Genomic DNA, 115,343 nt, shown 5'->3' on the forward strand with positions numbered 1-115,343 from the left:
ACAAAAAAGCTCCGTGCATAAGCACGGGGTTTTTTTGTTGGGAAGCTGCCGTAAGAACACCGGCGCGAAGTGCGACATAAACATGTCGCGGAAAGCGGTGGCTTAGGGAATGGGAATTGCGGCCAGTGTCATGCCGCGGGGAATTCGCGGACTTCGTCCTCTGGTGAATATGCGACATAAAGCGTCGCGGTGAATGAGACACTAATGCTGCATCTCCGTCATCCAGGATCTATAGGTTTTGGTTTTAACAATTGCTTCCCAACCGCTTCCCAATTGCTTCCCGCGGCTCACTTTTAGCCGCACTTCGCCGGCGGACCTTCTTTTCGCTGTCCGCGGGAATTATCCCCCTATAGTCTGTTATTGAGTGATAAACAATGCTAAAATGTAATACTGTGAGCGGTCAGGTTATAAATATCACGTCGTGATGGCAGGTGAGAAGCGAATGAATTATCAATATTGGGCCAAGGCTGCCAACGGTAAGACTGTCAGGGGCAGAAGAGCCGCAGATAATGAAAGTGAGCTTCTCGAGTGGATAAGGGACAAAGGCTGGATACCTATCAATGTTGTCAGGACGTATGAAACTGTTGCGAGGATCGGGGATTCGTTTGGAAAGAATATCGACTGGAAAGAAGTATTTGACTTTTCTCCCAGAGTAAAGCTCAGGGATAAGGCTATTTTCATAAGACAGCTTTCTACGATGATAGCGGCCGGCGTGCCTATAGGCGGAGCACTGCAGATATTGATCGAACAGACAAACCAAAAGAGGCTGAAAAAGATAATCCAAAAAATTTACGCAAGGGTAAGTTCAGGATCTACTTTGAGCTCTGCGATAGCTGAACATCCTAAATTTTTTGACGTACTTATCTCATCGCTTATCAGGTCAGGAGAAGAGTCAGGTACCCTGGACAGTACATTGGCACAGTTGGCAAACTTCATTGAAGACCAGGAAGTCCTTAAGAAAAAAATCATATCTGCAATGACTTACCCTGCTGTTGTAATAACCATAGCCGTCTTTGTCCTTGGTATTATGGTAGTTGTCGTTATTCCGCAGTTTCAGAAAGCATTTTCAAGCATGAATGTTGAACTCCCCAGACTGACCAGAATGATATTTGAATTTGGAACATGGGCACAGAGCTATTGGTACTATGCCATTGCAGTCATTGGACTGATAATTTTACTGCTCAATTTTTTAAGAAAAGTCCCCGGATTGAGGATATATATCGACACAGGGATACTTAAAGTGCCAGTCTTTGGAGACATTCTTTACAAGGCGGCGCTGTCCAGATCATTCAGGACTATGTCAGCTTTGCTCAGGTCAGGCGTTCCTATTCTGAAAGCACTTGAAATGGCAGGGGAAGTTGCATCCAACAGCAAGATAAACAACAACTTTTTGCTGATGAGGGATGCTGCTGCTATGGGAGCTCCGATGAACATTGTTATTAAGGAAAGAAAACTTTTTCCTCCTATGATCGCTCATATGATCGCAGTCGGAGAAGAAACAGGACGTACAGATGAAATGCTCCAGAAGATATCTGACTGGTATGACAACGAACTGTCAGAGAAGATAAAGCGCCTCAGTTCTGTCCTTGAGCCAATCATGGTCGTCCTTGTGGGTATAATCGTGGGATTTATGGTCCTGGCAATATTTCTGCCGATAATATCTGCAATACAGCAGTTTATGTAAGAAAAGAAAAACATAGAAAGGTTGATCAGTTCATAAAATTACGAGATAACAACTCGTTGTCTCGTAATCCGGAGCAAAATACGATCAGCAAATATTGCCAATATAATACTCCGGAAAATAGAATAACCAAATTGAAACACCAAATTGAAGTAATTATTCAATATGGCCATTTAGTCTTGACAAACTTTACTCAAGGTGAAAAAATACAGAGTCAGTATAGAAATTATTAGTGTGTAACTCAAAGTTTTAGTTTGAGACCTTATTTTTCTGTTGCTTTTCATTTTTTATCGTCTTTCTATTATTGTAAAATTAAATATTAAAGGGGGAATTGAAAGAAACATCCTTTCAATAAACTTTAAAGGGGAACCGGGGGCGCCCGGTTCGGTAGGGTGGGGCAAGCGCAAATTGTTTGTGGATGAAATATAGAGTAATACGAATATGGATGAGAAGAGGAGATATTAACTTGAAGAAAATGCTTAAGAGAAAATCAAAAGGTTTCACACTGGTAGAACTTCTGATCGTAGTTATCATCATTGGTATCCTTGCCGGAATGATGATGCTTTCAACAGGCAGCGCAACAGCCAAAGCAGAAGCAGCAAAAATAGTTGCGAACATGCGCAACATGAAGTCAGCTGCAGTAATGGTATACGCAGACTCAAACGAATGGCCAACAGCGATAGCCAGCTTGGATGAATATATTGACCAGAAACTCGAAGGCACAAATTATACACTTGAACCGGATGGAGCTTATATAAAATTTGATGTTTCAAAAGTTGATGATAAAGTTCAAGAGAGTCTAGGTAAGCTTGCAAGTACAGGAGTTGCTCTCTATACTTCAGCTAAAAGTGGTGATATAACTTCTAGCGACATTTACAAAGATGGAGATACAGGAATTTATATGCCAGTGAAATAACCAGAGTCTGTAAATAAAATTAAAAGGGTCTGTGTAGAATCATACGATTCCACGCAGACCCTTTTTTATGTTGAAATCACTAGTTATCTATGATATTTCAACTGTTAATATATACTAAAACTCAGCTATTAATTTAAAACTGAAACTACTTTGATTGAAATAAGTTTTTCTCCACTTACACAACTCAAACATTTCATACTTTTTACATATACATCAGCATACAAGAATCAAATCAATAAAAAATAAATTGAAAATACTTCAAAAATCATTGTTATAATCTAATATTCTGGGTTATAATGGCAATGGAAATCTTGCCCTTTTGTTTTCCTCTGGTTATTTATTTAATTTTTATTTATCGAAAAGGGGAAATATATGGCTTTATTCGGGCTAAAAAGACAAAAGAAAAAACGAGCCGGGCTATTTATCGACAGGGGATACTTCAGGTATCTTACTGTTGTTGGTTTGCCGGGCAGTTATATTGTGACTGATGCCGTTTCCGGGGAGATATCCGAAGAAGTGACACAGGGTGGAGACCCTTTTACAAATAATGGCATGTATCTTTATCAGGTAATGAACGAGATCCTGCACAATGTAGGAAGTATAGATGTTCCTGTGCGCCTCTCGCTCCCAACGACTGATTCGCTTCTCAGGGTAGTAAATTTTCCTAACATGTCCTTGTACGAAGCAAAACTGGCTTTCAGGTATGAATTCGAAAATTATTTTCCATTTCCGATCGAAGAAGGAGTTTATGATCTGGGAGAGATACTCTACCCTCTTCAAAACGGTTCAGAAGAATCGAGATATCTGGTTGCTGCGACGAGAAAGACTCTGATAGAAAACATAACCAAGGCTGCCAAAGCTAACGGGATCGAGATCACTGCCATAGAACCGGCACAGATAGCACTTGAAAGGGCTGTTGCCCCTTTGACCCCGGTCTCTGACGCTTCTGTTTACATATACGCAGGCAAGACAAGGTCTGTCCTTATTTTCTCGTGGAAGGGCAACGGTATTTTTTATCGTACGATGTCCATCGGCTTTACGGGGATATCTTTTGTAAATGAATCTTTTAACGAACAATTGAACGCTGAATATAACGCATTTGCAAGGGAGGTCCATTCCTCGCTGCAGTTTGCTCTCTCTCAGATGAGAGGTTTCAAGCCGGATATGTTCTTCATTTTTGGCCCCGGAGCGACCCAGGACCTTTGTGAATTTTTAAAGGAATCCCTTTCGATTACTGAAATTATGCTGTCTGATCCGATCTCTCTGCATGGACTTGATTTTGACAGTACTGCGGGTTCATGGGATATCCCCATAGGCTTGGCGCTGAGGTAATCTGTATGGTCGTTAAACTTGATCTTAGGCTTCCGGGAAAAGAGACCAGAGAAGAGCGCGAATCGGGTTACAAGCATTTGCTGCTCTTTACTTCTGTATTTCTTTTTGCTATCGCTGGCACTCTTGTTTTCATAATAGGCGGGTGGCAGCTTTATTCTTTAAGGAGCCAGAGACTTGTATTAAAGGAGGACGCTCGCTCAAACAGTCAGAAGATCGCCATCATGGATAAGGAACTTGCAAGAATTACCGGTGATATGTCCATACTTGAGTCAAAACTTGACTACATGCTCTCTGACATTCCTTCGGTAGAGCTTTTGACAGTGATTGCAAAGATGCTGCCTGAGGGCATAACCATAGAAGCTCTTTCCATGACGTCCGGAAGACTTAGTCTTTCCGGAATAGGAAGGAACGAGGAAGAGATCCTGCAGTTTGCCAATAATCTCCATCTGACGCCGTTTGCAAATATTGTAAGTGTACCCGTGATCTCACCGGGAAGCAGAAATGGTGTGAACATGAGGACCTTTAAGCTTGAGTGTACATTGTTCCCTCTCGATCAGATAATTCAGAGGAGCGATGTGAAAGAGCTTAAGCAGCAAAAAGCCGTCTCTGAGGATGCAGTATTATGACAAGGGTAGATTTTGAAGAGCTGACTAAGAAACAGATAGCACTGGCTTTTCTGTTAGTTATTCTGATAATCTCTGTCCAGATTCTGTTTATAAGACATATCAGAAATGTGCGGAGCGAGATAGATGCTGCTGCTCGGGAAAATCAGCTTACGGAGAGGATATTCAGGGCCAAAACAGATGCCGTATCAAGATACAAGGCCGGGTTCAACATTGACAACGCTTCAGCGCCTGCAGAGGTAGAATCTGCGACCAGATTCTATTCGATTCTGATAAATGTACTTTCAACGACCGGTTTTGAGGATGCTTCTGTAATAAAAGTGGCAGAGAGCAAGGACAGTGTCAGCTTTAAAGTAAGCGGGGAAGCAGGCTATTTTTCACTGCTCGAGCTGCTTTCTTCGTTCAGGCAAAGCTCCCACCTTATTAGGATATTAAATCTTGAGCTGGCAGGCCAGACAGATGGTTATGTCGGTTATTCATTTGCGGTAGAATGCAAAATATCTGTACCGGAACCGTTAAAGACAGAGAAGAAGAATAACTGAAGAGGCTAAATGGATGAATCTTTCTGAGCTGAGGGCAAAACTGAACAGATCCAATTTGCTGTCAAATTTAAAGGCTCCTGTCTCTCCGGAAGAGAAGAAGGAACTGATATATTTTCTTTTGCTTTTCTTCCTCTTTACTGGAGCTGCAGTGACTAGTGTAGTAAACTTTTGGTGGCTGAACACTTCCAAAGATGAAGTTAATGCCATGCCTGTACCACAAATGCCGGCAGGCAGTGAAATCAACACAAGGCTCAGTGAATTTACCAGAAAGTACGACGTATTCATGAGATACCGTAATGAGAGCAGACAACTGGTGGAATTAGCCGAGACGGTAGGCAGGTATCCTGTGGCATTACTGTCCAAGCCGATAGCTCAGGAGTTCTCTGTTCCTGACTTCGCACCGCAAATACAGATAAAGGCCCTGGTAGTCATGGGAAACGGAGGAGTTGCAACCCTTGACATCGAAAATGAAACACCTGGAATGTTGGTAAGACCGGGCACTGTTTTTGGCGGAGGAAAGGGTAAAATAACAGCAATAGATACTAAAGGGGTGAGTTGGACATGGTCAAACAAAAAATACCGCACAGATCTATGATCAATTTATTCATGACGCTCACTATCATTGTGTCAACGGCTTTATACATGACAGTTTGTTCTGTATGTCCTGCGTATGCTGTGACGACTACTGCAAAGACAGGTGAGCTCACCTCTGTCATCGAAGGCATGAAGGTCAGACAGGTAGGCAGCAGCCAGGTAATGCTGGAACTCAGGGGTACTTCGGTGAGCCTGCCGGTGTCTGGAGCTGCTACCGGCAGCGCAATAACACTGATATGGAAAGGTATTCGTTTTCCCAGAAATACAGACAAGAAGGACTGGTGGGACGAATACGGCTGGGATATCCTCAGGTTAAAAGAGAAAGAGAGTGAAGAGTGGCATCAGGAGTATGAATACAACCTTGTGCAGAGGATCAGCGTAATTTCCAACGATCAACAGGGACTTACAATGGAAGTCATCGGTGAAAAACCGCTCGTCCTTAAAAAAATCAGCGGTATGTCAGGGTCAGACAGGATCACACTTACTCTGGAAACAGTTAATGACATTGTGCCGTCGACACCTCCAAAACCCCGTGCCACTGTTCAGGGAGATCCCCTAGGTATGTACACACCTGTGACACTCGAGCTGAGGGACATATCAGTCAGGGAGGTTTTCAGGATGCTTGCAGATCTTCGCAACCTTAATTTAGTGATAGACAGCTCGGTGCCTGACAATTTGATGACTTTTTCATTCAAGAATGCCAAATTCAGTGAAGTATTTGCATACATGCTCAGGATGAATGATCTCACTTATGCACTTATGGGAAATACTCTGGTCGTAGGAACAGCGGAGAGCATCGGAAAGACCCTGGGCAAAAACATTACTAAGGAATATAAGGTTGCTTACGGAGATATTAAAAAAATGCCAGCGATAATAATGAGCCTGGTAACGCTCCCCAAACCTCCGGTAGTTGATGAGCGCCTGAGAGCGCTCTATGTTACCGGAACAGCAGAACAGCACATTGAAGTTGAATCGTTGATGAACAGGATAGATCACCCTGGAAAACAGATAATGCTTGAAGCGAGGCTCATTGAAATTACCGATGGCGCACAGCAGGAGATAGAGACGCTTATATCCTCTGTTTATAACGGCTGGCTTTTCACATACGGTGCTCAGGGGCTGACTTCAGAGTACACATACGCTAATGGTCTTATTAAACCAAACGTTAACCCTACAGGAACAACTACGACGGGAGGACTTCCGATCGTTGGCTCTGACTCAACGATGCCGGTAAATATTATTGATCCTACGATGAAAATGCTGGATGCGGGGTTAAGAGCCATGGAATCGGACAACAAAGGAAAGATACTTGCCAATCCTTCTGTGGTAGCACTTGACGGACAGAAAGCTACGATAAAGCTTACTCATAATTATCTATACCAGTCAGGGCTGGACGAAAGCGGCAATCCTGAGTTTACTGAGCAGCAAACTGGTCCAACCCTGGATATTACTCCTACGATCGGAAGAGACGGTTTTGTAACGCTGAAACTGAAGATATCGACAGGAGAGATAGTACAGTTCAGAGACAGCGGTATCTCAGAAGTGCCTGAAACTACAAAACGCGAAGTTGACACTCAGATAAGAGTCAGAGACGGAGAGCTTTTTGTGATCGGAGGACTATACCAGGAGAACAAAACAAAAGGCGTGACAAGAGTGCCGATCCTTAGTTATATCCCACTGATAGGCGAACTGTTCAAGAGCAAGACGGACAAACACTCCAAGTCTGAAATGGCTTTTATCGTAATGCCGCATATATTGGATGTACCGACAGGAGCAGCTGAGATCTTCGACATGCCCGGTAAAAGCTTAATACAGTAAACATAAGTTACAGTGAATAAAAACACATATCTCTTTCGGGATGGGGGAGAGTCATGAAACCTATAAGGACATTAAAGCTAGGGGAACTTCTTGTTAATGCGGGTGCAATTTCACCTGCCAACCTTCAGGCGGCGCTTGGAGAACAGAAGGTCTCTCATATGCGTCTTGGAGAAGTCCTCATAAAAAACGGATATCTTACAGAGATGCATCTTGCAGAAGCGCTGAGTGCCCAGCTTGGGATCCCATTCATATCCCTTGTGAAAGAAAGGCCAAGTCAGAACGCTCTCTCCATGATACCCGAAAACGTTGCCGTCAGGCTCAACATAATACCGCTTTCTCTCACCTACGACGGACGTATCACTGTAGTAATGTCGGATCCGATGGATACTCTCGCCATAGATGAGATCTGCATGCTTACCAACAGGGAAGTGGATATACGGATAGCTACGGCAAGTGATATCAACAAGGCCCTTTCTACTTACTACCGAGTTCAGTCAAGTGTGGAAGATGCTGTGCAGGATGTAATGAAACAGTCAGCAAACATATCCGGCTCGACTCAGATAATGTCCTCGACTGTTGCTCAGGATATAGCAACTGTTAATTCTGATGATGCGCCTGTTGTACGCCTCGTAAACAGTATTCTTGAACAGTCTGTCAAGGAGAAGGCCTCTGACATACACATTGAACCATCCGATTCAACAACGAGTGTAAGGATGAGGATAGACGGAACGCTTTTCCTTACAACTGAGATACCCAAAAATCTGCATATGCCTCTGATTGCGAGGATAAAAATTCTTGCAGGCATGGACATCGCAGAAAAAAGGCGGCCACAGGACGGCAGGATCCTTATTAAAGTAAGCGGTAAAAAAATGGATATGCGTGTATCGACTCTCCCTTCTATTTTTGGAGAAAAAGCTGTCCTACGTCTCCTTGATCAGGACAATGAACACATAGGCATCGAAAAACTGGGTTTTGATCATGACCAGGCGGAAAAATTGAAACAGGTAGTAACTGCTCCTCATGGCATCATACTTGTTACAGGGCCGACGGGAAGTGGAAAATCCACTACTCTCTACTCACTTCTTGAACTGATCAATAAGCCGGAGGTCAACATTATCACTATAGAAGATCCTGTTGAATATACGATAGCCGGGATAACCCAGATCCAGGTAAACGAGAAGATCGATGTCACTTTCGGAAGTGCACTGAGGTCGATATTGAGACAGGATCCGGACAAGTTAATGGTAGGAGAAATAAGGGACCAGGAAACGGCACATCTTGCAGTAAGGGTAGCTTTGACAGGACACCTTGTATTGAGTACCCTCCATACAAACGATGCGACTGCTTCCATAAACAGGCTTGTCGATATGGGAGTCCCGAATTTCCTGATCGCATCGTCGCTGAGATGTATAGTGGCTCAGAGGCTTGTAAGGAAGCTCTGCAACAACTGTAAAAAAGAGATAGAAGTAACAGAGGAGATGTCACGGGACATAAACATCCCTGCCGGGTCAAAAATATACAGCCCTGTAGGATGTGCTTCCTGCCGTTTTACCGGTCACAGCGGCAGGACTGTAATAGCCGAATTGATGATAATAGACCCAACCTTAAGGGAAATGATTAACAACGCAAGGCCTCAGCAGGAAATAAAGGATTACGCAGTAAATAACGGCATGTCTACGCTGAGAGACGTCGCAATGAAAAAAGTACTCGACGGCACTATCAGTGTAGAAGAGATGCTTATAACAACAATGTTCGATTAATCGGAGGCTGCATACTTTGCCAATTTTTGACATTAACAACCTTCTGCTCGACGGTGTAATGAGCAGTGCAAGCGACATACATATTTGTGCGGGAGCAAAACCCGCACTAAGGATCAACGGTACACTCGTAAGACGTCCATATGCTGAACAAATTACGAAAGAAGGCATGGACAACGTTATCAACACTCTTCTCTCTCCGGAACAGCTCAGCAGGTTCAACGAAGAGAGAGAATTCGATTTCAGTTTCAACTTCTCAAGCGGGCCTGATTTCAAACAGCGATTCAGGGGAAATTTCTCTTTTGAAAGAGGTAACCCTGTTCTCGCGCTCAGGATAATCACACCGATAATCAGGACCGTCAAACAACTTATGCTGCCGGAAGAGGTCAGAAACATTTCCCACAAAAACAACGGGCTGTTTATAGTTACAGGACCTACCGGATCGGGAAAATCAACAACGCTTGCAGCTATGATCCAGGAGATAAATCTGACGCGGCCGACTCATATAATCACGATAGAAGACCCTATCGAATACATATACAGCTCTGCTGAATCAATGATCCACCAGCGTGAAGTCGGAAGCGACACCAAAAGCTTTTCAGAAGCGCTCCGGCGAGCAATGAGACAGGACCCTGACGTTATAATGATAGGAGAACTCAGGGACCTTGAGACCATCTCTGCGGCAGTTACGGCAGCAGAGACAGGACATCTTGTGCTGACTACGCTTCACACGCCCGACGCACCTCAAAGCATAGACAGGATAATAGACGTGTTTCCTTCAGGGCAGCAGCAGCAGATCAGGATACAGTTGTCGTCGATCCTCATCGGTATCCTCTCGCAGCAGCTCGTACCCCTTGTTACTGAAACAGGACGAATGGTGGCTACAGAACTTCTGATAGCAAACAATGCCGTAAAGAACTACATAAGAGAGGCCAAGACCTCTCAGATCAAAAACGCTATTCAGACAGGTTCCGCCCTCGGCATGCATACCATGGACCAGGATCTGGCACGAATGTACAGAGAAGGTCTCATAAGCAGAAAAAATGCGATCGCTTATGCTTATGACTTAAAAGATCTTGAAAGATTCATGGGAGATTGAGATCCAGAAAGGGAACTATGCTTACAGGAACACTGGCGGCCTGTTTTATTGCCGTGATAGTTACCGGTATTTTTGCATGTCTCTTTCGTACAAGTGTTATGCTCGTAAAAACACCATATGAAATCCTTGATATTGAGAGAGCTAAGCACGATGCACTTTCTGTTTTATCTTCGGGCAGTATCCCCGAGCAGGTCAACTTCAATAACGTTCGAATTAACTTTGACAACACTTCAGATGACAAAAATTTAATTCTTCTGATCGAGAAAGATGGTTTTCAGGAAATCAGAGGATCTTATCTTGTATGGCCAAATGAAACGCCATAAGAATAAGGCTTTTTCCCTAATAGAACTGGTTGTCAGCATCGGTATTATGCTGATCATGACCCCGATGTTTATCTCTACTGTAAAAATTGCCGTGGACAGGATCGATATAGACACCGAACAGTTGAAGGCACATAAAAGGATATCAAGAGCAGAGTCACTTCTTAAAGCCCCTCTTTTCTATTGTGGATTTGGAATGCCGGTCGATGCGTCAATATATAAGGTGGCTTTCGGCAGCCAGAAGTATGATCCCTTCAGGTGGGACGGCCCTATAAGCGTTAAAAAGGGACCAAGCGGTTTTGATAACAGCGAATTAAGGGTCTCTTTTGCCCGGCCTGGAAGCGCAAAGCTAACCCGGATGACACAGAGTGAAACGCCTGACGGAGTTGTAAATCTTCACAAATACCCTGATCAGAACGAAATAGGTGATACTTATTCCAACAATTCACCCGATGTCAGAAACTGGGTCCTATTCCCAACATCCTTCCCGCCTTCGACACCCTTTTGTGTAACAGGCCTCACTGGAAAAACAATGTCTGTAAATAACAATATGGGAAGATCTTTTAGTATTTCCGGGGGCGACAGGGTACATCATATGAGGGCAATGTGCGTCTACTCACTTAACGACTGCCTTTATACAAAGGATTTTCGAGCTCCCGGTGCACAGCCAAGGATAAAGGGAATCATGGATATTAGGTTCGACCTTGATATTGAGAAAAGGCTTGTTAAGGTCTATATCCTTGCAAGAGGCGACAGACTGTACGATACGCCAAAGGAGATAGAGGGCAGAGAAGAATGGCCTGAAGAATATATTCGGCAATGGGATGAAAAAGGATCGAAATATAAGCTCTTTGCGTCAAAAACTGTATGGTACCTTCCAAACCTGATAGGAAGCGATATAATATGCGAAGAATACATAAACGCGACGGAGCAGTTCTGATAACAGCCATTTATTGTTCTGTTGCTATACTCACAGCTGTCCTGCTCTATTTTACTCTGGCAAATAAGATCCACGGTTCCGTTAACTGGGAGTGTAACCTTCTGAAAAGGGAAAACGCCGCAATACAGGCAGAAGCCATTGTGAAATGCTGGTTCGGTTCATCAGTATCAGGAGATGGTTTTATCAACACTTCAGAGTTCATTCCGGGATCTGAACCTAAAGATGATCCCTACATGGATCTCCCCGAAGACCTTCTGCAGGAGATCAGAAACCAATATAAAGATATCTGCATCCAGGCAACGATCATCGATCAGAATTATGGTGACTCATTTGTGTCTGAGGCAGATAAGATGAATGTCCCAAGGGGAGAGCCTTCTATGCTTTTGATCGGAGCTGAAGGAGAAAGTCGCGACGTATGCTTTATTAAGAGATACCACATCAGGATAACTTCAGCATATTCCAATGAAGAAGGCGAGCCCATAGTTCTTTCTGAAAATGTACTTGTCCTTAAGGAGCCCTCGGGAACGATAAGAGCGATACCTCTATACACAAAAAAACAATAGCAGATAAAGACAAACAAGCTTTCTTTATGTTATGATAATGCGGCGTATCCATGGCAAATGAATGCGCATGATGTTTTGTGAGAGAGTACAGGGAGGTTTTTCAATGGCACAAATTGTGGACACTAGCGATTTCCGTCCGGGACTTAAGATCAAATGGGAAGGCGGGATGTGGGTCATTCTTGAATGTTCCCATCACAAGATGGGAAGGGGAGGCGCGATCGTAAGGGGAAAACTTCGCAACCTTGAGACCGGATCTTCTGTTGACCAATCTTTTAAGTCAGGAGAACGCTTTGAAAGGATAATTTTTGACGAAAGACCTGCCCAGTACCAATACAAAGATGGCGACAGCTATGTTTTTATGGACATGGAGTCATATGATCAGGTATACCTTACCGAAGATATCCTGGGAGATGCTGTGAAATACTTGATCGATGACCTTGAAGTAAGTTTTGACATGTACGAAGAACGGGTCATGGGCATCGAGCTTCCAAACTCGGTTGCAATGCAGATAACGGACACACCTCCCGGATTCAAGGGAGATACAGCTTCAGGCGGTGGCAAACCTGCCACTACGGAGACAGGCCTTGCCATCACGGTGCCGTTCTTTGTTGAGAACGAGGAGATAGTCCTTGTTGATACGAGGACCGGCGAATACCTTGAAAGAGCAAAGAAATAGAAAGGGAGGGTTCCTGATGAGCTCACGTGAAAAGATAGCGTACCTTAGGGGATTGATCGACGGGCAGAAAGTAGCTGATACGCCTGAGAAGGAGAAGTTTTTTGCTGCATTGGTAGACGCCCTTGACTCATTGGCTGAGGCAATGGAAGAGCACGAAGAAGTCCACAATGAGCTTAATGACTACCTCGAACAGCTTGATGAGGATGTAAGTGAGCTTGAGGATGATCTCGACGCACTTATCGAGGATGAGTACGATGATGAAGACGACGAAGATTACGAGGACTTTGATGAGGAAGAGTACGCCTCAGTGACATGTCCCGAGTGCGGTAAGGATTTCTACTATGAGCCGGCTGCCTACGAAGAAGACGAGGATCTTCTCTGTCCTCATTGCGGTAAGCCTTTCAAATATCCTGAAGATTAAATTTATATCAGAAAATAATATACAGTTAGTTGTCGATAAGGAGGAATAACCGCATGGTCGCGAACAATAAAGAGGAATTTGTAGTAAGCGAAACCGGTGAGACCGAAGAGATCGCTGCTGGGAACACTATCGATCAGTCTAACCTTGAAGGAAAGATCCGGATCTCGGAAGACGTGATAGCCCAGCTTGCTACAAAGGCTCTGAACAGCGTTGAAGGTGTTACTCCTGCAAATCCAGGGCTTATGGCCAACCTGCGTCTTGGAAGAAAAACAGTCAACGGTGTAAGGATAACTATCTCTGACGGAGATGCGCCTGAGATAGTTGTAGATGCATATATTGCTGTCAAGTACGGACTTCGTATCCCTGATGTATGCTGGGACGTTCAGGAGGCAGTAAAGGAACAGATAGAACGCTTTACAGGCTATACTATCAAGGGCGTAAATGTTTACGTACAGGGAGTAACTTTCGGTGATAAAAAAGAGACTTCTGCAGCTCATGCAGAGGCCGTTTACAACACATTTACCGAAGAGGCCTGATCCAACCGAAATTACGAAAGAAGGCCGGTTTCCTGGATGAGAAACCGGCCTTCTCAATTAAGAGGTGAATAAGATGCTCTTTTTATGGACGACAACCAAGCTGGGCAAAATTTGGGTCGACGGAGACTCGTTACGCCACATCATCTCCAAGAGACTGCCGGAAGGTTTTTACTGCCAGGAAATTTCTTTTATCGGAGATCAAAACCTTTTGAATATTTATATTACCATGCCTGAGGGTGACAATGAAGAAGACAAGGTAAGACTGGAAAAGAAGTTTACCGACATCTTCACCAAGTCAGGAATGGCGGTCCATATAAACTGGATAAACATAGCACCTCAGGACAATCCCAAAATTAATCCCGTATGGACTCTGCCATTATTCTGGGCCGGCGCAGCGGCTGCACTGACCGCAATAGTGCACCTTGGGCTCAAGGGCATCCTGTGGTCACTTTTTGCTGCGTTGATCGGCTATGGGATCTCTTGGATACTGCTCACCGAGGACGGCAAAAAACAGGTTTCAACTCTGATGCAGCAATTCAGGAGATGATATTTGAAGATGTCGTCTAAGTCACAAATGCGCCACAGATCACGTGAAATTGCGCTCCAATTAATCTACCAGCTGGATGTGAGACCTTCCGCAAATATTGATGAAGCCATTGAGCTTTACCCTTCAGAGGGAGAGGCTGATGGTGTATTTGATTATGCATGTGAGCTGGTAAGGGGAGTAATGGAAAACATGGATGCTATCTCAGATTTGCTAAGGGAAAACATTATTGGCTGGAGGCCGGAAAGAATGGTTGCCGTCGATAAGGTAGCTATATCAATGGCTCTCTATGAGGGGATCATATCTAAAAAGGTGCCGGTCGCGGTCTCAATTTCTGAGGCAGTTCAGCTTGCCAAAGTTTTTGGTACAGAAGAATCCGGACGCTTCGTAAATGGTGTTCTGGGGAGGATCGTCAGAAAGGAAGAGTCTCTCTCGAACTGAGCAGCCATGTTTAAATATGAAAAAGATGCGATATTTACAGTTGATGAGGTCACAAACAAGATCCGAGAAGCTATATATGCTTCCGGTGAACTTCAGAATATCTCCGTAAAAGGAGAGCTTCTTGGATTCAAGAAACACTCCAGCGGTCATGCATATTTTACAATAATCGGTGCAGAGGCACGGATATCCTGTGTCCTCTTCCGTTCTAACGCTTCCTCTGTAATCCTCTGGCCCAAAGACGGAGATGAGGTGCTTGTCCGCGGCAAAGTTGACGTCTACGGAGCAAGGGGCTCATACCAGATATATGCTTCGACCCTTCTGCCGCTTGGCGAAGGAGCAAAAACAAGGGCTAAGGAGATCCTCTTCAAACAGCTTACAGCAGAAGGGATCTTCGATGTCAGACATAAGAGGGAACTCCCTCTCTTTCCCGTAAAAGTAGCTCTCATTACCTCACCCACAAGCGCAGCGGTACAGGATGTAATAAAGATCGCATCAATAAGATACCCTGCTTCGGAGCTGCTTGTGATCCCAAGTCTTATGCAGGGCGCGGCAGCTTCTTCGGAAATAAGGGATGCTTTCTCAAAGTGCGCCTCTTTTCAGGACATCTCACTCGTGATGCTTGTAAGGGGAGGGGGAAGCCGGGACGACCTGGATATTTTTGACAGCGAAGAAGTTGTCAGGTCTGTCAGGTCATGTCCTGTTCCTGTAATTACGGGACTTGGTCATCAAATTGACAAGACTCTTTCTGATCTGGCAGCTGATGCGTACGCGCCGACACCATCAGGAGCTGCAGAGAGAGTTTTTCCAGATTCCAAAGAACTCACAGCCTACTTAAAAAGTTCTATGCGGACGATGCATGCCCATATGAACAAGAGAGCTGCAAAGATCAGCTCGGAATTGATCGATTCAAAGAGAAGGCTCCTTTTCAGCATCACCAGAGGAGTGTGCCTCCCTGCGTCGGAATTTTTGAACAATGTTCAGGGTTCTCTCACGTCGAATATCACATACAAGATGTCAGAGGCAGAAGCGAAGCTCACTTCTGCAGCCGGTACCTTAAACAACCTTTCGCCACTAAGCGTAATGTCAAGAGGCTTTGCGATATGCAGGGACTCTGAAGGAAATATGATCAAAGATGCATCCTCACTTGCTGAGCATCAGAGAGTAGGCATATACTTCAGGGACGGACATGCAGAGACAGAAGTAAAAAGCATCTGCATAGAGAACTGATGATCGGGGAGGACTCCCCGGAACTCACTGGAAAAACTGCTGTTATTTACTGTAAAACATTATTTAAACAGTTAACGAATAAGTACATAAGAGGTGAGCCTGTTGCTGCCTGAAACAATAGAATGGATCAGCGAAGCCCCGATGCTCCGGCTTCTTGACCAGAGAAAAATACCGGCTTCTGTGGGATTTGTGGACTGTCGTACTTATGAGGAGACAGCCAGGGCAATAGAGGACATGACAGTAAGAGGTGCCCCTGCCATAGGAGTAGCTGCGGCTTATGGCGTCGTATTGGCAGCGCATTCAGGCCTGTCAATTATCGATGATGCACTTTCAAGGCTTTCTGCAACAAGACCGACAGCAGTCAACCTCTTTTGGTCCATTGAAAAAATGCGTTTTGTTTACAACGAACACAAAAATTCCCCGGAATTATATTCATTGCTTGAATCAGAGGCAATAATGATCGATAGAGAAGACCGTGAGATCAACAGAAGGATCGGTGCTCATGGAGCTGTGCTGCTTCCGGATAAAGCTTCTGTCATAACTCACTGCAACGCCGGAGCACTTGCCACTTCCGGTTACGGCACGGCTCTTGGTGTTTTCAGGGCCGCAAGGGATGCCGGCAAGCAGATAAAAGTCTACGCAGATGAGACAAGGCCGCGTTTTCAGGGAGGAAGGCTCACTGCTTTTGAATTGTGTGAGGATGGATTTGACGTAACAGTCATATGCGATTCTATGTCAGCCTTTCTAATGTCAAGGGAGAAGATAGACGCTGTAATTACCGGTGCAGACAGAATAGCACTTAACGGAGACACGGCAAATAAGATCGGCACCTATGGGCTTGCAATTTCGGCAAAATGGCATAATGTTCCTTTTTATATTGCTGCTCCTATCAGTACTGTAGATTTTAACTGCCCCAATGGAAATTCTATCCCCATTGAAGAGAGAGACCACATGGAAGTTAAGATGATCGGCAGTGAAATTCTGGTCCACGAGGGTGCCAAGGTATGGAACCCGGCCTTTGACGTTACTCCTGCAGATCTGATAAAAGGGATAATAACCGAGGCCGGCATAATTGAACCGTCAAGAATAAAAGAGCTACAATAAACAACAGCTTAACATGCTGTTGAGTGGTAATATTAAAGCAAGGCAATGCTTTGATATGTTTTTGGATGATTTCATTCACTTTATGGCAATAGTGTAGGAGTGGTGCCCTTGGTCTATATAAATCCACGCGGCGTATATGTGTTGTTTTTCTTGAAAGGGGCGAAATGCCCGGCAGGAAGGAGGCAGTATTGTGAAAAACGAATTTAGGATTGCTGACATGAGCCTGGCTCCGGAAGGACACAGAAGGATAGAGTGGGCATGGGAGTATATGCCTGTGCTAAGGCTTATTGCTGAGAGGGAAGAAAAATACAGGCCGCTTGACGGGCTTGTAATAGGATGCTGCCTGCATCTTGAGGCTAAGACAGCCTGTCTTTTAAAAGTAATGAACAAACTTGGAGCAACTGTAGCAGTAGCCGGAAGCAATCCGCTTTCAACACAGGACACGATCTGCGCGGCCCTGGCTGAGGAAGGAATACATGTATTCAGCCGCAGAGGCATGACTCCTCAGGAATACTCCGAAAACATAGTGGAAATGCTCAAATGGGATCCTCAGATAATAATTGATGACGGCGGCGACGTCGTTTCGATGATAATAGACAAGAGAAGGGACCTAATTCCAAACTTGCTTGGCGGATGCGAAGAGACCACTACGGGGATAAAGCGTCTTAAAGCCATGCATTGTGAAGGAGTATTGCCTTTCCCGATGCTGGCAGTAAATGATGCCCAGAGCAAATACCTTTTCGATAACAGGTACGGAACAGGTCAGTCTGTCTGGGATGCGATCCTCAGGACCACCAACCTTATCGTGGCAGGCAAAAATGTTGTCATTGCAGGATATGGCTGGTGCGGAAAGGGCGCTGCCAAGAGAGCGGCAGGTCTGGGTGCAAGGGTCATAGTTGTAGAGGTAGATCCCCACAGGGCACTTGAGGCGCTGATGGATGGTTTTGATGTTATGGACATGCTTGATGCTTCAAAGGTCGGGGATGTTTTCATTACAGTCACAGGCAACACAAAAGTCATCCGCAAAGAACACTTTATGCGCATGAAAGACGGAGTGCTCCTCTGCAACGCGGGCCACTTTGACGTGGAGGTCTGCATTCCCGATCTTGCCGAACTCGCTGTTGACGTGAAGGCATCGCGTGACAATATCCAGACTTACATACTTCCGGTAGGCCGCAGGATCCACCTTCTAGGTGAAGGAAGACTGGTCAACCTGGCAGCAGGGGACGGGCATCCTGTCGAAATAATGGATCTGAGTTTTGCTATGCAGCTGCTCTCTTGCCTTTATATAAGCTGCAACAAACTGGAACCGGGTCTATACAACGTTCCGGCAGAGCTTGACAAGAGGGTGGCCGAGCTAAAGCTTGAATCGCTCGGCATAAGCATTGAACGGCTTACACAGGAGCAAAAGGAATACCTGGCAGCATGGAGAGAGATTTAATGAAACAGCAATACAGAAATGTCGTTGTCTGGGACTCTGAGAGCTCTTCCGCCAAACTGTGCGATGTCGCGACCGAAGGTGACAGGATATCCTCCATCCTCCCGGCCGGGGCCCTCAGTTCCGGATGTGCATACGAGGGAAGAGGCAATACAGCTCTGATCCCCGGTTTTGTGAATGCACACGGGCATGCTGCGATGACTCTGCTGAGAGGACTTGGAGAAGAACTGCCTCTTATGGAATGGCTTCAGAAACGCATCTGGCCGGTTGAAAACAACCTTGACGGAGATCTTGTCAAAGCAGGGACCGCACTGGGTATATTGGAGATGCTCTCTACAGGTACCACCTGTTTTGCAGACATGTACTTTTTCATGGACAAAGTTGCGGAGGCTGCCCTTGAAAACGGAATGAGATGCGGACTTTCGCGGGGCATAGTAGGTGACAGCGACAGAAGCAAGTTAAAGGAAAACCTTAAGTTCGCAGAGGACTACAACGGCAGGGATGGATTGATCAACGTCCAGCTCGGCCCACACGCTCCGTATACAGTTCCTTTCGACCTGATGACAGAGATTGCAGATAGAGCGAAAGAGACCGGACTGGGGGTCCAGCTCCACTGGCTCGAAACGTCTTCTGAGTGGAGCATAAGCGGCCTGGAAGGGAAAATGACTCCTGAGGAGTATCTTTCCGAAACAGGCATGATCGATGTGCCTAACCTCCTGCTGGCGCATTGTGTATGGGTGGAGAAGGGTTCTGCAGCTTTCTATGCGAGGAACAACGTTACTTTCGCTCACAACCCCGAAAGTAATCTCAAACTGGGCAGCGGTATAGCCCCTCTTCCTGAATTCCTCAAAGCCGGGGTCAGAATCGCTATCGGTACAGACGGTGCCGCAAGCAACAACAGGCTGGACATTTGGGATGAGCTTCGCTGTGCGGCATTGATCCACAAGGGTGTGACTAATGATCCGACCCTTGTGACATCTGCCGAGGTCCTTAAGATGGCTACGGTAAACGGAGCAAAGGCACTTGGATTCAGAGATACAGGACTTATTAAAGAGGGATACAAGGCGGATATGATACTTATTGACCTCGACCAACCGCATTATGTAGGCTGGGACAATGATAATCTTCCCGGTTTTCTTGTTTATGCGGGATCTTCTTCAGATGTTAAGGCTACTGTTGTGGCAGGAAGAATACTTTATGAAAATGGAACGTTCACAGAAATCGACAAGGACAGGGTAATTTCTGAAGCAAAATCGGCGCGCAGAAAACTTACCGGCTGCTGATATTTTTATAGGACGGTCGTTTTTCCTTAACGTGGATCTGGCACAAAAACCCCAGATCCGCGTATAATTATTTGATGCAAAAATTACAAAGACCTTACGCCTTTCTTATCCGGATGGAATACGGCTTTGATCTTTTATTACAGGGGGCAGCTTAAATGCAATACAGAAGCGGAAAAGAATTAAGGGAACTATTTCTTTCATATTTCGAGGAAAAGGGATGCAAAAGGTACCGCAGTTTTTCACTGGTGCCGGATGATCCTACGCTGCTTTTCACAATTGCGGGAATGGTCCCTTTCAAACAATACTTCCTTGGACTGAAGACCCCTGAGGTGAAAAGAGCTACTACGGCACAGAAGTGCGTAAGGACCAACGACATTGAGAATGTCGGACGCACTGCGAGGCATCACACATTTTTCGAGATGCTGGGAAACTTCAGTTTTGGAGATTACTTTAAAGAGGAAATAATCCCATGGGCGTGGGAATTTCTTACAGAACGTGTAGGACTCGAACCGGACAGGCTTTATGCAACGATCTATCTTGACGATGATGAAGCACACGATATATGGCGCGACAAAGTAGGGCTTCCTGAAAACAGGATAGTACGACTCGGAGCGGATGATAATTTCTGGGCTGCCGGACCTGTCGGTCCGTGCGGACCATGCTCTGAAATAATATACGATCAAGGACCGGAATTTTCGTGCGGAAAACCCACATGCACTGTGGGATGCGACTGTGACCGCTACCTGGAGATATGGAACCTCGTCTTTATGCAGTACAACAGGGATGAAGCAGGGAACCTTACTCCTCTTCCCAACAAGAATATCGATACAGGAATGGGGCTTGAGAGACTGTCATCAGTTGTCCAGAGAGTGCCGAACGACTTCGAGACGGACCTTTTCCGTCCGATAATCGACAAGGCATGCGAGCTTGGCGGAGTCAAATATGGAGAAGATCCTAAAAAAGATATGGCGGTAAAGGTCATTTCAGACCATATAAGGGCATCAGCATTTATGATAGCAGATGGAATACTGCCCACAAACGATGGCGGAGGATATGTCCTAAGGCGCCTTATCAGGCGTAGCGCCCGCTACGGGAAACTGCTCGGAATAGACAGGCCCTTCCTTACCGAACTTCTTCCCGCCGTTCGAAAATCGATCGGCGACGAATACACTGAACTCGTCGAACAGGCCTGTGCCATCGAGCAGATACTGAAGACAGAAGAGGAACGTTTTACTAAGACACTTTCACAGGGAAGCGACCTTCTTGAATCAGAGATCAGGCAGCTTAAGAAAAAAGATATCAACACACTTCCCGGCAGCGTTGCCTTTGTCCTTTACGATACTTACGGATTCCCGCTTGAACTCACAGAAGAGATGTGCGAAGAAGAGGGCATCGGCGTTGATAAGGAAGGTTTCAACAAAGCGATGGACGACCAGCGTGAGCGTGCAAGGGCCTCGAGTAAGCAGACCAGTTCAGTCATTTCAAAAAATGCTTATACTGAATTAGCAGACATATTGGGTCCAAGCAGTTTTTGTGGTTACGATCGAACGTCCTGTGACGCTAAAGTAATAGCGATAATTTTTGAAGGGAAAGAAAAGGATTTCATTGCGGAAGGTGAAAGTGCGGACATAGTTCTCTCTGACACACCTTTCTACGGCGAAAAGGGCGGACAGGTTGGCGACACCGGTGTAATTACAGCAGAAAATGTAATTTTCGAGGTAGAGGACACCATTTATCCTGTAAACGACCTCATCGTCCACAGAGGCAGACTGCTTAAGGGAAGTATCAAGAAAAACCAGACAGTGACAGCGTCTATTGATGTTGCAAGAAGAAAAAACATTCAGAGACACCATACGGCGACACACCTTGTACACGAGGCCCTTTCCAAAGTCCTCGGACAGCATGTGAGGCAGGCCGGATCTATCGTGACTCCTACGTTCCTGCGTTTCGACTTCAACCATTTTGCTCCGCTTACGACAGATCAGCTGCGTGAGGTCGAATCCATTGTCTATGAGCAGGTCCTTTCAAATCTGCCCGTAAATACGTCCATCATGCCTATTGAAGATGCAAAAAAGACCGGAGCAAAGGCGCTCTTTGACGAAAAATACGGTGACGAGGTAAGGGTGCTCGAAATACCCGGATACTCATCTGAACTTTGCGGAGGTACACATGTAAAAGCAACAGGTGAGATCGGGGTGGTCAAGATCATACGTGAAGAGGGAATAGGCTCAGGCGTTAGGCGTATCAACGCAATAGCGGGACAAAATGCCCTACAGACCTTTCAGCGTTTCAGCTACCTGTCAGGAACTATGATGTCGATGCTGGGCGAAGATCTTGATTCAGTCCTTGGCAGAGTAGAAGATCTTCTCGATGAAAAAAAGATACTTGAGAGAAAAAACAGGGAGCTGCAGGTCAAAGCAGCCATGTCCGATATTGAAGAGAGCATCAAACCTTGTGCCAGCGTCAACGGAGTAGATCTCATAATGGAAAAGTTTGAAAACATGAACCCTGATCTTCTGAGGCAGGTCGGCGACAGGATAAAGCAGAAATACCCGGTCGCGGTGATACTGCTTGCAGGAATAGGGGAAGAAAAACACGTGACGCTGACCTCCATGGCAAGTGAAGAAGCTGTGAGCAAAGGGATCAGGGCGGATGAGTTCCTGAAGGAAATAGCTGACCTTATTGGCGGAAGAGGGGGAGGAAGACCCACTCTCGCGCAGGGCAGGGCTCCTGATGCCGGCAGACTTAACGAGGCTATTACAAAAGCCCCTGAAATTTTTGCCAGACTTGCTGCAAAAGGCTGAGGCCATATAGTTGGAGAGGATAGTTGCAGTTGATATAGGATCTGTAAGGGTCGGTGTCGCTGTAAGTGATCCATTTGGATCTTTTGCGCAGGCTCTGACCGTTCTCAGCACAAAGAACGACTGGATAGAGGAACTCAAAAAAATCATGGATACCTACCGGACGACAAAACTTCTGGTGGGTCTTCCACTCAGGACCGGCGGAAATGAGGGGCCTGAAGCTCTGAATATAAGAGAAGTTGCTGATACTATCGTCGGCAGATATCCCGGTTTAGAAATAATTTTTTTGGATGAGCGCTTTACAACAGTAATAGCGCAGCAGTCCCTCATAGAGGGAGATGTCTCGAGGAAAGGCCGAAAACAAAGGGTAGACATGGTCGCAGCCTCTCTTCTCCTTCAGAGTTACCTAGACAAGGGGAGGACTGTATAGACTTGGAACTTCCGCAGGGGACTAAAATGACCCCCATGCTGGAACAGTACATGTACTGGAAAGAGCAGTACCCTGACTCTCTTCTTTTTTTTCGCATGGGTGATTTCTATGAAATGTTTTTTGAGGATGCACAGATCGCATCCTCAGTTCTTGATATTGCCCTCACATCACGTTCCCGTGAAGCAGAGAACGCCATCCCTATGGCAGGCGTTCCCTTCCACTCGGTCGATCCTTATCTTGGAAGGCTGGTAGCCGCAGGGTACAGGGTCGCCATATGCGAGCAGGTAACAGTTCCTGACGGAAAGACTCTGGTCAGGAGAGAAGTAACAAGATTAGTGACACCCGGTACTTGGCTGTCAGACAGCTCAGAGTCAGACGGAAACCTTGCCGCCTGTTTTTTTGACGGGAAAAATGTCTCACTGGCTCTCCTCACTACGGCAACAGGCAGTTTAAAAGCCGGTACCTTCAATACTGAAGAGGCATCATCTCTCCTCTGTTCTTTCCGCCCTGATGAAATACTGATCCGAAAGGGACAGATCAACTGTCTTTCTGAAATTTATCCCGACCAGGGCCGCCTCAATATATTTGAAAGAGAAAAGGGAGAATTCGACCCAAGGGCAGGCTCAGAATGGCTCTGCAGAAAGTGGGGGATAGCCTCCCTCAGCTGTATGGGAATCGACGACAGGGATCCTTCCGCAGGCGCATCAGCGGCAGTTTTGAGATATCTGGAAGAGACCCAGTTTTCCCAGGCCCTGCATGTTACGTGTATCACGCCCATCATGCCGGCGCAATCGCTCATTCTTGACAGGAACACAGTAAACAACCTTGAACTGACGGAACCATCTGACATCTCGCTTTTTTCTGTCCTGAACAGATGCCGTACTGCAATGGGCAGGAGAACTCTCAAAGAATGGATACTCTCTCCCCTTCAGGACATAGGTACAATTGAACAAAGACAGGATTCCATTGAAGAGCTTGTAAATGACCATTCTACGCGTGGGGAACTGCAGCGTCGCCTCTCATCGTGCGGAGACATGGAAAAGGCGATAAGCAGGCTGACCCTGAAGATGGGATCTCCATCTGATCTTGTAACTATAAGGGAAACTATCCGTGCGCTGCCTATGCTGAAATCATTGATGTCCCAAAATGATAGACTGAGGAGATGGACTCTGGGTGTGGATGATCTGGAAGGACTTTTCTCTCTTCTAGAATCTTCGATCGCAGAAACCGTTCCTCGTTTCGCCAGGGACGGAGGAGTTATTAGAGAAGGGTATGACAAGGATCTGGACGAATGGAGAGACAAGGCGGCCCATTCCTCCGAATGGCTTCATAGATTTGAGGAAAGCGAAAGACAGAGGACGGGCATAAAAAACCTGAAGGCCGGAGTAAACAAGGTCTTCGGTTATTACATAGAGATACCCAAAGGCGGGCTGGATAAAGCTCCTGCAGAATATATCAGAAAACAGACACTCGTAAACGCAGAACGCTTCATTACCGAAGAGCTCAAAATATTTGAAAAAGAGATGTTCAGATCCGAAGAAGAAATTCTCTCAATAGAGGAAAGGATATACTCCGAGATCGTTGAAGCAGCTCTTTCAAAGAGTCTGGATATTCTTAACGCAGCAAAATTCATCGCCGCAGCAGACCTTTTTTCTTCGCTGGCTGAAATTGCTTCAGAACGAAGGTATGTAAGGCCGGTCATGGAAATGGGTACAGACTTTATCGTAAAGAACGGAAGGCACCCTGTAATAGAGGTAATGCTTGGGAACCGTCCCTTCACGCCGAATGATCTTTCACTGAGCATGGTTTCAGGAAAAAGGATAGCTATAATCACAGGCCCGAACATGGCCGGAAAGTCGACCTATCTTCGAATGGCAGCCCTTATTGCCATAATGGCTCATATGGGTTCCTTCGTCCCTGCAGAGAGTGCAAAGATCGGGATAATTGACCGTGTATTTACGAGAATAGGCGCGCGCGATGAACTTGCAAGAGGGCAGAGTACCTTCATGGTGGAAATGGTGGAGACCGCGAATATCCTTCGAAATGCAACAGACAGGAGCCTTGTCATACTTGACGAGGTCGGAAGGGGCACCTCTACTTATGATGGACTCAGCATCGCCTGGTCAGTCATAGAATACCTTCAGGGACAGGAAGGAAGAATGGCTGCTGTACTTTTTGCTACTCATTATCACGAACTTACGAAACTTGCCGGAAAGCTTCCCGGAGTAACAAACCTCAGTATGGCGGTAGAAGAGGGCAAAGAGGGAGTCACCTTCCTCCATAAAGTTGTCGAGTCCCCCTCTGACAGGTCCTACGGCATAGAGGTAGCGAGGCTTGCAGGAGTACCGTCCCTGGTTCTCAGGAGATCAAAAGAACTGCTTGCAGGTTTTGAGGCTGCTGCAAATGAACAGAAGTCTTCTTTGCCGGTCAACGAAGAGAGTCAGATGAAGCTGTTTGATGTGGGGCATGAGGCCATACTTGAAGAACTCGCTGCTTCGGATCCGGATGAAATGACCCCTATGGAAGCTCTTCAGATCGTTTACAGGCTAAGAAAAGAGAGCCGGAAGGTGCTGGGATTCAAATGATAAAACGTCTTGACAGCGAAGTATCAAGCAGGATAGCCGCGGGTGAGGTGATCGAACGGCCCTCGTCAGTTGCCAAGGAGCTTATTGAAAACTCAATAGACGCCTCAGCGCAAAATATAACCCTTTACATTGAGCAGGGGGGGAAGTCATCTTTCGTCATAGAAGATGACGGATGCGGCATTCCCTTTGAGGAACTTCCCCTTGCGCTGGAACGGTATGCAACCAGCAAAATTTCTACACTTGATGACTTGGAAAGGATATCAACCCTCGGCTACAGGGGAGAGGCCCTTTCAAGCGTTGCCGCTGTGAGCAGGATGGAGATCCGCAGCAGGGAACGGACATCTGAAACCGGTGGAATAATTAAGTGTGAGGGGGGTGCGGTAATTCTACACACGGAAAGCCCTACCCACCCCGGAACAAGGATCCAGGTAGACGATCTCTTTTACAACCTTCCCGCGAGGCGCAAGTTCCTCAAAACCGCATCTGCTGAACTCAGGAGGATACTGCAGGTCGTAAACGATTACGCGCTTGTCAATCCGGAACTGACCTTCAGGGTCTTCTCTGACGGAAAGAGGATACTGGAGCTGCTGCCGCCGGGATCGACAGACAAAGCGCTTGAAAGGCGCTGGGGTGACGAAACGCCCATATACAGCTCAGCGACATCCTTTAACTCCAACAATGTGAAAATATGGTGGAATCCGATCCCGGACAGCAGACGCACGGTGATTACTATCTTTGTCAACGCAAGAAGGATCCAGGATCCTACTATAAGATCAGCAGTGTGCGGAGGAGAATCGGCTGCTTACGGTGAGTGGCTGGTAATATTGGAGATGCCTCCCGAAGACCTTGATGTGAATATACATCCTGCCAAGGAAGAGGTCCGCTTCAGAAGATCCGGGGACATTTACAAATTAATACTGCAAACGACCCGTAAAATATTTTCCCGAAAATATGCCTTCACGTCGGAGGGTACGCCTCAAATGGAGGAAAAGGCTCCGTTTCCTTTTTCAGAGACGAGGCGCACAGGATGGTTCGACAGAACGGATCCAATGTTCAGCCAAACTCCGTGGAAACCTGTTTCAGAGATAACACAGACTCCTGAAAGGGTCTCCTCACCTGAGACGGCAGTCTTTATACCTGCAGGGAGGCCAGATCCCGTCACTGTTGACGACCGCAAAAATTACATAGGACAGACTGCAAAGGGTTTTCTCATCTTTGACCTTCCCAACGGGATCGCCATAGTTGACCCGCACGCTGCCCATGAGAGGATACTGTACGAGGAGATCGCAGAAAGCTTTAAAGAGGGCATAGCTACACAAAATCTGACAATACCTTTTGAAGTGCCAGCTTCTTTACTGCCCGAGATTAATATATTTTCAAAAGAACTTAACGATCTGGCCTTTATATTTGAGGAAGACCGCCTTGCAGGAGTCCCAATGCTCAGAGGAAGATCTAAACTCTCTCCGCTGGACATGCTTCGTTCAGCTCTTAGGGGCATTGAAGTTGAAAAAGACCCGGAAAAGCGTGACCGGGAGGTATGGTGGAGGATGGCAAGGCTTGCATGCAGGGATGCTGTAAAGCTTGGCAGACGTTTCGAAAGGGAAGAGGCCGAAACGCTTATGGATAAGCTTCAAGCCTGTTCAAGCCCTTTTACGTGTCCTCACGGAAGGCCAACCATTTTTCTTATAGAAAACAGGAAATTAGAGGATTGGTTTGAACGATGACGGAAAACATGCCTATAAAAAAAATACCTGTAATAGCAATAATTGGACCGACAGCTGTCGGCAAGACCAAATTCAGCCTTGAACTGGCACGAAATCTGAATGCTGAGGTCATTTCCGTAGATTCCAGACAGGTCTACAGATACCTTGACGTAGGTACTGATAAAGTTTCACCGGAGATCAGGCATGAGATCCTACATCATCTTATAGATGTAGCTGACCCGGATCAGGTCTATTCTGCGGCGGATTTTGCCTCACAGGCAACAGACGCGATCGACAGAATAAAAAAGAGGAATAGGGTGCCATTGCTGATCGGCGGAACACCTTTTTATTACAAGGCTCTCTGCGGTACGCTCTCTGAAGATCTGCCGAAGGATCCCGCAGTAAGGAAGATCCTTGAAGAAGAGATCAACGAGAGAGGACTTGCTGAACTCCACAGCGAACTAAGGGCTGTCGATCCAACAGCTGCGGAAAAGATACACCCTAACGATCCAGTAAGGACGATGAGGGCACTCGAAATTTACCGTATAACCGGAAGACCGGCAACGTGGTGGTATAAAAACCAGGCAAAAATGGAATCCTCCTTCGACATTTTATACATCGGACTGATAAGGGAGAGATCCAACCTTTACAAAAATATTGCAACTAGGGTAAGGGAGCAGTTTTCCAATGGGTATCCCGAAGAAGTCGAGTGGCTCCTTGCTCAGGGGTATTCTCCATCCCTGCCTGCTCTCCAGGGGTTTGGGTACAGGGAGTTGGTCCGGTATGTCAAAGGCAGTTGTTCTTACGAAGAGGCGCTTGAAGGCGACATACGGTCAACCAAGGCTTTTTCAAGAAGGCAGATGACATGGTTCAAGCACTTTGAGCCTGCCCTGTGGTATGATTTTGACAAATACGAAATGTCTGAAGCAATGGAAAACGTACTGCCTCATTGCATCAGGCATTTGGAACAAGAGGACAAAGAGTGAATTGAAGATCCACATTGCCGACCCGACAGGGCTATGTTTTGGCGTAAGAAGGGCGATATCCAAGCTCGAAGAAGAACTGCTGCGTTCAGAGAAAGTTTATTCTCTGGGAAGCCCGATCCATAACCCTCAGGAGATAGAGCGGCTGGCAAAGATGGGGCTTCTTGTGGTCGAATCAGCTGAAGATGTACCCTTGGGTTCAGTGGCTTTTATCAGAGCCCATGGAGTTACCCCTGTTCAGGCTGAAACTCTTAGGAAAAAATGTATGAAAGTTGTGGACGGTACATGCCCATTTGTCAAAACAGCTCAAAAAAGGGCAAAAGACCTTTCTTCTGAGGGCTATATTGTGGTAATATCAGGAGACAGGGAACACCCCGAAGTAAGGGGAATAATGGGTTATGTTGACGGAGAGGTAGTTGTTATCTCTTCTGATGAGGATATACCTGAAAACCTGAAGGGACGAAAGTGCGGGATACTGAGCCAGACGACACAAAAGGTCGCCTCTTTTATTGCGCTCGTAAGTTCGTTTGTAACATTATCACCGGAGATCAAGGTGTATAATACTATTTGCAAAGCTACTCTTGCCCGCCAGGATTCTGTATGCAGACTTGCTTCAAAAGTCGACGGAATGATAATACTTGGCGGCAGGAACAGTGCCAATACAAAAAAACTTGCCGAGATATCCATGGATGTCGGAGTTTCAACATTATGGATCGAGCATGCAGGAGAAATCGACAGGGGGTGGCTGCAAAACAAAGAAAACATAGGAATAGCTGCGGGAGGCAGTACTCCTGACTGGCTAATAAAAGATCTGATCCAAAATTTAAACATGATGTAAGCAGGAGGATGTTGGGTATGGTTGACGAGCTTCGCACAGAAGACGGACTTGAAACACAGGCAGCACCGGAAAAAGAAGAAACAATGGAAGAAATGATGCAGCAGTTTGACGTGATGGGTGATTTCCATCGCGGAAAGATCCTTGAAGGCACAATAGTTGACGCACGTGAAGACGGATGGCTTGTTGATGTGGGCTACAAATGCGAAGGATTCCTTCCCCGCAAAGAGTGGACACACAAGGTCCTGGTCGAAGAGACCCCGGAGCCGGAAAACGGCGCTAAAGTCAAAGTACAGGTCACAAACATCGGTCAGGGCGAAGATGCACAGCTCAGCCTCAGCCGTTGGCGCTGTGAGTTTGACGAGCGCTGGAACAAGCTTGAAGAAGAAGCTGCAAAGAATGAAACTGTGACCGTAAAGGGCATCCGCAAGGTAAAGGGCGGCCTTATTGTAAGCTGCTACGGGATAGAGGGTTTTATCCCTATATCACACCTTGCCGAGGAAGGGCGTAATGTCAATCCTACGCGCCTCCTTGAACAGGATTTCCAGGTAAAGCTGATCGAAAAGGACCGCCGCAAGCGTCGCCTGGTGCTATCACGCCGCAGCCTTATGGAAGCGGAGATGTCAGAGATCAGACAGTCATTCTATGAGCAGGTCAACGAAGGAGATGTCCTTGAAGGGGATGTAAGCAGCATTACCTCTTTCGGTGTTTTTGTAAATCTTGGTGCAATGGAAGGCCTTGTTCATGTCAGCGAGCTCTCATGGCAGCGCAACGCCAAGGCTAAGGATATTGTCTCTAAAGGCGATCACATCAAAGTCAAAGTGATCGGCATAGACAAGGAGAACAATAGGATCTCCCTCAGCCTGAAACAGACTCTGTCTGATCCCTGGGATACAGCGGCAGAACGCTGGAAACCCGGTGTTGTTGTAGAAGGAACTGTTTCAAACCTGACAGAATTCGGCGCTTTTGTTGAAATAGAACCCGGCATTGAAGGCCTGGTGCATATAGGAGACCTCAGCTGGACAAGAATCAAGCATCCTAAAGAAGTACTCAAGAGGGGCCAGAAGATCGAAGTCTCAGTCCTTGAAGTAGATTCTGACCGCAAACGTATCAGCCTGGGTTACAAACAGCTTTCAGATCCTTGGAAGGATGTTGCGGAGAAATATACCAAAGACATGGAAGTTCCTGTTAAGGTCGTCAGAATCGCTGACTTTGGCGCATTTGTCGAACTTGAAGACGGCATCGAGGGACTGATCCATATATCGCAGATAAGCCAGCAAAGGATAGAGAACCCAAGAGAAGTTCTCTCTGAGGGACAGGAAGTTACAGCCAGGGTACTGGATGTAACTCCGGCAGAACGCAGGATGCGTCTCAGCCTCCGTCCGGCACATGAGGAACCGATCAGAAGGCCGAAATCAGAGGAGACGCCTCAGGCTGACGGCCAGAAAAATGATGACCGTCCGCGCCGCCGCCGCTCAGATTCCGACAAGAGAAGAAACGACAGTCACAGCAATCAGCTTCCTCAGGAAGAGACAAACGTGACGATCGGTGAATTCTTAAAACAGGCAGAAGATTCAGAGTAAACTCTTTTAAGAGTATTACCAGAATAAATTTCATCTTCCCCATGTCTTTTAATGATAGGCATGGGGATTTTCTGTTAAAATATTTATAGTATTATTTGGAGGCGATCTGATGTCTGTCAGAAAAATATGTGTCTATCCGGATCCCATTCTCAGGGAACCGACAGAGGAAATAACTTTGTTTGATGAGGAGCTTGGGATACTCGTCAGCGATATGTGGGAAACCATGCACGTTTCTGATGGTATCGGCCTTGCGGGACCTCAGGTGGGCATAGCAAAAAAAATAGCCGTAATAGAATATAACGGTGAAAAATATGTTCTGATCAACCCAGAAATATCCGAAAGGGAAAATATCAAAACAGTGGAAGAGGGATGCCTGAGCTTCCCCGGGATCTATGAGAAGGTAGAGTCGCCGGAATATATTAAGGTCAGGTATTTCAATGAGAACGGGGAACTCATCGAGAAAGAGATAGAGGGATTCCTTGCATGTGTCTTTTCTCACGAAATTGATCACTTGAACGGAAAACTGCTCATTGACAGGGTCTCGCCGCTAAAAAGACAGTTCCTTAAAAAAAAGATGGCGAAGCAGGCAAAAGAGAATAGCAATGGCTGAAAAACTGCGGTTTGGGTTTTGCGGTTCCGGAAGATTTGCTGCGGAGTGCCTCTCCATTATCACCCAAAAAGCAATGCCGGAATGGGTAGTAACAAATGCACCCAGGCCATCCGGCAGAGGGCTTCATCTCCAGAATACCCCGGTATTTGAAAAAGCAGAGGGACTTGGAATAATAACGAGGACCACATCAAAACTTTCTGCAGACGTAGAAACTATAGAATGGATCAGGAGAGATGTCCCTGATCTTATACTTGTAATAGATTTTGGGCATATGATCAAAGAACCCCTTTTGAATATAGCACCGCTGGGCTGTATAAATATCCACCCCTCTATGCTTCCGGCATACAGAGGATCGGCCCCGGTACAGAGGGCGATCATGGATGGACTCAAAGAGACCGGGGTAACAATATTCAGGCTTGATGAGGGAATGGATTCAGGCCCCATACTTTCACAGATACCTGTTATTATCAGTGATGAAGACGACACAGGATCCCTTCTTATCAAAACATGCAGTGCAGGCTGTGAAAAACTCCAGGAGTATTTGCTTGATATTCCCGCTGAAAGATGGACGTTTGTTGCCCAAACTGAAGATGGAGCGAGCACAGCTCCCAAGATAGACAAGTCCGAGGGAAAGATCGAGTGGAAAAACAGCTCGATAAATTTATTCAACAGGATAAGGGCACTGTGCATTGCACCGGGTACATACTGTGACCATGACGGCAAAAGGCTGCGGATCCACAAAGCAGTACCTGCTTCAGGATCAGGTTCACCGGGTAAACTGATAGAAACAGATGACGGTTTCCCTGTTATAGCATGCGGCAGCGGTTCTCTGAAATTAATGACCGTCCAGCCTGAGGGCAAAAAAGTGCAAAAAGCTGACGAGTGGCTAAGGGGCAGCAGGATGAAGGTCGGCGATATCCTTCACTGAGGAGTGGTAAGCTGTGGAAAGACCGCAAAGACATGCCTTGAGAAACATAATAAATACGGAAAACATCTACAAAGGCGCGATACTGGACCTGAATATCGACCGTGTACTTTTCCCTTCGGGCTGTGAAAAGATAAGGGAAGTAGTAAGGCATAAATCAGCAGTGACAGTCCTTCCTGTCCACTCTGACGGCAAAATCTCCCTGGTCCGTCAATATCGGCATGCCGTAGATGAGGATCTGTACGAGATCCCCGCCGGACTGATCGAACCTGGCGAAGCTCCCTCGGAGACAGCTGTAAGGGAGCTACAGGAAGAAATCGGTTATAAACCGGGCACCATAGAAAAAATATTTGAATTTTATACATCGCCCGGTTACTCTACAGAACGTATCATTTTCTTTTATGCAACAGACCTCACCCCCTCAAAACTTGCCGAAGACGACGATGAATATATAAAAGTATACGATTTTACCCTTGAAGAAATAAAAAGCATGATCAGATCAGGAGATATCAAAGACGGCAAGACTATAATGGCCTACTGCTGGTATACGACGAAAAAGGCAGAAGAAAATGCAATTTGAAGGTATTGATCATCCTATCTTTTTAAATGCATTAAGCAGGTTCGAGGATTACATCATGCTTGAGAGAGGATGCAGCGAAAACACACTGAAAGCCTATTCATCTGATCTCAAACAGTGGTATTTTTATTGCCAAAAGATGGAATTTGACCCGCTGGTCCTTAATTCGGACAATATTGCCAGATTTTTGAGAGAACAGTCTGCAAGGGGAATGTCAAAGAGCACCGTCCAAAGAAACGGAGCGGTATTAAATTCCTTTGCCAGATATCTTGTTTATGACGGTGTAACTGAAAATATGCCAATGCTCGACCCTCTCCCCGCAAGAGATAAAATTCTTCCCCAGATAATGACAGAAGGAGAGATACAGCGCCTTATAAATGCATGTGAGGACAACACACCTATCGGAAAAAGGGACAGGATTGCCATTGAACTCGCTTACGGTACAGGAATGAGGGCGTCAGAACTTTGCTCCCTGAAGCTTAAGGACATAGACAGAGGCGGAGGGCTTATCTTTACAAGAGGCAAAGGGGACAAGGAAAGATGTATACCCTATGTCGGCGGAGTAAGAAAAGTAGTTGATGAATACATAGACGAACACAGATCAAAACTTGATAAACTCAAACAGCCCTGGCTCCTTCTGACCAAATCCGGGAGAAAAATGCGAAGGGAGTTTCTCTGGAGGCTCCTAAGGAAAAGAGGTCTCATCGCTGGAATATCACCTTCACGTCTACATCCCCATGTATTGAGGCACACCTTTGCGACCCATCTTCTGAGAAAAGGAATGGATCAGAGGACTCTCCAGGAACTGCTCGGCCATTCTTCAATACTGACAACAGAAAAATATACTCACCTGGATCTTGAGATGAGAGATTTTTACGATAAATATTTTCCAAGAAGTTGAAATAGCGCTGCGGCTTAGATCATGCCACGTGAAGTTGCCGCAGGAGCGGGCGAGCAATAGGCAAGCGGTCGGCTAGCAATTGGCAAGTAATTGTTTCAGGACAAAGCTAAGCAATTGCTAAGCGGTCGCTAAGCGATTGTAGAACCTTAAGAACCGGTCACTCTCTTTCGTTCCCGCACGTATCGGGAATCAAGAGTCTTGTAACTTATGCCATTACTAGCATTTATAGATTTAAACAGAAGACACTGGATCCCGGCTCACGGCCAGAGAGCCAACGAGTTGCGAGTTGCGCGAATCGGCTGGTAGTTACACCAGGTGCATACCGGGAAGACAGGAAGAGAAGCATACCGGGATAACAGAATATGGAAGCATAGTTGGATAATGAGGTAAAATTTTATAAGGTTCTACAACTGCTCAGCAACTGCTTAGCCATCGCTCAGCAACTGCTCAGCCGATTTTAACGACTGCTTGCCGGTCTTTAAAACTAAGGAGTGAAGGATATGCTTTATTCAGAGAAAATGTCCGAGGCGATCAAATTCCTTTCAGCAAAGACAGGCCAAAAACCAGAGAGAGCAATAATACTTGGTTCCGGGCTTGGCAGCCTTGCGGAAAGCATAGAAGACCCTATAGTGATATCATATCAGGATATTCCATACTGGCCGAGGTCGACAGCTCCGGGGCATGCAGGAAAACTGATCTTCGGGACCCTTGAGGGCACACCTACAGTTATTATGCAGGGGAGGGTACATTATTACGAAGGATATACGATGGAAGAAGTCGTCTTCCCCGTAAGAGTACTTGGCGAACTTGGCATAAAGTCTTTGATAGTTACAAACGCGTCCGGCGGGATAAATACCGACATACCTCCCGGTGGTATAGTAGCTATCCAGGATCACATCAATCTTATGGGCACGAATCCCCTTATCGGAGAGAACGATGATGATATGGGACCGCGTTTTCCCGACATGACCGAGGCATACGACAGGGAATATATCCAAAAACTTGAGGCTGCTGCGGAAAAAGAAAACATTAGTCTTAATAAGGGTACATATATTGCTTTTTCAGGCCCATCATTCGAGACCCCTGCAGAAATAAGGATGGCCGAAGCCCTCGGAGCCGACATCGTCGGCATGTCGACAGTCCCTGAAGTTATCACTGCAAACCACATGGGGATAAGGGTATGCGGCATATCCTGTGTTGCGAACGCCGCGGCAGGCATATCCAAAAACAAGCTCACCCATCAGGAAGTCCTTGATACAATGAAAAACAGCTCTGCTTCAATATGCAGGCTGATATCCGCCTTTCTGAGGGAGATCAGCGAATGACCTTCAACGTTATCGAATTCATAGAAAAGAAAAGGGACGGACTGAGACACTCGGAGAAAGAACTGCAGGCTTTTATAAATACAGTTATGCTTGGTGGAATCCCGGATTATCAGATCTCTGCCTGGCTGATGGCCGCTTTTCTGAACGGGCTGGACGATGATGAACTGATGCATTTCACACAGGCACTTGCTCATTCAGGGGAGACTCTGAACTACCCGCCGGAGGAGAGGATCATAGACAAGCACAGCACGGGCGGAGTAGGAGACAAAACCACCCTTGTCCTTATCCCTCTTGTTGCTGCCTGCGGTTCCAGGATCTCGAAGCTAAGCGGTCCCGGCCTTGGATATACCGGGGGAACTATAGACAAGCTTGAGTCGATCCCGGGAATGAATATGCACCTAACCGAAACTGAGTTCAGAGATCAGGTCAACAGCATCGGATGTGCTATCTCCGGCCATTCTCACAAGCTTGCGCCTGCTGAAGGAAAATTTTACAAACTTAGGGACGTAACAGGGACTGTCCCCTCGATCCCTCTGATAACAGCCAGCATTGTCAGCAAGAAACTGGCCGGCGGAGCTTACGGTTATCTTTTCGATGTCAAGTGCGGAAGCGGTGCCTTTATGAAAGACATCGGTGAGGCCAGAAAGCTGGCACAAAAACTTGTCGATATTTCCAAAAAGCTGGGAAAGGTATGCGTCTCGGTCATTACTGATATGGAACAGCCTCTTGGCGAGTGGGTGGGAAATTCAGCGGAAGTCTGTGAGGCGATAGAGGTCCTTTCCGGAAAGGGGCCGTCGGATACCCGTGAACTCTGCTTAACTCTTGCGGCTTACATGTTAAATATGTCAGGCAGGGCAAACACATTCGAGGAAGGTTTAAAGATCTCTTCAAAAGCCCTTGATGACGGATCAGCCCTTAAAAAATTTGAAGAGCTGATAATCGCGCAAAAGGGAGACAGCGCAGTGATAAGCGAACCTGAAAAGGTACTCCCAAAAGCATCTTCAACTTATGATATAAGGTCAGACAGAGATGGATATCTCTCAAAACTTGACGCCCTTCTTGTTGGGGAAGGACTAAGGGCATTGGGCGGAGGCAGGCTTACCCAGGAGGATACGATCGATCCGTCTGTAGCGATCCGTCTGCTCCACAAGGTCGGAGACAAGATGTCCGAAGATGATGTTCTTCTGAAGATATACTATAATCAGGAAAAACAGCTCCGGGAATCTCTCCCTTATGTTGAAAAATGCTGGAAAGTAAGCGACAGCGCCGAGATAAGAAAGCTTATAATTGACACGGTGCGTTAATTCGAAGTTGAAATTAATGGCTGTTTCTGCTAATCTACGACAGTCCACATGGAGGCGAGTTTCAGCTGGTGCTGGGCCCGGACTTCAAATCCGGTGGGGGTCGGTAACGCCGGTCCCGGTGTGTTCGATTCGCACACGCCTCCGCCATGTATATTATGCCCTGCACTCAGTGCGGGGCTTTTTGTGTTATTATAAATTCTCGTAAGGGTGGGATATTATGTTTATAACCTTTGAGGGAATAGACGGTTCAGGAAAATCGACTCAGGCATCTTTATTCTGGAAATGGCTGGTCGAAGATAAAAAACGTGATGCCCTCCTTACCAGAGAACCTGGAGGATGGCCCGGCGGTGATGTGCTTCGCGAGATCGTGATCAGCGGAAAACTGAAACACGACTGGAGCGAGGCTTACTTGTTCATGCTTGACAGGGCAGAACACATTGCTTCTGTAATACAGCCCGCCATTGACTCAGGCAGGGACATAGTCTGCGAAAGGTACCACGATTCGACCCTTGCATATCAGATATGGGGCAGGGGACTGCCTCTTGAGATATTTGACGAACTTGCAAGGTTATCAGCTTTCCCTGTACCAGACCTTACCATCCTCTTCGACATAACTCCCGTGAGTGCTTTGAAGAGGGCAAAGTCAAGGGGAGACCTGGATTCGTTCGAGAGTGAAGGAGTATCCTTCATGACGAAAATTCGTGATGGATATCTTGCCCTTTCGAAACGTGACCCTAAAAGATGGATCGTTATTGAATGCGCTGAAAAGAACACTGCTGAGATTTTTGAAGAGATCACAAGATCTGTCATCTCAAGGGGGCTCTTCTGTGATCAATGACGCCATCTCTATCCTTGAGTCTTCACAGGGATGGAAAGACATAACTTCTGCTGTAGGAATGAAAAGGTGTCCGCAGTCGGTGGCTGTTGCTCTTCCTGAGATAATGCAGAAAATGTTTGTAGAGAATTACGGCAGGCTGATACTTGGCGATAGTCCTGTCTGGAAAGAAGGAAGCCACCCTGATCTTATACATGCCGGCAAACACCTTGTCCCTCCTTCAATTGACGAATGCAGGACCCTGCAGGGGGAACTCGCACTCCATCCTCTGGTATCAGACAGAAGGATGGCAGTAATATGGTGTGCGGAGAAACTCTCTCTTGAGGCTTCAAACAGCCTCCTGAAACTTACGGAGGAACCTCCTGAACATGGTTGTATCCTGTTTGTTTCTGATGAAGATAAACTTATACCTACGATAAAAAGCCGGGTATGGTCTGTTCGTATTGAATTGCCGGTAGAAATTGCACAAGCAAAGCCGTACCCGCTTTCTGACGAAGAATGGGCAGAATGGATAGCCTCAGGAAGAAAAAAGGATCCTGAGATATTATATCTTGAGATAGGAAGCTGGATAAGGGATCTTTCGGAAAAAGGAAAATTCAGAGAGGCGGCAGACCTTGATTCCCTTGTACGGCTGATGGGATCAAAGAGGCTTTCTGTGCCGATGATACAGGATCTGACCTACATGGTCATAAAGGAGGGTGTTCCCTGTGAACAAATATTTAGCAATTTACGGTAAGCCAAGGTATCTTGGCATTTTAGAATACAGTACCGAAGAGCCTATCGCGAAAGGCGAGACAGTAGTGGCAGAATCACACAGGGGAGAGGAACTGGCAGTAATAGCAGGCATTTTGACCCCTGAGCAGGAGGCCGAATACAGACTTCTGAGAAACGCTGCAGAACATGGGGATTCTGCATCCAAGACAGCGGAACCGCTTGTCACAGATCTTACTTTCATATCCTTTGCATCTGATGAGGATATTGAGACAGGCGACCTCTACAGGGAAGAAGAAAAGGGCATCCTGAAAAGTGCTATTGAGTTACTCAAACCGCACGAGCTGGAAATGAAACTGATCGACGTTGAGTTCTTACGGCACAGAAGGAAGCTGTTTTTTTATTTTTCTTCTGAACAAAGGGTGGATTTCAGGGCATACGTCCGTGATCTTGCAAGGGAGTTCAAAACAAGGATAGAACTCAGGCAGATAGGCGTTCGTGATGAAGCCAAAATCATCAAGGGCATAGGACCTTGCGGTCAGCCGTGCTGCTGCAGCTACTGGCTCAACCAGTTCGCTCCCATATGCATAAAAATGGTCAAGGAACAAAACCTTGCCCTTAACCCTGCAAAGATTTCGGGCATTTGCGGCAGGCTGATGTGCTGCATGTGCTATGAACACAATGTTTACAGGGAACTGTGGGAAAAACTTCCAAATCCGGGCACAAAAATAAAGACCCCGAACGGGAACGTCGTCGTATCAGGAGTTGAAATACACACAAACAGCGTCCGGTGCTACGTGCCTTCAAGAGGAGAGATAAAGATCCCTATCGAGAAGTTTGATGAATTCAAGGAGACTGTCGTCTCCGGCAAGGACTGGATAATAGCAGGTGAAACGGAAGATGTCGCACAGCCCAGGTCAAGCATGAAACTGCCTGAAAGTTATGCCGGCACTGATACAAAAGTTCGCAGGGGAAAAGATGACGGCAGGAAAGAAAAGAGAAAAGAGAAAGAAGATAAAGATCAGACTCCTTCCGTAGAAGGCAAAACTTTCAAAAAGAAGAGAAGACCGCGAAAGCTTCCTGCAGGACTTAAAGATCAGCCAAAAGAGGCAGTAAATAAGGAAAGCATCAAAAAACCACCTGTCTCACCAATAAAAGAAAAAGAGGGCGAAAAAACAGAAACTGTGAAACAAAAACCACGACGCCCCAGGCGGAGAAGATCCGGAGCAAAAAAATCTGAAAGACCCGCCGTTGTTGAGGAATAGGAGGCAAGCAATTGGATCTTTTTAAAAACCTGGCAAATAAGCTTAAAAATACAGGAAATAAATGGACACAGGGCATATCGAACCTATTTTCAGATGAACCGATATCTGATGTATTCTGGGATGATCTGGAAGAATTGCTGATCCTTGGTGATGTTGGGATAGACCTTACGGAAACACTGATAAAGAGGCTCAAACAAAGGGCAATAGACGAGAGAATATCAAAGACATCTGAGCTTAGGGCAGTTTTTTCTAAGTTACTTATAGACCAGCTCCAGGAAGTTAAAGGAATGGGAGCCCCGCTGGACGTAAGCAGCAAACCGGCGGTAATACTAATGATCGGCGTTAACGGAAGCGGAAAAACGACGACTGCGGGAAAGCTTGCTGCGCAGTTTAAAAAAGAAGGAAAAAAGGTCCTGCTCGCTGCTGCCGATACATTCAGAGCGGCAGCTATCGAACAGCTCAAGGCATGGGGCGAAAGGACCGATGTCCGCGTTATAGCACAAAGTCAGGACAGCGATCCTGCGGCTGTGGTCTTTGACGCTATAATGGCGGCAAAGGCAGGCAGCTACGATGTTATCATTGCAGATACTGCCGGAAGGCTCCACACAAAATCCAACCTCATGGAAGAGCTTGCCAAAGTCTACAGGATAGTTAAACGCGAAATACCTGAAGGACCCGCAGAAGCGTTAATAGTCCTTGACGCTGTAACGGGTCAGAACGGTTTCATGCAGGCTGAGACTTTCAGTAAAGTTATGCCGGTGACAGGAGTTGTCCTTACAAAATTCGACAATACATCGAAGGGCGGAATAATACTCGCAATCGCCGAAAAACTCAGGATGCCGATCAGGTATGTTGGGTTGGGCGAGGGAGTCGACGACCTTCAGCTCTTTGACCCAAAGACCTTCATAGAGACACTCCTCGACGTAGAAAACCATGACTGATCAGGAATGCGGCAGGAGTGAAAGGAAAGATAGACATCCAAGAGATCCCCTTGTAAAAAAGATCGTAGCGCTTCTGGTCCCCAGGGGAGAAATGGATATATTCAACAACGCGAGGGAACTCCTTTTTGATGCATGGGGAGAACCTGAGCGCATGAGTCCCTTAATACCGTTCACATGGACTAATTATTATGAAGATATCGCTCCGGAACTCGACAGGTGTTTCTTTTCTTATCCCGGCCTTTTCAACATGTCAGACCTTCCCGACTGGAAGATCCTGACATGCAGTCTTGAAAAGGCGACCGGATCAACAAGAAGGGTGAACCTTGACCCGGGGACAATTGACGGAGCAAGATTGCTGCTTGCTTCAACGAAAGGTCAGGCACACAGGATATACCTCAGGGACGGTATTTTTGCAGAGGTCACACTTTGCAGAAGGAAGGGCAGATGGGAAAGCTTTTTCTATACCTTCCCTGACTTTAAAAGCGGAGCTTATTTTGAATGGCTTGAAACAGTGCGCGAAGACTGGAAAAAAGAAAAGAAAAGCGTTGATTTATAGGGGGTATTTAAATGATAGAACGTTACGAAACTCCAGAGATAAAGGCGATCTGGAACGACAAGAACCGTTTCCAAAAATGGCTTGATGTTGAACTTGCAGTATGTAAGGCCTGGAACGAGGCAGGAAAGATACCTGATGAAGACTACAGGAATATCGTTGAAAAAGCCTCTTTCAGCGTTGAGAGGATACGCGAGATAGAAGAGGTTACACAGCATGACGTCATCGCATTTGTTTCGAGCGTTGCCGAATGCATAGGAGAGTCAGGCCGCTATGTCCACCTTGGGCTGACAAGCAGCGATGTGATCGATACAGCCTCCTCTCTCCTTCTTTCAGAGAGCATGAAAACTGTGCTGGATGCACTTTATGCCCTTCATAAAATGATCGGAGAAAAGGCCTTGGAGTACAAGATGACACCTTGTGCGGGAAGGACTCATGGCATACATGCAGAGCCAACGACCTTTGGCCTTAAAATGCTCAACCACTACGCTGAGATAGGTCGGGATATAGAGAGGATCACTCAGACCAAGAAAGAGATGATGGTAGGCGGCCTCTCCGGAGCAGTTGGTACTTATGCCAACTGCCCTCCCTCGATAGAAGCAAGGACCTGCGAACTTCTCGGGCTTAACGTAGATCCGGTATCGACCCAGGTTATCCAGAGGGACAGGCACGCCCGCATCGTAACCGACCTTGCTATTTGCGGAGCATCGCTGGAAAGACTGGCTTTGGAGGTACGTCATCTTCAAAGGACTGAGGTTCTGGAGGCCCTTGAACCTTTCAAAAAAGGTCAGAAAGGGTCGTCTGCAATGCCTCACAAGAAAAACCCCATACTAAGTGAAAGGGTATGCGGAATGGCCAGACTTCTGAGAGGCTATACTATTCCCGCCATTGAAAATATAGCCCTCTGGCATGAACGTGACATCAGCCATTCTTCTGTTGAAAGGGTAATGTGGCCTGATGTCTTTCACCTGATACTTTACATGACCAAGACAATGACAAAAATTATAAATGGAATTACTGTAAATAAACAAAATATGAAAAATAACATAGATATTACGAAAGGCCTTCTTTTCTCAGGCAGGATACTGATTGCACTTGTAGAAAGAGAAGGAATTAGCAGAGAAGAGGCATACACAATAGCACAAAGCAATGCAATGAGGTGCTGGAACGAAAAAGTACCTCTTCTTGAGCTGCTCAAAAATGACCCAAGGATCAAGAAAATGAGTGAGAGTGAGCTGGAATCTTTATTTGATTTGGAGTATTATCTTAAACATATAGAAGAGGTCTTCAACAGATTTCCTGAACTGGAGGAGAACTCGACTATAAAATAATACATAATAATATGGAGGATTTGCAAATGGCTGCTCCAGACAGAAACATGGCTCTCGAAATGGTTCGTGCTACGGAAGCTGCGGCTATGGCCGCTGGACGGTGGATGGGACGCGGGGATAAGAACGGAGTTGACGGTGCCGCAGTTAATGCGATGCGTTTCATGCTCAACAACGTCAACATGGACGGTCAGGTCGTTATCGGCGAAGGGGAGAAAGACGAAGCTCCAATGCTTTTTAACGGAGAAAAACTTGGTACGGGATGTGATCCACAGGTCGACATCGCAGTAGACCCGATCGACGGGACCCGTCTTACTGCACAGGGCCTTCCGAACGCAGTCAGCGTAGTCGCATTTGCAGAGCGTGGTTCTATGTTTGACCCACAGCATATTTTCTATATGGACAAGATAGCAACCGGTCCCTTTGCGGCACATGCGATCAACATTGACGCCTCTCCGTCGGACAACATCAGAGCGGTCGCAAGAGCGTTAAGAAAATCTGTTGAAGACGTAACCGTAATAATCCTCGACAGGCCAAGGCACGAAGAACTTATTAAAGAGATCCGTTCTATGCATGCCCGTATCAGGCTTATACCTGACGGTGACGTAGCAGGCGCCCTCTCAACATGCAAGCCGAATGCCGGTATCGACCTCCTCATGGGGGTCGGAGGATCTCCCGAAGCCGTTATCACAGCATGCGCCGTAAAGTGTGTCGGCGGAAACATGCAGTGCAAACTTTGGCCGCGCAACGACGAAGAGAGAGAAAAGTGCAAAGAGAAGGGAATGGACATCAACAAAGTCCTTCATTTAAACGACCTTGTAGCGTGCGACAATGTATTCTTCGCTGCTACCGGCGTAACTGACGGAGACTGGCTCAAGGGCGTACGTTACTCCGGAGATGTCGTACACACATCCTCACTTGTCATGAGGGCAAAGAGCGGAACTATCCGTTACATAGACGCAATACACAATGTGCAGAAACTGGATGAGATAAGCGGCATAAAATATGGAGCACAGTCCAACGCAGTTTCATTCCTGTAATATCTGACATATAGATCAGACGGTCCTTACTTTAAGGCAGCTTCTTCGCTCTAAGCGATTATTAGCTGCCTTTTTTGTTATCTTTAGAATAAATAACGGACAACGATATCCATTATTTAATATGTTGACATTCAATATGTCGATTGTTTCTAAAAGATATTCACAGATCATAATATTTACTTTGATATTACGATTTGTTTTTTAAATTTCAACAAATTTACAGCAGTTACATTGTTAAAATTATTTGAATATTGCGGCTTGACTTTCAATGAGCCAGTGCTAATCTTTATACGTAAGTTAAATGATCCACATACGCGAGGGGGCGGTCTTTTTGGGGGAGATCGATCGAATCGCTGAGATTTTGCATAAACATAAGCAAGATCCCAGATATTTGCTTGCAATTCTTCTCGATATCCAGGAATCAGAAAACTGCATTTCAATTGAAGCTATGCGTGCCGCTGCAGAGTACCTTGGCGTTTCCGAAAGCCGTGTATTTGCTGTTGTTACTTTCTATCGCACTCTGAGCCAGAAGAAAAAAGGACGCAGAATAATTAGAGTCTGTACAGGAACAGCATGTCACCTGCGCGGTTCTGCCGCAGTTCTTCAGGAACTTGAAAAACAGCTTGCCATCAAGATAGGCGGAGTTACAGAAGACGGCGAATATACTCTTGAAACAGTTAACTGTGTCGGTGCCTGCGCGCTTGCGCCGGTCATAACATCCGGCGAAAATTCTTTTGGCAGGATGGACCCATCCAAAGCAGCAGAGCTTCTGGCAAAGGGGGCTTTTGCATGAGATTTGATACTCTTTCTGATTTGAAAAATTACAAAAATAAGATTTCACAAAAGCAAGATAAGAGGAAAGAGATCTGGATATGCGGAGGCCCGGGATGTGTTGCAAACGGCAGCATTATTCTTGCTGAAGAATTTGCCAAAGCTTTAGGCAAAAAAGCATCTTCTGATGAGAGCCCATCATTCTGGCACAGCATCAAAGTCCTTATACGACCTGAAGAAAATGAAAAAGAAAAATTGATCAGGACAGGTATCACAGGCTGCATGGGACCATGCGAGAATGGTCCTATCGTGCATATCGAACCTGGCGGGCTATATTATCAGAAAGTAACAATTGATGACATTGAGGGTATCCTTGGATCAATAAAGGAGAACATTCCTTATAAGGCTAAAGCGATGTCCGGACATGACGGTAAGCCTGCTGAAGTTCCTTCTGCAGAAAATATACCTTTCCTTGCAAAACAGAAAAAACTTGTTCTTGGCAAAATGACTGCTATGTCCCCGCTTGACCTCGAAGATTACATTGCCCACGGCGGATATTCAGGTCTCATAAAATCATTAGATTCGATGACCCCCGAGGAAGTTTGCAACGAAGTTAAAGTCTCGGGACTAAGAGGCAGAGGCGGCGGCGGTTTCCCGACAGGAGTAAAGTGGGAATCCTGTCGTAATTCAGCTTCAGAGATGCGCTATGTGCTTGTCAACGGTGACGAGGGTGACCCGGGTGCATTTATGGACAGGGCGCTTATGGAGGGTGATCCCTATTCTGTTATAGAGGGACTTACCATCGGTGCCTACGCGATCGGTTCCAGCGAAGGCATCATATATGTAAGGCATGAATATCCGCTGGCTGTCAAGAGGCTTGCAAACGCGATAAAAAACCTCGAAGAAGCCGGACTGCTCGGTACAAACATACTCGGCACAGGTTTTGATTTTCATGTTGAGATCTGCAAAGGCGGAGGAGCTTTTGTCTGCGGCGAGTCTACTGCACTCATGACCTCTATAGAGGGAAAGCCGGGTGTCCCCAGGGTCAAGTACATAAGATCTACAGAAAGGGGCCTCTGGGAGTCTCCTACAGTGCTCAACAACGTAGAAACATGGGCAAACGTGCCCCATATCATTACAAACGGTTCAGAATGGTTCAGGAGTATTGGATCTGAAAACAATTCAGGCACGAAGGTTTTCGCCATTGTAGGCAAAGTCAAAAATACTGGACTTGTCGAGGTGCCAATGGGAACAACACTGAGGCAGATAATTTACGATATAGGCGGAGGAGTAGCCCAAAATCGTCCTTTCAAAGCCGTCCAGACTGGGGGACCATCAGGCGGATGCCTTCCTGCCTCGATGCTTGACACCCCGGTAGACTTCGACAGCCTCACAGAGGCAGGGTCGATGATGGGTTCGGGCGGCATGATAGTAATGGACGACAGGACCTGTATGGTAGATATAGCCCGTTATTTCATCGATTTCCTTGTTGGAGAATCATGCGGCAAATGTGTTCCCTGCAGAGAAGGCCTGAAAAAAATGCAGATGATCCTGCACGACCTGACAAGCGGAAAAGGCCGGGAGGGCGATACTAAGGCACTCGAAGATCTTGCCGAGGGAATCTCAGACACCTCTCTTTGTGCATTGGGGCAGTCTGCAGCAAATCCGGTACTGTCTACAATCAAATATTTTAAAGAGGAATATATTGAGCACGAAAAGGAGCATTTTTGCAGATCAGGAGTTTGCCCCGGAATGTTCAGGGTGACGATCGATGAAGAGAAATGTAAGAGTTGCGGCTTATGCTCTAAAAATTGTCCTGCAGACACGATAGAAAAACTTGACAATGGTAAGTACCGCATTAAACAGGATGGCTGCATAAAGTGCGGAGCATGTTTTGAGGTATGTCCATTCTCCTCTGTGGAAATAGTAAAAGAGGTGAGCAAAGATGATTGATATAACTATAAACGGGATACCAATTAAAGTTGAAAAAGGGGCAACGATCCTTCATGCGGCCCAGGAAAGCAACATCGATATCCCCACCCTCTGCAACCACGAAGGATTGGTGCCCGATGGCAACTGCAGGATATGTTCTGTAGAAATAGATGACAGGGGAAGCAAAAAGATAGTAGCATCTTGTATGTTCCCTATCACAAGGAGCATATCTGTAGAGACTGAGACAGAGAGAGTACAAAGGGCCAGAAATACAGTCCTTCAGCTTCTAATAAACAGAAACCCAAAATCACCTATCATCCAGCAGCTGTGTGATAAATACGGTGTGATACGCGAGGAGAGGTTTGCCTTGGAGCCTGATCTCTGCATCAGGTGCGGTCGCTGCGTCAGGGCATGCGAAGCTAACGGGACTAAGGCGATAGAGCTTGTTGACAGAGGTTTTGACCGGCATGTAGCGCCCCCGTACGAACTTGAGACCGACGCCTGCATAGGCTGCCTTTCATGTGCGACAGTATGTCCGACCGGAAAAATTACCTACGAAGAATCGCCGGGAAAGAGAACAATATGGCACAAAGATTTTGATGTTCTTCAGTGTAAGAGGTGTGGCATTTACTTTGCTACAAAAGAGATGCTCGACTGGGCAGGCAGGCCTGAAAATGACCGGGATTACTGTGATCACTGCCAGAAGTACATTGAAAGCGTAAAGTTCTTAACAGAGTCTCAAAAGAAATAACAGCCCCATTAATATTCGTCCTTCGACCCGGCGTATCTCACGCAGAAACTCCGGGCATTGGGCAGCAGGAGCGATCCCGCCGCCTGCCGATTAGCAAAGAAGGAGGCCCTGAGCGGGTCTCCTTTTGTCTTTACAACACCCGTAAGATGCGGGAATCACAAAAAGTACAGGGAGGAATGTGGCATGGAAATGATACTTTTAACATCGCCGGAAAAATGTATTGGCTGCGGGACCTGTGAACTGGCCTGTTCACTGGCTCAAAACGGAGAGTGCAGGCCAGCTATTTCAAGAGTCAATGTCTTTAGATTCGACAGGGGCAGCAATGTCCCTATGATGTGCTTCCAGTGTGAAGAGGCAGCATGCATGGCGGTCTGCAAGACCAAAGCCCTTGTCCGTGACGAGGAGACCGGAGTTGTGCAGGTTGAAGAGGACAAGTGTATCGGATGCAGAATGTGCGTTATGGCATGTCCTTTCGGAAATATCGCTTTCGACAGGGTCGCTAAAGTAGCAATAAAGTGCAACCATTGTGACGGAGAGCCTCTTTGTGCTGAATTCTGTCCCACGGCAGCGATCGAATATGTCCCCGCGGATACCGCTACACTTAACAGGAAAAAAGCATTTTCAGCCAAAATGAAACAGGCACTTGAGGAGGTGAAGTAATATGGCAGGCTGGACAGAAACAATTCTGAGGGTAAACCTCACTGAAGGAACTGTTAAAAAAGAAGCTCTGGACATGGAGGCGGCAAAGAAATACCTCGGGTGCAGAGGGCTGGGTGTCTATTACTACATGAAAGAAGTCAAACCGGGCGTAGATCCTCTCGGACCCGAGAACAACCTGATATTTGCAACTGGTGTGCTCACAGGCACCATGGGTTCGAGCACAGGCAGATATGAAGTAGTAACCCGTGCGCCTCTCAACGGTACGCTTGCCGGATCCAATTCTGGCGGATACTGGGGACCGGAACTTAAATACGCCGGATATGACATGATCATTTTTGAGGGACAGTCTTCAAAACCGGTATATCTCAACATCTACAACGGAACTGCGGAACTTTGCGACGCGTCCGGCCTATGGGGGAAGACTGTGCCTGAAACAACTGCAGCCCTGCTTGCAATGCATGACCCAGATGCGAAAGTAACATGCATAGGACCCGCCGGAGAAAACAAAGTTTTATTCGCCAGCGTAATGAATGATGACCACAGGGCAGCCGGACGAAGCGGAGTAGGAGCCGTAATGGGTTCCAAGAACCTTAAAGCTATTGTTGTCCGAGGCACTAAAGGAGTAAAGATCGGAGATAAGGATAAATTCCTTGCTGCGGTCAGGGCAAGCAAAAAACTGCTTAAAGAAAATGCAGTCACAAGCGGCGGGCTTCCGGCTTTTGGAACGAACGTCCTCGTAAACATCCTCAACTCAGTGGGCTCTCTCCCAACCAGGAATTTTCGGGAATCTCATTTTGAGACGGCGGATAAGGTTGGCGGAGAATCTCTCGCTGCAACTAGATTGCACAAGAATAAGGCATGTGCCTATTGTTCGATCGGATGCGGAAGGGTTGCATGGAGTGAAGGCAAATATGCAGGAGAGGGCGAAGGCCCTGAATATGAAACAGTCTGGTGCTTTGGTCCTGACTGCGGCATAGACAACATCGATGTTGTAAACAAGGCCAACTTCATCTGCAACGAACTCGGACTCGATACGATCACAATGGGCAGTACAATGGCAGCAGCTATGGAACTATATGAAACGGGTGCCATAGGAAAAGATGAAGTTGGACACGAACTCAAGTTCGGCAGCGAAGATGCTCTTATAGCTCTCGTTGAGGCCACCGCTTACAGAAAAGGCTTCGGAAACGAGCTTGCAGAGGGTTCATTCAGGATGGCAAGCAAATTTGGACATCCCGAATTCTCCATGACAGCCAAAAAACAGGAGATGCCGGCATATGACCCGCGCGGCATCCAGGGAATAGGACTCAACTATGCTACCTCAAACAGGGGTGGCTGCCACGTCCGCGGATATACAATATCTCCTGAGATCCTTGGCCTGCCGGAAAAACTTGACCAGCAGTCCATTGTTGAAAAGCCGGCATGGGTAAAGGGATTCCAGGATCTGACGGCAGCAGTTGACTCCGCAGGCATGTGCCTCTTTACAACATTCGCACTCGGAGCCCCAGCTATCGCAGACGAGATCACAGGTGCATCAGGAATTGAATTCTCCGGTGACGAGGTGGCATTGGCAGGCGAGAGGATATACAACCTTGAAAGGCTGTACAATCTCAGCGTCGGATATACAAAAGCAGATGACACTCTGCCTGCAAGGATGTTCAACGATCCTATCAGCTCAGGCCCGATGAAGGGCAACGTAAGCCGCGTTCCCGAAATGCTCCCTCATTACTATGAGGCAAGGGGCTGGGATGAAAACGGAGTGCCGACACCGGAAAGGCTTGAAGCGCTGGGACTCAGGGAGTTTATGACTATTTAAGGACCATTTGTACAAAACAATAACCTGATCTTCACAGCGTAAGGAGGCGAGCCCTTGATAAAAGTCGGTTTTTTCGCAGATATAAGGACTATGGTCGGCACCAAGGAGATAACAATGCCTTTAAGACCGACTCTTGGACTCCTCATGGAGGACCTTAACGCGAAGTTCGGGAAAAGTTTCCGTGATTTCTGCATGGACGGAGACAAAATATCCAAAAGGGTCAACATCCTTGTCAACGGTCACCATATGCTCCACCTCCAAAAGGACGATACCCCGCTTAAAGACGGCGACGACGTAAGGATATTTCCGCTCATCGGCGGAGGCTAGAGAATAGCAGCCAAGGTGTCATACAAAAAAACAGAGCCACGGACATTAAACACGTGTCCGGGGCTCTGTTTAAAAATAATGTATTTGAAGCTAGATCTGTCTTTTCCAGCGTGCGCCCTGCGGCGTATCTTCGATTATTATCCCTTTTGCCGCCAGCAGATCCCTGATTTCGTCCGATCTTTTGAAATTCTTGGATTTTCTGGCCTCGACCCTCTCAGCAAGAAGTGCGTCTATTTCAGCATCAGAGCCTTCCTCAGTCTGAAAGAATCCAAATACCCTGTTCACTTCATCAAAGAAATCCTTTGCAGCCTTTATGCCCTCCCGGCATAGCCCCTCGTTTTCCGTCAGATGGACATTAACAGCCCTGATCAAGTCAAATATGCTCCCAAGAGCCCCGGCTGTGTTGAAATCATCTTCCATAGCATCTTTATAGCCTTGCCTGGCACGGGTCACAGCCTCGGCAAGCGAGTCATCCTTCTCACAGGGGTTACGGTTTGCCACTGCGAAATTAAGGTCAGCATAGCAGTTGTTGATCCTTTCAAGCGCGCTCTGAGCCTGGTCCAGACCCTCTTTAGAAAAATTGATGGGGGAGCGGTAGTGCGCGCTCAGGAGGAAGTAGCGAAGCACCAGCGGATTAAATTTATTCCTTATGTCTCTTACCGTCATGAAATTGCCAAGGGATTTCGACATCTTTTCTTTGTCGATCATTATGTATGCGTTGTGGAGCCAGTATTTTACAAACTGGCACCCGGAAGCGCACTCAGACTGAGCTATCTCGTTTTCGTGGTGGGGGAATACAAGGTCGCTGCCTCCGCCGTGGATATCTATCGAGTCTCCAAGATACTTAGTGGACATTGCGCTGCATTCGATGTGCCAGCCCGGTCGGCCGTTGCCCCACGGGCTCTCCCAGAAAGGCTCTCCGGGTTTGCTGGCCTTCCAGAGCGCAAAATCAAGCGGATTGTTCTTTCTTTCATCCACTTCGATCCTTGCTCCGCTCACAAGCTCGTCTATGCTCTGTTTTGAAAGTTTGCCGTATTCTGGGAAACTTACTACAGAGAAGTAGACATCCCCCTCTTTTTCATAGGCGTGGCCTTTCTCTATGAGTGTCTTAACGATCTTGATGATCTCCTCTATTTCGTGGGTAGCCCTGGGGTGGACATCCGCTCTTTTGATACCAAGAGCGTCAGCATCCTCAAAATATTCTGCAATGAATCTTTCCGCCAATTCAGGGACAGTTATTCCCATCTCGTTTGCACGTCTGATCATTTTGTCGTCTATGTCGGTGAAATTCTGGACAAACGTCACCTCGTAGCCGGTCGCCTCAAGATATCTCCTAAAGAGGTCAAAGAGAACGAAAGGCCTAGCGTTGCCGATGTGGAAAAAATCATATACAGTAGGTCCGCAGACGTAAAATCTGACCTTGTTTTTTTCTATTGGTTCAAATGGTTCTTTTTTTCTCGTTAGATCGTTATAAACTACCAGAGCCATTGTGGCACCTCCTGAATGCTACTTTAACCATACTATGATATCCTATACCATGAGCCTGACATCAGCAATCACGGAAAGGAATTTTTTTTTGAAAAGAGAAGACCTTCTTAATCATATAAAAGCATTCCCGGATAAACCCGGAGTGTATATGATGCGTGATCCGGACGGCAAAATAATTTACGTCGGCAAGGCGAAATCTCTCAAGAAGAGGGTATCTTCATATTTTCGCCATTCCAACTTCGCTTCGCCCAGGCTGAGGAAACTGGTAGATACGATATCAGATATTTCGACTATCAGGACAGAGACGGAGATAGAGGCCCTTATACTCGAAAACAGACTGATAAAATTATATCAGCCCTTCTTCAATGTAGACCTCAAAATGAACGAACGGTACGCATATATAAAGGTCACATCAGAAAAATTTCCGCGTATTGTGGTAACCAGACAAAAGCAGGATGACTGTGCAGTTTATATAGGCCCGTTCGTAAGAGTCTCCGAAGTGAGGGAACTCCTTCGACTAATAGAGCGCTATCTACCTCTGCGTTACTGCAAGGGGGAAATAAAAGAGCCAAATAGAAAGGTCCGTCCATGCATGAGGCATTCCCTTGGACACTGCCTTGCGCCCTGTGCCGGGCTTTGCACTGAAAATGAGTACAGGGAAAGGGCAGCGGATGTAATAATGATGCTGCAGGGCAAAGGTCTTGAGCTAGTCGAAAAGCTTAGAAAAAAAATGGACAGGTCGGCACAGAACCTTGAATTTGAAGAGGCAGCGGCACTTCGGGACACCATAAGGGCTATCTGGAGGGTCAGCCGCCAGCGAAACAACATTCCGGAGATCGAGGCAGGCAGGGACAACTTCTGGGAGACGCTGAACCGCCTCCAGGATATTTTAAAACTGCCCATGCTTCCATGGAGGATAGATGGTTTCGATATATCACACACTGCCGGCAAAGAGACAGTAGGTGTAGTTGTTGTCTTTGAACAGGGATACCCGAACACCTCCCTGTACAGAAGGTTCAACATAAAGACTGTCGAGGGCATAGATGACTTCAGGTCTATGAAAGAGACTCTGCTTAGAAGATACAAAAGGTGCATGGACGGACAGGAGCCGATGCCCCAGCTTATCCTGATCGACGGAGGTCCGGTACAGCTTGAATTTGCAATGGAGGCGTTGAAGGAACTTGAGATCATCGGCATACCGATAATTTCCCTGGCCAAGGAAAATGAGGAGATATACATACCGGATCAAAAGGAACCCATACGTCTCGATCACACAGATCCTGCACTGAGACTCCTGCAGCACGTAAGGGACGAATCTCATAGATATGCGATAACATCCCACAGGGCAGCCAGGGGCAAAAATTTCAGGAGAAGCAAACTCGAAGATATCCCCGGAGTAGGAAGAACCAAAGCTGCTCAGCTCATAACAAAATTTGGAAGCACAAGAGCTATAATGGATACCGCCGAGGAAGATCTGGCTTCATCTCCGGGAATAGGCAGGACACTGGCTAAAAGGATACAGGAACATCTCAGGCAGGCAGATGAAGGGAGTCCGGAAAATTGACCTCTCATGATCAGAAGATGCAGGATGAACACTATATGAGGATGGCACTATCCTTAGCTTTGAACGGAACAGGTTCTGTCAGCCCCAACCCGCGGGTCGGTTGCGTTATTGTGCGTGATTCAGAAATAATCGGTACAGGTTGGCATAAGTGCTGCGGAGAACCTCACGCGGAGGTAGAAGCGGTCAGGAATGCAGGCGGGAATGTAAAAGGTTCCACCGTATACGTAAACCTTGAACCATGCTGTCATCAGGGAAGGACGCCTCCGTGTGCGCCAATGCTGATCGAAAAAGAAGTTTCGCGTGTCGTGATCGGAATGACAGACCCTAACCCTATAGTGGACTGCCGTGGAGAAAACATGCTCAGGGATGCCGGGGTAGAGGTAACAAGCGGAGTTCTTGAAAAAGAGTCAAAATGGATGAACAGGGGATTCATAAGAAGGATGAGGAACGGACGTCCATGGATCACCATAAAAATTGCAGCCTCAATAGACGGGAACATTGCGCTGAAGGACGGATCAAGCAAATGGATCACGAGTGAAAGCTCAAGACAGAAAGTCCACATGATCAGGGCTGAAAACGACGCACTGCTTAGCGGAGCAGGAACTGTCCTTGCAGACGACCCGACTTTTACTGTCAGAGAAGCTGACGGAAGGACGCCTAAAAGGGTGGTCCTTGACAGAAGGCTGAGTACCCCTCTGTCAGCAGCTCTTTTTAAAGAGAAGGATCTTATCTTCTTCACCGCCAGTGATGCGTCAACTGAAAAAATCGCCGGGATCAGAGAACTTGGTGCTGAGGTCTACACTATTGATGCGCATGAATGCAGTGAGTTGGAATTTGTTATGGCTAAATTGTGTGAAATAGGTGTAAACTATCTGATGATCGAATGCGGAGCTAAACTGACAAGCTCACTGCTCAGATCCGGTATGGCTGATGAGATATCACTGTTTTTGGCACCAAAGATCCTGGGCAGCGGCATACACTTTACCGAATACCTGGAACTTGGCGCGCTGAATGATGCAATTATAATTAAAGATATCAAAACCTCCGCCTGCGGGGATGACATATGGATCAGGGGGGTGTTTTCATGTTCACCGGACTTATAGAGACTATAGGCAAAGTTTCCGCAATACATCCCAGGGGCGATGTCTGGCAGCTCGATATTGAAGCGCCAAAGATAGCCGGAGAGCTGCGTATCGGCGATTCTGTATCGATCTCAGGTGCGTGCAGCACAGTAGTTAGGTCCGACAACAGATCCTTCAGCATAGAGATAATGGAAGAGACAAGAAATAAAACAAAACTCGGTGACTTAAAAAACGGCTCACGGGTAAACCTTGAAAGGGCTATGAGACTGGATTCAAGACTTGACGGTCACATCGTTTCCGGTCATATTGACGGGCTTGCCAAGGTCGATAAAATAGAAACATATTCCGAGACAATGAAATATTTTTTCAATGCAGGTCCTGATATCCTATCCGGGATCGTTCACAAAGGCTCAGTCGCAATAGACGGAATAAGCCTCACTGTAATAGATGTCACCACGGATACCTTTTCAGTCGGCATCATTCCGACAACTATCTCGGAAACTACACTTTCAGAACTCAGAGAGGGCGATGCCGTAAATATCGAAACAGATATCCTTGGTAAATATATAACAAAATTTTTGAATACTCGTTTTTCCGATGCCGATAATGGCGGAGAGATGAAAAGTTCTCTTACTTGGGATAAACTTGTAAAATATGGTTGGGTCTAGGGGGATCAGCAGAGAATGTTCAACACTATAGAAGAAGCAATAAATGATATAAAGCAGGGAAAAATGATAATCGTCGTAGACGACGAAAACAGGGAAAATGAGGGTGACCTTGTAATGGCGGCAGACTGCTGCAGGACCGAGGACATCAATTTTATGATAAAAAATGCCAGAGGGCTTGTCTGTGTGCCTATAGGAGCCGAACAGGCAAAAAAACTCCAGCTCAATCCGATGGTTGAACACAACACCGATTCACACGGAACAGCATTCACAGTCTCAGTAGACCACGTAAAAGATACAACGACAGGAATATCAGCCGCGGAAAGAGCAATAACAGCCAAAGCGTTAGCAAACCCGCTTTCAAGGTCTGATGATTTTCACAGACCTGGACATATTTTTCCATTGGTGGCACGTCATGGAGGAGTACTTAAAAGAGCAGGGCACACTGAGGCGGCGGTAGACCTCTCACGTATGGCTGGATTCAACGAAGGCGGAGTGATATGTGAGATCATGAACGAGGACGGAAGCATGGCAAGGCTGCCGCAGCTTCTTGAGTTTGCGAAAAATCATGAAATGAAGATCATTACAGTTGAAAATCTTATCCGTTACCGTGTAATAAGGGAAAAATTCGTTCGCAGGGAAGCCACAGTCCACATGCCGACAGCCTGGGGAGATTTTGTATGTCATGCATACACCAGCCCTTACGGTGACAACCCGGGTGCACTGCATCTTGCCCTTGTCAAAGGGGAGATAGACGGAGTGGATGACGTGCTGGTGCGTGTACATTCAGAGTGTTTCACGGGAGACCTTCTCGGTTCCCTGAGATGCGACTGCGGACCACAGCTCCACAAAGCAATGATGATGATAGAAAAAGCCGGAAGCGGAGTCCTTCTCTACATGAGACAGGAGGGACGTGGCATCGGACTTCTTGCCAAACTAAAAGCCTATGAGCTTCAGGAAAAGGGCATGGACACTGTCGAGGCTAACGTTGCCCTTGGCTACGCTCCTGATTCCAGGGATTACGGAGTTGGTGCCCAGATACTGGCAGATCTCGGACTTAGAAAGATCAGGCTCATGACCAACAATCCTGTTAAGATAACAGGACTTAAAGGATATGGGCTTGAAATAACGGAAAGGGTACCGATCGAGGTCGATTCAAACCCGTTCAACGAAAAATATCTCAATACAAAGGTCCGCAAAATGGGACACGTACTTAGCAACTCTATGTGCAAAGAGATGGAAAAAGAAGAAACAAAACTATAATATCGATTCATTAAAACTTTTGAAGGGGAGAATTCAAATGAAAATAGTCCAGGGAAATATGATCGGGAGCGGTCTTCGTTTCGCAATTATAGCGTCCAGATTCAACGAGCTTATTACCTCAAAACTTATAGAAGGCGCAAAAGACGCGCTTTCACGTCATGATGTACGCCACCAGGACATAGATGTCTACTGGACACCGGGAGCTTGGGAACAGCCTGTAGTGGCAAAAGAGATCGCAATGAGCGGCAAATATGACGCCATCATAACTTTGGGCGCTGTCATCCGCGGCGACACCACACATCACGAATACGTAGCAGGTGAGGCTGCGAAGGGACTGGCCCATGTAGGACTTGAGCATCGCATCCCTGTAGCGTTTGGGATAATCACATGTGATAACCTCGAACAGGCTCTTGCCCGCTCAGGCAGCAAAGCCGGAAACAAGGGCGCTGACGCTGCACTTGCAGCGCTTGAGACAGCCAATCTTCTCAGGGAAGTGCGTAAGGACAGAGGAGCTGATGCATAATGCTTGATATCAAATGGGTGAGGGAGAACACAGAAGAATTTGCCGCGATGCTGGCAAACAGGAATTACTCCTTCCCACTTGAACGCTTTATAGAGCTTGACTCCATGCGCAGAGAGACCCTTCTTGAAGCTGAGGCCCTTAAAGAAAAGCGAAACGCAGGGGCAAAAGAAGTCGGCATGAAGAAGAAAGCCGGGAAAAACGCCGACGAACTGATGGAAGAGATGCGCCTTATCGGTGAAAAGGTCAAAGAACTAGACGAAAAGGTTGGAATCATCGAAGCTGAACTTGACGACCTTGCGATGAGGATACCCAACAAACCTCATGATTCTGTTCCTATAGGAGCGGATGAAAACGACAACGTTGAAATAAGGAAGCACGGCAAACCCCGTGAATTCACTTTTGAACCAAAAGCCCACTGGGATCTGGGTGAGCCTCTTGGAATAATGGACTTTGAAAAGGGAGTCCAGCTTGCTGAAAGCCGTTTTACAGTCCTCAAAGGTCCAGGTGCAAGACTCGAAAGAGCTCTTATGAACTTCATGCTTGATCTTCATACGACCCAGCATGGATTTACTGAGATCGCACCTCCGATACTGGTAAACACAGGTACGATGAGCGGAACAGGACAGCTTCCCAAGTTTGCCGAGGACCTTTATAAATGTGCCAATGACGACCTCTGGCTGATCCCCACAGCTGAAGTGCCTCTGACAAATCTGCATGCCGGCGAAATTATGAACGAGTCCGACCTGCCTAAATATTACTGTGCTTTTACACCATGCTTCAGGCGCGAGGCAGGCAGCTACGGCCGCGATATGAGGGGCATGCTTAGGCAGCATCAGTTTGACAAGGTCGAAATGGTAAAGCTGAGCACTCCTGAAAAAAGCTATGATGAGCTTGAGCACATGACGAACTGCGCAGAAAAAGTCCTTCAGCTTCTGGGTATTCCGTATAGGGTCATTTGCCTCTGCACAGGTGATATGGGTTTTGGTGCGGCGAAAACGTATGATATCGAAGTATGGCTCCCAAGTCAGAACTGCTACCGCGAAATCAGCTCCTGCAGCAACTGTGAAGATTTCCAGGCAAGAAGGATGGGTACCAAGTACCGTCCAGCAACCGGGACCAAGCCGCGATTTGTACACACACTTAACGGATCCGGAATCGCAATAGGCAGATGCCTCATCGCTCTGATGGAAAATTATCAGAACGCGGACGGTAGCATAACCGTTCCGGAAGTACTCCGCCCTTACGCCGGAGGCATGGAACTTGTAAAATAAGCATCAATTGCGTTTTGATGGACCAATCTAGTCAGGGGAGGGCATTACCCCTGACTTTTATTCTGTCTCCCTTTTTTAATAAAGGCAAACATGGTAGGATAGACAGTGGAAAGAGACTCACTCTGCCTATATTCAAATGGAGGAACGACCATTAATGTCTGACAGCAATTACACCATGACGTTTTTTTTGGTTCTCTTTGTCGCCGTTATCTGTATTTTTATACAGAAATTCTTTAAAAAATATCTTGAGAGCGATCAGTACTATTATCTCAAGGATATTACACTGGTCGCTGCCTGGGCCCTCTGTGGCATCTGGGCGCCTGACAGGCCTCTCAAGATAACGATAGCCGCCGGTGTCGCAGCTGCATGTGTAGGATTCTGCCAAAAGGTGACCAGAGGCAAAAACCTCAGGTTTCTCTATTTCATAGTAGGTCTTGGCTTTTCACTTTTTGGACCAAGAATAGCTTTCATTGAGTTTGCCCAGGGGGAGTACTACTACCTTTCATACTTTGCATCGATCGCAATCAGCACCCTCTGGATAGGAATATTCCCTATCTTCTTTCAGGAGATCGATGAGATACCCGGTATGTGCGGACTGCTTCTCTCCGTCAGCTGGACACTTGTCTCCATAGTCATAATGCTCTCATCTCAAAACTTACAGGAAGCTGTCCAGCTGTGCATCATAGGCATGGTGCTGATACTCGTCTTCTGGAGCAGGCACATACACGCATACAGAAGGCTGACAGAACCTCTTACCGCCCTTTGGGGAACACTTTTTGCAGGGCTTTCTATCTTTGGAGTAAGCAAAGGTGTCGCATTTTATACTCTTGCTGTACTGCCGCTGGGGCTCTTCATGCTTCCTCTGGTCGAGACATCCATAAGCGTAGTAAGTGCAGCCTTCTCGACTAAACCTACAGGCAACCTGATCCTATACAGGAAGCTTCTGAGTAAAGGAATGGACCACGCTACATCAGTCCATACAGTAGTAATGATCTGCGCCCTTATCGGCTGCATTGCCGCTTTTATACAAACAGGAGCCACCAGCTTCCTGGTCCTAATGGCGGCAGCTGTTGCTCTCTTCACTGTCACCTGGATCTTTTTCAAATATGCCGCACGGTCAGACAACAGTCAGTCCAGAAAGCCGGGACTGTGGGGGATCAGCGTCGACAACATCTCTCTAAATTACGCCCTTACTCAGGTACAGCACTGGATAAACAAGGGAACTGACCATTCCATGATCGTAACCCCCGACGCGCTGGCTGCATTGAGAAGCAGAACTGACGCAAGGTACAGAAGAATAGTAAGAAACGCGGCACTAGTCCTGCCTGACGGAGCCGGATTAATCGCAGCCCTCAAAATCCTCCATACGCCTATCCAGGAAAGGATTCCGGGAGTTGAATTTACAGAACATATATGCAAGAGGGCATCTTATGAAGGATGGGGAATATGGCTACTTGGAGGCGCTCCCGAAATTGCTGAGACCGCGGCTCAAAAACTAATTGAAAAATATCCGGGCCTCATTATATCCGGCACAAGGAACGGATACTTCAAAGACGAAGAGACAGATGGAATTTGCAAAAATATCCGGGAAAGCGGTGCCAGGATCCTTTTCGTTGGTTTGGGTGTTCCCAAGCAAGAATACTGGCTTGAAGAAAACCTCGCAAAATCAGGTGCAACTGTTGGCATGGGAATAGGCGGAACTATGGACGTGATCTCAGGAAAATTAGTAAGAGCGCCAATAATATGGCAGAAACTCTGCCTTGAATGGCTCTACCGTACCATACAGGAACCCTGGAGGTGGCGGAGAATACTCAAGCTGCCGGTCTTTGCCTTTTATGTTATCTTGACCGCCCTCCATATCGACAATTTCAATCCTGACCAACCTAATGAAGATCCGGAAACAGTTTAATGGCTCATTGAGCAAATTATACTTTTAATGAATATTTCTTTGCTTTCATACGCATTTTCATGTGGCGCTTATAATAATATCGTTGTATACTTTATGTTTAATCAAACAAATAACGTCTTTATCGAAAGGAAGATATTTTTATGAAAATGGACAAGCTCTTGAAGCAGGCACAGCGTATGCAGGCAGAAATGGCGTTGGCCCAGGAACAGCTTGCCGGCACTGTGGTCGAGGGAGTTTCAGGAGGCGGCATGGTCAAGGCAAAGGTGAACGGACACGGAGACGTTCTCTCTGTCTCTATCTCCCCTGAGGTCGTTGATCCAAAGGATGTTGAAATGCTGGAAGACCTGATAATCTCCGCCATAAAGGAAGCGCTCAAACAGAGCAAAGAAATGGCGAACAGCAAAATGAATTCTATTACCGGGGGAATGGGCGGATTTCCCGGTCTGATGTAATTAGAGCATGTCAGCCACTTCACTGCCCGGCTCAGTATATAAACTTATAAAACTTTGGAGTAAGTTACCTGGCGTAGGTGAAAAAACTGCCCGGCGTATGGTGTTTTTTATCTTAAAACAGGATAGCAGCTGGGTAACTGAGTTTATCGGCACCATAAAACAGGTCAAAGATGAAACTCACCACTGCAGCGAATGCGGCAATATAACAGATATTGAGCCATGTTCCATCTGCAGGGACAAAATGAGGAACCGTAAAATAATGTGTGTAGTAGAAAGCGACGAAGACTGTATTTCAATAGAACAGGCAGGTATATTCAACGGACTGTATCATGTTCTTGGAGGTCAGGTTTCGCCCCTTGATGAGCAGGACATACCGGAAGAAAGCATCACAAAGTTACGGGAAAGGGTATGTGACCTTAAAATTGAGGAAATCGTACTTGCAACTGCTCCAAGGATAGAGGGAGATCTTACCGCTTTTGCAATACAGGAAGCGCTGGAAGGAATACCCGTTATGATATCAAGGCTTTCATACGGCCTGCCCGTAGGAGGAAGCATAGGCTATGCAGACAGAGTCACACTGCATATGGCTATGGAATCAAGAAAGGAGATGCCTGGAAAATAGAAACCAAAGAGAACCACACAAACCAAGTAACCCAACAGAACCCAATAAATAATATGAAGGGAGAACACAAAATGTCATCCGGATCCGGTCTTTCAGCTGTTATGAAAAGATTGGTCAGAGCAGTGATGGTTTTTATATGCGCCGCTGCCGGCTATCAGATATCAAAGATAGTCATAGAGCAGAACTGGTGGCCCTCAATTACACTGCTTCACCCAATAGCAACAACCGTATTTATTATTATTGTTTCAGCATGTTTCGGCTTTATCCTTGCACCTTTATTCTGGTTAAGCGTAAGCAAATTCGCACAATTTACAGAATCCAAACTCCAGAATACGAGTGTACCGGAACTTACAGTGAGCCTGCTTGGTTTGATTCTGGGTCTGCTGCTTGCTAACCTCATCGCTATGCCGATGTCAAGAATTCCAGGAGGGATAGGGGTATACATTGCGGTACTGCTGAACGTCGCCCTCGGCTACCTGGGACTGCGTTTCTTCGCAAAAAGAAAAGATGACATATGGAGCGTAATAACAAATATTGGTGATATCAGGCTTCGGCTACCCAAGCGCAAAAAGAAAAATGAAAACGGGGAAGATGGAAAAGAGACAGATCTTGAAGTTGCTCCGGAATTTTTCTACTCCATACCCAAGATACTTGATACAAGCGCAATAATTGACGGCAGGATACTTGATGTGGCACAAAGCGGCTTCATTGAGGGTACTATTGTTCTGCCGAGGTTCATACTCGCTGAGCTTCAGGGGGTAGCTGACTCAACAGATCCCCTCAGAAGGACCCGTGGAAGGCGCGGGCTTGCTGTTGTAACTGAACTTCAGAAGATCAGGACCCTGAACATTGAGATCCCCGAGACTACCCTCAAGGACCTTGAAAGAGAAAAGGTGGATGAAGCCCTGGTCGTACTTGCGCGCCAGCTCAACGGCAAAGTCATAACGACTGACTACAACCTCAATCAGATCGCCCAGATCGAAGGAGTATCTGTTCTTAACGTAAACGACCTGGCCAACTCTCTCAAGCCTATGCTGCTTCCGGGAGAGAACGTAGAGATCGACATAATACGTGTTGGAAAAGAGGCCCATCAGGGCGTCGGCTACCTTGATGACGGAACTATGCTCGTTGTCGAAGACGGTTATAAGCGCATTGGAGAAAGAGTCAAGGTCACAGTTACTTCCATGCTCCAGACGTCTGCCGGAAGAATGGTCTTCGGAAGAATACGTCCTTAAAATGAACAGAGAGACCTGGTCCTTCATAATAGTAGCAGGGGGCACAGGTACCCGCCTTGGCGGAATTCCGAAGCAGTTCAGGCTCCTTGATGGATGTCCTGTCTGGAAGTGGTCTGCTAAAATTGCAGAAGAATTATTTAAGGACGGGATGGTAGATGAACTGGTAATTGTCGTTCCTGAGGAGAGTCTGGCAGAGGTTAAGGGTCGGTGTGACCTGAAGATCCCTACACGTCTTGCTGCCGGAGGAACCACAAGATCTCAGTCAGTAATGAACGGATTAAAGAATTCATGCGGGTCTCACGTGCTTGTGCACGATGCGGCCCGCCCTTTTATAACAAAGGAGCTTTGCCTCGAACTGATAAAAAACACGGCCATTCACGGAGCTTCCATTCCTCTTATTGGATCCAGCGATTCACTCAAGAGGCTGGACTCAGGAAAGATGGTCTGTGCAGACAGAAAAAAATTCTTCCGGACCCAAACTCCGCAGGCATTTGAAAAATTAACACTGATAGATGCAATCAGATCATTTGGCTTTCAAGGCACTGACGAAGCAGAAGCATGGATCGCTTCAGGAAGGGATATCTTTGCCACAGAAGGACCGGAGTCAAACTTTAAGATCACAACTAAATTTGACTGGGAGGTCGCATCATCGATGACCGGAGGCAGAAAGATACAAAGAACAGGGCACGGTTTCGACATCCATCAGCTTGTGAAAGGCAGAAAACTCATACTTGCCGGTGTTAAGATAGAAAATGCTGAGTTCGGCCTTCTTGGGCATTCTGATGCTGATATTGTCCTGCATACTGTAATGGACGCAATACTCGGAGCCGCCGGCCTTCCGGATATTGGGACACTCTTTCCTGCGTCTGACGCAAAATGGAAAGACGCGGACAGCAGGGAACTTCTTAATACCGTGATAAGCAAAGTTCGCTCAGAGGGATGGAATATTGACTGGGTAGATGTTACTTTACAGGCGCAGTCTCCTAAGCTGGGGGACATGATACCAAACTTCATTTTAAGCGTTGTATCTTTTATTGCTGAAAATGAGAGCGAAACAAATTTCAACATGAAGATCAAGTCGGGCGAAGGCTGCGGTACTGTGGGACGCAATGAATGTATGATCTGCCACGGAGTAGCAACCCTTTCAAAGTACGATTGGAATCAAGGCTGAACAGGTACCTGAAAAGATCTGAGATCAGCCGGAACATATATCATCAAACGGAGGCATCGATATGACAAAAAAGAGATCTGAAGATAAGTTCGTTGAATACAGGGGCTTCACATTTGACGACGTACTGCTCGTTCCGGGATACAGCGAAGTTGTCCCTGCCCAGGTAGACGTATCTACTATGCTCACACCACAGATATCCCTTAATATACCCATTTGCAGTGCTGCAATGGATACTGTTACAGAGGGCAGGCTGGCTATAGCGCTTGCACGTGAGGGAGGGATCGGCATACTTCACAGGAACCTGCCGATCGAAAACCAGGCTGTTGAAGTTGACAAGGTCAAAAGGTCTGAATCAGGCGTCATAGTTGACCCCTTCTACCGCCATCCGGAAGATATGGTCAGGGAAGCTGTTGCGCTAATGGAGCACTATCACATCTCGGGAGTGCCCGTAGTAGACAAGGACATAAGGCTTGTTGGGATAATAACAAACAGGGACCTCAGGTTCGTCACAAACCTTGACCAGCCAATATCCAACGTTATGACGAAAGAAAACCTGATAACAGCTCCGATGGGTACAACACTTGAAGACGCAAAGACCATTCTTATGGGTACAAAAGTAGAAAAACTGCCCATAGTTGACAAAGACGGAAAACTTAAAGGACTCATTACTATCAAGGACATCCTGAAGGCCAGAGCATTTCCTAACGCAACCAAGGATTCAAGAGGCCGTCTGCGTGTAGGAGCAGCCATCGGTGTAGGCACTGATGCTTTTGACAGGGCAGATGCCCTTGTCAAGGCCGGAGTAGACACAATAGTTGTCGATACAGCCCACGGACATTCAAAAATGGTTATCGACACAGTTGCCAAGCTTAGGAAATTGTATCCCGACCTGCCGCTTATCGCCGGAAACATCGCAACCGCAGGTGCAGCAGAAGCCCTGATGGATGCAGGAGCTGACGCTGTAAAGATAGGAATAGGTCCGGGATCTATATGCACGACCAGGATCGTTGCAGGAATAGGCGTGCCGCAGGTCGCAGCTGTCATGAACGTGGCCGATGTCGTTCATAAAAGAGGCAAAATGGCCATCGCAGACGGGGGCATCAGGTATTCGGGAGACATAGTTAAGGCCCTTGCCGCCGGTGCGGACGTTGTCATGATCGGATCCCTTTTTGCAGGCACAGAAGAAAGCCCAGGAGAAGCTGTAATATACAGGGGGCGCTCATTCAAGAGCTACAGAGGAATGGGTTCACTCGGAGCAATGAAGGGCGGCTGCAGCAAGGACAGATACTTCCAGGAGGGCACTACGGAAGACAAACTTGTTCCTGAAGGCATAGAGGGAATGGTCGCACACAAAGGATCGATCTCGGGAGTTGTCTATCAGATGGTTGGCGGTATCCGCTCCGGAATGGGCTACGTAGGTGCACCTGATATCCGGGCGCTTCACGAAGAATCAAGGTTTGTCCAGGTAACCGCTGCGTCAATGAAGGAAAGCCATCCTCACGACATAGTCATAACAAAAGAAGCCCCTAACTACTGGGCAGATGAAGAATGATCGACCGATTTGATCAACAAGACAGGTAGCATAAGAATGTTTGAGGCAGGAGAACGTTTCTTTTGAAAGATCCTGCCTCCTTTTTTTCTTTCTTAATAATATTTATTATTGATATGCCGGATAAATATACTTTGTTATATAATACTTGTCGGGCATAATACACTTGATTCAGTATATTCTTCTAACCTTTGGAAGGAGGCAACGCGATGGCGTGATTTAGAAGTTACGGGTCCATGGACTGGACCTTCCGCTTTTCGTTGTTTTTTCCAAACAGGGTGACAACAGAGGAATATCCTTTCCAGCCTTCTCACTGATACCTCTGACATCTCCTTATTTGAACTGACAGCGAAAAAATTTATAATAACAGCAATATCACTGGCGTTCAAAATCTAAGGAGGTCAATTATGAATCGTTTGTTAATGTCAAAAAACGGTCCTGCGCTGGCAGGAACGATAATTGGTGTCATTGCGGCTTTGCTTGTCAAATTCGGCAACCCCGGAAACATGGGTGTCTGTGTTGCCTGTTTCACACGTGATGTGGCAGGTGCTCTGGGACTTCACCGTGCAGGTGTTGTCCAGTACCTGCGCCCCGAGCTTGCCGGGTTTATTCTGGGATCTTTCGTATCAGCACTTTTGTACCGTGAATATCGCCCAAGGGGAGGTTCTTCCCCGATGATCCGTTTTGGCCTGGGTTTCTTCGCCATGGTAGGTGCACTGGTTTTCCTGGGGTGTCCCTGGCGCGCATATCTCAGGCTTGCGGGAGGCGATTATAACGCTTTTGCAGGAATTGCCGGACTCGCAACGGGAATTGCGATTGGCGTAATCTTCCTTTACAGAGGGTTCAGTCTCGGTGCCGCACGACCTAATCCTAAAGCTTCCGGGTATTTCATGCCCCTGCTGGCAATAGCTCTTCTTGCACTTCTTATCATTAAGCCTCTCTTTGGAGCAGAGGGTACAGGACCGATATTTTTCTCTGAAAAAGGTCCCGGATCGATGCACGCGCCCTTAATAATAGCCCTTGCAGCAGGACTCCTTGTCGGATGGCTTGCTCAAAGAAGCCGCTTCTGCACAGTCGGAGCGATACGCGATCTTATAATGCTTAAGGACACTCACCTTTTCAAAGGTATCGTATGCTTTATCGTCGCAGCTTTCCTTACGAACTTGTCCCTTGGGCTCTTCAAACCCGGATTTGAAGGGCAGCCTGTCGCTCACACCATGCACCTGTGGAATTTTCTTGGAATGGCACTTTCCGGACTTGCCTTCACATTAGCCGGAGGCTGCCCGGGGCGCATGTTCATAATGTCTGGCGAAGGTGATTCCGACGCAGGTGTATTCATAATGGGAATGCTTCTTGGCGCAGCTTTTGCTCATAATTTCAGCCTTGCAAGTTCGGGTGCCGGAGTTGGAGCATACGGCATCCCCGCAACTATTGCCGGACTTGTTTTCTGTCTTGCCGTAGGCACTTTATTTATGAACAGGGTAGATTAGGAGGCCTGAAACCATGGAGACAAAAACAGTGGATGCACGCGGACTATCATGCCCGCAGCCTATAGTGGAAACTAAAAAAGTACTCGACAAGCTCAGCGGAGGAAGGGTAGAGGTCCTTGTAGACACAGTGACCTCAAGGGAAAATGTCCTGAGGTTCGGCAGAAATGCCGGATGGCAGGGGTCCTTTGAAGAATCAGAGGGTTCTTTTAAGGTCATTCTTGAGAAATAAACAATAAAGGAGCGCTTCCCTCACACGGAAAATATCAGAAGTTTCAAACGCTGAGAGGGAAGTGCTCCAAAACCTGATAAACTATTGACAGGACGTACATTAGCTAGTAAAATCTCATCTCGTTGGGCGATTAGTTCAGAGGTAGAACGCTTCCTTGACACGGAAGAGGTCAGAAGTTCAATTCTTCTATCGCCCACCATATTGGTAATAAAAAAGACGGGCAAAAGCCCGTCTTTTTTTGCTGAGCAATGGCTGAGCAATGGCTGAGCAGTTGCTGAGCGAGAGCTGAACGGTTGTAAAAGCAGGCGGAGACTGCATCCGCCAGGGAATTAGCGTCCTTCGGACGCTGGGGAATTTGCTCGCCTCGCATCGCGGAGAATCCAATCTTAAAGCCTTGATCTACGTCGCCTCTGAGAGCTTCCAGACCGGTTCCTGTTGGACCGGAGTTCGAATCTCCGCGTCTCCACCAACAACTCAAATAGACCCCAAAGGCCGCGGGGGTTCAAAATCCCCGTCGTCCCCGGACGCCTCTTAACGGGGACCCAGTGGCTTGTGGTTTAGGTTTTAAACATTCAGTAATAGCAAGGATTTAGAGACACTGGATCTCCGATTTAAGCATTCGGAGACGACGAAGATTGTGGTTCTAACGACCACTCTTGTTTAGCGTATAAAGTTTATTCACTAATACTTTTTTAACTGCTTCTGCTAGTTTCAGAAAATATGACGTGTCTAAATCAACTGAAAGAATATCAAAATGACGACTGATGGTAAGAAAACCATTCTCCATAGGATATTCTTTCAGTCTCCGCGTAGGGTTCTTCTTGTATTCAGAATGGGCAATTGCTTTATTCCTTAAATCTATGATCATTTTATGAAAAGCAATAGCTTCTTCTCCAATCATATCTTTTATTTCTCTTTGCTCATTTTTCCCAAATTTTGGGGTGCCTGTTGCGAACTCATCTTCTGAGTTACCAGAGAACGGCCTTGAGTAAGAGATTATTGCAGCAACAAGAAGGGCAGAGCGAACCTCAAAATCGCTTGAATTTACGGGGATCTCATTAAGGCGTATTAAGTACTTAATAGCCTGGTCTAGATCTTTAATCGATATACTAGTGCGATTGAACTGTCTTTCTAACTGTACATTCATAAAACTTACCTCACAAATGGGGTGGGTAATTACAGGAGTAACTCCATGTAACTTCTGATCAGCTTGGACACTCCAAAAGTTTCCGACATTTTCATAAGTGTGTACAGGTCCTTATCCTTCCTTAGAACGTAACGTTTGACCGCATCGGTGACAACGGCGATGTCCATCCGGTTCCTGCTTCGGATACAGTCACAGATCGTTCTCTCCAGTCCGTAGACGATGACAGTATGCCCGAACATCGTTGTCAATTTTGTAACTCCGAGATCATGCAGCTCCCTCGCGACGGAAAAAACCGTAAACCCTTCTTTCCGAAGCTGGGCAATGTTGTATCCTGCAGGCACTGTAACTGTATAGGAAAGGGGATCTCTGTCCGTAAGGTCATGCAGAAATAAGGCTGTCTCATGTGAGTAAATGATTTTCGGGCGTCTCAACTGGGCAATGAACATCTTATCGGCCAACTCGTCTGGGAGGATATATACACCGAATGCAGCACGCTCCAGTTCTCCTGACTTTACCAACAGGCGGAGACGTTCGTTTGATACTCCTGCTTCATTTGCTTCAGCAGTTGTGACAGTTCCTTCCTTTTGCATCAGGAGCGTTTTCAGTCTTTCCGGGATAGGCAAATCGATCGCCTCCAATTTGATTTTAATGCTAGGATTGTACATGAAACTAGCATAAAAACCAATAGTGTTGAACTTTCACGCTGCAAATAACTTCGAAACAAGCATAAAAATCAAGCATGCAGGAGAGCTGAATATAAAAGATGATCATTATTAAACATTGTTATTATTTTTTTAGATTTATGATACGATTAAGCATAATTTATGAAGACAATATTTTTGATGCTGTTACTTGCCATTTCACTACATGTTACAAACTGCCAATCGATAAAACTTAAAAGAAAAATTTGCAGAGGCTGTTATAAGCGGTTCTGCATCCAATACAGACATTTAGAAAAACAAAAAAATTATAGAATAGATTCCGAGAGGAAGCAGAAAATGGCTGACAACAGAAAAGAACAGGAACGGGCTGAGCTACACCGCACAATATGGAGCATTGCCAACGACCTCAGAGGCAGCGTAGATGGATGGGACTTCAAACAATATGTTCTTGGAATGCTTTTTTACAGATACATATCGGAAAACCTTACCGACTACATCAACCGCGGCGAACATGAGACCGGAAATACCGGTTTTAATTACACAGAAATTTCGGACAATGAAGCGGAGGACGCCCGTGCGGATCTGGTGCAGACTAAAGGCTTTTTTATCCTGCCAAGCGAGCTTTTCCAAAATCTAAGAAAAAGAGCGTCAGCAGATGAAAATCTCAACGAAACAATGGAGAAAGTATTCCGCAATATTGAAAGTTCCGCCCAGGGAAGCCCCAGCGAAGACGACTTTAAAGGCCTGTTCGATGATATAGACGTAAACAGCAACAAACTTGGGGGCACAGTAGCCAAGCGCAATGAAAAGATCGTCAAGCTCATGATTGGCGTGGGTGAGATGAAGCTGGGTGATTACAGAGACAACACTATCGATGCTTTTGGCGATGCCTATGAATTCCTTATGGGAATGTACGCTTCCAACGCAGGCAAAAGCGGCGGCGAATATTATACGCCGCAGGAAGTAAGCGAACTTTTGACACGAATTGCCCTTGTGGGAAAAACTGAGGTAAACAAGGTCTATGACCCGGCATGCGGTTCAGGTTCCCTGCTTCTAAAATTTGCCAAAATTCTTGGCAAGGAAAATGTCAGACAGGGTTTCTACGGGCAAGAGATCAACATTACAACATATAACCTCTGCAGGATCAACATGTTCCTGCATGATATTGACTTCGACAAGTTTGACATTGGGCTTGGAGATACCTTGACCGACCCTCTGCACTGGGATGATGAGCCCTTTGAGGCCATTGTCTCTAACCCGCCATATTCAATAAGATGGGATGGAGATGCAAATCCTCTGCTGATAAATGATCCTAGATTTTCTCCTGCAGGGGTGCTGGCACCGAAATCAAAGGCTGATCTGGCATTTATAATGCACAGTCTGGCATGGCTCGCCACCAGCGGAACTGCGGCTATCGTATGCTTCCCCGGCATAATGTACAGGGGGGGAGCAGAGCAAAAGATCCGCAAGTACCTGATAGACAACAATTACGTGGACTGTGTGATACAGCTGCCGGGCAATCTGTTTTTCGGCACCAGTATTGCCACCTGCATCATGGTACTGAAGAAGGCTAAGTCCGAAAACAGTACTCTCTTTATCGATGCCTCCAAAGAGTGCGTCAAGGTCACCAACAGCAACAAGCTGACGCAGGAGAATATCGGGACGATACTTGATCTCTACACAAAAAGGGCTGAAAGCGACCACATCGCAGTATTGGTTCCCAATAAGGATATTGCCGCACAGGATTACAACCTTTCCGTTTCCACGTACGTAGAACAGAAGGATACACGTGAAGTGATAAACATTACTAAGCTCAATGCAGATATCGAGGAGATAGTGGCGAGAGAGCAGACCTTGCGTGATGAGATTAATAAAATCATCGCAGAAATAGAGGTGGGTGCATGAACAGGGAATTTCAGTTTCTGGTTTACCGTTCTGCAAACGAAGATGTATCGATAAACGCTATCATAAAAGATGAGACTGTCTGGCTGACACAAAAAGGAATGGCAGAATTATTTGGTGTCCAAACACCTGCAATCAGTAAGCACTTGAAGAATATATTCGATAAAGGTGAACTGGATGAAGCAGTGGTAGTTTCCAAAATGGAAATAACCACTCCTCATGGAGCGATACCAGATAAAACTCAGACCCAAAATGCTCAGTTTTACAGCCTTGACGCAATTATCTCTGTTGGCTATCGTGTGAATTCAATAAGAGCAACCCATTTCCGTATTTGGGCTACCGGAGTACTGAAAGAGTATATGACAAAAGGATTTGCTCTCGATGACGAACGTCTGAAACAAGGCAAAACAGCCTTTGGAAAAGACTATTTCAGAGAACTCTTAGAGCGCGTTCGTTCCATCCGTGCCAGCGAACGCAGGATCTGGCAGCAGATCACAGATATATTCGCAGAGTGCAGTATCGACTATAAGAAAAACTCTCAAGTAACACTGGACTTCTACGCCATGGTGCAAAATAAGTTCCACTATGCAATCACAGGACAAACCGCTGCAGAAATCGTTTATTCCAGGGCCGACTGCAATCAGGAGAACATGGGACTGACTACATGGAAACATGCACCTGAAGGCCGCATTCTGAAATCGGATGTCATGGTTGCAAAGAACTATTTGAACGAAAAGCAGATTCGGCAGCTGGAAAGGACCGTTGCCGGCTATTTTGACTACATAGAAGATCTGATCGAACGGGAAAACACCTTTACGATGGAAGAATTTTCCGCGAGTATCAATGAATTTCTATCCTTCAGGAAATATGAGATCCTGAAAGATAAAGGGACTGTTTCTAAGCAGCTTGCTGTCGCAAAAGCGGAGAAAGAATACGAGTCATTCAACAAGACCCAAAAGATCCTTTCCGATTTTGACAAGGAAGTTAAGCGACTCTTGGAGAAGAGGGACGAAACGGATGAGTAAATTGGAAGAACTGATCAATGAGCTTTGTCCAGATGGAGTGGAGTACAAAACCCTTGGAGATATAGCCACAGATATTTATCGTGGCTCAGGCATTACAAGAGATCAAGTTACACAAACAGGGACTCCCTGTGTACGTTATGGTGAAATTTATACAACATATGGTATTTGGTTTGAAAAATGTCTTTCGTTCACTAACGAAGATACTATAACCAACAAGAAGTATTTTGAATATGGTGACATTCTGTTTGCCATTACTGGTGAAAGTGTCGAAGAAATAGCGAAATCATGTGTGTATGTTGGAGCGGATAAATGTTTGGCGGGGGGCGACATCGTTGTCCTCAAGCATAATCAAGATCCTAAATATCTTTCTTATGTACTATCGACAACGGATGCACAGAAACAGAAGAGCAAAGGTAAAGTTAAGAGCAAGGTAGTACACTCAAGCGTTCCGGCAATTAGTACAATCTTGATCCCTCTCCCGCCGCTGCCAGTTCAGTGTGAAATTGTCCGGATACTGGACAATTTCACGGAGCTTACAGCGGAGCTTACAGCGGAGCTTACAGCCAGAAAAAAGCAGTATGAGTATTATAAAAAGTCGCTTTTATCTCAACCTATTACTATTTTTGTAACAAAATTGGAAGAAGTGGCTACTCTTAAAACGGGAAGTAAGCCAAAAGAGATTTTTGCAGAAAAAGATAAGTTCGAATATATCAATGCAGGCACTACAAATTCAGGGTATGCAAGAGCTTTCAATTGTGAGGGAGATACTGTTACAACACCGTCCCGTGGACAAGGAGGCATAGGCTTTGTTGGATATCAAAAGAATTCATTTTGGCTTGGTCCCCTATGCTACCGGATTAAAAGCAAGAACACTGATGTATTGTTGAATCGCTATCTTTACCACTATTTATCTTGCTTTAACGATAAAATATTACAGTATAAAAACGAAGGTGGTACGCCATCAGTAAATGCATCAGATTTAGCAAACATTAGCATTGATATTCCTTCGATTGATGAACAAAAGCTAGTTATCGCCATTCTCGACCGCTTCGACACGCTCTGCAATGATTTGACGAGCGGTCTGCCTGCCGAAATCGAAGCTCGGCGCAAGCAATATGAATATTACAGGGACCGGATTTTGACGTTCAAGGAGAAGGTCGCATGAGTCTATTCAATATCGTTGCGGAAACGGCGGAATATACTGTAGTTTCAGAGTATAAGCCCGAAAGCAGGGTAGCAGCGGCTTATCAGGGGGAGGCTGCTCTCGAGCGCGAGTTTATTTGCCTGCTCGAGGCTCAGGGATATGAATACCTGAGTTTTAATAATGAAGCCGCCCTGATATCGAACCTCAGAAAGCAGTTGGAGCTCCTCAACGGCTATGACTTCTCCGATGCTGAATGGAGAAGGTTTTTCTCGGAGTGCATCGCCAGAAGCAACGAAGGTATTATAGAAAAGACCCGCAAGATACAGGAGGATCACGTGCAGATCCTGCACCGTGATGACGGTTCGACAAAGAACATTTACCTGATAGACAAAAAAAACATCCATAACAACAAGCTGCAGGTAATAAACCAGTACGAAGAATCAGAGGGAGCACACGACAGTAGGTATGACGTTACTATCCTTGTAAACGGTCTTCCACTTGTCCACACAGAACTGAAACGCAGGGGAGTCGCCATCAGGGAAGCCTTTAACCAGATCAAGCGCTACCAGCGGGAAAGCTTCTGGGCGTCAAGCGGTCTTTATGAGTATATACAAATATTTATTATCTCAAACGGCACACATACCAAATATTACTCAAATACAACACGTTCAAGCCATATAAAGGAATCAGGCAGTGCAGACAGCAGCAAGAGCAGCAAGAAGACCAGCAACAGCTTTGAGTTCACTTCATACTGGGCGGATGGAAACAACAAAACCATTGCAGACCTGACCGACTTTACCAAGACATTTATGGCCAGGCATGCGCTGCTGAACATACTCACAAAATACTGTGTATTTACTTCTGAAAACCTCCTGCTCGTCATGCGTCCCTATCAGATAGTAGCGACAGAGCGGATATTATCGCGGATAGAAATATCAAATAACTACAAAAAAAACGGCACAATTGAAGCAGGCGGGTATATCTGGCACACTACTGGCAGCGGCAAGACTCTAACCTCTTTTAAAACTGCCCAGATCGCCTCAGTTTTACCTTATGTCGACAAGGTGCTGTTTGTTGTTGATCGTAAGGACCTCGACTACCAGACGATGAAAGAATACGATAAGTTCCAGAAGGGCGCCGCAAACAGCAATACATCAACAAAAATACTGCAAAAACAGCTTGAGGACTCCTCTTCGCATATCATAATCACCACCATCCAGAAGCTCGATGTCTTCGTATCCAGGAACAAAGAGCAGGATGTTTTCAGGAAGCATGTTGTCATTATCTTTGACGAATGTCATCGTTCCCAGTTTGGAGACATGCACAATAAAATCGTAAAATCTTTCAGGAATTACCATCTGTTCGGTTTTACCGGGACACCGATCTTCGCAGCCAATGCCGGAAACGGAGGAAATCCGCTTTTAAGAACTACGCCTCAGGCCTTTGGCGACAAACTGCATACCTACACGATAGTGGATGCCATTAACGATCAGAATGTCCTGCCCTTCCGCATCGACTACATCAATACAGTAAAGATGAAGGAAAACGTTAAGGATAAAAAAGTGTCGTCGATAGACAGGGAAAACGCCATGGCCGACCCTGTAAGGATACGTGACGTTGTTTCCTATATTATCGATCACTTTGACCAGAAGACCAAACGAAACAGCTTCTATTCTCTTCAGGGACAGCGCGTATCAGGTTTCAACTCCATTCTGGCAGTAAGCTCGATCCCTGTGGCGAAAAAATATTACACAGAACTCAAGAAGCAGCTCGCAGAGCGCGGACGCAAGCTCAATATCGCCACCATCTTCAGCTACAGCGCAAATGAAGCTGACCCCGAGGACGTATTCCCGGATGAGGGGTTTGATACTGACAGCCTGGATCAGTCCTCCCGAGACTTTCTGGAATCTGCGATACAGGATTATAATGTCGATTTCAAGGTAAATTTTGACACATCCTCACAAAAATTTGAGAATTATTATAAAGACCTCTCTCTACGAATCAAACGGCGCGAGGTGGACCTTTTGGTCGTTGTCAATATGTTCCTGACCGGTTTTGACGCGACGACCCTTAACACCCTTTGGGTGGACAAAAACCTCAGGCAGCATGGACTAATACAGGCCTTTTCCCGTACCAACCGCATACTGAACTCTGTCAAGACTTTCGGTAATATTGTCTGTTTCCGTGATCTACAGGAAGAGACAGATAAAGCCATAGCCCTTTTTGGAGACAAGGATGCCAAAGGGCTTGTCCTGCTTAAAGGCTACGAGGCCTACTATTACGGTTTTGATGAAGAAGGTAAACATCAGCCGGGCTATGCTGAGCTTATTGCAGAGTTGAGCCAGACATTCCCGCTGGGACAGGCGATTAACGGGGAACAGAACCAGAAGGAATTTATCCGATTGTTAGGGGCTATCCTCCGGCTTAAGAATATCTTGGTGTCATTTGATCAATTCCACAGCAACGAGATCCTTTCGAACCGACAGTTTCAGGATTATCAGAGCCTATATATCGACCTTTATCAGGAGTTCACAAAAGATAAGAACGCAGATAAAGAAAAGATCAACGATGATATTATTTTTGAAATTGAGCTGATCCGGCAGGTCGAAATAAACATCGACTACATCCTTATGCTCGTCGCAAAGTTCCATGAATCGAACTGTGAAGACAAGAGCATCCTCGTTTCGATAGACAAGGCCATCGGCTCCAGCTTCCAGCTGCGGAGCAAGAAAAAGCTGATCGAAGATTTCATCGAGACCGTCAATGCTTCCACTTTGGTGGAGGAGGACTGGCGAAGATATGTCCATGAGCAGAAAGAAGCAGATCTTGCAGCCCTGATCAGCGAAGAAATGCTTAAGCAGGAAGAGACGAAAAAATTCATTGATAACTCTTTCCGCGACGGTGCGCTGAAGACGACAGGCACAGACATCGACAAAATCATGCCGCCGGTTTCAAGGTTCAGTGGTGGAAAGAGAGCTGCAAAGAAGCAGACCATCATCGACAAGCTGATGGAATTCTTTGAAAAATATCTTGGGCTGGTGTAGACATTCAGACTTTAAATAAACGTTGAAACGTATTTTTCTGTTTTTACAAGCTTCTTGGACTTACTATCCTTTGCCTTCTTCTTAAGGGAGGCAAGTTCCTCCGTCAGTTCAAACCTATCTGTAAAATTACGGCCGTTATTGTTGATCGCGACAACCGTAATGGTCATCAACGGAAACTCTTCGATCTCTCCCTTTCTGTTGCAGGTAATGATAAATCCGCGCTCTACAGCCGCCTGATCGTAAAGGGCCAGGACCTCATGCTCGAAATCGTTTATAAGGTCATGAAAAAAGGATTCGTCTGTATGGTCACTTAATATGACAAGGAAGTCGTCTCCGCCTATGTGTCCAAGAAATTCGCTCTCAGGCAAGGCTGACGAAAGCTTATCAGCAAGGAGCTTTATCACCAGATCGCCCTTTTCAAACCCATAAACATCATTGTATGCCTTAAAGTTGTCGATATCGATGTAAGCCACACTGTACCTATCCTGGCAAGATATAGCCCGGTCAAGCTTCCTCTCTATGATCTGGTTTCCGGGAAGGCCGGTTAAAGGATTCTGATTTTTTGCTGTTGATACTTCCAGTTCAGTTGTCTTCAGAAGCAGTTCTTTTACAGTAACGACGCCAGAGTACTTGCCTTCTTCAGTGATAACAATGAAATCATATATTTTATCGTTTGGCCTCGACATCGAGGTGGAAGATACTGTACTGACAGGAGTTTCGTGGTCCGCGGAAAGGAAATCCCGGTCCATGATCTCATATACCGGTCTTCTTGCGTTGAGAGTGAAGCCGTATTGACCGCTCAGCTTTATCGCCAGTTTTTCACGCGATATTATTCCGACAGGATAACCATCTTCAACCACACATACTCCAAAACGACCCTGGTCAAGCCTGAACATATCATAAACATTCGATATGAGCTCGTTCGGTGAGACAGTTTCGGCATAGGTCGAAAGATTCTTGATATAAAGACTGGAAACGGTATTCTGCATAATATGGTTCTTCTTCAGGTTAATAGTTCTGAGAGTCTGCAGAACGTCATGTTCGATTTCCCGTATCTGAGCGTCCGGTCTCTGTATAATGTATCCTTGGCCATATGGCACGTCGAGGCTGACCAGTGTGTCCATTTCCTCATATGTTTCTATCCCTTCGGCTATAAGAGAAACATTGGATTCTTTTGAGAATTCCACCATGCCTTTTACAAGAGCATATTTCATCCTGTCTGAATTTATATTGCGGATCAGTTTCATATCAAGCTTGAGATAGTTCGGCCGGACATCACTGATAAGATTGAGACCGGAATATCCTGCACCTCCGTCATCTATGGCTATTTTGAAATTCTGGCTTTTATAGTTGTTGATCGTTGCAAGGAAGCCTCTTAGATCCATAATCACGTTTCTTTCGGTGATCTCAAAAATGACATTTTCCGATGCGATATCGTGTTGTGCAAGGAAGGATTTCGTGAAACCCTTTTTGTATGTTTCGTAATTTATTATGTTGGGGTTTACGTTTATAAAGAGTTTTTTACTGTAGGGAGGTATCATGAATTCGAACGCAGCCTCCAGGGCCTTTTTTCTGCAGAGCATTTCAAGCTCCCACAGCCGGTTGTACTTTTCAGCAGCAAGAAAAAGCATCTCCGGATCTTTTATTTCACTTTCACACGTTACCCTGCTCAGTGCTTCATGCCCGAGGATATCGCCGTCTCTCAGTGATATTATTGGTTGAAAAACTGTCCTTATCTCTTCGTTTTTTATGATGTAGTCAAGCGAATTTTTCAGCTCATCTGTTATTTCGGCACAGTTCGTTGTCAATCGATTTTCCCACCCTGCTCTCTATAATGTTGATGTAAGTCTATCAAAACGATGTTTATAAAATATATACGTTTCGTAAAAGCTGAGTAAATTATTAGAAACGTTGTTAATGACATCCACGTGATCAGCCTGTTTGTCGGACCTTTTCGAAGGGGTCAGCCATACCTTCCGGTCAAGGCTAAACTCTTACCACTGTGCGAAGCGGAAGTTTTTCGGTCTTGCGAATGTCAGCATGAGCAGCTGAAGTGCACACATATTCCTCTTGCTTTTATCACTTTCTATCGCCTCCTTGTAAATCCTGCGAAGTAGATCAATATCGGCAAAGGCGGGCAAAACAAGCACCGTACTTTGCAGTAGACACACTGCGACTTGTGCACTGCGACTTGTGCCTTGACAAAAACAACTCTTGGTGTGATATTAATAAACCTGTAATGATTATAGATTTTCCCGGAAGGCGGTGGCGTACTGTGGCATACACATGATCTGTTTCCTATAAAATAATGCACGGGATGCGTTACCAATTTGCTGCACATTCAGCCTCCGGGTCAGCTGCCTTTTTCTCCTTTACAAGGCAGTAAACTTCCAAACTCATAATTCCCCAAAAAGCTGATTCACTGCCGCGGATTACTGACAAAGTACTTCCGGAGCCCTTTTGTGGCTTCAGGAGTATTTTCGTGCATATGTGTGATCTGCCTGTATCCCCATAATTTAACTAAAAAATAAGGAGATGTAACTGAACTATGAAAAAAATGATCGTTTCAATGGCACTGACGATAATGCTGATAGCAGCCTCCTCTGCAATAGCGGCACCCCTTGATGCCTTTAAAGGCCAGAAAGGTAATCTTGACATCGCCGGAGGAACTGCCCACATACCTGTAATGAAGGAAGCGGCAAAAAGGATCATGTCTGTTAACCCGGACATTCGCATAACTGTTGCCGGGGGAGGTTCGGGAGTTGGAGTCAAACAGGTCGGTGAAGGGCTTGTGACGATAGGGAACACCGGACGCGCCTTAAAGGAAGATGAGATATCAAAGTATGGACTGGTCTCCTTTGCCTTTGCTATTGACGGCGTGGCCGTCGTAATTAATCCCGGCAACAAGATTGATTCCCTGACAAGCCGGCAGGTCATTGATATTTATGCCGGAAAAATAAAAGACTGGAAAGAACTTGGCGGCGAACCGGGGGCGATCAATGTCTTTGGACGGGAAGACGGAAGCGGTACAAGGGAAGTTTTCACCGAGAAAGCGATAAATAAGGGAGAGCTTGCTCCTTCTGTAAACGTAGTCAGTTCCAACGGAGCCATGAAGACTGCTGTTGCACAGGACAAACGTGCGATCGGGTATGTCGGGATCGGACACATTGATAAATCAGTGAAAGCTCCTAAATTTGACGGAACTGTACCAACCCAGGAAAACGCCGCTAACGGCAAATACAAAGTGACCCGCAACCTTTACATGAACACCAAGGGCGAGCCCCAGGGACTTACGAAACTCTTTATCGACTACATATTCAGTCCTGAAGGCACCGAGATAACAAAAGACAGCGGATACATACCGCTGCCGGCAAAGAAGTAAAGTGTGAGTGGGGGGAGAGTATCCTCTCCTCCCAACAAAATCAGGATAGACAATTGAACGAAAATAAAAACATTCCTCTTTGGTTAAAAGCATCGGCTGTATATGTCTCTTCTCTCATGTCAGCCCTTTTTGTCTTTATTACTGTTTGCGCTCTAGATGGATTGTTCAAGAGCGGTCCTTCACTGTTCGGTTCTGTATGGGATCCTGAAGGAGGACAATTCGGGATCATGCCAATGATCTGGGCAAGCGGACTTCTTTCCGTTTCATCACTGGTCATTGGTTGGGCATTTTCAGTCGGATGCTGTTGTTTTATTCATGGTTATGGACCCAAATGGACAGCAAGGTTATTGGCCAGGATATTGAGGATCATGACGGCAATACCAACGGTTGTTTATGGTTTCGCATCTGTTTTCCTGCTTGTCCCACTCATCAGAAACGGCCTTGGAGGCTCAGGGTTTTCCTGGCTGACAGCCTCCATTGTGCTAAGCCTTCTTATAATGCCTACTATGGTGCTTTCGATGGACAGCGCCTTCCGGACTATAGAATCTGAGACCAGGCTGACATCGGCAGCACTTGGATTCACCAGGGAACAAAACATCGCGATGGTCGTCCTTCCTGCTTCCAGACAGTGGATATTGTCTTCAGCACTTCTCGGTTTCGGCCGGGCTGCAGGTGACACCCTCATTCCAACTATGCTTGCAGGAAATGCGGTTCAGTACGCAAATACGCCGCTGGACGCAATGAGGACCCTTACGGCCCACATCGGGCTCGTCCTCTCTTCCGATGTTGGGGGAACGGCATATCTTTCGCTTTTTGTAGCAGGCGGGATACTGCTGTTTGTCAGCATTTCTGCCAACATACTGTTCCGTCTGCTGAGTAGGAAGTCACTATGATGAGGGTAAAACTGCTGCGGTTTCTTGCCTTTATATCTGCATTCTTTGTCATTGGTTCTTTTATGATGCTGATTGGATTTCTTTTCTACCACGGTACGCCTGTTCTTGACGCAGGGCTCTTCTTCGGGGAGACAGATCCAATCGATGCGATAATCGGCGCGCGCCCTGTCTGGGACGGTATATGGCCGGCTTTTGCCGGAACTTTGTATCTTATAGCCCTGACAATGGCTGTTTCACTTATTCCCGGGATAGGGTGCGGAATATACCTTGCCCGCTACGCAAAGGGGAAAAAGAAAGAGATGCTTTCTATGGCAGTGGATCTTTTGGCCAGCGTCCCTTCTATTGTTATGGGGCTTTTTGGGTTTGTGCTGATCCTCTTACTCAGACGAACTTTTGCACCTGACGCGACCACATGCATCAGTCTTGCGGCATTCTGTCTTGCTTTGCTTGTGATGCCTGCACTTGTCGTAACCACACGGACATCAATAGAGAGCCTGCCGGAGTCTCTTGTAATTACAGGAACAGCACTTGGATTTACGGAACATCAGCTGCTTCGGCATATTCTGATCCCGGCGGCCGGCAGGGGGATACTTGGCGGGATCATGCTTGCGATGGGACGGGCCGCTGAAGATACGGCAGTTATCATGCTCACTGGAGTGGTCGTAAATTCCGGACTGCCTGCCGGACTCGGTTCCAAGTTCGAAGCTTTGCCTTTCCTTATTTTCTATACTGCCGCTCAATATGTAGACCAGAATGAACTCCTTAGAGGATTTGGAGCTGCAATGGTCCTCCTCGTCCTTTCTGCAGGACTCCTTTATGCTGCATCAAAACTTCAACGAACGATGGAAAAACGCTGGAAAGGAGCAAAATAATGGATCTTTGCGCGGAAATACAAAATTTATCAGTATCATTTCACGGCAGAAAAGCTGTCACCGAAATAAATGCTAGCTTGCCGTCAGAAGGCATAACCGTTCTTATCGGCCGCTCCGGTTCCGGGAAGACAACATTTTTAAGGGCTTTGAACAGGCTCAATGAAACTTTTGACGGATACGAAGGATCCGGGAGCATACGTTTGTTTCTGGGAGGCCAAATGAAGAACATATATTCTTCAGGCACATTGACCCCGACTGAGTTGCGGAGAAAAGTAGGGATGGTCTTTCAGACACCTAATCCTCTTCCGCTGAGCATACGAAGGAACATTATGCTGCCGTTGGAGCTCATGTTGGGATCAGGGAAATCCGTTGCTGAAGAAAAAATGGAAACGGCGCTAAAAACAACAGGTTTGTGGAATGAAGTCAGAGACAGGCTTGACACACCTGCTAACCGGTTATCCGGGGGACAGCAGCAAAGACTCTGTCTTGCAAGGGCTCTGGCTCTTGAACCCGAGATGCTGCTACTTGATGAACCCACCGCCTCACTGGATAAGAGGTCTTCGGAACTGATCGAGGACCATCTTCTCTCCCTGAAAAACAGATATTCCATAGTGATGGTATCTCACAGCGTAAGACAGGCGGTAAAGCTTGGAAGCTATTTTGTATTGCTTAAAAATGGCACTGCAGCAGCTTCGTTCTCAAAAGAGGAGTTCCCGGAAGGTAAAGAGGCGGAGAAAGCAATGACCGACCTTCTTTAACTGCTTTCTGACAGTCTGCATGAAATAAATTTCAAGATCACATTTTTTTAAGGGGATACGAAATGCACGAGATCGGACCAATCTTTGAAGTGATGAGAGAAGAAGTTGCAATGGGACCTGTCCGTATAAAGGAGATAAGCGAGAAAGGCATTCCTATAATAGGAACGTATTGTACTTTCACACCATGGGAGCTGATCAATGCAGCCGGCGGAGTTCCGGTCTCTCTGTGCAGTACAAGCGAGAAACCGATTGGAGAGGCAGAGAAACACCTTCCAAGGAACCTTTGTCCGCTCATCAAGTCCAGTTATGGGTATGCACTTACAGATACATGTCCTTACTTTCATTTTTGTGACATGGTTCTTGGTGAAACAACCTGCGATGGCAAAAAAAAGATGTATGAATATCTGGGAGAAATAAAAGATACTTATGTAATGCAGCTGCCGCAAACAGTGAACGGTATCAACAGTATGAAATTGTGGAAAGATGAGATACTCCTCCTGAAAAAATTTCTTGAATCAAAATTTAAGGTGGAAATCACCAACGAAAAGCTTTCTGCATCTATAAAACTGCGCAATAAGATCCACAGTGCGATGATGGAATTTTACAGCCTTGCCTCTCTACCATCGCCGGTCCTTACGGGCAAAGAGATCATGCTGGGATCTGATTACCTTAAGTTTTCCTTTGATTACGAAAAAACAATAACAATTATAAGAGATCTGACTGTGAAGCTTAAAGAAAATCATGCTTCCGGAGAAAGACGGATCGATCCTTTTGCGAAACGTATCCTAATAACCGGATGTCCAATGGGGAAGTCGCTTGAAAAGGTCGTAGACGCTATCGAATCGAAGGAAACCGACGGAGTAGTAGTCGGATATGAAAACTGCGGCAACCTTAAATGTTCTTCATGTCTTGTGGACGAAAAATCAGCCCCAATAGACGCTATCGCAGAAAAGTACCTCAACATTCCCTGTTCTGTGATGTCACCCAACACAAAAAGGCTTGAACTCATCAAAAAATACGCAAAGGAATACAGGGTTGACGGTGTAATCGATGTCATTCTCCAGGCATGCCACACGTACTCTGTTGAAAGCCATTCCGTCCGCGAATACCTAAATAAATCGGGCATCCCGTATATGTCTGTAGAAACCGACTATTCTCAGGGCGACACAGGTCAGCTTGCCACAAGGTTTGGCGCCTTCATAGAGATGCTCTGATGTATACCGCCGGAATAGACATCGGGTCTTCAAACATAAAAGCCGCCCTCTGGGATGGATTCTCTTTTGAAGTATGGAGCCAGCCTACAGGATGGGAAATCAGCGAGACATCGGAGACTGTAATTCAAGTCCTGTTAGACAGATCTTCCCTGAAAATGGAGGATCTGCATCAAGTTGTTGCTACCGGTTACGGAAGGAAGATGTGCCGTTTTGCCGGAAGATCTGTAACTGAGATAACCTGTCACGCTGCGGGAGCCTTTCATTTGGTAAAGGGAGCGGAGACGGTGCTGGATATTGGCGGACAGGACGTTAAGGTAATAACGCTTGATCACGACGGTAAAGTTACGGATTTTTTGATGAACGACAAGTGTGCCGCCGGAACAGGACGATTTATCAGTAATATGGCAGTTCTGTTGGGCTATGACCTTAAGGATTTTTCCGATATACCTCCGGAAACTGAGATCCAGACAATATCAAGCATGTGTACAGTCTTTGCCGAGTCAGAGGTGATAAGCCTACTGTCAAAGGGTGTGCCAAAAGAAAGTATTGCCCTTGGTCTTCTTGATTCAATTGCGTCAAGAGCCGCAGGAATGGTCCTTCGCATTGCAGACAGAGGACCTGTGGTACTTACAGGCGGACCTGCTCTGAATAGAAAACTTGGATCACTTATATCGAAGCACCTTGGCCGGCCTGTGCTCACATCGCAACTGGCACAGTTCTCCGGTGCGATCGGTGCTGCACTGATAGCAGCGAAAGAACAGATGGACGTGTCAAAGAAGGGGGGCGGTCCTATGATCATAATGGGATTTTGACAGAGTGAAAGGATTCTTACACACGTCGTGCGTATAACCGTCGGGCATCCCATCAGCTCTTTCACTCAGACTGAGTATTGAAAATATTTATATGGTCAGAGGGGAAGACAAAGGAATTTGTCTGTTAAGTATCCCTTAAAGCATTTAAATAGCTGCGCTGTTTTTTTGTTTGCCTGCAACCTGATGAAATAAAATAAGGAGTGAATGTTTTGAACAAGAGAAGATTTTCAGTAATGGTTCTTGCAGTATCACTTATGGTCACATTATTCGCACTTCCGTCAATGGCCCAGGAATACGTAAACATAGGTACGGGACCGACCGGGGGAACATATTATCCTGTAGGTTCAGGTATAGCAAAAATCTGGAGCGACAACATACCGGACCTCAAGGCTTCAGCACAGGCCAGCGGGGGCACCCGCAACAACATCCAGCTTATGGAAGTGGGCGATGCGGAAGTTATTTTTGCTGACGGTCTATACTATGACGCATACAACGGATTGGCCAGTTATAAAGATCAGCCTAAAAAATTTATGCGGGCGCTCGTTCCTCTTTATCCCGAGGCAGTACATATAGTCGTGCTTAAGGGAAGCGGAATAAAAAAAATCGAAGATCTTAAAGGAAAAAGGGTGTCTGTAGGAGCTGTTGGCGGAAGTGTATCTATGACATCGGAAACCCTTTTTAAACACGCAGGGCTTGATCCGGCTAAAGACATGAAACTTGAATATCTTGGACATGCTGAGTCTGTTTCAGCTTTTATGGACAAACATATTGACGCCGCTGTGACCGTAGGAGCTATAGGTATCGCAAGCGTTGTAGAACCCATGACCCTTGGCATTGTTGAGTTAATTGACATATCCGACGATCTGGTTGGAAAAATGATCAAGACCACGCCATATTTTGCAAAGATGACAATACCCGCGGGAAGCTACAAGGGTCAGGAAAAAGATGTTAAAACCTTCAGCAGTCCTAACATCCTTGCAGCTCATGAGAAGGTCAGCAACGAAGCAGCATATATGATGACCAAAACACTTTTCGAGAATAAAAAAGACCTGGTAGTAATCAGCGCAAGGATGGCCGCCATGGATGCGGCAAAGATAAAGGATATTAGGATCCCCCTCCACCCCGGAGCAGCGAAATACTATAAAGAGATAGGAATCATAAAGTAATTACAAAACCTTTTCAAGGATACCAGTGGTTATATCTGCTGTAAAACTACAGGGCTTGGATTTGTCCAAGCCCTGTAGTTTTTATTATCCCTCAAGCTTATCCGCCCGCCACTGGGCAAACACGGCTCTTTGCTTCATAAAGATCTAGGGCGGGTACTGGGGCCTTCCATCTGCCGTAATTGCATCAAGAAAAGTCAGCACAACGATAATTGCCTCTATTAGAGTAATTATCGCCTGTTGTTTGACTGAACTGGTTCGTGAGCTTTATCATTGTAATGCCTCAACAGCCGGTATCATTCAGGGGAGGGAATGCCGTGATGAATGGTGAGCGCATTAAAGAAACTTCCGTGTATGTGTTTATCGTAATAGTTACATTCATCGTTCTCCAGTCAACGGTCGTCGTTATGCACGAATTCACGCACAGTACTGTAGCATGGTTCTTTGGAGATATTATGAGTCCTCGCAACATAATCTGGGGTAATTTCTTAACTATGACAGGCTGGGATGAAGGAGTTCATTATCACAGTCTGTTCCCGTCAGCAAACAACATAACTGAAGCGATCATAGGAGCCGGCCCTCTGCTTGTTCACAGTATCATTGTCGCTTTTGGCCTTTGGTTTCTCCAAACAGGATTTATGAAAGGCAAAAAGATGCTTTTCCACGTTCTGTACTGGTTTACAGTGGCTAATTTTATGGAACTGATAGCTTATATAACGATGAGGTCATTCGCCACAGGAGGAGATACGGGACATCTCAGCCGGGGGCTGGGGCTTTCCCCGTGGATGATCTTTATTGTAGGGAATACAATTATCATTTTCGGATTATATGTCCTCTTCAAAAATGTATTGCCTCTAAAATATTACCTGTTTGCGAAAGAGAACGTTTTGACCAAGTGGGCGATCCTCCTTATCACCTCCTTCTGCCTTTTTTTATGGGGGAGCGGATTGCGTGTCGTTCTGTACATATACCCCGATCCCCAGTGGATGTTTGGGCTGATCGGCTTTGCCGCGTTCATCAGCGTCCTGTTTATTTTCAAACCCGCGCGATAAAGTTAACTTAAGCACATTTCATTCTTAAGGTTATTATTAAAGTAATCACCCTTTTCTTTCTTTTCACAATGGTTTCGATTCCGAGACTGAAAGCTATCTTTTTTCGGAAAGAATATAAAATTGCTTATAGACGATTTAGAAGTTAACCAGTTAAAATATTGATGCCAGAATCTCAGAAACATGATCAACTGGTCATAATAATTTAGTCGCAATGTGTTTTTTTAAAAAATCTTTAAGTACTAAACTGAAAAGCTATAAAAAAGCGCATTGTCTTCAGACATTAATTATTTTCACAAGAGTGCAGCTGAAAAGAAAGAGGAGCCCTTTATGACAGCAGATAACAATGAGACTAAGGACCCATCTTCCAATATTGGGATGGATACGAAGAAAGCAAAGATAAATTCGACCTTACTCACTCTGATAGTTATATCTATCATTGCTCTTCATCTGCGTTTTGCCTGGAACAGATACAACGATATTGCCTCCTCTGAAGCAGTCATGCTTGCACAATCGATGGAGTCACTTCTTCATCCCGAGCATATAACAGAACTGTCCGGAACTAAAGAAGACCTGAATAAACCTGCATATGTTATGACACAGCTTAGCCTGAAAAGGCTTGTTGAGACAAATAATCCAATCCGCTTCGCTTACATTTTTGGTGAACGAAACGGAAGTATGATATTTCTAATAGATTCAGAATCACCTGATTCACCGGACTACTCGCCGCCCGGACAGATATATGAAGAAGCCAGTGATACGGACTGGCTGCCTTTCAAGACCGGCAAAACAGTTCTTACTGAACCGACAACTGACAGATGGGGGACATGGATCAGCGCTCTTGTACCAATAAAAGACACGTCTGACGGGAGAGTCATTGCCGTCCTCGGGCTCGATTATTCAGCGTCTGAGTGGAATTCACGAGTATGGGAACGTATGGTCCCGGATGTTGTGATCATTATGACCCTTCTTATGCTTTTCATTGCGTTGCTTCGCACCTGGAGACAGAATTCTACTCTTAAAGAACTCAGCAAGAAGATGGCATTTAATGAGGCTCTCTATCGAAGCGTCTTCGAACAGGCTCCAATAGGCATCGCAATTGCTGATAAAAACAGGTATGTATCACAGTCAGAATATGGACAGATGAATGCAAATCCTATGTTCGAACAGATCACAGGCTGGACGAGCAACGAGTTGTTGAAAATTAATTGGGAAGATATCACTTATCCCGAAGACCTCAAACTTAATATTGAAAAATATGAACAATTCAAAGAGAGAAAAACCAACGGCTACACCATCGAAAAACGTTTTATTAGGCCAGACGGATCAACAGTTTGGACAAATATGAAGATATCTCCTTTGTTGGGCAATCCTGACATGGGTGCTTTTCACTTGTGCCTCCTTGAGGACATCTCTGCACGCAAAGCAGCGGAGGAGTCGCTCAAAGAAAGCGAAAGAAGCAAATCCGTGCTTCTTTCACACCTTCCCGGAATGGCATACAGGTGCAACTATGACCGCGACTGGACCATGAAATATATTTCTGACGGCTGCACTGAATTGACAGGATACGCTCCGGAAAACCTTTTGAATAACAGAGATCTCTCTTTCAACGATATCATCACACCAGAATACCGTGAACCTCTCTGTATCGAATGGGAGCTTACCCTTGCTGAGAGGCTGTCATTTAAACATGAATACGAGATCATAACAGCTGAAGGAAAACGAAAATGGGTCCTTGAGCTTGCAGAAGGCATATTTGATGATAATGGTGAAGTAGAGGCTCTTGAAGGAATTATCATAGACATCTCCGACAGAAAAGAAGTCGAAAATATACTCAGATATAATAATGAACATGACAGATGGACCGGACTATTCAACAGATATTATCTGGAAAATCTCCTCGACAGGGATACCAAAGAGCTAACTGAAGAGAAAAAAGCCCTGATTGGAATAGATTTGAGTGCTGCTCAATCAATTACTACCGCATTTGGATTCCATTACACTCAGGAATTGATCACAAGGACAGCAGGTGTGATCAGTAAATACTGCACGGACAAACGCCTGTTATTCTATACATACGAGAATCGATTTGTTTTCTACCTAAAAGGTTATAAAAACAGAGACGATTTGATTGTGTTTGCAGAAACTCTTGCAAACACACTGGAATCTTTACTTTCGGCTGAAAGGATCAGCGGCAGGCTAGGTATCGTTGAAATAGACTATGACAATAGGCTTGAAGCAGATGAACTCTTGAAAAGACTTCTGATAGCATCTGAAAAAGCAAAGATCATTCACGAGAAAGATTTTAGCGCCTGTTTTTACGACACTGAAATGGAAAATGAAATAATCCGCGAACAGGATATAAAGCGTGAACTTGCCCAAATCGCTGTGTCTGAAAATAATGAAGTATTATTCCTTCAGTATCAGCCTATCGTTGACCTCAAATCAAACAAGATCAGCGGTTTCGAGGCTTTGGCCAGATTGAAAAGTGAAAAGTTAGGTTGTGTTCCTCCCCTTGAATTTATTCCTATAGCAGAGAAGACAAAACTCATTGTCCCAATTGGCCGAATCGTTTTTATGCAGTCCTTCCGTTTCCTTAACAGGCTCAAGGAAATCGGATACAGCAACATCGACGTTTCTGTCAATGTATCTGCTATTCAGGTGCTGGCGAATAATTTCACTGTTGATTTGCTTAATATGATAAATGAGATGCACGTTAATCCAGAAAATATTATTATTGAGATCACCGAGTCGGTATTTTCTTCAAATTATGAGGATATTAACAAAATACTTGGCGAGTTGAGAAACTCGGGGATCAAGATCGCAATAGACGACTTTGGAACCGGATATTCATCTCTTGCAAGAGAACAGGAGTTGAATGTCGACTGTCTTAAGATCGACAAATATTTTATTGACAAGCTCCTGGAACTGCATCCTGACAATGCAATAACCGCTGAAGTAATATCTATGGCGCACAAGATGGGCCATTGGGTAATAGCAGAGGGCGTAGAACATGAAATACAAAAAGAATATCTGGCTAACAACGGGTGTGACAGTTTCCAGGGGTATCTCTTTGCAAGACCGCTTGATGAGAATACGGCGTTAGAAATGATCAAAAAACAGTAAAACAATAACCGCGGTACCAAACTTTTTGCACAAAGAATAGGGTCTCTCTGAACAAGGAGAGACCTTTTTCGTTTCTATATGAAATGTTCCTTCTGTTGTTTGAGTAATGAACTTGTACAATTTACCGTGGCACACTTTAAGAGTTTTGCATTTAATATTGATTAAGCTATGATATTATATCTATAGATGTTTTTACTATACGATAATTATGGTGAATCCGATATACAGCTTTTAAATAATAAGAACAAGGAGGTTAATGTTATGAAGGTACCGTTCTGTACATGTGTTGACCATGAATGCCGCTGCAACCCCGTAAACCATCCGCATGGATGCACGCCGTGTATTGCAAAATGCCTGGTGGAAAATGAGATACCTGTATGCTTCTACCGTAAAATTGAGCCGAACATGGACAGGAAACAGGACTATACCTTTAAAGGGTTTGCTAATTTTGTCATTGACCATGAAAAAGGAAAATTAGATTAAATAGTTTTATTCTTTTTCCTAAAGCAAAGACCGCCGTTGTGAGACCGGCGGCCTTTGCTTTAGATATTTGATAAATATTTATTGCCCTTAGCCCTTTACGACAAAGGAGATCTTTGCATTGACGCGGTACTTCGTGATTTTGTCTCCCTCAACTATCGCCTGCATATGTTTAATGTAGACGTTTTCGATATTGTGGACCGTCTTCGCAGCTTCTGTTACAGCTGCCTGTGCCGCTGCCTCCCAGCTCTCGCTCGATTCAGCAAGAACTTCGATTATCTTTACAATAGCCATGATCATCTCTCCTTTCATCTTAGAAAAACTCTCAGTGATCACTGCTTACTTCACCTGAGCTGACCGTTTTCGGAGATCAGTACTTGATCACTTTCGGCAATTTGCCTGCCTGATCAATCCAGTCTCCTGCCTGCCTAGTTGTGGGAACCCTTCTGACAAGTTTCATCGCCTGGTTTACTTCAGCCATTTTCGCAACAAGGTTATTGGTTTTTCTCTTTGCAAGTTCAGGAACTGTATCAACACCGGCGGCTTCAAGAAGTTCGGCATATTCACTGCCAACACCCTTGATGCGGAATAGATCTGCATGGTTTGCCCATTTCAATATCAGTTTCTCTGCTATTCCCGACTTTTCAGCAAGCTTTGTCCTGCCTCTTTTGGAGGAACATTCTTCCAACAGCTTTTCTATTGAAGTTACGCCTGCCTCATTTAATTTTTCTTCGTATGAACCGCCAATGCCTTCAATTATGTTTAATTTCGCCAATAAGTACCACCTCCCCGCAATATCGTGCTACTGTTTGTAATATTTCACACAGTTATTATATCATCTCTCTGTCATAATAAATCGATATATATCTGCGATAGAGTAGATCCAGTCAGATCGATCTCATAATGCGTTACCCTTGAGAGGATCAAACTGGATCAACTGCATTTTATTCTTGCATTTTAATACTGCATGCTGTTCTGAAAGAATTTTGATTAAAAATTTCATACATCCTTTTTAACTATCCTGCTTGCTGCATTCAATGATTTAGGCACTTTATCGGACTTGTTGCCTGTTACCCGGTCTATCAAAGCTATACATTTCAACGTCTGTTCAAAGACCGTTGTAAGTACTTCCTCGTTTTCCTTCATTTCATCTTTTATCTGTCTGTATAATGTATTCTCACTCATGGCCAAATACCCAATTGTTTCGACTTACTGCTTGCGGGTCTCAAGAAAGAGGATTCCGCTGCCAAGAGCTATCATGCCAACGCCTGCCCACATCGGAATATTAACCTTCTTTTTTTCTTCTACTGATATTTGAAGCGGACCGATTTTCGCGGACTCAGTATCCTTTGTGTATGTGAATCCGTTGTTTGCCAATGAAAATATCCCGCCCAATATCAGAACAATTGCTGCAATTTTTATAAAACTCATTTGTTGATCTCTCCTTTCGATCATGTGGCCTGCCGTAAGCCACTATGACCTGCTGCTTTCAATACTGAGACAGATATTTCGTATTTCCTTTTACATTGCGTACATTGTTGAGAGTAATTGGGCACTGATCCAAAGTTTTCCTATAGGACTCGTCGTCCCTGAATTAAACGGATCAATAGCACGACCACTGCTATTACAAACAGAATGTGTATAAAACCACCCATTGTGTTTGATGTTACAATTCCCAAAAGCCACAAAATTAACATTATTATTGCTACTGTGCTTAGCATTTAAATTCACCCCTTACTATCTTGATGTTTTGCCCGAAGGCAAAACATCACAACTTCTGCAAGATCCATTTAGTCTGTTGACTTGAGTGACAGTTTGTTAAGTGCAGCCAGTAACGGTTTAACAGAATTGCTGGTGGCACGTTTCTTCAGGATAGTTCTGGAATTATATTTTGAACCCCAGAAGGAAGTATTTGCCGCTTCGTCCGTGCTCATTACAGAACCTCCGAGAGATAGCCCCGCAAAGAGTCCCTTGCTGATCGAATAGCTGTATATGGAAGCTTTAAGGTTGACATCAGTACCTGCTCCTGCGCTTCGTCCAACAGGTCCGGCGGCAATATCAACATTGGCGCCAAGTTTGACGGTATCTCCATAAAAATGCTTCATACCTGCTTCGTTTGTAATGACCAGCAACAGAGCTGTCGACTGGACTCCGATCTGGAGTCCGTAAGAAGCTCCTGTAATATTCATGAAACTAGGTCCGTACCAACGGTTAGTAGCAGGATTATGCCTAAGGACAAGACCCTCTCCGTATGAACCTCCTACACCTATTGCAGCCTTGTAAAAATTAGGAATAATTACCACTCCGTAAGACTTTTTTACAAGGTACGCCATTGTCTCGACATCTTCCTGAGCAGATATTTCCTGAACGGAATTTGTAGATGATGTGATCCGTTCTTGGGGCGTCAACGCAAAGGCTGCCGAAGGAACTGAAATCATGGCGGCTACAATTAACACCGCTATTGAACTTAAAAATGTATTTTTCATAGTATTGTTCTCCTTTTAATGTTTCTCAATTTTTAATGTCAACTTAATTTACTGCAGGCTTCTATGTGTATCAGATCTCAAGATAAACAAACCAGTTGTACACAATTGAATGGGCTAAAATATTACAATTTCAAAGATTTGTATCGGTCGAAATCAAATGGCCGATACAAATCGAACTGCCGCTAACTGCAGCAAATTTGTACAGCTATGTCCTTACTGGGCCCATCTTGCGCTGACAGCAGTGAAAGAACCGCTGGCTGATACGTCTAACCTTTCCCAACGACCAAATATTCGGCTCATCCAGTCAATATGCCCCGTGAATCGGAGTGATCCGTCTGTTGACGTAAACTGCAAGGTACCGTCAGGCTGGCATGTACCCCTATACTCAAGATATACGTCTCGCTCAGTAGATCTTCCGTTACCCGTGATAATCCCGTCAGGCTGAATATTCAAGGCAAACCATCCATAATCAAACTCGCCTAAAAATGTTCCGTTGTAGTCTCCTGCATTTTTAGTGTCAGCCTGCGCTACCGCAGAGAACATACAAACAGTCAGTAAAACAACGCAAGTAATTGCAATCTTTATTCCTGATCTTTTATTAATTACCATAATTATTCCTCCATTCAAAATGGGAACAAAAGCTCCCTCTGTTTATCAAAAAACGTGCAAATCCAGAAAACAGGTTAATAGAAAGTAAGCGCACTGATAACGCAATAAATTAGAATTCAACGAATATTATTTTTTTGCGTATCAATTTTGTTTTTGGAAATATTATTTTAATTCGATCATGTGTTCTGATTTCAGAAAATCAATTTTTATTATATATAAAATTGATTTTTAAGTTCAGATAACTAAGTCAAATTAACAAATTTTCCAAAATCGGATTTTCTCCTCTGTGTGTATTATACCACATTTCCGAAAATTCTGAATCTTATTTATATTTTATTAAATTTAATTAATTTTATGCTATAATATAAACATTAGTTAGCTGAACTTTTAAAGGTCGGCTGAATGAAAGGTTAGGTGGATAAATCATGAACGAAGATATTCTCAAAGGAAAATGGCACGAGATCCAGGGAGACGTCAAAAAGACATGGGGAAAACTTACGGATGATGATGTGATGGTGATCAACGGAGAAAGTGAAAAACTTCTTGGTTTCCTTCAGACAAAGTATGGCTACGAAAAAGATAAGGCTCAAAAAGAGTACGACGATTTTATCAACAGACACAAGTAGCATATCTTTGATCGTATGATGATGATGCAGATATTAAATGATACCCAGTCTGCAGAAAAAATCCCGGGCATGATAAAACGCACCCGGGATTTTTTTATGATCACATGTAAATCTTTTTCATTAGCCATCCTCATACTTGCAGACGGTCATTCTGCAATTTTTATATAAAACTATCTTATAATTTTCATAGCAATCTTTAAAACATTGGATCGGGAGGTGAATTTTATGCCGGTAATCAAAGTAGAATGCGCAGCCATGAATGTTGAGACAAAAGAGAAACTGATCAAGTCTTTAACGCAGACTGCCAGCAGCATTATGGGAATTCCTGAAGCAGCTTACATAGTACTTCTTAACGAAATGAGCAAAGACAATATCGGAGTTGGCGGAGAGATGCTTTCAAAGAAACAGCGCTAACAAATTCTTTCTTCTAAAAAAAAGAAAATTAGACTAAATTTGGGACATCCCTGATCTTCCGGGTGTCCCTTTTACTAGATGGAGTGTGTTTTTTTAGATTTTTGGATCAACTATTTATTGCTTTATGGTAGTAAAATATCATATATATTAAGATGGGAGGTCAATATTCAATGAAAAAACTTTGTTTTTTAATACTGTTTATTCTTTTTACAATGATCACGGTACCCGCTTTCTCCTGTACAACAACTATAGCCGGAAAGGACGCAACGATCGACGGATCTGTAATGGTATCGCATTCTGATGACGGATTACATGATGCCAGCCTTGTCTATGTTCCTGCTATGGACCATGCTTCCGGTTCAATGCGGCCAGTCTTTTATTCACACGAATCTATAGGATTCAAGCCTGAGTGGGGTGGAACACAGACCCACAGGCTCATTACAAAAGGCAGGGCGCCTGCGTATGACAAGAAGGGACTTCCTGTAAGTATTCCGCTTGGGTTTATTCCCCAGGTCGCTCATACTTATGCCTATTTCGATTCGAACTATGGGATCATGAACGAACATCAGCTAACGATAGGTGAGTGCACAGACAAAGCAAAAATACATCCGGAACCCGAACCCGGGAAGAGGATATTTTATTCATCTGAACTATCAAGGGTTGCTTTGGAAAGAACAAAGACTGCCCGGGAAGCTGTAATGCTTATGGGAGAAATGATCGACAAGTATGGTTATTACGGAACCGGTGAAACCTTGCTTGTCGGTGATCCATACGAAGGCTGGGTAATGGAGATGGCTGGTTACGATATGAATGGAACCGGGGGAGTCTGGGTCGCCCAGCGCGTCCCAGACGAAAAGATATTTGTAGCCGCCAACCAGTTCCGTATTAGGGAGATCGACCCCAAAAACAGGGATTTGATCTTTTCAAAAAATATATTCGAGATAGCTGAGCAGAAGGGATGGTGGAAACCATCTGAAGGCCCCCTTGATTTTACAAAGGTCTACGGCGATGGAGAGTTTCATCATCCTTATTATTCATTGCGAAGAGTATGGAGGGTAATGTCCCTGCTTGCTCCGTCGATGAATTTTTCACCATGGGTCAAGGATGGCTTGACAAAAGATTACCCATTTGCAGTCAAACCGGATAAAAAAGTTTCTGTAGAGGATATAGCTTCTATCCACAGAGACAACTATGAAGGTACTGAATTTGATCTGACAGTAGGTCTTGCAGCAGGGCCTTTCGGAAATCCCACAAGGTACGAGGGAAATGCGGAATCAGTTGCTGATACTGAGGGAAAGCTCACATCATTGGTCGGAGAATTTGAAAGACCTCTGGATATCTACCGCTGCGTATATTCTTATGTTGTCCAGTCCAGAAGCTGGCTGCCTGATACAATAGGAGGTCTTCTCTGGTACGGTCCGGACAGGCCGTCTACAAATGTGCTTATGCCGTTTTACTCAGGTGCAACAAACCTTCCAAAACAAATACAGCAGGCAAATATTCTTGATCTCAGCCGGGACAGTGTCTGGTCCGCGTTTAATTTTGTCGCAAATTTCTGCACCATAAAATATTCCTACATGATCAAGGATATAAGGGAAGAAAGGGCGAGATTAGAGAATACTGTATTCAATCTTCAGAGCCTTATTGAGGCAAATGCACTTGCACTTTGTAAGAACGGAAAAACAGATGAGGCGAAGAAAATGCTTACTAATTATAGTGAGAAGAATACGGCAGAAGTCCTTAATGCCTGGCACATGCTCGCAGAAAATCTTTACGTCAAATACAACGACGGTTATCTGAACACTGAAGAAGAGGTCGGACAGCCCCTCTTTTATCCATCCTGGTGGCTAAAAGAGGTAGGTTATGAAAAGGGTCCGACAAGTTATCAAAAAAAGAATTGATCATTCCCCTGTTACTCATCTAATTTTGTTGACTGCAGGCTGCCGCAGATCCCATATTTATATGGTCTGCGGCAATATTTTTATCGTCTCATAATTTTCACGTTTTAGGACATTAAAGATCACAAAATGAGCATAATTTTAAGATTAGCTCACTTTATGTTATACTTACTTAGATATTTACCAAATTTAGAGGGAGATGAGCGCATTAATTAAAGGAGGAAAAAGATAAATGACTAGCTCTAACATCAAACCATTCAAATTTATGGAATCAGCGGTATTGCCCCTTGCCACGGGCATAAGGGCGCAAACTCTTCGTGAGCTTCATTCAGGCCTTACAGAGGTCCCGGACAGCTCGATCTACTTTCATTTCTGGGGACGTATGGTGAGGCCCCACATTTCAGAGTCTGAATTCAACAATGACTTCGCATCATGGGTCAACAGCAGCCTTAGGGATTTCATGCTGGCAGAGGCATTGGGCGGAATAAACCCAGTCAAATTCCAAAATTTAGACAACATAAGAGCCGTGATTTTGAATATTCTCGAAAAGCGGCTCGAAAATGAAGATTTTCTCAGTTGGAAAAAGTCAGACCGGGACTTTCACTTCATTGCCTGTAAAAAACTTATGTTTGAAACAGGAAGGGAGACATCAGCGTTGGATGATTTTCCTGCTGCTGTCAAACATACCAGCAGGGAGAGCTTTTTCTATCACTTTATCGACGGAAGAAGAAGATCCTCTGATTGCAAGGATGATTTCACGATCTGGCTTGAGCAGTTTTCTGACGAAACGGCAGATTTAAGAAAGAAATTAAAGAATGTCGATTCATACCTCTTCTCCCTCACTGAACTCCAGCGCCAGATCTTCTCGATCTTTGACGACTGGCAGAACAGCAAAGGAGGTAAATGTTCATGTCCGAAATGATAGATAGATATGCAGAAATTATCGGCGAGGCTGCTATGGACAGCCTGGTAAATATTGCAGCAAGGCTCAAAGACAGAAAAATCGTACATGTGAATTCTACCCGTGCAGGCGGGGGAGTCGCTGAGATCCTTTCATCGATGGTGCCCCTGTCTAAGGAGCTTGGCCTTGATGTCTCCTGGGAGGTCATTGAAGGGGACGAGTCTTTCTTCAACTGCACAAAGATGCTGCATAACACTCTTCAGGGGATGCCCGGCACGCTTTCTGGGCGGCAGATGGATATCTATGCAGAGACAAACGCAAGAAACGCAGAAAGACTGAAGGATGCTCTTCAGGATGCAGATTACGTATTTATACATGATCCGCAGCCGGCAGCGCTTATCAAGAGCTTCCCGCAGAGGAAGGGCAAATGGATATGGAGATGCCATATAGACGTCAGCGCACCAAACAAATGGGTCTGGCAATTTATCAAAAATCAAGTCTCCGGATACGATGCCTCTATCTTTTCATTGCCGGATTTTGCACAGAAACTGCCCCATCCTCAATTTCTGATAACGCCGAGCATAGATCCTCTGGCCGAGAAAAATATCCCTCTTGAGAGATCAGAAGTGGAGAAGACATATGAAGAATTAGGGGTACCGATGGATAAACCAATAATTCTTCAGGTATCAAGATTTGATAAATTCAAGGATCCTCTTGGTGTGATCGAGAGTTACAGAATTATCAAGGAACATGTGGATGTCAGGCTTGTGCTGGCAGGCGGAGAAGCTGACGATGACCCTGAGGCTTCAGAAATATTGAACGAGGTCAGGGCAGCCGTTGATGGAGACGAAGATATTTCTGTGTTACTGCTGCCTTCAGATTCTCATCGAGAGATAAATGCTCTCCAGACCGGGGCAGATGTTGTTATGCAGAAATCTTTGAAGGAAGGCTTCGGACTGACTGTAACAGAAGCAATGTGGAAGAAGAAAGCTGTCATAGGCGGCAATGTTGGGGGAATAAGGCTTCAGGTGATCAACCGATTCAACGGGTTTAGGGTAAGGACTCCTGAGGGTGCCGCAATAAGGACACGTTATCTGCTGTCCCATCCATGGAAAATGGAAAAAATGGGAAGGAACGCAAGGGAATACGTGCTTGAAAATTTCCTTATAACCGGCCATCTCAGAAGATACATGACTTTGCTGATATCGCTGGAAGCGCAGGGGGGAACGTGGGAAAGATGGGTATAGCTCCAACCCGGTTGGAACCCGGAGAATATAGCTCGTTTTTTTCCTCGTATAAGAAAGCATCTCCTTTGCTTGTGAGTGATTATGACGGGACTCTGGCGCCTTTTGCAAGAGAAAGAGAGAAGGCCTTCCTTACGCCAAAGACCAGGTCTCTTCTAAAGTCAATAAGCGAAGCCGGGGGAGAGGTAATTATTGTTTCCGGCAGGAAACCTGAAGAAATATATGATTTTATAGAGCTTCCCTTCGAAATATGGGGCTGCCACGGTATGGAAAGAATAGATAAATATGGCAGATCCACAAGGGGATACATACCTGAAGAAGATCTTAAAAAGCTGGACGACTTTTCATCACAGCTTGATTATTTTCCCCGTGGATCAGTTGAAAAAAAACCTTCAGGGATAGCACTTCATTGGAGAGAGAGGGCAGAAATCTTCGATATGTACATGGAGGTCTCCGGCAAACTGCTCTTTGAAGCCTCTGCGCACTCTTTAAAGGTGATGCCCTTCAATGGCGGGGTTGAGTTTATGCTGCCCTATTTTTCCAAAGGAACCGCTCTCTCTGATATCAGTATTATTTATCAGAACGCCAGCCCTTTGTGTTATCTGGGAGATGATACCACAGACGAAGACGCATTTAGGGAAATCAGAAATATAAAGTCAGGTGTGGGGGTACTGGTTTCGAATGGTGAAAAAGAGAGCGCTGCAAAAGTGTATATATCCAGGAAAGATGTTGATAGTTTCCTTGATTTCTGGCTCAATGAACTAACGCCAAAAGGAGGGAGCGGACATGTCAGAAAATAAAGGACGGTTTTTGGTAGTATCGAACAGGCTGCCCGTTACCCTTGCCTGCAAAGAGAAAAAATGGGAAGCAAAATCTTCCTCCGGAGGACTTGTCAACGCACTTAACCCTGTCCTCAAAAACAGGGGCGGTTTCTGGATTGGCTGGCCCGGGGCATTCGATAACCTTAAGATCTCTACGATGAAGGAGATTTTGGGTCCACTCTCTAAAAAATCCGGCTATAGGTTTTTGCCCATTCTGTTGACAAAAGAGGACATAGAAACCTTTTACAACGGTTTTTCAAATTCCATTCTATGGCCCCTTTTCCATGATTTTCAGTCACGCTGCAACTTCTTGCCGGCATATTGGGATGGTTATATTGCCGCGAATGAAAAATTTGCAAAGGTCGTTCTTGGACACTCTTCAGAAAATGATTTCATATGGGTGAATGACTATCAGTTAATTCCGCTGGGATCTATGCTGCTGGAGAAAAATCCAGAATTAAATTCCTCTTTCTTTCTTCATATACCTTTTCCAAGCGTGGATGTTTTTATGAAACTCCCTTGGCGGAAAGAAATACTTCACCAACTAACATGTTACTCGCTTGTCTGTTTTCAGACATTGAGAGACAGAAGAAACTTTATTGACTGCATAAGGACCTTTTATCCTAAGGCTGTGATCTACGGCAGAGGACATGTTGTCAAGGTAAATATCGGCGACAGAGCCTTTCTTACGGGCAGTTTACCTATAAGCATAGACTATAAATATTATTCTTCACTTAGCAGTGCCTCCAATGTAGCAAATAGAGCAAGGCAAATCAGAGAAGAGATATACGCAGAAAAGATCATCGTTGGGGTTGACCGCCTGGATTACTCAAAGGGGATACCGGAGAAGCTCAGGGGGTTTGAGAAATGCCTTGCCTCCTATCCCGATATCAGGGAGAGGATCACTCTATACCAGCTTGTAGTTCCAAGCAGGGACACCATTTCTGAGTATAAAGAGCTGAAACATGAAATTGAACTTCTTATCAGCGAGATAAACGGAAGATATTCCACAACGAGGTGGACCCCTATAATATGGCGCCACGGCACTCTTCCGGAATCAGAACTCTATGCGATATACAGGGCTTCAGATATCGCTCTTGTTACATCTCTTAAAGACGGAATGAATCTTGTTTGCAAAGAGTACTGTGCAAGTAAAGGGAAAGAGAGTGGTGTCCTTATTCTGAGTGAGTTCGCTGGGGCCGCATTACAGCTTTCCAGGGGAGCCCTGTTGGTCAACCCATTCGACGTAAATGACATTTCTGATTCCATCTATCGTGCTTTTTCGATGGATGAGCATGAGAAAAAAATAAGGATGAGGTCGATGAGGGAATCTATAAGAAGGCAGGATGTATTCTGGTGGGTCGAAAACTTCTTAAGGGCTGCAACAGGCAAGAAGCTTGAAGATTATCCTGAACAGGATCTCCCTTCGCTTTGGCCCGGGCTATTTGCCATAAGCAAAAAATATTATAAGGGCGCGGTCTAAAAGACCACGCCGGTTTTAAATGGCTGATATTTTTGCCTGAAACAATTTTAGGACAGATTTACCAGTTTTGCCTTTACGCCTGAAACGGCATTCAGCTTCTTGTTGAGCCCTTCCGCAACTTCTTCTCCGCAAGCCAGCTGGAGGATAAGTATACCTGACGGTGAGCAGGTTTTGTCATCAGCCTGGTCATGGAGGCCGAGCCTGGTCCTTATGGAGCATCCATATTCAGTAAGGATCTTTTGGACTTCGACTGCTGCTGTATCCCTCTGTTCAACTCTTACAGCCATGATCTGGAAACAATTCATCCTTATTACCTCCTGATGTGCCATATTTTTCTATTGCGGGGTACACAGTTTATAATATCAGAAATAAGGTTGCTCTGTCTGCGCACAAAAAGTACCAGAATTGAGAAAAATCGCTCAAAAGGCATCTGCTCCGAATTTTCCCGTCTGCGGGGTGATAAAACGCCATTTTTACAGAGCTCAAATGACTTGACAGCGCCGGTGTATTAGTTATAATGTCTCTCGTGCTTCGGCAGAGGCAGTGTCGGGCGTGCGTCTGTAGCTCAGCTGGATAGAGCAACTGCCTTCTAAGCAGTAGGCCGGGGGTTCGAGTCCCTTCAGACGCGCCATTACTTGAAAAAATTATATCGTTTACACGGTGAGCATAGCTCAATTGGTTAGAGCACTGGACTGTGGCTCCAGAGGTTGCGGGTTCAATTCCCGTTGCTCACCCCACTTTTTTGGTTTGGATCGTTAGCTCAACTGGCAGAGCACCTGACTCTTAATCAGGGGGTTACAGGTTCGATTCCTGTACGATCCACCATTTTTTTGTCTTTATCATCCTGCTTTCCCCCGCACTTTTTAGCGTGGATCGTTAGCTCAACTGGCAGAGCACCTGACTCTTAATCAGGGGGTTACAGGTTCGATTCCTGTACGATCCACCAAATACAAATATATCTTTCAAAAATTCCCGTTTATTCAGCCCTAGTAACCCTGTCATTGCCTGTATAATATTTTTGGTGCTTATATACACCATTTGCCTTTTTGTTCCGAATATTAGCATGTATGTTCTCATGCTGCTTCCGGGGAGGTCTTTGTCTTGATGGACATCAAAGTTGGAGAGAACCGCTTTTATATCGGTGAGAGCGAGAAAGATCCGCTTGCTGAAATAGTTTTTTGCTTCAAAAAAAGTGACATCATTGTTATTGAGCGTACCTTTGTATCAGAAGAGCTTAGAGGGCAGAACATCGCAGGTCAACTGCTTCAAAGGGTCGTAGAGAAAGCACGCGAAGAGAGACTTAAGATCATTCCAGAATGCACCTATGCTCAAAAGGTGATGAACAGGGGAGAGGACTATAAGGACGTTTTATATAATGAAGGTACTCAAAATTAGGATCAATATCCATTTTTGAGGTAAGTACACTGTTTCAAAACCAACTTTAATAATATAAAGACAGCTCTTTCTTGCACTTTAAATAAAAGCAAGGTAAAATCTACCCTGTTCTGATTTCAGGCGAATGCGAGAGTGGCGGAATTGGTAGACGCGCGGGACTTAGGATCCCGTGTCCCAGACGTAGGGGTTCAAATCCCCTCTCTCGCACCAAACCATTTTAAGCAGATGTAGATATACCCAATGAAGTAATCTGCTTCCTTCCAATAAACCACTAAATTCAATATTGCCCAAATAATACAGTGTTCTCAGGTCAATATTACTGAGATGATTTTGTATTTGTCCCTTTAACGGCCGGTCTGCCTATATAATTTACTTAGCAGGACTTTCCTGGATAAGAAAAGACAGAACCCAAAATTGACGGCAGGGGAGGGCAAATTATGGAAGACGACAAGCGAAGCCTTATATACGCTGCTGCCATGCTTCATTCCTTAATTACCGGCCTATCCTATTTGTTTTCAAAGATGGGACTGAATCTTAGCAACCCATGGGATCTGCTGGCTTACAGATTTACTGCTTCATTTCTGGCTATCTTGATCCCGGTCCTATTCAAATGGATCAGACTGGACCTCAGCAAAGAAAAAATAAAGAGCATACTGCCTCTGGCTATCTTCTATCCCTTGTCATTCTTTGCTTTTCAGACCTTTGGGCTGCAGTATATGACTTCCTCTGAATCAGGTATCCTTCTCGCTATGATCCCTGTCTTCACGTTGATCCTGGCTTCATATTTACTGAAAGAAAAGACAACTCTGCTGCAGAAGATGTCAATAGTCCTCTCGGTACTGGGTGTCATATACATCATACTTAACAAAGGTTCCACTGTCGGATTCACAAACATGAAGGGGATAGTGCTTCTTATTTTGTCTGCCTTGTCTTTCTCCGGTTACAGCATTGTTGCGAGAAAACTGACAAGGAATTTCTCTGTGACAGAAATGAGCTGTATTATGATAATCATCAGCTTTTTATGCTTCAATGCAATGTCTGTAACAAATCACCTTTTAAAGGGCACTCTGAGCAGTTTTTTTGCACCATTGAAAGACTACAGGTTTATTATTTCAGCACTGTACCTGGGCGTGCTCTCTTCACTGGTCACATCTTTATTGACCAACTACATCCTCTCCAGGATCGAGGCGTCCAAGATGTGTGTCTTTACAAACTTAAGCACAGTTATATCAATAACGGCAGGCGTCGTCTTCCTGAATGAAAAAATATATTATTACCATATAATTGGCTCTATATGCATCATATTAGGAGTGATAGGCACCAACTGCCTTGGGAATAGAAATAAAAACTACTGCTGCAAGGACTGAATCACCTGACTCTATTTTCTCCAATATAATTTCTGCTGCATCATTGCTGCACACTATCTTACCTTACAATATACTCATATCTTCTACATTAGATTAGCTTTGCCTTGACAAATAATTCACAGAAGGGTATTTTATCAGGCATTGAAACTGCGATATCACTTTTCAGGGGGATGTATCATGGACACTTTTATGACTGATCTACTAACTTCATTCGCCGTTGTCATAAACGGCATACCACAGGGACTTCTTGCGCTAAGCTTCGGATTCGCCGCCTTCCCGACAAGCATTGCCTTCCTCATCGGAGCTGCCGGATCACTGGCGTTCAATTCAGTGGCCACAATTTCTTTTCAGGCAGAAACGATCACCCTGGCCGGAAGAATGGGTCGGAATATCAAAGAAAGACTGAGCATTGTTTTCTGGGGAGCTCTCTTTTTATTCGTTCCCTCAGTACTGGGTCTGAATGAGACCATAGTTGCCTTTATTGGCCCGACGATCGTAAATTCTATGATGGCAGGCGTAGGTATTATGCTTGCGTATGTAGCTATGGAGCTATTCAGCTCAGAGAAGATATCGGGAACGATTTCTATGATAACTGGTATAGCAGTATGGTTTATGACCCTTGACCTAGCAAAGACGATCATCATCTCTGTACTTGTTTCCACGATCGTCTACAACATACTGATGAAAATGGGAAAGGTCGAACCTCATAGTCTTGTAATGGACAAGAACAGAGAAAGGTTCACGTTCGGCAACATTGAATGGAAGATATGGGAAAACCCCATGCTTATCGTTCACGCTCTTGCCCTTGCATGTCTCAACATAGGAGCAAACATAAGCTTTGGAAAGATCACCGGCAGCATTGCAGGTGTGGATTCAAATATTGACCACCTTGCAATATACTCATCCCTTGCAGACATGGGTTCTTCCTTCTTCGGAGGCGGCCCTGTCGAAGCAATAATATCCGGAACTGCAACAGCGCCGAATCCACTGAGATCTTCAGTGATCATGATGCTCATCATGGCAGCCATACTGCTTTTCAAACTGCTTCCTACAATCGGCAAATATGTCCACAGTGCTTCGATAGCAGGATTCCTCTTCGTTCTTGGAACATTTGTGACCTTTGCTTCCAACATACAGGGAGCAATAGCTACAGTGCCCGCGGCCAACGGACCGTTTGGATTTTCTCCCTGGGGCATGGTCATCGGTGCTACAGTACTTGTTTCAGCCAAATGGAACCCATTCTTTGGACTTCTCGCGGGAGTCCTGATCAAAATGATATTCTCACTTTAGGAGAGAGCTATGAACGAACATTACGAACTAAAGATCTGCGGTCTTACAAGAAGCCTCAAAAAAGTCCAAGTTGCCCCAAATCTTGTGATAGCATCTTTTGTCATGCTGGGTGACACACAGATGATAGAAAAAAGCGCTGACGCCCTCTTCAATAAGATGAAGGAGATCAAAGAGATAGACATGCTTGTATGCCCTGAAGCCAAAGGTATCCCGCTTACACATGCGCTGGCTGTTCGCCTGGGTGTCGACTATGTAGTCGCCAGAAAATCGATCAAGGGATACATGGAAAACCCGATAACTTCTGAAGTCAGATCCATAACGACAAATGAAAAACAGATCATCGTAATTGATGAGACAGATGCAGCAAAACTGGATGGAAAGCGAGTCTGCGTAGTGGATGACGTTGTTTCCACCGGCGGTTCCCTCCGCTCAGTTGAAGATGTTCTTGCAAAGACAGGATGCACTGTCATTTGCAAGGTTGCCGTGCTGCTTGAAGAGGGAGGATACAGCGGAGAGGATCTGATCTATCTTCAGAAACTCCCGGTCTTTCCAGTTTAAAAAATATTTTCCAACCTATCACAAAGGCGCCGCGTTGCTCAAAGCGGCGCCTTTTTACGTTCGTGCCTTGGTCAGTGATGTTTGTTATGCTATTATTAAACACGCAACTACAATGCGGAGGAGAAACAAATGACGAAAAAGTTTTTTAGCGTGCTGACACTGGCCATACTTGCCATGTTGCTCTCTTTCCAGAGCGCCCATGCAATGACCACGATTGAGTTTTACCGGCTCGCGAGAAAACAGAAGCATATCCAGCCTTTCGCTGTAACTGTCCAGAGCGCCTGTGAAACGGCTTATTGGTCAAGTGAACTGTGGGAACTTGGTTATAACGGTGCAGGAATCAAGGTTTCATCAGAGTGGCTCAATGCAGGAAAACCATATATTACCAAGAATAGCGTTGAGAGCAGGAACGGTGTTTATGGTAATGAGGCTTCCAAATTTAGAAAATACAGATCGCCGGGTGAGTTTCTGAAGGATTATGAAAAAAAGATCCGACAGGACTATCCAAGATGCGCCAGAAACCACGACAATATATGGGGATATTTCGCAGGGCTTTATGACGGAAGAATTGGTAAATGGGCGACTGACCACAAATATTACGAAAAACTGACTGTTAAGGCAATAAAACTTGCACCTGAAATCTACAGCTCCAAATGGAAACACAAACTTATAAAAGATTTTAAAGTCGCTGCAAGAAGAAATTCTCTTGAGAACTGGCAGAAGGACATTATTCGCAGCGAGCTAAAAAAAGCCAACGTACTGTAGAAAGACTTTTCCCCAGATACTGTTATCAAAATCTGAAATAAATAAAGCAGGTGTATAAGATGATACGCGGGATTGGAATAGACGTATGTGATATCTCCCGAATGCGTAAAGCTGTTTCCAAAGAAGGATTTTGCAAGCGTGTCTTTTCCAAAGAGGAGATAGCTTATGCGGAATCAAACGCGGATCCGGCTGCTCATTACGCCTCAGCATTCGCTGCGCGCGAGGCCTTATCCAAAGCAACCGGATGGGGAATAGCCGGACTTGGCATTAATTCCTGTTCGATAGAACGAACTGCGTCCGGACCAAGGTTTATATTTGACGAAAACACACTTTCAAAGTTCTCAAATGAGGGTATAGACAATATTTTCCTTTCGATCTCGCATGAAGCGGGGATCGCTGTTGCAGTAGTTATCCTGGAGAAAAACCAATGATGAGGTACTATTTTCCTGAAGACATCAGACAGGCAGATACTCTTGCAATAAAGAATTATGGCAAGGCTTCGCTCGAACTTATGGAAAACGCAGGAACTAACGCTGCCAGTGAGACATTAAAGAGGTGTCCGGATTCACAAAGTTTCCTTATTTTTGCAGGTCCGGGAAACAACGGCGGTGACGGCTTCGTAGCAGCAAGGTTTTTTTTGAAAAAAGGACTGAAGGTGACAATGATATTGTCATCTGACTTAGAGACATACAAGGGCGATGCCAAAATAAACCTTGAGGCCCTTATCAATTTAAATGATCCAAACTGCACGATAAAATACTCCAAAAATCTTACAGACAGAGAGATCAGCAAAGAGGCAAACGATGCTGACTGCCTGATCGATTCACTTCTCGGAACTGGATCCAAAGGCGCCCCCAGGGGAGAAGTTGAACGTCTTATAAGGCACTCTAACAGCAATAGGGCAGTTGTAGCCTTTGATATTCCAAGTGGCATAGACCCTTTATCTGGCAATATTTATGATCCTTGCGTCAAGGCTGATCTTACGGTCACCTTCCTTGCAGCAAAAAGAGGGATGTGTTTTTTCCCGGCGTATGATATGTGCGGAACAGTTGTGGTCGCTGACATCGGTATATCTCCTGACAAGGTCCTTGATGACAATAAGAGTATCCTATCATTCGGGAGGGAAGACATTCCAAAACTGCTACCTAAGATCCCAAAAGACATACATAAGGGTAAAAAGGGAGGCTTGCTGGTAGTCGGAGGAAGCATCAACTACAGGGGAGCGCCTTTGCTTGCCGGTCTTGGTGCCTTGCGTTCTGGTGCGGGCCTGATCGTCCTTGCTATTCCTGATTTCATGGTAGACAGTGCATCTCTCTTCCTGCCCGAAGCCATTTTCGTACCGCTGAGGACAAGGGGAGATGCTGTGTTGCCTGAGAGCCTTGCGGAAGCTATAGCACCGTGGGAAAAGAGATGCGATGCGGCTGCTGTTGGTCCGGGTCTGGGAAGGAATGAAGGTTCCGGATCTATAATTGACTGGTTCTGGAACAAATGGGAAAAGCCGCTCCTTGTTGACGGAGATGGACTGCACTTTTTTTCTTTTGATAAATACAAGCCTGCTTTCAGAGCCAATGCTGTTATAACTCCTCACGTCGGTGAAGCCGCAAATTTGCTTGGAGCAACACCGGAAGATATTAACAATGACAGGATCGGTGCTGCGGTTTCAATGTCGTGTGCAGCCGGAACAATACTGCTGAAGGGCATGGATACTGTTGTATATTCAAAAGGAAAGAGCATAACGATCATTAAGGGAGGTTCCCCATCTCTTGCTGTACCGGGATCAGGAGATGTGCTCAGCGGCTCTGTGGGCGCATTGATGGCATGCGGGATGCCGATATACGATGCTGTGGTAACAGGAGCTGCCGCACATGCCGCTGCGGGGTCATTTATTGAGAAAAGATCAGGGATCCGAGGAACACTGGCGAGAGAGATAGCAGATGCACTGCCTTTCACACTCAACTAGAAAACTGCAAATAGTTACCTTTTCTGAAGATGAGACATGCTCCTTTGGAATGTCTATAGGAAAACATTCTTTCCCCGGGCTTACTATACTTTTGCATGGCGGACTAGGCATGGGGAAGACCCTTCTTACACAGGGAATAGGCAAAGCTCTGGGCTGCGGGAAGATAAAGAGCCCTACTTTCATACTCATCGCGGAACATGAAGGGGAGATCCCCCTGATACACGCTGACCTCTACAGGCTGGATTCACATGTTGAGGCAGATGCGCTTGATTTCGAAAATTACATCGATAACGGCTGCGTTCTTGTGGTGGAGTGGGCTGAAAGATGGCACACACCACCTTTAAAAGATACTATTGACATCGTGATAAACCAATACGGCGATGATGATAATTCAAGGGTCATCACGGTAAGGGCCTTGGGAAAAACTGCGGAAGATCTGCTGGTAGGTCTTTCGGACGATATCCTGGGATCGGCCTGCGAAAAAGAGGGGAATTATGAAGGTACTGGGAATAGACTGCACAACTAAATTCACAAACATCGGGATCGCCTCTGAAGGAGCCCTCCTTTCCGAAATAAGCCTTGAACTCGGACGGCAGCAATCTTCGCGCCTTCCGCTTATTGTAGAAGAGATGCTTACTGATCTTTCAATTGATATTTCAGAGCTGGATCTTATCGCAGCGGCAAATGGCCCGGGGTATTACACCGGTATCAGGACGGGAATCGCATATTCCGCAGCACTTGCTAAAGCGCTTGGAATAAGGATACTCCCGGTATCCTCACTTGATGTCTTCGTCCACGATCTAAGGACTATGGGGATCCCTCTGGCTCCGGTTATAAAAGCCAGACAGAACTGCATTTACTGCGCTCTCTATTTTTCTGATGGAAGTGAACTAAAGCCATTTGTATACCCAAAGTTTTGCACTGCTGCAGAATTTGCTGATTTCCTTTGCCTTTACCCTGATGCCATGCTGGTAGGCAAAGACGTGAACTTATTCAATGAATTTTCAGCCTTGCCTAACAATGTTTTGCCAAGAACTGTCGGAAGACCGGGTCAAACTGCATTGATGGGAGAATATTACAAAGAACTTTCAATTTCACCTGATACGATACAGGGTGCCTATCTTCGTGAACCGGATATAGGTCCAACTTCATATTTATGAGCACTATTGTCAGAATATAAAGAATTTAATCTTTTCCTTGAATAAATGTGAAATGTTTGTCATAATACCCAAGGTTATGCCAATCGATACTATTAATGGTTGACAAACAAATACTGATTAGATGCGGGGAAGGAAGGTGGGTTTTTTGGCGAAGAAGTTCGACATCGATGTCTTTAACAAATGGTGCAAAGGATGTGGTCTCTGTATCGCTATATGCCCTAAGAAAGTTCTTGAACTAAACGAACAGGTTAAGTCTGTGCCTGTACGTCCTGACGATTGCATTGGCTGCCACCAGTGCGATAACGTCTGCCCTGATATGGCAATAACAGTTAAGGAGCGTGACTAAATATGGCTCAGGTTGAATTCTGGCAGGGCAATAAAGCTATCGCCATGGGTGCAATTGCCGCCGGATGCAGATTTTTTGGCGGTTATCCGATAACCCCTTCAACAGAGATCATGGAAGTTATGTCTGAAGAGCTTCCGGTACTAGGCGGGAAGTTCGTTCAGATGGAAGATGAGATCGGCGGTATCGCAGCAACAATAGGCGCTTCAATAGCCGGACTTAAATCTATGACAGGAAGCTCAGGCCCTGGTATTTCACTGAAGCAGGAGCTGCTGGGCTATGCATATATAGCAGAAATTCCTATGGTCCTTGCTGACGTACAGCGCGGAGGTCCCTCGACAGGTCTTCCCACAAAAGTTTCACAGGCCGACGTAATGCAGGCCAAGTGGGGAACACACGGTGACCATGGAACGATAGCCTATGCCCCCTCTTCGATCCAGGAATGCTATGAGATCACAGTTAAAGCTTTCAATATGGCGGAGCGTTTCCGTCAGCCGGTCCTTGTAATGGCTGACGAGATCATCGGCCACATGCGCGAAAAGATCGTCATCCCCGAACCCGGCTCATTTGAGATCGTAAACCGCAAAAAGCCGACCGTATGCCCGGAAGAATTTATTCCCTACAAGGCAGACGATGACGATGTCCCTCCGATGGCTGCATTCGGTGACGGATATCGCTGGCATGTTACAGGTCTTACCAGTAACGACTGGGGATTCCCGACAAACGAAGCTGACGAGATCGACAAGAAGGCAAACCGCATAATCCGCAAGGTAGACCGTTTCCGTGACGACATCGTGGAATTCAAGGAAGAGAGCATGGATGACGCAGAAGTCGTAGTAGTTTCCTACGGCAGCGTTTCACGCTCAGCACTCCGTGCGATCCGCGAACTTCGTCTTGAGGGCGTCAAAGTTGGACATTTCCGTCCTATTACACTCTGGCCCTTCCCTGACAAAGAGATCGCAGAGCTCTCAAAGAGAGTTAAACATATAATCGTACCCGAACTCAACGCTGGACAGATGGTGAACGAAGTAGAGAGAGCAGTCGCAGGCAGATGCGAAGTACATCGCAAGAACCTCATCAACGGCGAACTTTACAAACCAGATCAGATCATGTCCTTCATCAAGGAGGTGGCGTAATTATGCCCCGCGAAGATGTAAAAAAACTCCTACGTTCCAAATTTATGCCACACATCTGGTGCCCCGGATGCGGACATGGAATAATCATGCACGCAATACTCCGCGCCCTTGCAGACCTTAAGATCCCCCAGGATCAAATATGCATTTCTTCAGGTATCGGATGCTCTAGCCGTATGCCCGGATACATCGACGCATGCACACTCCACACGGCGCACGGACGTTCGCTCGCCTTTGCGACAGGAGTTAAGATGGCAAATCCCGCTCTCACCATCGTCAACGTAATGGGAGACGGTGACGGAACCGCTATCGGAGGAAACCACTTTATCCACGCATGCCGCCGCAACATAGGCATCACTGCTGTAGTAATGAACAACAATATCTACGGTATGACCGGCGGACAGGCTTCCCCGACAACACCTGAAGGCGCATTTGCATCAACAGCTCCTTACGGTGCAATCGACCCGACATTCGACATCTGCAAACTGGCTGAAGGCGCAGGAGCCACATTCGTTGCACGTGCAACAGTTGCTCAGCCCGCAATGTGCGAGCAGATACTCAAAAAGGCCATCCTGCACCAGAAGAAGGGTTTTGCAGTAGTCGAACTCGTCTCTTTCTGCCACACTCAATTTGGCCGTAAGAACAAGCGCAGCCGTCCGATGGACAATATCAATTACCTTAAAGACAACTCTGTCATGAAGGCCAAGGCCGACACAATGACTGCTGAAGAACTTAAGGGCAAGATCATTATTGGCGAATTCGTCAATATTGAAGATGCCCGTGAATACACTAAGCGCTACGATGAAATCATCGCCCGCGCTCAGAAGGCATAGGGGGTAACGGATCATGAGCGAACGTTTTGAAATTCGCGTTGCTGGATCCGGCGGACAGGGAGTCATCCTCGCCGCAGTGATCCTGGGTGAGGCTGCCGCACTTAATACAGAGGGCCTCAATTCTGTTCAGAGTCAGGCATACGGCCCAGAAGCCCGCGGTGGAGCTTCTAAGTCAGAAGTCGTATATGACCGCGCTGAGATAGACTACCCGAAGGCAGCACATCCCAACCTTCAGGTCATCCTTACTCAGAAGGCATGTGACCAGTACAGCCACGACACAGCAAAGGGCGCAACCGTCATCCTTGACGATTTCTTTGTAACAGAGCCCCCCAAGCTTGATGCCGATGTATACCTTCTCCCAATAGTAAGAACAGCAAGAGAGAAGCTCGGCCGTGAGCTCGTAGTCAACATGGTGGCACTTGGCACAGCTGCGAAGGTCCTTGAAGTTAAGAACCTGACAAAGCCCGAAGCGATCAAAAAAGCTATTCTTGCAAGAGTCCCCAAGGGCACAGAAGAACTCAACGAAAAGGCCTTTGAATACGGATATCAAATGATGGACGAGGCAATGGCTGCAAGGAAGTAGAAGCAATCTGATATAATCTGTCAGAGGGGGCGGGGAGATTTCCCTGCCCCTTTTTCTATACGGCCTTTTTGGAGGGAGAACATGCTTCAGGGAGAAATAAAGAAGTTTAAAATTACAGATATAAACAACGAAGGGGAGGGCATAGTCAGGCTCGGGGATGAACGCTTCGTTGTCTTTGTTCCCGATGCGCTTCCTGAAGAAGAGGTCACATGCCGTATAGTCCAGGCAAAGAAGAATTACGCGACGGCAAAAGTCATCGAGAGGCATAATGACTCATCGATAAGAATAAAGCCGCTTTGCCCGGTTTACGGAAAGTGCGGAGGATGTCAGCTCCAGCACATAGATTACACGTCACAGCTCAAGCTTAAGACAAAAACTGTCTTCGACGCTATCAAAAGGATCGGGGGAGTACCGGATCCTTCAATTAATAATTGCATTCCCTCGCCATCCCAGTGGGGCTACAGAAACAAGGCCTCCCTACCGGTACAGAGTGATCGCAGGGAAAAGTTTCTTGCCGGCTTCTATAAAAACCGAAGCCACGATATTGTTCCGTTTACAGGCTGTCCTGTCCTGCTTCCAAAACTGGAATCAAACGTAATCTCACTTATCAAGGACTTGAAAGAGGCGGGGCTTGAGGGATGGAACGATAAGAGTAACCATCTTATGGGTTTTATAAGACACCTGGTGTTTCGGACTGCAAAATTTACAGATCACAGCTTATGCGGAGTTGTTGCGGGCAGATCTGCTGACAGGGATGAGGCGCGGCAGCTTAAAAATATAGCTGCCGGACATTCAGATGATCTCAGGGGCATGGTCTTCAACAAAAACTTCTCAAAAGGCAACTTCATCTGGGGAGATGAGTTCTCTTCCATCTATGGCGAGACAGTTATGCAGGAAGTGCTTGGAAAGTACAGATTCAACTTCGAAATATCCTCCTTCTTCCAGATCAATTCAGAGCAGGCTCATGCGCTTTACAAATACGCTTCAACGATGGCGGCAGGGGGATCTCCCAAAAATATCCTTGAACTGTATTCCGGAGCCGGAACTCTGACTGCATTCCTCTCTGATAAAGCAAAACACGTAACAGCAGTGGAGGAGTGGCCCCAGGCTTCGAAATACCTCAAGATCAACGCGGAACTCAACGGACTTGACAACATCACGGGACATTCCGGGTCAGCCGAAGATATTTCAGAGGCTCTTTCAGACGAAAAATTCGATACCGTGGTGCTTGATCCTCCAAGGACAGGATGCGATCCCAGAGTAATTGCCTCAATAATAAAGATATCACCGCAAAAAATAGTCTACGTCTCATGCGGCCCCGCAACACTGGCCCGTGATATAAAGAGCCTGATATCAAACGGCTACGCTATCAAAACCATCCAGCCTTTCGACATGTTCCCCCAAACAGGACATGTGGAGACGGTCGTATTGATGTCACGTACATCTGGGGATAAGTAAAAGCATCAAACACTATATATTGTGATTTTGCAACTCTAAAAGCAAATAATAGCCTACTTAGCATTCGCGCTACAACCTTTATAATTAGGCTATATTTGAACAAAGAGTGAAAAGATGGATTCAAAGATTTGGTATATCACAGCAAAGAATGACCGATTGGAAAAGAACGTCGGAATCTATTGTAGAGTGAGCACAAGTGAAAGAGATCAATTAAATAGTTTATCTGCACAGATATCAACATTAACGAGAGCAATTTCACACGTGAGCCAATGGAAACTTAGCGATACATATCATTGATATGCATCAGATAAAGGAGATTCACCGCGCCGAGAATTTGAACGTATGATTCAGGAATGTGAGGCCCACCGCATTTCTGTTATCCTGACAAAGAGCATCAGTAGATTTGGGCGGGATACGGTTGATACATTAACTGCTTTAAATAGAATGAAAGTTGCAGGTGTGCGAGTGATTTTTGAAGAGGAAAACATCGCTACGGATGATGTTGACAGTAATCTTCTGATTTCTGTAATGGAATCTGTTGCACAATCCGAGAATGAAAGCAGAAGCGAAAATATTCGTATGGGTCTTTCCTTCCGAGCAGCTAATGGAACTTCTGGTTTATATAAGCGAAGGTGTAAGGATATGCCAAGAATGAAGATGGCGAGCTTATCATTAATGAAGAGCAGGCCAAGGTAGTACGTTATATATTCCGCTGGTACCTTGATGGGGCGAGTGTTTTGGGTATCATTAAGAAACTGTCTGAAGCCGGGGTTCCCTCTCCTTCAGGGAAAGAAAAATGGAATAAACGAGCCAAAGAAACGATGCTCGCAAATGAAAAATATACTGGTACAGTTACACTCTTGGACTCAGCAACACAGGAATATCAATACCAAATGAAAGAGTTCCATCCTCCGATAATAACAGAAAGTGAATTTAGGGTGGTGCAGGAAGAAAGAGCCAAAAGGAGTAACGTTGTGACGGACGATGACTGGACTCATCGAAGTAGAAAAAAATATAGTTCAAAGGAAAAAAGAATATCTAACTAGGAGATAAAGATGAAAACAATTGTTTTAAATGCCAGTCCACGAAAAAATTGGAACACAGCTCAATTGCTCAAGTCTGCAATGGCGGGCGCAGAATCTACTGGAGCAGAGGTTGAATATATTAATTTGTATGACTTGATTTTTACAGGCTGCAGAAGCTGTATGCTTTGTAAAAGAAAAGATGTGAAGCGGTGTCACTGCTACTGGAAAGATGACATTTCACCTGTAATAGATAAGGTTTTTTCGTCAGATACACTTCTGATTGGAACACCAATCTATCTGGGCAGGCCGACTAGTCAATATTTTGCTTTCTTAGAACGATTGCATTTTTGTGCTCTGTCCTACGATGACTACAGTAACTATTTTAAAGGAAAAGTCAATGTCGGAATGTTTTTGACAATGAATGCTACGAAAGAGTTCTATGAAAAATTGTATAAGGAACAATTTGAAACATATGCAAATGAACTAAAGGCTTTAAATGGAGAGGTTTGCCTATATCCGGTTTATAACACTCTTCAGGTGAAAGACTATTCAGAATTTGATATGAGCAGTTTTAACGAGGAAGAAAAGAAAAGCGTTCATGAAATGTACTTTCCGACAGATTTGGAAGGTGCATATAAACTGGGAGCTCGATTAAGTCAATAATTTTCAATTGATAAAGCATGTAATGGATATAATAGCCTACTTTTGCGAGACGGTGAATTAGATAATAATTTTTTCACATACTCTAAAATACCAGTAAAATCAATACTTTTAAGCATTTGTAGACTTGTTTCCGAAAAAGCCTGAGTTTCACACGTTGAGACAGTGCTTACGATGGCAAGGTCGTAAAAATCAGATACGGAGCAGAGATGTCAATTATCAATAATAACCTTTTACAAAAATTTGCTTAGTAAATATTTGCTCATTCAAGTACGATCCAAAAGCTCTGACACCCCCAACAGCTTTTTTCAAAATCAGCGGCCTATCAAATTGTGAAAATAACATTAAAAATAAAGAGGCCGCTTTCTTATCTGGCAATTTCCAGATATATTGTTATAATGCTAAATGATATACATTTTAAATAACGAAATAATTTTGCCAATTTGCAGGAAGCAACAAGTTGGATACCAGAGGTATAAGCTGTGCATTTACAGTCCAAGCCTCGCATCAGGAAATTATATAAAAATATATAGGGGGTAAGAAAATGATCAAAGTAGGAAGCAAAGCACCGACATTTACTGCGTCTGCATTTCATCAGGGAAAGTTTACAAAAGTGGATCTGGCTGATTATGCCGGTAAATGGGTAATGCTATGTTTTTATCCGGGTGACTTCACATTTGTCTGAGGCACGGAAGTTTCAGCAGTTGCTGAAAAATTTAGCGAATTTGAAAAGTTAGGCGTCACAGTCCTGTCCATTTCTGTTGATTCACCGTTTGTCCATAAGATATGGAATGATCATGAACTGTCGAAAATGATCAATAAGGATATTCCTTTCCCCATGCTTTCGGACCAAGGCGGTAAAATCGGCACAATGTACGGTGTTTACAATGAAGAAGCTGGCACTGAAACAAGGGGCCGCTTCATCATTGACCCTGATGGGGTTATTCAGGCATTTGAAGTGCTTACTCCGCCTGTCGGCAGAAACGTAAGTGAAGCTTTGCGTCAGATCAAGGCGTACCAGCTTGTTCGTGAGACCAAGGGCAAGAATGTAACGCCCAGTGGCTGGCAGCCGGGTAAAAAGGTTCTCACCCCCGGAATCGGCCTGGTAGGCAATATCTGGAAAGAGTGGAGTGTCAAAGAAGCCTTTGATGACTAAGCAATAAAAATAACTTGGGACGGGCGCGAGCCTGTCCTTTTTTTATGCTTTTATTTACAACCCGAGAGTCATTTCCTCTATAATAATTTCATATGGGACACGCGAAAACGCTAACCACGATTCCAATAGCAGAATAATTTATATTACCGAAGGGTGGATCAGACAATGGAACGAAAAATTAAAAATATGGCAACAGGATTCAGAACTCGGGACGGAGCCGGAGTAGACCTTGTCAGAGTTTTGGGACACGATACCGTAGAAGAATTCGACCCGATCCTTATGCTTGATTCATTTGACAGCACTGATCCCGATCAATATACAGCGGGGTTCCCCATGCATCCGCACAGGGGAATAGAGACTATAACTTATGTCTATCGTGGACAGATCACCCACAGGGACAGCTTGGGTAATGAAGATACTATCGCCCAGGGAGAGGTCCAATGGATGACAGCAGGATCCGGAATTTTGCATGAGGAAAAACTGCCTGCATCCGAGAGATTGCTTGGAGTCCAGTTGTGGCTTAATATGCCGGCAAAAAACAAAATGTCAGCTCCCGCATACAACAGTATCAAGAATTCTCAAATTCAAGAAATTATGTTGGATAATGGAAATTTAAGACTTCTTGCAGGTGAATATGAGGAC

The 115,343-nt window shown here is 45.5% G+C and carries 111 protein-coding genes, 6 tRNA genes and 1 pseudogene (1 of these 118 running past the window's edge); 107 read left to right on the plus strand and 11 right to left on the minus strand.

Annotated features, from left to right (window positions below):
* Nucleotides 1–424 precede the first annotated feature (424 nt).
* The 47 genes from CVV54_00005 to CVV54_00235 all read left to right on the plus strand — a co-directional run bounded on the left by CVV54_00005 (nt 425) and on the right by CVV54_00235 (nt 49,347).
* Nucleotides 425–1,684 carry a type II secretion system F family protein gene (locus tag CVV54_00005; GenBank protein ID PKL05250.1) on the plus strand — a complete coding sequence of 420 codons (1,260 nt, stop codon included), beginning with the start codon at nt 425–427 and terminating at the stop codon, nt 1,682–1,684.
* 415 nt (nt 1,685–2,099) lie between these two features.
* Nucleotides 2,100–2,597, plus strand: a complete 498-nt coding sequence (locus tag CVV54_00010) for a prepilin-type cleavage/methylation domain-containing protein (protein PKL05251.1) — start codon at nt 2,100–2,102, stop codon at nt 2,595–2,597.
* 372 nt (nt 2,598–2,969) lie between these two features.
* Complete coding sequence (locus CVV54_00015; GenBank protein ID PKL05252.1) at nt 2,970–3,929, plus strand: hypothetical protein; 960 nt, start codon at nt 2,970–2,972, stop codon at nt 3,927–3,929.
* Complete coding sequence (locus CVV54_00020; protein ID PKL05253.1) at nt 3,896–4,555, plus strand: hypothetical protein; 660 nt, start codon at nt 3,896–3,898, stop codon at nt 4,553–4,555. Before CVV54_00015 ends, CVV54_00020 begins: the two co-directional genes overlap by 34 nt.
* On the plus strand, nt 4,552–5,094 hold the full coding sequence (locus tag CVV54_00025) for a hypothetical protein (GenBank protein PKL05254.1): 543 nt from the start codon (nt 4,552–4,554) through the stop codon (nt 5,092–5,094). Before CVV54_00020 ends, CVV54_00025 begins: the two co-directional genes overlap by 4 nt.
* Nucleotides 5,095–5,107: 13 nt before the next feature.
* The gene (locus CVV54_00030) at nt 5,108–5,689 is read left to right on the plus strand and encodes a hypothetical protein (GenBank protein ID PKL05255.1); all 582 of its coding nucleotides are present in this window, start codon (nt 5,108–5,110) and stop codon (nt 5,687–5,689) included.
* Nucleotides 5,656–7,506, plus strand: coding sequence for a secretion protein (locus CVV54_00035; protein PKL05256.1), 1,851 nt, complete (start codon nt 5,656–5,658; stop codon nt 7,504–7,506). The genes CVV54_00030 and CVV54_00035 overlap by 34 nt, the downstream gene beginning before the upstream one ends.
* A gap of 53 nt (nt 7,507–7,559) precedes the next feature.
* Nucleotides 7,560–9,266, plus strand: a complete 1,707-nt coding sequence (locus tag CVV54_00040) for a type II secretion system protein GspE (protein ID PKL05257.1) — start codon at nt 7,560–7,562, stop codon at nt 9,264–9,266.
* Nucleotides 9,267–9,282: 16 nt separating this feature from the next.
* Nucleotides 9,283–10,362: a type IV pili twitching motility protein PilT gene (locus CVV54_00045; GenBank protein PKL05258.1), complete on the plus strand. Its 1,080-nt coding sequence runs from the start codon at nt 9,283–9,285 to the stop codon at nt 10,360–10,362.
* A 17-nt stretch (nt 10,363–10,379) separates the two neighbouring features.
* A complete protein-coding gene (locus CVV54_00050; protein ID PKL05259.1) occupies nt 10,380–10,685 on the plus strand; it encodes a hypothetical protein in 306 nt (101 codons plus the stop codon).
* Nucleotides 10,672–11,622 carry a hypothetical protein gene (locus CVV54_00055; protein PKL05260.1) on the plus strand — a complete coding sequence of 317 codons (951 nt, stop codon included), beginning with the start codon at nt 10,672–10,674 and terminating at the stop codon, nt 11,620–11,622. Before CVV54_00050 ends, CVV54_00055 begins: the two co-directional genes overlap by 14 nt.
* Nucleotides 11,586–12,185, plus strand: a complete 600-nt coding sequence (locus CVV54_00060) for a hypothetical protein (protein ID PKL05261.1) — start codon at nt 11,586–11,588, stop codon at nt 12,183–12,185. The genes CVV54_00055 and CVV54_00060 overlap by 37 nt, the downstream gene beginning before the upstream one ends.
* 103 nt (nt 12,186–12,288) lie before the next feature.
* The gene (gene efp / locus CVV54_00065) at nt 12,289–12,861 is read left to right on the plus strand and encodes an elongation factor P (protein ID PKL05262.1); all 573 of its coding nucleotides are present in this window, start codon (nt 12,289–12,291) and stop codon (nt 12,859–12,861) included.
* 16 nt (nt 12,862–12,877) lie between these two features.
* Nucleotides 12,878–13,282 (plus strand): hypothetical protein, encoded by a 405-nt coding sequence (locus tag CVV54_00070; protein ID PKL05263.1) that lies wholly within the window; start codon nt 12,878–12,880, stop codon nt 13,280–13,282.
* A 53-nt stretch (nt 13,283–13,335) separates the two neighbouring features.
* Nucleotides 13,336–13,818 carry an Asp23/Gls24 family envelope stress response protein gene (locus tag CVV54_00075; GenBank protein ID PKL05264.1) on the plus strand — a complete coding sequence of 161 codons (483 nt, stop codon included), beginning with the start codon at nt 13,336–13,338 and terminating at the stop codon, nt 13,816–13,818.
* Nucleotides 13,819–13,891: 73 nt separating this feature from the next.
* Nucleotides 13,892–14,365: a hypothetical protein gene (locus CVV54_00080; protein PKL05265.1), complete on the plus strand. Its 474-nt coding sequence runs from the start codon at nt 13,892–13,894 to the stop codon at nt 14,363–14,365.
* 9 nt (nt 14,366–14,374) lie between these two features.
* Complete coding sequence (gene nusB / locus CVV54_00085) at nt 14,375–14,803, plus strand: transcription antitermination factor NusB (protein ID PKL05266.1); 429 nt, start codon at nt 14,375–14,377, stop codon at nt 14,801–14,803.
* Nucleotides 14,804–14,809: 6 nt separating this feature from the next.
* Complete coding sequence (gene xseA, locus CVV54_00090; GenBank protein ID PKL05267.1) at nt 14,810–16,030, plus strand: exodeoxyribonuclease VII large subunit; 1,221 nt, start codon at nt 14,810–14,812, stop codon at nt 16,028–16,030.
* 102 nt (nt 16,031–16,132) lie between these two features.
* The gene (gene mtnA / locus CVV54_00095) at nt 16,133–17,134 is read left to right on the plus strand and encodes an S-methyl-5-thioribose-1-phosphate isomerase (protein PKL05268.1); all 1,002 of its coding nucleotides are present in this window, start codon (nt 16,133–16,135) and stop codon (nt 17,132–17,134) included.
* Between the two features lie 190 nt (nt 17,135–17,324).
* On the plus strand, nt 17,325–18,575 hold the full coding sequence (locus CVV54_00100) for an adenosylhomocysteinase (GenBank protein PKL05269.1): 1,251 nt from the start codon (nt 17,325–17,327) through the stop codon (nt 18,573–18,575).
* Nucleotides 18,575–19,855, plus strand: a complete 1,281-nt coding sequence (locus CVV54_00105) for an amidohydrolase (GenBank protein ID PKL05270.1) — start codon at nt 18,575–18,577, stop codon at nt 19,853–19,855. Before CVV54_00100 ends, CVV54_00105 begins: the two co-directional genes overlap by 1 nt.
* A 155-nt stretch (nt 19,856–20,010) precedes the next feature.
* Nucleotides 20,011–22,659 carry an alanine--tRNA ligase gene (locus CVV54_00110; protein ID PKL05271.1) on the plus strand — a complete coding sequence of 883 codons (2,649 nt, stop codon included), beginning with the start codon at nt 20,011–20,013 and terminating at the stop codon, nt 22,657–22,659.
* A 10-nt stretch (nt 22,660–22,669) separates the two neighbouring features.
* The gene (locus tag CVV54_00115) at nt 22,670–23,086 is read left to right on the plus strand and encodes a Holliday junction resolvase RuvX (GenBank protein ID PKL05272.1); all 417 of its coding nucleotides are present in this window, start codon (nt 22,670–22,672) and stop codon (nt 23,084–23,086) included.
* A 26-nt stretch (nt 23,087–23,112) separates the two neighbouring features.
* On the plus strand, nt 23,113–25,671 hold the full coding sequence (locus tag CVV54_00120) for a DNA mismatch repair protein MutS (GenBank protein ID PKL05602.1): 2,559 nt from the start codon (nt 23,113–23,115) through the stop codon (nt 25,669–25,671).
* Nucleotides 25,668–27,395: a DNA mismatch repair protein MutL gene (locus CVV54_00125; GenBank protein ID PKL05273.1), complete on the plus strand. Its 1,728-nt coding sequence runs from the start codon at nt 25,668–25,670 to the stop codon at nt 27,393–27,395. The genes CVV54_00120 and CVV54_00125 overlap by 4 nt, the downstream gene beginning before the upstream one ends.
* An 8-nt stretch (nt 27,396–27,403) precedes the next feature.
* A complete protein-coding gene (locus CVV54_00130) occupies nt 27,404–28,360 on the plus strand; it encodes a tRNA (adenosine(37)-N6)-dimethylallyltransferase MiaA (protein PKL05603.1) in 957 nt (318 codons plus the stop codon).
* A gap of 1 nt (nt 28,361) precedes the next feature.
* The gene (ispH, locus tag CVV54_00135) at nt 28,362–29,195 is read left to right on the plus strand and encodes a 4-hydroxy-3-methylbut-2-enyl diphosphate reductase (GenBank protein PKL05274.1); all 834 of its coding nucleotides are present in this window, start codon (nt 28,362–28,364) and stop codon (nt 29,193–29,195) included.
* A 17-nt stretch (nt 29,196–29,212) separates the two neighbouring features.
* A complete protein-coding gene (locus tag CVV54_00140) occupies nt 29,213–30,775 on the plus strand; it encodes a 30S ribosomal protein S1 (GenBank protein PKL05275.1) in 1,563 nt (520 codons plus the stop codon).
* Nucleotides 30,776–30,884: 109 nt separating this feature from the next.
* A complete protein-coding gene (gene def / locus CVV54_00145) occupies nt 30,885–31,385 on the plus strand; it encodes a peptide deformylase (GenBank protein PKL05276.1) in 501 nt (166 codons plus the stop codon).
* Nucleotides 31,378–32,313 carry a methionyl-tRNA formyltransferase gene (locus CVV54_00150; GenBank protein PKL05277.1) on the plus strand — a complete coding sequence of 312 codons (936 nt, stop codon included), beginning with the start codon at nt 31,378–31,380 and terminating at the stop codon, nt 32,311–32,313. The genes def and CVV54_00150 overlap by 8 nt, the downstream gene beginning before the upstream one ends.
* Nucleotides 32,314–32,326: 13 nt before the next feature.
* The gene (locus CVV54_00155) at nt 32,327–32,890 is read left to right on the plus strand and encodes an NUDIX hydrolase (protein PKL05278.1); all 564 of its coding nucleotides are present in this window, start codon (nt 32,327–32,329) and stop codon (nt 32,888–32,890) included.
* The gene (locus tag CVV54_00160) at nt 32,880–33,788 is read left to right on the plus strand and encodes an integrase (GenBank protein ID PKL05279.1); all 909 of its coding nucleotides are present in this window, start codon (nt 32,880–32,882) and stop codon (nt 33,786–33,788) included. Before CVV54_00155 ends, CVV54_00160 begins: the two co-directional genes overlap by 11 nt.
* 500 nt (nt 33,789–34,288) lie before the next feature.
* Nucleotides 34,289–35,113 (plus strand): purine-nucleoside phosphorylase, encoded by an 825-nt coding sequence (locus tag CVV54_00165; GenBank protein PKL05280.1) that lies wholly within the window; start codon nt 34,289–34,291, stop codon nt 35,111–35,113.
* The gene (locus CVV54_00170) at nt 35,110–36,417 is read left to right on the plus strand and encodes a thymidine phosphorylase (protein PKL05281.1); all 1,308 of its coding nucleotides are present in this window, start codon (nt 35,110–35,112) and stop codon (nt 36,415–36,417) included. The genes CVV54_00165 and CVV54_00170 overlap by 4 nt, the downstream gene beginning before the upstream one ends.
* Before the next feature lie 217 nt (nt 36,418–36,634).
* Complete coding sequence (gene tmk, locus CVV54_00175) at nt 36,635–37,255, plus strand: dTMP kinase (protein ID PKL05282.1); 621 nt, start codon at nt 36,635–36,637, stop codon at nt 37,253–37,255.
* Complete coding sequence (locus tag CVV54_00180; GenBank protein PKL05283.1) at nt 37,122–37,988, plus strand: hypothetical protein; 867 nt, start codon at nt 37,122–37,124, stop codon at nt 37,986–37,988. The genes tmk and CVV54_00180 overlap by 134 nt, the downstream gene beginning before the upstream one ends.
* Entirely contained in the window at nt 37,960–39,228 is a 1,269-nt protein-coding gene (locus CVV54_00185) for a hypothetical protein (GenBank protein PKL05284.1), read from the plus strand. The genes CVV54_00180 and CVV54_00185 overlap by 29 nt, the downstream gene beginning before the upstream one ends.
* A gap of 11 nt (nt 39,229–39,239) precedes the next feature.
* Nucleotides 39,240–40,169, plus strand: coding sequence for a signal recognition particle-docking protein FtsY (locus tag CVV54_00190; GenBank protein PKL05285.1), 930 nt, complete (start codon nt 39,240–39,242; stop codon nt 40,167–40,169).
* Complete coding sequence (locus CVV54_00195; GenBank protein ID PKL05286.1) at nt 40,162–40,725, plus strand: DUF4416 domain-containing protein; 564 nt, start codon at nt 40,162–40,164, stop codon at nt 40,723–40,725. The genes CVV54_00190 and CVV54_00195 overlap by 8 nt, the downstream gene beginning before the upstream one ends.
* 11 nt (nt 40,726–40,736) lie before the next feature.
* Nucleotides 40,737–42,053, plus strand: a complete 1,317-nt coding sequence (locus tag CVV54_00200) for an adenylosuccinate lyase (GenBank protein ID PKL05287.1) — start codon at nt 40,737–40,739, stop codon at nt 42,051–42,053.
* 26 nt (nt 42,054–42,079) lie between these two features.
* Nucleotides 42,080–43,090, plus strand: coding sequence for a fructose-bisphosphatase class II (gene glpX, locus CVV54_00205; GenBank protein PKL05288.1), 1,011 nt, complete (start codon nt 42,080–42,082; stop codon nt 43,088–43,090).
* Between the two features lie 301 nt (nt 43,091–43,391).
* Nucleotides 43,392–43,883, plus strand: a complete 492-nt coding sequence (locus CVV54_00210) for an NAD(P)H-dependent oxidoreductase subunit E (protein PKL05289.1) — start codon at nt 43,392–43,394, stop codon at nt 43,881–43,883.
* On the plus strand, nt 43,880–45,814 hold the full coding sequence (locus tag CVV54_00215) for an NADH-quinone oxidoreductase subunit F (GenBank protein ID PKL05290.1): 1,935 nt from the start codon (nt 43,880–43,882) through the stop codon (nt 45,812–45,814). Before CVV54_00210 ends, CVV54_00215 begins: the two co-directional genes overlap by 4 nt.
* On the plus strand, nt 45,807–46,544 hold the full coding sequence (locus CVV54_00220) for a ferredoxin (protein PKL05291.1): 738 nt from the start codon (nt 45,807–45,809) through the stop codon (nt 46,542–46,544). Before CVV54_00215 ends, CVV54_00220 begins: the two co-directional genes overlap by 8 nt.
* A gap of 183 nt (nt 46,545–46,727) precedes the next feature.
* Nucleotides 46,728–47,204, plus strand: coding sequence for a 4Fe-4S ferredoxin (locus tag CVV54_00225; protein ID PKL05292.1), 477 nt, complete (start codon nt 46,728–46,730; stop codon nt 47,202–47,204).
* 1 nt (nt 47,205) lies between these two features.
* On the plus strand, nt 47,206–49,020 hold the full coding sequence (locus tag CVV54_00230) for an aldehyde ferredoxin oxidoreductase (protein ID PKL05293.1): 1,815 nt from the start codon (nt 47,206–47,208) through the stop codon (nt 49,018–49,020).
* Nucleotides 49,021–49,074: 54 nt separating this feature from the next.
* Nucleotides 49,075–49,347, plus strand: a complete 273-nt coding sequence (locus tag CVV54_00235) for a molybdopterin synthase sulfur carrier subunit (protein ID PKL05294.1) — start codon at nt 49,075–49,077, stop codon at nt 49,345–49,347.
* Nucleotides 49,348–49,437: 90 nt separating this feature from the next.
* Here the strand turns inward: CVV54_00235 and CVV54_00240 are convergent, their stop codons facing one another.
* Complete coding sequence (locus tag CVV54_00240; GenBank protein PKL05295.1) at nt 49,438–50,835, minus strand: cysteine--tRNA ligase; 1,398 nt, start codon at nt 50,833–50,835, stop codon at nt 49,438–49,440.
* A gap of 88 nt (nt 50,836–50,923) precedes the next feature.
* Between CVV54_00240 and CVV54_00245 the strand changes: the two genes are divergently transcribed.
* The 15 genes from CVV54_00245 (at nt 50,924) to CVV54_00315 (ending at nt 66,059) form a co-directional block, all read left to right on the plus strand.
* On the plus strand, nt 50,924–52,399 hold the full coding sequence (locus CVV54_00245; protein ID PKL05604.1) for an excinuclease ABC subunit C: 1,476 nt from the start codon (nt 50,924–50,926) through the stop codon (nt 52,397–52,399).
* A gap of 17 nt (nt 52,400–52,416) precedes the next feature.
* Nucleotides 52,417–53,502, plus strand: coding sequence for a riboflavin biosynthesis protein RibD (gene ribD, locus CVV54_00250; GenBank protein ID PKL05605.1), 1,086 nt, complete (start codon nt 52,417–52,419; stop codon nt 53,500–53,502).
* A complete protein-coding gene (locus CVV54_00255) occupies nt 53,484–54,149 on the plus strand; it encodes a riboflavin synthase (protein ID PKL05296.1) in 666 nt (221 codons plus the stop codon). Before ribD ends, CVV54_00255 begins: the two co-directional genes overlap by 19 nt.
* Nucleotides 54,150–54,164: 15 nt before the next feature.
* Complete coding sequence (locus tag CVV54_00260; protein PKL05297.1) at nt 54,165–55,409, plus strand: bifunctional 3,4-dihydroxy-2-butanone-4-phosphate synthase/GTP cyclohydrolase II; 1,245 nt, start codon at nt 54,165–54,167, stop codon at nt 55,407–55,409.
* 37 nt (nt 55,410–55,446) lie between these two features.
* Nucleotides 55,447–55,932, plus strand: a complete 486-nt coding sequence (locus CVV54_00265) for a 6,7-dimethyl-8-ribityllumazine synthase (GenBank protein PKL05298.1) — start codon at nt 55,447–55,449, stop codon at nt 55,930–55,932.
* Complete coding sequence (locus CVV54_00270; GenBank protein PKL05299.1) at nt 55,932–57,203, plus strand: serine--tRNA ligase; 1,272 nt, start codon at nt 55,932–55,934, stop codon at nt 57,201–57,203. The genes CVV54_00265 and CVV54_00270 overlap by 1 nt, the downstream gene beginning before the upstream one ends.
* Nucleotides 57,204–57,357: 154 nt before the next feature.
* A complete protein-coding gene (locus CVV54_00275; protein ID PKL05300.1) occupies nt 57,358–59,112 on the plus strand; it encodes a glycosyl transferase in 1,755 nt (584 codons plus the stop codon).
* Between the two features lie 140 nt (nt 59,113–59,252).
* Nucleotides 59,253–59,564, plus strand: a complete 312-nt coding sequence (locus tag CVV54_00280) for a YbaB/EbfC family nucleoid-associated protein (protein ID PKL05301.1) — start codon at nt 59,253–59,255, stop codon at nt 59,562–59,564.
* A 7-nt stretch (nt 59,565–59,571) separates the two neighbouring features.
* On the plus strand, nt 59,572–60,186 hold the full coding sequence (locus tag CVV54_00285) for a recombination protein RecR (GenBank protein ID PKL05302.1): 615 nt from the start codon (nt 59,572–59,574) through the stop codon (nt 60,184–60,186).
* A gap of 71 nt (nt 60,187–60,257) precedes the next feature.
* Nucleotides 60,258–61,421 carry a twitching motility protein PilT gene (locus CVV54_00290; protein ID PKL05303.1) on the plus strand — a complete coding sequence of 388 codons (1,164 nt, stop codon included), beginning with the start codon at nt 60,258–60,260 and terminating at the stop codon, nt 61,419–61,421.
* 1 nt (nt 61,422) lies between these two features.
* The gene (gene ispF / locus CVV54_00295) at nt 61,423–62,592 is read left to right on the plus strand and encodes a 2-C-methyl-D-erythritol 2,4-cyclodiphosphate synthase (GenBank protein ID PKL05304.1); all 1,170 of its coding nucleotides are present in this window, start codon (nt 61,423–61,425) and stop codon (nt 62,590–62,592) included.
* A 61-nt stretch (nt 62,593–62,653) separates the two neighbouring features.
* On the plus strand, nt 62,654–64,144 hold the full coding sequence (locus CVV54_00300) for an IMP dehydrogenase (GenBank protein PKL05305.1): 1,491 nt from the start codon (nt 62,654–62,656) through the stop codon (nt 64,142–64,144).
* A gap of 404 nt (nt 64,145–64,548) precedes the next feature.
* Nucleotides 64,549–65,631, plus strand: coding sequence for a YedE-related selenium metabolism membrane protein (locus tag CVV54_00305; protein ID PKL05306.1), 1,083 nt, complete (start codon nt 64,549–64,551; stop codon nt 65,629–65,631).
* Between the two features lie 13 nt (nt 65,632–65,644).
* The gene (locus CVV54_00310; protein PKL05307.1) at nt 65,645–65,860 is read left to right on the plus strand and encodes a SirA family protein; all 216 of its coding nucleotides are present in this window, start codon (nt 65,645–65,647) and stop codon (nt 65,858–65,860) included.
* 124 nt (nt 65,861–65,984) lie between these two features.
* A tRNA-Val gene (locus CVV54_00315) sits at nt 65,985–66,059 on the plus strand.
* Nucleotides 66,060–66,503: 444 nt separating this feature from the next.
* Here CVV54_00315 and CVV54_00320 read toward each other — a convergent pair.
* Together CVV54_00320 and CVV54_00325 are read right to left on the minus strand one after the other, a co-directional pair.
* Nucleotides 66,504–67,007: a hypothetical protein gene (locus tag CVV54_00320; protein PKL05308.1), complete on the minus strand. Its 504-nt coding sequence runs from the start codon at nt 67,005–67,007 to the stop codon at nt 66,504–66,506.
* 29 nt (nt 67,008–67,036) lie between these two features.
* Entirely contained in the window at nt 67,037–67,672 is a 636-nt protein-coding gene (locus CVV54_00325; GenBank protein ID PKL05309.1) for an abortive phage infection protein, read from the minus strand.
* A gap of 333 nt (nt 67,673–68,005) precedes the next feature.
* Between CVV54_00325 and CVV54_00330 the strand changes: the two genes are divergently transcribed.
* From CVV54_00330 to CVV54_00345, 4 genes are read left to right on the plus strand one after another with little or no spacing between them, the layout of a single operon-like run.
* The gene (locus CVV54_00330) at nt 68,006–69,574 is read left to right on the plus strand and encodes a type I restriction-modification system subunit M (GenBank protein ID PKL05310.1); all 1,569 of its coding nucleotides are present in this window, start codon (nt 68,006–68,008) and stop codon (nt 69,572–69,574) included.
* A complete protein-coding gene (locus tag CVV54_00335; protein ID PKL05311.1) occupies nt 69,571–70,596 on the plus strand; it encodes a cell filamentation protein Fic in 1,026 nt (341 codons plus the stop codon). Before CVV54_00330 ends, CVV54_00335 begins: the two co-directional genes overlap by 4 nt.
* On the plus strand, nt 70,589–71,761 hold the full coding sequence (locus CVV54_00340; protein PKL05312.1) for a restriction endonuclease subunit S: 1,173 nt from the start codon (nt 70,589–70,591) through the stop codon (nt 71,759–71,761). The genes CVV54_00335 and CVV54_00340 overlap by 8 nt, the downstream gene beginning before the upstream one ends.
* Nucleotides 71,758–74,784, plus strand: coding sequence for a DEAD/DEAH box helicase (locus CVV54_00345; GenBank protein PKL05313.1), 3,027 nt, complete (start codon nt 71,758–71,760; stop codon nt 74,782–74,784). The genes CVV54_00340 and CVV54_00345 overlap by 4 nt, the downstream gene beginning before the upstream one ends.
* Nucleotides 74,785–74,795: 11 nt before the next feature.
* Here the strand turns inward: CVV54_00345 and CVV54_00350 are convergent, their stop codons facing one another.
* Nucleotides 74,796–76,571: a diguanylate cyclase gene (locus CVV54_00350; GenBank protein ID PKL05606.1), complete on the minus strand. Its 1,776-nt coding sequence runs from the start codon at nt 76,569–76,571 to the stop codon at nt 74,796–74,798.
* A 761-nt stretch (nt 76,572–77,332) separates the two neighbouring features.
* Between CVV54_00350 and CVV54_00355 the strand changes: the two genes are divergently transcribed.
* The 10 genes from CVV54_00355 to CVV54_00400 all read left to right on the plus strand — a co-directional run bounded on the left by CVV54_00355 (nt 77,333) and on the right by CVV54_00400 (nt 88,536).
* Nucleotides 77,333–78,166 (plus strand): phosphate-binding protein, encoded by an 834-nt coding sequence (locus CVV54_00355; GenBank protein ID PKL05314.1) that lies wholly within the window; start codon nt 77,333–77,335, stop codon nt 78,164–78,166.
* 53 nt (nt 78,167–78,219) lie between these two features.
* Complete coding sequence (locus tag CVV54_00360) at nt 78,220–79,059, plus strand: ABC transporter permease (GenBank protein ID PKL05315.1); 840 nt, start codon at nt 78,220–78,222, stop codon at nt 79,057–79,059.
* The gene (locus CVV54_00365; GenBank protein ID PKL05316.1) at nt 79,059–79,931 is read left to right on the plus strand and encodes a phosphate ABC transporter permease; all 873 of its coding nucleotides are present in this window, start codon (nt 79,059–79,061) and stop codon (nt 79,929–79,931) included. The genes CVV54_00360 and CVV54_00365 overlap by 1 nt, the downstream gene beginning before the upstream one ends.
* Nucleotides 79,931–80,689: a phosphate ABC transporter ATP-binding protein gene (locus CVV54_00370; protein PKL05317.1), complete on the plus strand. Its 759-nt coding sequence runs from the start codon at nt 79,931–79,933 to the stop codon at nt 80,687–80,689. The genes CVV54_00365 and CVV54_00370 overlap by 1 nt, the downstream gene beginning before the upstream one ends.
* A 62-nt stretch (nt 80,690–80,751) precedes the next feature.
* A complete protein-coding gene (locus CVV54_00375; GenBank protein ID PKL05318.1) occupies nt 80,752–81,903 on the plus strand; it encodes a hypothetical protein in 1,152 nt (383 codons plus the stop codon).
* A complete protein-coding gene (locus CVV54_00380) occupies nt 81,903–82,715 on the plus strand; it encodes a 2-hydroxyglutaryl-CoA dehydratase (protein ID PKL05319.1) in 813 nt (270 codons plus the stop codon). Before CVV54_00375 ends, CVV54_00380 begins: the two co-directional genes overlap by 1 nt.
* Nucleotides 82,716–82,948: 233 nt before the next feature.
* Nucleotides 82,949–83,881: a C4-dicarboxylate ABC transporter substrate-binding protein gene (locus tag CVV54_00385; protein PKL05607.1), complete on the plus strand. Its 933-nt coding sequence runs from the start codon at nt 82,949–82,951 to the stop codon at nt 83,879–83,881.
* Between the two features lie 317 nt (nt 83,882–84,198).
* Complete coding sequence (locus tag CVV54_00390; protein ID PKL05320.1) at nt 84,199–84,930, plus strand: hypothetical protein; 732 nt, start codon at nt 84,199–84,201, stop codon at nt 84,928–84,930.
* Between the two features lie 327 nt (nt 84,931–85,257).
* Entirely contained in the window at nt 85,258–88,053 is a 2,796-nt protein-coding gene (locus CVV54_00395; GenBank protein ID PKL05321.1) for a sensor domain-containing phosphodiesterase, read from the plus strand.
* Between the two features lie 261 nt (nt 88,054–88,314).
* Nucleotides 88,315–88,536, plus strand: a complete 222-nt coding sequence (locus tag CVV54_00400) for a hypothetical protein (protein PKL05322.1) — start codon at nt 88,315–88,317, stop codon at nt 88,534–88,536.
* Between the two features lie 87 nt (nt 88,537–88,623).
* Here the strand turns inward: CVV54_00400 and CVV54_00405 are convergent, their stop codons facing one another.
* The 6 genes from CVV54_00405 to CVV54_00430 all read right to left on the minus strand — a co-directional run bounded on the left by CVV54_00405 (nt 88,624) and on the right by CVV54_00430 (nt 91,628).
* Complete coding sequence (locus CVV54_00405) at nt 88,624–88,827, minus strand: dodecin domain-containing protein (GenBank protein ID PKL05608.1); 204 nt, start codon at nt 88,825–88,827, stop codon at nt 88,624–88,626.
* Nucleotides 88,828–88,903: 76 nt separating this feature from the next.
* Nucleotides 88,904–89,308, minus strand: a complete 405-nt coding sequence (locus tag CVV54_00410; GenBank protein PKL05323.1) for a DUF4332 domain-containing protein — start codon at nt 89,306–89,308, stop codon at nt 88,904–88,906.
* Nucleotides 89,309–89,532: 224 nt separating this feature from the next.
* Nucleotides 89,533–89,718, minus strand: coding sequence for a hypothetical protein (locus CVV54_00415; GenBank protein PKL05324.1), 186 nt, complete (start codon nt 89,716–89,718; stop codon nt 89,533–89,535).
* A gap of 24 nt (nt 89,719–89,742) precedes the next feature.
* Nucleotides 89,743–89,964, minus strand: coding sequence for a hypothetical protein (locus tag CVV54_00420; GenBank protein PKL05325.1), 222 nt, complete (start codon nt 89,962–89,964; stop codon nt 89,743–89,745).
* A 359-nt stretch (nt 89,965–90,323) separates the two neighbouring features.
* Nucleotides 90,324–91,019, minus strand: a complete 696-nt coding sequence (locus CVV54_00425; GenBank protein ID PKL05326.1) for a hypothetical protein — start codon at nt 91,017–91,019, stop codon at nt 90,324–90,326.
* A 213-nt stretch (nt 91,020–91,232) separates the two neighbouring features.
* Complete coding sequence (locus CVV54_00430; GenBank protein ID PKL05327.1) at nt 91,233–91,628, minus strand: hypothetical protein; 396 nt, start codon at nt 91,626–91,628, stop codon at nt 91,233–91,235.
* 425 nt (nt 91,629–92,053) lie between these two features.
* On the opposite strand from CVV54_00430, the gene CVV54_00435 reads away from it, so the two are divergent.
* The 7 genes from CVV54_00435 to CVV54_00465 all read left to right on the plus strand — a co-directional run bounded on the left by CVV54_00435 (nt 92,054) and on the right by CVV54_00465 (nt 99,015).
* Nucleotides 92,054–92,254 carry a CsbD family protein gene (locus tag CVV54_00435; GenBank protein PKL05328.1) on the plus strand — a complete coding sequence of 67 codons (201 nt, stop codon included), beginning with the start codon at nt 92,054–92,056 and terminating at the stop codon, nt 92,252–92,254.
* A gap of 225 nt (nt 92,255–92,479) precedes the next feature.
* The gene (locus tag CVV54_00440; GenBank protein PKL05329.1) at nt 92,480–92,668 is read left to right on the plus strand and encodes a 4-oxalocrotonate tautomerase; all 189 of its coding nucleotides are present in this window, start codon (nt 92,480–92,482) and stop codon (nt 92,666–92,668) included.
* A gap of 170 nt (nt 92,669–92,838) precedes the next feature.
* A complete protein-coding gene (locus CVV54_00445; GenBank protein PKL05330.1) occupies nt 92,839–94,569 on the plus strand; it encodes a dipeptidase in 1,731 nt (576 codons plus the stop codon).
* 229 nt (nt 94,570–94,798) lie between these two features.
* Complete coding sequence (locus CVV54_00450) at nt 94,799–95,488, plus strand: hypothetical protein (GenBank protein ID PKL05331.1); 690 nt, start codon at nt 94,799–94,801, stop codon at nt 95,486–95,488.
* A complete protein-coding gene (locus CVV54_00455; GenBank protein ID PKL05332.1) occupies nt 95,476–96,714 on the plus strand; it encodes a glycosyl transferase family 1 in 1,239 nt (412 codons plus the stop codon). Before CVV54_00450 ends, CVV54_00455 begins: the two co-directional genes overlap by 13 nt.
* Entirely contained in the window at nt 96,705–97,511 is an 807-nt protein-coding gene (gene otsB, locus CVV54_00460; protein PKL05333.1) for a trehalose-phosphatase, read from the plus strand. The genes CVV54_00455 and otsB overlap by 10 nt, the downstream gene beginning before the upstream one ends.
* The gene (locus tag CVV54_00465; GenBank protein PKL05334.1) at nt 97,498–99,015 is read left to right on the plus strand and encodes a trehalose-6-phosphate synthase; all 1,518 of its coding nucleotides are present in this window, start codon (nt 97,498–97,500) and stop codon (nt 99,013–99,015) included. The genes otsB and CVV54_00465 overlap by 14 nt, the downstream gene beginning before the upstream one ends.
* Before the next feature lie 47 nt (nt 99,016–99,062).
* Here CVV54_00465 and CVV54_00470 read toward each other — a convergent pair whose 3' ends face one another.
* Nucleotides 99,063–99,320 (minus strand): hypothetical protein, encoded by a 258-nt coding sequence (locus tag CVV54_00470; GenBank protein PKL05335.1) that lies wholly within the window; start codon nt 99,318–99,320, stop codon nt 99,063–99,065.
* Nucleotides 99,321–99,569: 249 nt separating this feature from the next.
* Here CVV54_00470 and CVV54_00475 point away from each other — a divergent pair.
* The 24 genes and pseudogenes from CVV54_00475 to CVV54_00590 all read left to right on the plus strand — a co-directional run.
* Nucleotides 99,570–99,646, plus strand: a tRNA-Arg gene (locus CVV54_00475).
* 29 nt (nt 99,647–99,675) lie between these two features.
* Nucleotides 99,676–99,752, plus strand: a tRNA-His gene (locus tag CVV54_00480).
* A 12-nt stretch (nt 99,753–99,764) separates the two neighbouring features.
* Nucleotides 99,765–99,840 (plus strand) — tRNA-Lys (locus CVV54_00485).
* Nucleotides 99,841–99,885: 45 nt separating this feature from the next.
* Nucleotides 99,886–99,961 (plus strand) — tRNA-Lys (locus CVV54_00490).
* Between the two features lie 158 nt (nt 99,962–100,119).
* A complete protein-coding gene (locus tag CVV54_00495; protein ID PKL05336.1) occupies nt 100,120–100,410 on the plus strand; it encodes a GNAT family N-acetyltransferase in 291 nt (96 codons plus the stop codon).
* A 126-nt stretch (nt 100,411–100,536) separates the two neighbouring features.
* A tRNA-Leu gene (locus tag CVV54_00500) sits at nt 100,537–100,620 on the plus strand.
* 227 nt (nt 100,621–100,847) lie between these two features.
* Complete coding sequence (locus CVV54_00505) at nt 100,848–101,777, plus strand: EamA family transporter (GenBank protein ID PKL05337.1); 930 nt, start codon at nt 100,848–100,850, stop codon at nt 101,775–101,777.
* A gap of 177 nt (nt 101,778–101,954) precedes the next feature.
* Complete coding sequence (locus tag CVV54_00510; protein PKL05338.1) at nt 101,955–103,067, plus strand: guanine permease; 1,113 nt, start codon at nt 101,955–101,957, stop codon at nt 103,065–103,067.
* A gap of 9 nt (nt 103,068–103,076) precedes the next feature.
* A complete protein-coding gene (locus CVV54_00515) occupies nt 103,077–103,625 on the plus strand; it encodes an adenine phosphoribosyltransferase (GenBank protein ID PKL05339.1) in 549 nt (182 codons plus the stop codon).
* Nucleotides 103,626–103,754: 129 nt separating this feature from the next.
* Nucleotides 103,755–104,390, plus strand: a complete 636-nt coding sequence (locus tag CVV54_00520; GenBank protein ID PKL05340.1) for a hypothetical protein — start codon at nt 103,755–103,757, stop codon at nt 104,388–104,390.
* 59 nt (nt 104,391–104,449) lie between these two features.
* Nucleotides 104,450–104,821 carry a holo-[acyl-carrier-protein] synthase gene (acpS, locus tag CVV54_00525; GenBank protein ID PKL05341.1) on the plus strand — a complete coding sequence of 124 codons (372 nt, stop codon included), beginning with the start codon at nt 104,450–104,452 and terminating at the stop codon, nt 104,819–104,821.
* Nucleotides 104,818–106,350, plus strand: a complete 1,533-nt coding sequence (locus CVV54_00530; GenBank protein PKL05342.1) for a hypothetical protein — start codon at nt 104,818–104,820, stop codon at nt 106,348–106,350. Before acpS ends, CVV54_00530 begins: the two co-directional genes overlap by 4 nt.
* Nucleotides 106,325–106,876 (plus strand): tRNA (adenosine(37)-N6)-threonylcarbamoyltransferase complex ATPase subunit type 1 TsaE, encoded by a 552-nt coding sequence (locus CVV54_00535; GenBank protein PKL05343.1) that lies wholly within the window; start codon nt 106,325–106,327, stop codon nt 106,874–106,876. The genes CVV54_00530 and CVV54_00535 overlap by 26 nt, the downstream gene beginning before the upstream one ends.
* Nucleotides 106,845–107,510: a tRNA (adenosine(37)-N6)-threonylcarbamoyltransferase complex dimerization subunit type 1 TsaB gene (gene tsaB / locus CVV54_00540; GenBank protein PKL05344.1), complete on the plus strand. Its 666-nt coding sequence runs from the start codon at nt 106,845–106,847 to the stop codon at nt 107,508–107,510. Before CVV54_00535 ends, tsaB begins: the two co-directional genes overlap by 32 nt.
* A 145-nt stretch (nt 107,511–107,655) precedes the next feature.
* A complete protein-coding gene (locus CVV54_00545; GenBank protein ID PKL05345.1) occupies nt 107,656–107,856 on the plus strand; it encodes a ferredoxin in 201 nt (66 codons plus the stop codon).
* Nucleotides 107,857–107,858: 2 nt separating this feature from the next.
* The gene (locus CVV54_00550) at nt 107,859–108,989 is read left to right on the plus strand and encodes a 2-oxoglutarate synthase subunit alpha (GenBank protein ID PKL05346.1); all 1,131 of its coding nucleotides are present in this window, start codon (nt 107,859–107,861) and stop codon (nt 108,987–108,989) included.
* Between the two features lie 2 nt (nt 108,990–108,991).
* Nucleotides 108,992–109,819, plus strand: a complete 828-nt coding sequence (locus tag CVV54_00555) for a 2-oxoacid:ferredoxin oxidoreductase subunit beta (GenBank protein PKL05347.1) — start codon at nt 108,992–108,994, stop codon at nt 109,817–109,819.
* Between the two features lie 13 nt (nt 109,820–109,832).
* Nucleotides 109,833–110,402: a 2-oxoglutarate ferredoxin oxidoreductase subunit gamma gene (locus CVV54_00560; protein PKL05348.1), complete on the plus strand. Its 570-nt coding sequence runs from the start codon at nt 109,833–109,835 to the stop codon at nt 110,400–110,402.
* A gap of 81 nt (nt 110,403–110,483) precedes the next feature.
* Nucleotides 110,484–111,860, plus strand: coding sequence for a 23S rRNA (uracil(1939)-C(5))-methyltransferase RlmD (locus CVV54_00565; GenBank protein PKL05349.1), 1,377 nt, complete (start codon nt 110,484–110,486; stop codon nt 111,858–111,860).
* A gap of 114 nt (nt 111,861–111,974) precedes the next feature.
* Nucleotides 111,975–112,906: pseudogene (locus CVV54_00570) on the plus strand (recombinase family protein).
* Nucleotides 112,907–112,915: 9 nt separating this feature from the next.
* Nucleotides 112,916–113,548 carry a flavodoxin family protein gene (locus CVV54_00575; protein PKL05350.1) on the plus strand — a complete coding sequence of 211 codons (633 nt, stop codon included), beginning with the start codon at nt 112,916–112,918 and terminating at the stop codon, nt 113,546–113,548.
* 541 nt (nt 113,549–114,089) lie between these two features.
* Entirely contained in the window at nt 114,090–114,230 is a 141-nt protein-coding gene (locus tag CVV54_00580; GenBank protein PKL05351.1) for a hypothetical protein, read from the plus strand.
* Between the two features lie 69 nt (nt 114,231–114,299).
* The gene (locus CVV54_00585) at nt 114,300–114,701 is read left to right on the plus strand and encodes an alkyl hydroperoxide reductase (GenBank protein ID PKL05352.1); all 402 of its coding nucleotides are present in this window, start codon (nt 114,300–114,302) and stop codon (nt 114,699–114,701) included.
* A 165-nt stretch (nt 114,702–114,866) separates the two neighbouring features.
* Nucleotides 114,867–115,343, plus strand: the 5' portion of a protein-coding gene (locus CVV54_00590; GenBank protein PKL05353.1) for a pirin family protein. 363 nt of this gene lie beyond the right edge of the window; only the first 477 of its 840 coding nucleotides appear in the window; the start codon lies at nt 114,867–114,869; its stop codon lies beyond the right edge, outside the window.

This window comes from Synergistetes bacterium HGW-Synergistetes-1, assembly GCA_002839185.1.
Taxonomy (GTDB): Bacteria; Synergistota; Synergistia; order Synergistales; family Synergistaceae; genus Caenicola.

Bases quoted from the DNA above. Each gene is read 5' to 3' on its own strand.
- efp (PKL05262.1), top strand. From the start codon at position 12,289: ATGGCACAAATTGTGGACACTAGCGATTTCCGTCCGGGACTTAAGATC.
- CVV54_00195 (PKL05286.1), top strand. From the start codon at position 40,162: ATGACTGATCAGGAATGCGGCAGGAGTGAAAGGAAAGATAGACATCCA.
- CVV54_00020 (PKL05253.1), top strand. From the start codon at position 3,896: ATGGGATATCCCCATAGGCTTGGCGCTGAGGTAATCTGTATGGTCGTT.
- CVV54_00305 (PKL05306.1), top strand. From the start codon at position 64,549: ATGAATCGTTTGTTAATGTCAAAAAACGGTCCTGCGCTGGCAGGAACG.
- CVV54_00555 (PKL05347.1), top strand. From the start codon at position 108,992: ATGCCCCGCGAAGATGTAAAAAAACTCCTACGTTCCAAATTTATGCCA.
- CVV54_00440 (PKL05329.1), top strand. From the start codon at position 92,480: ATGCCGGTAATCAAAGTAGAATGCGCAGCCATGAATGTTGAGACAAAA.
- CVV54_00055 (PKL05260.1), top strand. From the start codon at position 10,672: ATGAAACGCCATAAGAATAAGGCTTTTTCCCTAATAGAACTGGTTGTC.
- CVV54_00150 (PKL05277.1), top strand. From the start codon at position 31,378: ATGGCTGAAAAACTGCGGTTTGGGTTTTGCGGTTCCGGAAGATTTGCT.
- CVV54_00105 (PKL05270.1), top strand. From the start codon at position 18,575: ATGAAACAGCAATACAGAAATGTCGTTGTCTGGGACTCTGAGAGCTCT.
- CVV54_00040 (PKL05257.1), top strand. From the start codon at position 7,560: ATGAAACCTATAAGGACATTAAAGCTAGGGGAACTTCTTGTTAATGCG.
- CVV54_00285 (PKL05302.1), top strand. From the start codon at position 59,572: ATGTCAGCCACTTCACTGCCCGGCTCAGTATATAAACTTATAAAACTT.
- CVV54_00405 (PKL05608.1), bottom strand. From the start codon at position 88,827: ATGGCTATTGTAAAGATAATCGAAGTTCTTGCTGAATCGAGCGAGAGC.
- CVV54_00120 (PKL05602.1), top strand. From the start codon at position 23,113: ATGACCCCCATGCTGGAACAGTACATGTACTGGAAAGAGCAGTACCCT.
- CVV54_00160 (PKL05279.1), top strand. From the start codon at position 32,880: ATGCAATTTGAAGGTATTGATCATCCTATCTTTTTAAATGCATTAAGC.
- CVV54_00310 (PKL05307.1), top strand. From the start codon at position 65,645: ATGGAGACAAAAACAGTGGATGCACGCGGACTATCATGCCCGCAGCCT.
- CVV54_00495 (PKL05336.1), top strand. From the start codon at position 100,120: ATGGACATCAAAGTTGGAGAGAACCGCTTTTATATCGGTGAGAGCGAG.
- CVV54_00465 (PKL05334.1), top strand. From the start codon at position 97,498: ATGTCAGAAAATAAAGGACGGTTTTTGGTAGTATCGAACAGGCTGCCC.
- tsaB (PKL05344.1), top strand. From the start codon at position 106,845: ATGAAGGTACTGGGAATAGACTGCACAACTAAATTCACAAACATCGGG.
- acpS (PKL05341.1), top strand. From the start codon at position 104,450: ATGATACGCGGGATTGGAATAGACGTATGTGATATCTCCCGAATGCGT.
- tmk (PKL05282.1), top strand. From the start codon at position 36,635: ATGTTTATAACCTTTGAGGGAATAGACGGTTCAGGAAAATCGACTCAG.
- CVV54_00420 (PKL05325.1), bottom strand. From the start codon at position 89,964: ATGAGTTTTATAAAAATTGCAGCAATTGTTCTGATATTGGGCGGGATA.
- CVV54_00395 (PKL05321.1), top strand. From the start codon at position 85,258: ATGACAGCAGATAACAATGAGACTAAGGACCCATCTTCCAATATTGGG.
- CVV54_00210 (PKL05289.1), top strand. From the start codon at position 43,392: ATGATCCACATACGCGAGGGGGCGGTCTTTTTGGGGGAGATCGATCGA.
- ribD (PKL05605.1), top strand. From the start codon at position 52,417: ATGCAGGATGAACACTATATGAGGATGGCACTATCCTTAGCTTTGAAC.
- CVV54_00345 (PKL05313.1), top strand. From the start codon at position 71,758: ATGAGTCTATTCAATATCGTTGCGGAAACGGCGGAATATACTGTAGTT.
- CVV54_00125 (PKL05273.1), top strand. From the start codon at position 25,668: ATGATAAAACGTCTTGACAGCGAAGTATCAAGCAGGATAGCCGCGGGT.
- CVV54_00415 (PKL05324.1), bottom strand. From the start codon at position 89,718: ATGAGTGAGAATACATTATACAGACAGATAAAAGATGAAATGAAGGAA.
- CVV54_00010 (PKL05251.1), top strand. From the start codon at position 2,100: ATGAAATATAGAGTAATACGAATATGGATGAGAAGAGGAGATATTAAC.
- otsB (PKL05333.1), top strand. From the start codon at position 96,705: ATGGGTATAGCTCCAACCCGGTTGGAACCCGGAGAATATAGCTCGTTT.
- CVV54_00565 (PKL05349.1), top strand. From the start codon at position 110,484: ATGCTTCAGGGAGAAATAAAGAAGTTTAAAATTACAGATATAAACAAC.
- CVV54_00470 (PKL05335.1), bottom strand. From the start codon at position 99,320: ATGAATTGTTTCCAGATCATGGCTGTAAGAGTTGAACAGAGGGATACA.
- CVV54_00580 (PKL05351.1), top strand. From the start codon at position 114,090: ATGATCAAAGTAGGAAGCAAAGCACCGACATTTACTGCGTCTGCATTT.
- CVV54_00320 (PKL05308.1), bottom strand. From the start codon at position 67,007: ATGAATGTACAGTTAGAAAGACAGTTCAATCGCACTAGTATATCGATT.
- CVV54_00385 (PKL05607.1), top strand. From the start codon at position 82,949: ATGGTTCTTGCAGTATCACTTATGGTCACATTATTCGCACTTCCGTCA.
- CVV54_00400 (PKL05322.1), top strand. From the start codon at position 88,315: ATGAAGGTACCGTTCTGTACATGTGTTGACCATGAATGCCGCTGCAAC.
- glpX (PKL05288.1), top strand. From the start codon at position 42,080: ATGGCTGCTCCAGACAGAAACATGGCTCTCGAAATGGTTCGTGCTACG.
- CVV54_00240 (PKL05295.1), bottom strand. From the start codon at position 50,835: ATGGCTCTGGTAGTTTATAACGATCTAACGAGAAAAAAAGAACCATTT.
- CVV54_00070 (PKL05263.1), top strand. From the start codon at position 12,878: ATGAGCTCACGTGAAAAGATAGCGTACCTTAGGGGATTGATCGACGGG.
- CVV54_00170 (PKL05281.1), top strand. From the start codon at position 35,110: ATGACCTTCAACGTTATCGAATTCATAGAAAAGAAAAGGGACGGACTG.
- CVV54_00200 (PKL05287.1), top strand. From the start codon at position 40,737: ATGATAGAACGTTACGAAACTCCAGAGATAAAGGCGATCTGGAACGAC.
- CVV54_00015 (PKL05252.1), top strand. From the start codon at position 2,970: ATGGCTTTATTCGGGCTAAAAAGACAAAAGAAAAAACGAGCCGGGCTA.
- CVV54_00505 (PKL05337.1), top strand. From the start codon at position 100,848: ATGGAAGACGACAAGCGAAGCCTTATATACGCTGCTGCCATGCTTCAT.
- CVV54_00510 (PKL05338.1), top strand. From the start codon at position 101,955: ATGGACACTTTTATGACTGATCTACTAACTTCATTCGCCGTTGTCATA.
- CVV54_00220 (PKL05291.1), top strand. From the start codon at position 45,807: ATGATTGATATAACTATAAACGGGATACCAATTAAAGTTGAAAAAGGG.
- CVV54_00370 (PKL05317.1), top strand. From the start codon at position 79,931: ATGGATCTTTGCGCGGAAATACAAAATTTATCAGTATCATTTCACGGC.
- CVV54_00280 (PKL05301.1), top strand. From the start codon at position 59,253: ATGAAAATGGACAAGCTCTTGAAGCAGGCACAGCGTATGCAGGCAGAA.
- CVV54_00550 (PKL05346.1), top strand. From the start codon at position 107,859: ATGGCTCAGGTTGAATTCTGGCAGGGCAATAAAGCTATCGCCATGGGT.
- CVV54_00425 (PKL05326.1), bottom strand. From the start codon at position 91,019: ATGAAAAATACATTTTTAAGTTCAATAGCGGTGTTAATTGTAGCCGCC.
- CVV54_00270 (PKL05299.1), top strand. From the start codon at position 55,932: ATGCTTGATATCAAATGGGTGAGGGAGAACACAGAAGAATTTGCCGCG.
- CVV54_00025 (PKL05254.1), top strand. From the start codon at position 4,552: ATGACAAGGGTAGATTTTGAAGAGCTGACTAAGAAACAGATAGCACTG.
- CVV54_00450 (PKL05331.1), top strand. From the start codon at position 94,799: ATGACTAGCTCTAACATCAAACCATTCAAATTTATGGAATCAGCGGTA.
- ispF (PKL05304.1), top strand. From the start codon at position 61,423: ATGAACAGAGAGACCTGGTCCTTCATAATAGTAGCAGGGGGCACAGGT.
- CVV54_00445 (PKL05330.1), top strand. From the start codon at position 92,839: ATGAAAAAACTTTGTTTTTTAATACTGTTTATTCTTTTTACAATGATC.
- CVV54_00535 (PKL05343.1), top strand. From the start codon at position 106,325: ATGCACTGCCTTTCACACTCAACTAGAAAACTGCAAATAGTTACCTTT.
- CVV54_00365 (PKL05316.1), top strand. From the start codon at position 79,059: ATGAGGGTAAAACTGCTGCGGTTTCTTGCCTTTATATCTGCATTCTTT.
- CVV54_00430 (PKL05327.1), bottom strand. From the start codon at position 91,628: ATGGTAATTAATAAAAGATCAGGAATAAAGATTGCAATTACTTGCGTT.
- CVV54_00275 (PKL05300.1), top strand. From the start codon at position 57,358: ATGTCTGACAGCAATTACACCATGACGTTTTTTTTGGTTCTCTTTGTC.
- CVV54_00325 (PKL05309.1), bottom strand. From the start codon at position 67,672: ATGTACAATCCTAGCATTAAAATCAAATTGGAGGCGATCGATTTGCCT.
- CVV54_00515 (PKL05339.1), top strand. From the start codon at position 103,077: ATGAACGAACATTACGAACTAAAGATCTGCGGTCTTACAAGAAGCCTC.
- CVV54_00435 (PKL05328.1), top strand. From the start codon at position 92,054: ATGAACGAAGATATTCTCAAAGGAAAATGGCACGAGATCCAGGGAGAC.
- CVV54_00110 (PKL05271.1), top strand. From the start codon at position 20,011: ATGCAATACAGAAGCGGAAAAGAATTAAGGGAACTATTTCTTTCATAT.
- CVV54_00265 (PKL05298.1), top strand. From the start codon at position 55,447: ATGAAAATAGTCCAGGGAAATATGATCGGGAGCGGTCTTCGTTTCGCA.
- CVV54_00260 (PKL05297.1), top strand. From the start codon at position 54,165: ATGTTCAACACTATAGAAGAAGCAATAAATGATATAAAGCAGGGAAAA.
- CVV54_00330 (PKL05310.1), top strand. From the start codon at position 68,006: ATGGCTGACAACAGAAAAGAACAGGAACGGGCTGAGCTACACCGCACA.
- nusB (PKL05266.1), top strand. From the start codon at position 14,375: ATGTCGTCTAAGTCACAAATGCGCCACAGATCACGTGAAATTGCGCTC.
- CVV54_00060 (PKL05261.1), top strand. From the start codon at position 11,586: ATGCGAAGAATACATAAACGCGACGGAGCAGTTCTGATAACAGCCATT.
- CVV54_00520 (PKL05340.1), top strand. From the start codon at position 103,755: ATGACGAAAAAGTTTTTTAGCGTGCTGACACTGGCCATACTTGCCATG.
- CVV54_00560 (PKL05348.1), top strand. From the start codon at position 109,833: ATGAGCGAACGTTTTGAAATTCGCGTTGCTGGATCCGGCGGACAGGGA.
- CVV54_00080 (PKL05265.1), top strand. From the start codon at position 13,892: ATGCTCTTTTTATGGACGACAACCAAGCTGGGCAAAATTTGGGTCGAC.
- CVV54_00225 (PKL05292.1), top strand. From the start codon at position 46,728: ATGGAAATGATACTTTTAACATCGCCGGAAAAATGTATTGGCTGCGGG.
- CVV54_00575 (PKL05350.1), top strand. From the start codon at position 112,916: ATGAAAACAATTGTTTTAAATGCCAGTCCACGAAAAAATTGGAACACA.
- CVV54_00380 (PKL05319.1), top strand. From the start codon at position 81,903: ATGTATACCGCCGGAATAGACATCGGGTCTTCAAACATAAAAGCCGCC.
- CVV54_00180 (PKL05283.1), top strand. From the start codon at position 37,122: ATGGATATCTTGCCCTTTCGAAACGTGACCCTAAAAGATGGATCGTTA.
- CVV54_00340 (PKL05312.1), top strand. From the start codon at position 70,589: ATGAGTAAATTGGAAGAACTGATCAATGAGCTTTGTCCAGATGGAGTG.
- xseA (PKL05267.1), top strand. From the start codon at position 14,810: ATGTTTAAATATGAAAAAGATGCGATATTTACAGTTGATGAGGTCACA.
- CVV54_00030 (PKL05255.1), top strand. From the start codon at position 5,108: ATGAATCTTTCTGAGCTGAGGGCAAAACTGAACAGATCCAATTTGCTG.
- CVV54_00140 (PKL05275.1), top strand. From the start codon at position 29,213: ATGGTTGACGAGCTTCGCACAGAAGACGGACTTGAAACACAGGCAGCA.
- CVV54_00530 (PKL05342.1), top strand. From the start codon at position 104,818: ATGATGAGGTACTATTTTCCTGAAGACATCAGACAGGCAGATACTCTT.
- CVV54_00335 (PKL05311.1), top strand. From the start codon at position 69,571: ATGAACAGGGAATTTCAGTTTCTGGTTTACCGTTCTGCAAACGAAGAT.
- CVV54_00215 (PKL05290.1), top strand. From the start codon at position 43,880: ATGAGATTTGATACTCTTTCTGATTTGAAAAATTACAAAAATAAGATT.
- def (PKL05276.1), top strand. From the start codon at position 30,885: ATGTCTGTCAGAAAAATATGTGTCTATCCGGATCCCATTCTCAGGGAA.
- CVV54_00130 (PKL05603.1), top strand. From the start codon at position 27,404: ATGCCTATAAAAAAAATACCTGTAATAGCAATAATTGGACCGACAGCT.
- CVV54_00390 (PKL05320.1), top strand. From the start codon at position 84,199: ATGAATGGTGAGCGCATTAAAGAAACTTCCGTGTATGTGTTTATCGTA.
- CVV54_00075 (PKL05264.1), top strand. From the start codon at position 13,336: ATGGTCGCGAACAATAAAGAGGAATTTGTAGTAAGCGAAACCGGTGAG.
- CVV54_00230 (PKL05293.1), top strand. From the start codon at position 47,206: ATGGCAGGCTGGACAGAAACAATTCTGAGGGTAAACCTCACTGAAGGA.
- CVV54_00300 (PKL05305.1), top strand. From the start codon at position 62,654: ATGACAAAAAAGAGATCTGAAGATAAGTTCGTTGAATACAGGGGCTTC.
- CVV54_00050 (PKL05259.1), top strand. From the start codon at position 10,380: ATGCTTACAGGAACACTGGCGGCCTGTTTTATTGCCGTGATAGTTACC.
- CVV54_00255 (PKL05296.1), top strand. From the start codon at position 53,484: ATGTTCACCGGACTTATAGAGACTATAGGCAAAGTTTCCGCAATACAT.
- CVV54_00355 (PKL05314.1), top strand. From the start codon at position 77,333: ATGAAAAAAATGATCGTTTCAATGGCACTGACGATAATGCTGATAGCA.
- CVV54_00035 (PKL05256.1), top strand. From the start codon at position 5,656: ATGGTCAAACAAAAAATACCGCACAGATCTATGATCAATTTATTCATG.
- CVV54_00165 (PKL05280.1), top strand. From the start codon at position 34,289: ATGCTTTATTCAGAGAAAATGTCCGAGGCGATCAAATTCCTTTCAGCA.
- CVV54_00290 (PKL05303.1), top strand. From the start codon at position 60,258: ATGTCATCCGGATCCGGTCTTTCAGCTGTTATGAAAAGATTGGTCAGA.
- CVV54_00455 (PKL05332.1), top strand. From the start codon at position 95,476: ATGTCCGAAATGATAGATAGATATGCAGAAATTATCGGCGAGGCTGCT.
- CVV54_00005 (PKL05250.1), top strand. From the start codon at position 425: ATGGCAGGTGAGAAGCGAATGAATTATCAATATTGGGCCAAGGCTGCC.
- CVV54_00375 (PKL05318.1), top strand. From the start codon at position 80,752: ATGCACGAGATCGGACCAATCTTTGAAGTGATGAGAGAAGAAGTTGCA.